The sequence below is a fragment of the Candidatus Halobonum tyrrellensis G22 genome (assembly GCF_000495475.1).
In the GTDB taxonomy this organism is placed as follows: domain Archaea; phylum Halobacteriota; class Halobacteria; order Halobacteriales; family Haloferacaceae; genus Halobonum; species Halobonum tyrrellense.
In genome coordinates this window covers 1-113,120 of sequence record NZ_ASGZ01000037.1, presented here as the reverse complement: position 1 = coordinate 113,120, position 113,120 = coordinate 1, and the positions used below count along the sequence as shown (strand labels likewise).

Sequence of the window (113,120 nt, the reverse complement as noted above, 5' to 3'; positions counted from 1 at the left end):
TGCTCGGCTTCCCCGCGAGTATCGGCGCCGCGGGCGCGGGGGTGGTGCTGTCGTGAGCGACGACCGCGACGACCCGGCGGACGACCGCGACGACCCGGCGGGAACCGACGAGACGGCCGACGCCGACCGGACCGGCGGCGACGCGGACGACGGGGGGGTCGACCCGATCGGCGGCGGCGCCGAGCGGGCGCGCGAGGCGGCGCCCGACTCCGCCGCGGAGGCGGCCGACGAGGTGACCCACTCCGTACTCGCCGTCGAGCGGACGGTGCTGATCGCGAGCGTCGTGATCACGGCCGCGCTGCTGGTGTTTCTGGCGTACAGCGCGGTCACGACCCCCGAGACCGCCCCGCCGACCGTCGAGGTGGCGGGCGCGACGGCCACCGACAACGGCACCGACCTCGTCCGGGTCGCGCTCACCAACCACGGCGGGACGGGCCTCTCGACTGCGACGGTCGCAGTCGACTGCGGGAGCGTGTCGACCGAGGTGGAGTTCGAGAACGTGCCCGCGACGAACACCGCGACGGGCGTCGTGGTCTGTCCGGCCGGCGCCGACCGGGAGCTGACGGTCCGGTCGTGGCAGGTGGCGTAGGCGGGTCGGAGGCGACGACGGGGCGGACGGGACGACCGGGCGGACGCGACGCGACGGCCGGACGACCGTGGCTACCGCCGGTCGGCGTTCGAGTCGGGGTCGACCGGCCGGCCGTCCTGGGTCGGCGGGGCGATGTGGTCGACGTACTCGGCGACCGACGGCTCGCGGACCACCACGTCCACCTCGATGTCGCCGAGTTCGTCCGGGTCGCCCACCGCGAAGTTGACGACGCCCTGGAGGGCCGCCTGCTTCTTCAGCTTGAACGAGAACCCGTCCGCGCGCGCGTCCCGGTCGAACTCCCGGCGGGCGGTGTCGAGTATCTCCTGTTCGTGGAGTTTGTCGGAGAACGGGTCGAGCGTGTGGGTCTCGGCGACCAGCTTTCCGGGCTCTTGGCTCGTGTCGGCGTTCGGGAAGAGGTTCCCGACGGCGTCGGCGACCCGGTCGGTCACCTCGGTGTCGTACACCGGGACCTCGATGCGGGCGTCGATGCTGTACACCCGCGTGTTCGCGCTCATTCGGTCGCCTCCGGCGCGTCGTCGGTCCCGGCTCCGGTCCCGTCGGTCGCGTCGTCCGACTCCGGGTCGAACGCGCAGTCGGCGGCGTCGGCGAGCAGGTCGCGCACGCGCGTCCGGAACGCCGTCAGCGAGTCGGTGTTGTCGACGGTCACGTCCGCGGCGTCGATGACGTCGGCCATCCCGAACTCCAGTTCGCGCGCCTCGCGGTCGCGCAGCGACTCGGCATCCAAGTCCGAGTCGTCGCGGCCGCGCGCGCCGAGTCGCTCGGCGCGCACCTCGAACGGCGCGTCGACGGCGACGAGGAGGAACCCGTCGCCGAACCGCTCGCGGAACCGGTCGAGTTCGACCGTCGAGCGCAGGCCGTCGACGAGGACCACGTCGGCGCCGGCGTCGGCGGCCGACTCGACCCGCGGGACGGTCCGGTCGGCGATGGCGGCGGGACCCTCCTCCTCGCGGAGCGTCTTCGCCACCGCGCCGTGGTGTTCGGCGGGGTCGAGACCGCGGCGCTCGCACTCCTCGCGGATGACGTCGCCCATCGTAACGACCGGGACGTCCTCCTCGGCGGCGACCGTCGCGACCTCGCCCTTGCCGCTACCCGGCAGGCCGACGGTTCCGATTACGCGCATCGACGAAGCTTCGCCGCTTGCGGCCGTAAATCCTGCGGGACGGCCCGCGCTCACCCGACGAGCGGTGTGACCGCGACGCGCGGCCCCGCGACCGGGACGACCGGCTAACCGGGTCTTTTTCCTCCCCCCGCCGCTTCGGACGACCGAGGGCGCGTAGCTCAGTCCGGATAGAGCGTCGGACTTCTAACCGCGGCGGCACCGCCGTCGGGGGGAGCCATCCGACGGTCGCGGGTTCGAATCCCGTCGCGCCCGCTGGCTGTCACGAGCGCTAGCGAGTGACGACAGCGGGCACGGGATTCGAACTACGGCACGAGCGAGCGGACGCGAGCGAAGTGCAGGTGGTTCGAATCCCGTCGCGCCCGCTTCTGTGCGACGCACCGCGACGAGCGGAGCGAACGGCGTGAGCGGAGCGAGGAGCCGCGTCGCGCGAACGGCGTTCGGGGATTCGAAGCAGGGAGTGGAGTGAGTGAACCGAACGGAACGACCGAGGTTCGAATCCCGTCGCGCCCGTTCGCTCCCTCCGGTCGCTCACGGTCCCGACTCCGCGAGACCGTCGGTCTCGCTGGGTCACACTCGCTCACGTCGCTCGCTCGCGTGACTCCCGTCGCACCCGTCGATGCTGTTGGATTTCTCCGGAATCCAACTGCTAACGGGATCGCTTCGCGATCCTGTGACGCTCGAAAAGCCGCTCGCTCGGTCTCCGGCCTCGCTCGCGGTACTGTAGCCGGCGGCTTCAGCGGGGCACGGGGCGGGTCACGTCCGACCGGCTACGATCCACGCGTGCGGGTCAGAACGCCGCACGCGTGGATCGAACTCCCGTTCCCCCGAGTCGACGCGCGACTACGTGAGGAACGAAACAAGGAACGAACTGCGAAACAGGGGTCGGAGACCGGAGGAGAGAACGCGGCGCGAGAGCGGCGGGACGGACCGGCGCGTTCAGTACCGCGAGGGCATGTACGCCAGTCCGGCGAGGAAGATGACCGAGAGGAAACTCAGAATCGAGACGCCCCACAGCCCGTTCGTCTGGTCGGTGAAGTGGGTGGTCTCCTCCTGGAACTCCCGGTAGGGTGCGTGGTCGCTCGACAGTTGGAGCGTCGAGTTGTCGGGGAAGCTCGCGAGGTAGGTGGTGTCGCCGAGGGTGACGTTCGTCTGGTCGTCGACGGTCACCTCGTTGTCCATCGGCGCCCGCCACGTCAGCGTCACGCTGCCGTTGGCGGTGACGCTCGTCACCGTCGTCTCGTTGGCGTTGTAGACGAGTTCGTTCCCCACCTCGAACTGCTCGGTCTCGGGGTCGTCGAAGTACTCCGAGGCGTCGACCAGCGTCCGACTCCCGTTGTCGATCCGGACGACGTACTCGACGCCGTCGACGGTCGTCGTCTGGTTGGCCACGCTGGAGTCGTTTTCGAGGATGGCGGTCCGGCTCACGTTCTCGACGAGCGTGAACTGGGACGTGTTGGTCTCGTTGGGTATCGAGACGGTCCAGTTGGCGTCGGCCCACCGCACCGTCGACTGGTTGTCCCACTCCTCGGTGTAGATCGTCGTCTCGTTTGTCCACGCGATCGTCCCGGACCGCGAGACGCCCTCCTCGTCCGCCTCGGCGGTGATCTCGCTGACGGCGTACTCCGTCCCGCCGACGGTGAACGTGTCGTTGGCCTGGAGCGTCTGGTCGGGGTTCTCCATCGAGAACTCCGGCGTGGTGGCGGTCGTGACGAGCGTGAGCGACGCCGCCCCCACCACGAGGAAGAACGCGATGTAGACCGCCGCGGCGCGTCGTTGCATACAGGGAGGACCGTACGCCCCGCGTTTAACCGTTACTTTCTCGAAGACGCCGCGACGGTGCGCTCCCCCTCCCGGGGCGGCGACACCGTTTTTCCTCGGGTATGCGAGGAGGGGACATGGACGCGACCGACGAGCGCTGGGCGGTCCTGCTCCCGGACGACATCGACCCGGTCGGCCCGGAGTCGATCGCCGACATCGCGTCGTTCACCCGGTACGGCGCGTACGCCGACCGCGCGGCCCTGGTCGCCGACGCCGACCGGTTCGACGCGATGGTCGTCCGCCTGTTCGAGGTGCCCGCCGACCTGCTCGACGCCGCGACGAACCTGAAGGTGGTCGCCAACCACGGCGCGGGCGTCGACAACGTCGACGTCGACGCCGCGACCCGCAACGGGGTCCCCGTCTGTAACACCCCCGGGGTCAACGCGCGGGCGGTCGCCGAACACGCGGTCATGCTCCTGTTGGCGGTGAAGCGTCGCCTCGTCCCCGCGGACGCGCACGTCCGCGACGGCGGGTGGGACCGCGGCGCGTTCGCGGGGTCGGAGCTCGCGGGCGAGACGGTCGGTCTACTCGGGGTCGGCGACATCGGCGCCGAGACGGCGCGCGTACTCGCGGGGTTCGACGTGGACCTGCTGACGTACGACCCGTACGTCCCGGCCGGCGAGACGCCCGCGGGAGTCGAGCCGGTCGACACGCTCGCGGCCCTCTTCGAGCGGGCGGACGCCGTCTCGGTCCACACCCCGCTGACCGACGAGACCCAGGGGCTGGTCGGCGCCGACGAACTCGCGGCGCTCGGACCGGACGGCGTGTTCGTCAACACCGCCCGCGGCGGCGTCGTCGACGCCGAGGCGCTGACGGCCGCGCTCGACCGGGGGGAGCTCGCGGGCGCGGGACTCGACACGTTCGACCCGGAGCCGCCGGACGCCGACGACCCGCCGTTCGGCCGCGACGACGTGGTCGTCACGCCTCACGTCGCGGGCGTCACCGACGAGGCGCTCGCGCGGATGAGCCGGGCGGCCGCCGAGAACGTCCGGACGGTGTACGAGGGCGGCCTGCCCGAGTCGACGGTCAACGCCGACGCGCTCGCCGACCGCGGGCGGCGGTGAGCGGGCGACGAACCGGAGGGCGGTAGCGGACGGCGCGTCGACGGGCGTTTCGGACGGTGAAGCGGGCGGACGCGCCGGCGTAGCAGGACTTTAGGTCACAGATCCCGAGTGGGTCGGCGTGGACTACGACATCGCGGGGAACGCGGCGCTGGTGACGGCATCGAGCAGCGGCCTCGGGCGAGCGAGCGCGCTCGCGCTCGCGCGCGAGGGCGCGAACGTCGTGATGAACGGTCGCGACGAGGAGGCGCTGGAGGAGGCGGTCGAGGCGGTGAGCGCCGAGGCGGCCGAGGGCGCGACCGTCGTCGGCCAGCCCGCCGACCTGACCGACGAAGCGGCGGTCGAGGCGCTGGTCGAGCGGACCGTCGACGAGTTCGGCGGGCTCGACCACCTCGTCACGAGCGCGGGCGGGCCGCCCAGCGGGCCGTTCCTCGAGACGGACGACGACGACTGGTATCACGCGTACGACCTGCTGGTGATGAGCGTCGTCCGTCTGGTGCGGGAGGCGGCCGACCACCTCCGCGCCGACGGCGGCGGCACCATCGTCAACATCACCTCCCGGAGCGTGAAGGAGGCCATCGACAGCCTGGTGCTGTCGAACTCCGTGCGCATGAGCGTCATCGGGTTAGAGAAGACGCTCTCGAAGGAGCTCGCCCCCGAGGTGCGCTCGAACGCGGTGCTGCCCGGCGCACACGAGACCTCACGCATCGAGGAACTCGTCGAGCAGTCGGTCGAACGCGGCGAGTACGACTCCTACGAGGAGGGGCTGGAGGCGCGCGGGAGCGACATCCCGCTGGGTCGGATCGGCGACCCGATCGAACTCGGCAACACCGTCGCGTTCCTCTCGTCGCCCGCCTCGGGCTACATCAACGGCGTCGCCATCCCCATCGACGGCGGGTCGGGCGCGTCGAACCTCTGAGCCGCCGGGCCACAGCGGGGCCGTCGGTCGACCGACTCGCGAACTCGACGCCCCACCCGGGGAGTCCCCCGGGTCGACCCGCCCCGGCGGCAGCGTCCGGCACGAACGTTCAATAACGGACGCCCCCGGGTAGGGCCATGGAGCCAGTCGACTCCGGCGCGACCGAGAGGCACGAACCCGACGAGCGCGGGCGTCCGAGCGGTCCAGCGGGGGGCGCGTAGATGCGCTATCTCGCGCGGAGCGCGGCCGGCCGGCCGGTGGTCGGCGACGACGGGGGGTTCGTCCCGCTGAGTGCAGCCTACCCCGATGCGGGGAGCGTCCGCGACGCGCTCGCGCACGCGACCGACGGTCTCCGCGGCGTCGATAGCCTCCCCGCGGCGCGGACCGCGTGGGAGGCGGAGTCGTTCGGCCCGTTCCTCGGCGACCCCGGCAAACTGTTCGGCATCGGGCTGAACTACGCCGACCACGCCGCCGACCTCTCGGAAGCGCCCCCCGATGAGCCGGCGAGTTTCTTCAAACCCGCCACCGCGGCGACCGGGCCGGGCGGCCCGGTCCGTCTGCCGCCGACCGCGGAGTCCGAACGGGTGACCGCCGAGGCGGAACTCGCGGTCGTGGTGGGCCGCACCTGCAGGAACGTCGACGAGAGCGAGGTCGACGACGTGATAGCGGGGTTCGCGCCCGTGATCGACATGACCGCCGAGGACGTCCTCCAGCGGAACCCGCGATTCCTCACGCGAGCGAAGAGCTACGACACGTTCCTCGTGCTCGGCCCGCGGCTGGCCGTTCCGGAACCCGACGCCGACGACTCGCTCGACGACGTCGAGGTCCGGACCGTGGTGAACGACACCGTCGAGTCGCGGAATACGGTCGCGAACATGCACTTCTCCCCGCGCGAACTGGTCGCGTTCCACTCGCGCGTGATGACGCTCGAACCCGGCGACGTGATATCCACCGGTACCCCCGGCGCCCACCCGGTCGAACCCGGCGACTCGGTCCGCGCCGAGGTCGACCGGGTGGGTTCGGTCTCCGCCGACGTCGTCCGCTGAGCGCTCGGCGTCGAACTCAACGGCGTCCGCGTGTTCGACCGCCGGAGCGGCGACACCCTCGCGGGAGGCGGTCGCCGGGGTCGGCGCCGCTCGGCTACTCCTCGCCGCCGTCCGCGTCCGGGTCTCTCTCGGCGACGGGGTCGAACGACGGCTCGCCGGCGTCGAACGTCAGCGCCTCCCACCGGTCGACGACGACCCCCGCGGGCGGGTCGCGCGCGAGCGCCTCCGAGACGCGGAACTCGGAGAGGTGACCCGTGTCGCGGACCCACGCCACCCGCACCGTCCCGGGGTCGTACGTCCCTATCGTCGACAGTGCGGCCGCGAGCGCCCGCTCGTCGTCGGGGAGCACCACCGGGAGCTTCGCCTTCGAGAGCGACCCGCTGGTGAGCGCGTTGGTGTACACCTGGTCGAGGTCGAGTCGCTCGGCGACCGCGCGGGTGGTCACGTCGGCGAGACCGATCCCGTTGCCGTTGCCGTGGGTCGCCTCCGTCAGCCCGCGGACGACGATCCGGTCGACGTCGGGCGTCTCGGGGTCGTCGGCGTTGAGCACGCTGTACCGGCCGATCACGTTGGTGTCCATCCCCGCGCCCGACACGTCCTTGCCGATGCGGTCGACCACCAACACGTCGAGGTCGTCGTACGGCAGCGTCGGCATGTACTCGTACGCGCGCTCGAGAAGCGGCGCCTCCGCGTCGGGGAGGGCGGCGGCGGGCACGCCCGCGAGTTCGGCGGTGCGGTCGTAGAAGTTCTCGACTATCGCGACCCCGCCTAACAGCGGCGCCTCCGCGCGGATCACGTCGAGTGCGGCCGAAAGCGTCGGAACGTACCCCTCGGCCAGCGCGCGCTCGTGGACCGCGTTCGCGCCCCGCTGTTTGCCCAAGCCGACGGTCGCCATCTTGGTCAGCCCGCTCTCGAACTCGCCCGAGAAGTTGGTGTGCGCCTTCACCCGGTTGACGACGACGACCCCGTCTGCTTCGAGCGCCGCGGTCGAGAAGGGGACCGGCGCGCCGACGGCCGACTCCCCCAGAATCTCGGTGTCCATCCGCGCGTCTATGGGGCAGTCGAGCGCCTCCTCGGTCAGCCCGATGCCCGCGAGCGTCTCGACTTGTCCCTCGGCGGTCGCGCCGCCGTGGCTCCCCATCGCGGGCACGACGAACGGCTCGAACCCCCGTTCGGCCAGTTCGTCGACCACAGCGCGCGCCACCGGGACGACGTCGTGGATGCCGCGGCTCCCCAGCCCCACCGCGACGCGCCCGCCGTCCGGCACGTCCGACAGCGGGAGCGCGTCGAGTTCCGCGCGCGCGGCCGCCGCGGGGTCGGCGAGTTCGGGCGTCTCGGGTTCGTAACGGACCGACGCGAACCGCGGGAGCGCGGGTGCGTCGAGCACCGCGTCGACCGTCTCCGCGTCCGGAAATCGCATACCGGAGGTGGACGAGGCGGCGAGTAAACCGTGTCGGCACGCGCCGCGCCGCCATACGTAACGATTTATCACAGGCGTTCCAAGCTCGACCATGCAGATCACGGAAGTCGAGAGTCTCGCGGCGTCGATCCCGCTGGAGGAACCGGTGTCGTTCGCCACGCGCACCGTCGAGGAGCGCGACCACGCAGTCGCGTACGTCCGGACCGACGGCGGTATCGAGGGGCTGGGGTACACGCTGGGCTACGGCGGCTCCCACCTCGTCGCCGACGCGGTGACGGACCTGCTCGCGCCGATAGTCGAGGGGGAGGACCCCCGCGACACCGAGCGGCTGTGGCGCGAGATGTTCGACGGGACGGTCCAGATCGGTCGGAAGGGTGCGGTGGTGCGTGCGATCGCTATCGTCGACATCGCGCTGTGGGATATCGCGGCGAAGGCGGCCGACGCGCCGCTGTACAAGTACCTCGGCGCGTACCGCGACGCGGTGCCCGCGTACGCCAGCGGCGGCTACTACCGCGACGGGAAGGGGACCGAGGCGCTGCGCGCGGAGATGGAGACGTACGTCGAGCGCGGCCACGACGCGGTCAAGATGAAGGTCGGCCGGCTCTCGCCCGCAGCGGAGGAGGAGCGCGTGGCCGCGGTCCGCGACGCCGTCGGCGACGAGACCACGCTGATGGTCGACGCCAACGGCGCGTGGCGGAACAAACCCGAGGCGCTCGAAACCTGCCGGCGGATCGCGGCGTACGACCCCTACTTCGTGGAGGAGCCGGTGATGCCCGACAGCGTCTCGCTGATGGCGGAAGTCAACGACGCGCTCGACTACGCGGTCGCGGCGGGCGAGTTGGAGTTCTCGCGGTACGGCTTCGCGGAACTCCTGCGGGCGGGCGCGGTGGACGTGGTCCAGCCGGACGCAACGGTCTGTGGCGGGATCACCGAGTGGCTCAAAGTGGCACACACCGCCGCGAGCTACGACGTGCCCGTCGCCCCCCACTACAACTGGGATCTGCACGCTCATCTGGTCGCCGCCAGCGAGAACGGCACCTGGGTGGAGTACTTCCACCGCGACTCCGACGTGAAGGTGTTCGACGACGTGATCGAGACGCCGCTCACCCCCGAGGAGGGAGTGATCGACCTCCCCGACCGGCCGGGCCACGGGATCGAACTCGACCGCGACGCCCTCGCCGAGTTCGAACTGTAACTCCCGGCCGGCCTCGCCGTCGCGAGCCGCGTCGGTACCCCGCTCCGACCCGTCGGTCGAGTCCGCCGGCCGGTACGCGCGGTCGGTCCGGGCGACGGGCACCGGGTGCCGGCGGAGCCGGGACGCCCGCCTACCGCTGGGAGTCGCGGAGGATGAGCGGGCCGATGGCGAGCGTCCGTTTGGCGATGGTGGCGATCCGGAGGATGTACGAGAGGAACACCAGGAAGGGGATCAGCGTGATCGTGAAGGCGACGCCGACGACCCAGGTGACCACCGGGAGACCGAGGAAGCGCGCGGAACCGAACGTCTCGCCGCCGACGAACCCCAACATTCCGCCCGCGACGACGAGCGCCGGCACCACGGCGTAGATGATGTACTGCGAGAGGTCGACCAGCGCCCACTCGAAGTACAGCGTCTTGATGTGCTCGCGGGCGGGACCGAACATCGCCAGCGAGGTGCGGAGGTCGTCGAACGCCCGCCGCTGGCCCTCGTCGAGTTCGTCCTCGAAGTCGGAGCTGAGCCGCTCGACCTGGTAGATCTTCCACGAGTAGTTGAAGTCGAGCGCCGCCGACAGCACGTCGAACGTGCCGAAACTCGACCCTTCGAGTTCGTCCTCGACCGCCTGCGCGTTGCCGTGGATGCTGTCGATGAACTCCCCGACCTGGGCTTCGAGTTCGTCGTCGTCGCTGTCTGCGACCACCCGGTCGACCGCCTCCGCCCGGCGCTCCACCTCCTCGATCAACGCGCGGAGGAACGCCGAGGGGTCCGCCGGGACGACGCCCCCGAGCAGGTCTCTCGAGTACGTCCGGAAGTCCATCGCGTCGCTCATCCGCTTGCGCTGGTCGCCCAGCGGGCCGTTCTCCTGTGAGAGCACCAACTGGTTGATCGTGACGACCAGCGTCGCGCCGGTGACGAGGACGCTGATCATCGTCGAGAACATCGTCTCGACCGTGTCGGCCGACGACAGTTCCGACTGGAGCGACGGGTCGACCGCCACCGCGAACAGCATGAACCCGACGAAGATGACGAGCGCCAGCCCCGCGGTCAACAGCAGCCGGTCGACCTCCAAGAGGAGGTTGAGCCGCCACCCCCCGCCGGTCCGCTCCGCCATCGTGTTCCCCGTCGATATCTGCCCCCGCTCGTCGCCGCCTTCATCGCCGTTACCGCCGTCACTCATCCACCAGATCCCCCTCCAGGGGCGACTCCACCGACGCGGACGCCGACGACGGCCGCTTGAACACGAGGAACTTGGTTCCGCCGCCGGTGTAGTCGAGCGTGTCGACGAGTTCCCACCCCACCGCGCCCAACTCGTTGAGATCCGCGGTCGGGTCGCTCACCTCCTTTTTCGTCTCCTCGCGGGGCGGCCGCAGACAGCGATACTCCCACTCGGTCGGGTCCGTGTCGCTCACGTCGGCACTCAACCCGCCGCGGCCATAGAGGTAGTGGGATCGGACCGCGGTCGTAACCCGAGTCGTCGGCGCGCCCGCTCCGACCGACGCGTCGGTCGGCGGCCTCGTCTTCGCGCTCTTCTTGGTGTTCATGAACGGCTTCTTCGTCGCCGCCGAGTTCGCGTTCGTCCGGATCCGCCCGACGCAGGTCAACGCACTCGTCGCGGACGGCAAGCCCGGTGCGAGCACGGTCCAAGACGCCGTCGAGAACCTCGACGGCTACCTCGCGGTCAGCCAACTCGGGATCACCCTCTCCTCGCTCGGACTCGGCTGGGTGGGCGACCCCGCCGTCGCGGCGCTGATCGACCCCGTGCTCGGGGCGTACCTCCCCGAGAGTTCGCTCCACGTCGTCTCGGTCGCGCTCGGGTTCGGCTTCATCACGTTCCTCCACGTCGTCTTCGGCGAACTCGCGCCCGAGACGTTCGCCATCCAAGAGGCGGCGCGCATCTCGCTTCTGGTCGCGGCACCGATGAAGGCGTTCTATACCTGTTCGTGCCCGGGATCGTCGTGTTCAACGGCACCGCTAACTGGTTCACCCGCCTGTTCGGCGTCCGGCCCGCCTCCGAGTCGGGCGAGACCCACACCGAAGAGGAGATCCGGATGATCCTCACCCGCTCGCAGGAGACCGGCCAGATCGACCTCGACGAGGTGAGATGATCGAGAGCGTGTTCGACCTGGGCGACACGCTCGCGGGCGAGGTGATGACCCCCCGTCCCGACGTGAAGACGGTGCCCGCCTCGATGCCGTTCGACCGACTGCGGTCGGTCGCCGCCGAGGGGACGTACACCCGGTATCTCGTACTCGACGAGGCGGGCGAGCGTCCACTGGGGTTCGTCCACGTCAAGGACATCCTGCGTGTGACCGAACCCGACGGAGCCGACGGGGAGAGCCGGCGGGGCCACGGGACCGACCGGTCCTGACCCGGGTCGACCGTCCGCCCCAACGCTACGGCTCGGTGTAGTCGGGCCGCTCGGCGTAGTCGATCGGGTCGCGTTCGCCCAGCCGCTGGAACGCCTGCAGCCGGAACGCGCACGCGTCGCAGGTTCCGCAGGCGGGCGCCTCGTCGCGGTAACAGCTCCACGTCAGGTCGTACGGCACGCCGAGCTCCAACCCCCGCTCGGCGATGTCGGTCTTCGACCACTCCGTGAACGGCGCCTCGATGGCGATGTCGGTACCCTCCTTCGTGCCGACGTCGACGACGCGCTGGAACGCCTCGAAGAACGCCGGCCGGCAGTCGGGGTAACCCGAGAAGTCCTCCGAGTGGGCGCCGACGAACACCGCGTCGCAGTCGTGCGCCTCCGCGTACGAGACGGCCATCGACAGCAGGTTCGCGTTCCGGAACGGGACGTACGAACTCGGCACCTCGTCGCTCTCGAGGTCCGCGTCCGCGACGTCGACCCCTTCGTCGGTCAGCGACGACCCGCCGACCGCCGAGAGGTGGTCGGTCGTGAGCTGGCGGAACGCCGCGTCGAACGCCTCCGCCTGCGCGCTCGCGCACTCGTACTCCTTCGTCTCCGTCCGCTGGCCGTACGACGTGTGTAACAGGTGGAGGTCGTACCCCGCCTCGCGCGCCACGGCCGCGGCGGTGGCGCTATCCATCCCGCCCGAGGCGAGCACCACCGCGCGTCCGGGGTGGCCACCGCTCATCGCGTCCACCCGGGGGCGGTCGTCCGCCGCCGGTGGTTCGTCGGCCGGTGCTCGTCGCGCAGGTGCGTCGTCGGTGTCGTGGTCGTGGATATCATCGTCGTGTTCGTGTTCGGTGTCGCGCCGTCGCTCCGACGGTCGGTCGCGACGAACTCGGGGTCGGGCTGAGCGTCGTACGACCCGCGGATAGCCGCGAGCGAATCGCCGGGCTTCCGCTCCAACAGCGGGCTCACCACCGCTGCCGCCGGCCGGTCCGCGCCGACGGGGAGGGCTCGCCCGTCCTGCCGTCGACGCCGAGGGGGGATGGCTCGCGGCTCACGGTCTGAGGTTCTCTCAGTGTGCACATAGTAGTACCCGAAGAGTACTGGCCGAGCGACGCGGGGCGTCGCGACGACGTGTCTCCCCGTCGTGACCTCGACGATGGGCCGAAAAGAAGCCAAGGGCCGGATTTGAACCGGCGTAGAACGGCTCTGCAGGCCGTCGCGTCTGACCGAACTCTGCCACCTTGGCGCGACTGTCCGTTGACCGCCGGGCGATTTAGACGTTGCGGAACCGCACGCCGGCGGGAGAGCGGCTCGCACCCGCCGACGGCTCGGAAGTCGGACGTGCGTCCGCTCAGCGGTACCGCGACAGCCAGTCGGGTTCCGGCTCGATCGAACACGACCGCACCTCCCACGAGTCGCCGGCCAGTTCGGCCAGCAACTCCCCGATTCGTCGCTCGGGGACGACGTACCAGTTGGACCACGTCGGCGCCGCGTCCGTCACGACGTACCCGTCGCCGACGGCGTACGCCTGGAGCCACCCGACTCCGTCGGCGACTTCCCCCCGCCGGGCCCCCTCGGTGAGAAACCGAAGTTCGACGACCGGGTCGCTCGACCCGGCCAGTGCTTCACCCGTCGACTCGCGCACCTGGACGAGTCGATCGTCGGACAACTGGTCGGTCACGGGGATCGATCGGAGGACTCGCTCGTAAGCGTATCGCCGTACCCCACGGAGCGGAGATGCTCCGTGTCGCTGAATATGAAAAAAGCCCGGCAGAGCGGATGCTCTGCCGGGCTCGAATGTTGGTATGAGTGGTAGGCGGCGAACCGGGTTTCCCAGAGGCTCGCGCACTCCAGTACTCGTCGGAACGCTGGCGGGCTTAACTTCCGTGTTCGGGATGGGTACGGGTGTTCCCCCGCCGCTGTGGCCGCCTTAAGGCCGACCATCGGGAACGATCCGATGTACGCCTGCGTCGGTCGGAGACCGTAATGTACGTGCAATCCAGTTAACGCCTGGACCCGTTCACACGGGCCAGTGCATGAGTGTGGCTCGGTCTGTTAGTACTCGTGGGCTGAACGCCTCGTTGCCTCGGCGCGTACACCCCAAGTCTATCGAACTCGTCTTCTACGAGTGACCTCGGTGGTACCTCTTTTCCAGGTGGGTTTCGAGCTTAGATGCGTTCAGCTCTTACCCCGTGTCGCGTAGCTTCTCGGCATCTGCCCTCTCGGACAACCGATACACCAGTGGCGACCATTCGTAGTTCCTCTCGTACTATACGAACGTTCCCGTCAGGTACCGTAACACCCCCAATAGATAGCAGCCGACCTGTCTCACGACGGTCTAAACCCAGCTCACGACCTCCTTTAATAGGCGAACAACCTCACCCTTGCCCGCTTCTGCACGGGCAGGATGGAGGGAACCGACATCGAGGTAGCAAGCCACAGGGTCGATATGTGCTCTTGCCTGTGACGACTCTGTTATCCCTAAGGTAGCTTTTCTGTCGTAAACCGGCCTCATGGAGAGGCCTGGTCCGTTCGCTAGACCACGCTTTCGCGTCAGCGTCACTCGTTGGGAATGACACTGTCAGACTTCCTTTTGCTCTTGCGCTCTTCCGCGGGTTCCCGACCCGCGTGAGGAAATCTTGGGGCGCGCTCGATATCTTTTCGAGCGCGTACCGCCCCAGTCAAACTGCCCGGCTACCGGTGTCCTCCGCCAGGAGTGAGGGTCGCAGTCACTAACGGGTAGTATTTCACGGATGCCTCGGTGGCCCGCTAGCGCGGGTACCTGTGTAACGGCTCCTACCTATCCTGCACGTTAGCGACCACGTCCCAGCGACAGCCTGCAGTAAAGCTCTATAGGGTCTTCGCTTCCCCTTGGGGGTCTCCAGACTCCGCACTGGAACGTACAGTTCACCGGGCCCAACGTTGGGACAGTGACGCTCTCGTTGATCCATTCATGCAAGCCGCTACTGAAGCGGCAAGGTACTACGCTACCTTAAGAGGGTCATAGTTACCCCCGCCGTTGACGGGTCCTTCGTCCTCTTGTACGAGGTGTTCAGATACCCGCACTGGGCAGGATTCAGTGACCGTACGAGTCCTTGCGGATTTGCGGTCACCTATGTTGTTACTAGACAGTCGGAGCGTCCGAGTCACTGCGACCTGCCCCGTGGAGGGCAGGCATCCCTTATTGCGAACGTACGGGACTAATTTGCCGAATTCCCTAACGTCGGTTGCTCCCGTTGGCCTTGGCTTACTCTGCCAGAGTACCTGTGTCGGATCTCGGTACGAATACCACGCTCGTCTTTTCACGGGCTCCGGATTGAGCTGACTTACGCTGTCTCGACATTCGCCCGCTTCGTGCCATTACGGCTTCCACGGGCTTCGACGATTCGACCGGACGAAAGTCCGGCTCAGCCGACTCCAAAGCGTCGACTTTCAGTGCGTGGTAGCACTGGAATATTAACCAGTTACCCTTTTGTCCCGTTCGAATTACGGCGGGACTTAGGATCGGCTAACCCTCGGCTGATTAGCAGTGCCGAGGAACCCTTACTCTTCAGGCCTTCGGGGTTCACACCCGAATATCGCTGCTACTGTGACCAGGATTTTCGTTCCCGTTCGGTCCACTCGAACTCTCGCCCGAGCTTCCACCCAAACGGAACGCCAACCTACAGGATCGCGGTGTCAACCGCGCCGCCAGGTCTCGGAGGTGGACTTGAGTCCCGATCATTTTGGGCGCCTCAAACCTCGGCCGGTAAGCTGTTACGCTTTTCTTAGAGGGTAGCTGCTTCTAAGCTCACCTCCCGGCTGTCTAGGGCTCGAGACTACCTTCAAATCACACTTAGTCCACACTTTGGGTCCTTAACCAGGCTCTGGGTTGTTCCCCTCATGGTGCCCAAGCTTACCCCGGGACACCGGACTCCCTGCTTCCGTGGCGTCCGTACGTTCGGAGTTCGACAGGGAGGCCGACTCCTCTCGGAGTCGGGTCTCCCAATCGGTGGCTCTACCGCACGGACTACCTTAGCAGAGGTCATGCTTCGACATGTTTCGGTTGGAACCAGCTGTTGCCGAGTTCGATGGGCCTTTCACCCCTACGCGCAGGTCACGGGAGGGTATTGTAGGACACCAACCCTAACGGGCCTCCACGCACCTTTCGGCGCGCTTCACCCTGCCCCCGCGTAGATCACTCGGTTTCGGGTCGTGTCCGTTCGACTCCCCGCGCTTGAACACGGTGGCCCTCGCGCAAAGCGCTGCGGCCGTATCGGTTTCCCTATGCCTTCCTCGATGATCGAGTTAGACTCGCCGAACAGACACACTCCCTGGTTCGTTTTTCAAAACGTACGACGGAACAGCGGCTTCCCATGAGTCCTACAGGAGGTTCGCACCTCGGTCGTTCCACATGGGACCTTTCGTGCCCCGTCGCTCCATCGCCAACTGATTTCAGGCCCTATTGCACCGCCCTTCTCGGGGTGCTTTTCAGCGTTCGCTCACGCTACTTGTTCGCTATCGGTCTCGAGGAGTGTTTAGCCTTCCCAGTCGATGCCTGGGAAGTTCACGAGGAATATCCGATCCCCGCTACTCTGGGAACTGGTCCGCGGACCGTGGGTACGGTACGGGGCTGTCGCCCTGTATCGCGCTCCGTTCCAGGAGACTTCTCGTAACCACGGACCGCTTGTTACCAGCCCGAACACCACATCGCCCGTGAGGGCTTCAGTTTGGGCTGTATCGCTTTTACTCGCCGTTACTCACGACATCGCGGTTTGCTTTCTCTTCCTGCTCCTACTAAGATGTTTCAATTCGGAGCGTTCCCCATTGCGCAAGGCAATTGCGAGAGGATTCCTATTAGGAGATCTCCGGTTCTTACCCTCCGTGCGGGTCCCCGGAGCTTATCGCAGCTTGGCACGTCCTTCGTCGGCTCTCGAGCCGAGCCATCCACCAGCTGGCACAGTAGCCATTACTGATGATCACTGGTCCCGATGAACGGGTCCAGTGGGCGTCTGGATTGCACGTACACACGGTCTCATCACACGCCCACAGCCGTTGACTGTGGTCCGTGTTCGACCCTTCCCAACCGCGCTCTCGCGGGATGGTGCATCGGTCTTGCTTCGGGATTCCTCGTTTCGTCCTCTCCCACTTAAGGGGAGCGGTTCGAACCGAGCAACCCCGAGGACATGGACCCGCTGGGATTCGAACCCAGGGCATCCTCCTTGCAAAGGAGGCACTCTACCGCTGAGCTACGGGCCCACCCCCACTCGGGGGGTCTGAAGCCTCGATGGTTCGAAGGTGCCCGGTCGGCGTCGCGAGCCGGACCAAGCGAAGGTGGGCCAGGGCATCGCCCTGGTCCCGGTCAGTAGGAGGTGATCCAGCCGCAGATTCCCCTACGGCTACCTTGTTACGACTTAAGCCCCCTTGCGAAGCCCAGATTCGACTCCCCAACGGGAGCCTCATCCGGACCTCACTCGGGTGCTTTGACGGGCGGTGTGTGCAAGGAGCAGGGACGTATTCACCGCGCGCTTCTGACACGCGATTACTACCGAATCCAGCTTCATGTGGGCGGGTTTCAGCCCACAATCCGAACTACGACCGAGTTTGTGAGATTACCGTCCCCTCTCGGGGTAGGAACCCATTGTCTCGACCATTGTAGCCCGCGTGTAGCCCAGCTCATTCGGGGCATACTGACCTACCGTTGCCCGTTCCTTCCTCCGCCTTAGCGGCGGCAGTCTCCCTAATGTACCCAGCTACCACAAGGGTACTGCTGGCAATTAGGGACGCGGGTCTCGCTCGTTGCCTGACTTAACAGGACGCCTCACGGTACGAGCTGACGGCGGCCATGCACCTCCTCTCAGTAGGTCTAGTAAGCTCATCACACTGACCTTCATTCCTACTGTCGGAGCTGGTGAGATGTCCGGCGTTGAGTCCAATTAAACCGCAGGCTCCTCCGGTTGTAGTGCTCCCCCGCCAATTCCTTTAAGTTTCATCCTTGCGGACGTACTTCCCAGGCGGTCTGCTTCACGGCTTCCCTACGGCACAGCACTGGCTCGTAGCCAGTGCCACACCTAGCAGACATCGTTTACGGCTGGGACTACCCGGGTATCTAATCCGGTTCGAGACCCCAGCTTTCGTCCCTCACCGTCGGATCAGTCCTCCCGAGGTGCTTTCGCCATCGGCGGTCCGTCCAGGATTACAGGATTTCACTCCTACCCCGGACGTACCCCTCGGGTCTTCCTGTCCCAAGCCGAGCAGTTTCCGCCGGGCGCCCACCAGTTGAGCTGGTGGATTTCCCGACGGACTTGCCCGGCCGGCTACGGACGCTTTAGGCCCAATAAGATCGGTCATCACTCGAGCTGCCGGTATTACCGCGGCGGCTGGCACCGGTCTTGCCCAGCTCTTGTTCCTGAACGGCCTTACCGTTCAGAAAAGCGAGGACTGTATGCCCTCGCACTCGGGGTCCCCTTATCGCACTGGCGTGCAGTGTAAAGGTTTCGCGCCTGCTGCGCCCCGTAGGGCCCGGAATCTTGTCTCAGATTCCGTCTCCGGGCTCTTGCTCTCACAACCCGTACCGATTATCGGCACGGTGGGCCGTTACCCCACCGTCTACCTAATCGGCCGCAGCCACATCCTACGGCGTCGGAACGTTTCCAGTTCTCGGCGTTCCAGCGTGAGAACCGTATTCGGAATTAGCCTCAGTTTCCCGAGGTTATGCCGATCCGTAGGGTAGTTTGGCCACGTGTTACGGAGCTATTCGCTACGAGTACAAACTCGTACAACTAGCATGGCTAAATCGGACCCCGATAGCAATGACCTCCGGCAGGATCAACCGGAATGTTGCTCCACAGAGTGGAGCGGGTGGCGGGAATCACGTCAAAGACGTGGTTCACCATATTGCGTGGTCCGGGCTCGGCGACACCAACCGGGTGTCACCGAACCATCGAGGCTAACATCAGATACCGTCTTGCGGCGGACCGCAGGGGCGGAATCCTCATTTCTTGCGGATATGAACGTACTTCGTCGGGGTACTTAACCCCGTCGAAGTCCATTCGAGCGGCGAACCCGACCGGAGTGAACCGGACGGAGGTTCGCAGCGTGTCTTTCGCATCTCATCCGAACGCCCTCATACGTATAAGGGCGTCGAACTCGACTTCGACATCGTCCCGAAGGGACGTGCCGACCGCGTACTTCATCCGAACACCCTCGTACGTATAAGGGCATCGGACTGCGTTCGACGCGACCCCGACGGGGTCCATCGATCGCGTGTATCGTCCGAATGCCCTCGTACGTATAAGGGCGTCGGATTCGAGCTTCGACAGCGCCCCGAAGGGGCGTGCCGGCGTCACACGGCCGCACCGTGCGACCTTCGCATTTCTTCGGATGGGAGGGTTACGGATAAGGTCGTCGTTTCGAACCGCCTCCGTCATGCGGTTTCACGGTGACGCGACTCATCCAGGACCGTGTACGTTCGGCCAGTATCGCGGGTCCATCCGTTCGGTCGAGCCCGGGCTACGACGAGTGGGAGTCACGCCCCGGGAGGACGGTGCGCGAACCGCGCACGCCCCGGTGGCGGGCAGGAGGAGCCAAAGAACAGCGTCGTCCGCGGTTCAGCTCTCGAGGTGTTCGATACCTTTCTTCGAGACGTTCGCTTCGGTTATCTCGTCGGGCATCCAGTCGGGCTTGTTGTCCGGCGCGGTCTCGTGCCACGCCCAGCCCTCGTAGATGTGGACTTTGTCGGTCCCCTTCTCGCGGAGTTGGAGTTCGACCCGCTCGGCCGACTCCTCCGAACTCCCGGGTTCGAGCCGGCGTGCCGCTTTCAGCGCGGCCTGCCGCGGGGTGTTCCCCGAGAACACGCTCTCCTCCGATCCGTTGGTCTGTCGAAGCGCGAAGTTCCGCTTACCGTCCTCACGTACCATGGTTTTTCCTCCGTGTGAGGCCAACACATACTCTGTTATAAATATATCGGGGATGTGAGGGCTACCCGGGGAAAGACACTTATACTACCTCGACGCTCGCGGGCGGTTTTCCCCTCTGATGCGCCGCCCCCACGGTCCGAGTGGGCCTGCTGTCGGGCGCGCGCGTGCCAGTACGGCGCCCGATAGCGTAAACAACACTTATGTATCTCGTACGGCGAATCGTGCGGTAACAAAGCGCGATGGTCCGGAAAAAGACACTCAGTCCGAGTGGCGCCAAAGACGAGAACGGCGAGTACCACAACGTCCACGTGAACCTCCACGAGGACGAACTTGCCGTTGCGGGCCTCGACATCGGCGACGAGGTGTTCGTCCGCGTCCGCGACGGGAAGATCATCATCCAGAAGGCCGACCCGGACGAGGTCGAACACGACTTCTAGCTTGCCGCCCCGTATCCCACGTTTTCATAACCTCCGACAGCCGTGCGTCAGTAGATGCGGGCGTACGACCTGCTCAAGCCGGCCCTGTTCGCGCTCCCCCCGGAGACCGTCCACGAGACGACCCAGCGGCTGATGCGGGCCGCCCAGGGGACGTCCGTCGAGACGGCGCTCCGCGGGCGGTACGTCGTCGACGACCCCCGTCTCGCCACCGAGGCATTCGGGGTCGAACTCGACAACCCGGTCGGGGTCGCCGCGGGCTTCGACAAGAACGCGCGCGTCCCGCGACTGCTCGCGGCGCTCGGGTTCGGCCACGTCGAGGTGGGCGGCGTCACCGCCGACCGCCAGCGGGGCAACCGCAGACCGCGGCTATTCCGCCTGCCCGCGGACCGCGCGCTGGTCAACCGGATGGGGTTCAACAACGACGGCGCGGACGCGGTGGGCGCGCGCTTGGCCGCGGACCCGCTGCCCGACGTGCCCGTCGGCGTCAACGTCGGCAAGTCGAAGGCCACGCCGCTGTCCGAGGCCGCCGAGGACTACCTCTACACGTACGAGCGCGTGGGCGCGCACGCGGACTACGTGGTGGTCAACGTCTCCAGCCCCAACACGCCGGGGCTGCGCTCGCTCCAGAACCGCGACGCGCTCGAGTCCATCCTCGGGGCGCTCCGCGACGCGGGCGCCGACCCGCTGTTGGTGAAACTCTCCCCGGACCTCCCCGAACCGGCGGTCGAGGACGCCCTCGCGGTGGTCGACGACCTCGACCTCGACGGCGTCGTCGCCACCAACACGACGACCGAGCGGCCGTCGACGCTCCGGAGCCGCAACGCGGCCGAGCGCGGCGGCCTGTCGGGCGACCCCATCGAGGCGCGCGCCACCTCGCTGGTCCGGTTCGTCGCCGAACGGACCGACGCGCCCGTGGTCGGCGTCGGCGGCGTCTCCGACGCCGGGGGCGCCTACCGGAAGCTCCGCGCGGGCGCGAGCGCGGTCCAGTTGTACACCGGCCTGATCTACGAGGGACCGTCGGTCGCACGCGACATCAACGAGGGCCTGCTCGACCTACTGGAGCGTGACGGCTTCGACTCCGTCTCCGACGCCGTCGGCGCCGACCTGTAGCGTCACCCGACGAGCGCGAGCGCGGCGACCCCGACCGAGAGGGCACCCGTCGCGACGCCCACGGCGACGAACAGCGGCCGGCGCGCTAACCCGTTCACGTCGTCGCCGCGGACCAGGTACGTCCCGAACAGTCCGGCGACCAGAACTCCGGCGAGGAGGCCGACCCCCTCCGAGAGTCCGGGGTCGGCGAGGAACGACGGGAGCGCGAGTCCGACCTGGACCACCCCGAACACGGTGAACCCGCCGAGCGAGAGGTCGCGTCTGTCCATGCGGTCCGTCGGACGAGCGCCGACAAAAGTGTGTGCGGACGCGCGGCCCGCGCCGTCCCGGGCGACGCTACCCGCTACTCGTCGTGGACGATGACGACCGCGTCGGTGTCCTCCGCCTCCAGCAGGTCACCCTCGCCCGCGTACCGGCGTTCGCGTTCGACCTCGAACAGGTCGGCGCCGAGCGTCTCGCCCGCGACCCGGAGTTCGCCGTCGGCGAGTTCGTACTCGCCCGACTCGATACCGGCGTCGATGTCGCCCACCTTCGAGCCGAACTCCGGACCCACCTTCGAGTAGTCGAGGTCGACCCCGGACACGACGGTCTCTATCTCGGGCGCCTCCGCGAGCACGTCGAGGTCGGCGACGTTCATCACGCCGCGGACGTCGTCGGCGAACGACGCCACGTCGCCCTCGCCGTACACCTCGACGCGGTCGAGTTCCGCGTTCAGCGGCAGCCCCCGCTCGCTCTTGTAGCGGCGGAGCGCGCCGACGACCGCCATCGCGGTCCGGCCCGCGGCGCGGTCGGCGTCGACCCCCAGCGGTTCGGGCCACTCGGCGCGGTGGACCGACCCGCCGTCGCCCACGTCCGCCTCGGCGTACATCTCGCTCCAGAGCTCCTCGGTCTCGTGGGCGAGGAACGGCGCGAACAGCTTCAGGAACCGGCGGTGGGCCACCCGGAGCGTGTACGCCGCCGCGGGGTCGCCGTCCTCCGCCTCCCGCACCCGGGTCTTGGCGACTTCGAGGTAGTCGTCACAGAACGTGTGCCAGAAGAAACTCCGCAGGCCGTCGCGGACCTTCGAGAACGCCCGCTGCTCGAACAGGTCGGTCGCGCGCTCCACCTCGTCGTCGAGTTCGGCGAGCAGCCACCGGTCGAGTTCCCGGAGGTCCCCCTCGTCCACGTCGGGGTCCGTCTCGGGCGTGAGCGAGTCGATGAGCTTCGAGGCGTTCCACAGCTTCTGCATCAGCTTCTCGCCCGCGCGCAGCCCCTTCTCCTGGTAGGGCAGGTCGTCGCCCACCGCGCTCCCCGTGGCCCAGAAGCGCGCGGCGTCGACGGGGTACTCCGCGAGCACCTCGTCGGGTGCGACGACGTTCCCCTTCGACTTGGACATCTTCTCGCGGTTCTCGTCGAGCACCATCCCGTTGATCATCACCGAGTCGAACGGCGTCTCGCCGGTGTGCTCGTAACACTTGACGACGGTGTGGAACAGCCAGAAGCTGATGATGTCGTGCCCCTGCGGGCGCACGTCGAATCGGTACAGTTCCGGCCGCTCCATGGTGAACTCCCCGGCGTCGTCGTCCCAGTCCCACCCGGCGTTGATCAGCGGCGTCAGGCTGGAGGTGGCCCACGTGTCGAGCACGTCGTCCTCGGGGACGAACTCGTCGTGCCCGCACGCGGGACACGCGTCCGCGGGCGGGTCGTCCGACAGCGGGTCGACCGGCAGGTCCGCGCGGTCGGCCATCACGGGTTCGTCGCAGTCGGCGCAGTACCAGACGGGGAACGGGATGCCCGACGAGCGCTGCCGCGAGATGAGCCAGTCCCACTGTAGCCCCTCGATCCAGTGTTCGTACCGGGTGAACATCTTCTCGGGGTACCAGTCCATCTCGCGGCCGGCATCGAGGTACTCCTCCTTGCGGTCGAGGAGTTCGACGTACCACTGTTCGGTGACGAGGAACTCGACGGGCGTCCCGCACCGCTCGTGGACGTTCACCGTGTGGGTGATCGCGCGCCGGTCGAGCAGCGCGCCCGCGTCGTCCAGATCCGAGACGATGGCCTCGCGGGCCTCCCCCGAGTGGAGCCCCTCGTACTCGCCCGCCTCCTCGGTCATGTGGCCCGACTCGTCGATCGCGACCCGGAGGTCGAGGTCGTGCGCCTGGTACCACTCGATGTCGTTCTGGTCGCCGAACGTACAGCACATCACGACGCCCGACCCCGTCTCCATGTCGACCCGGTCGTCGGCGATGATCGGCACCTCCTGTCCGAACAGCGGCACCTCGGCGGACTCGCCGACGAGCGACTGGTTGTCGTCGTCGTCGGGATGGACGAACACCGCGACGCAGGCGGGGAGGAGTTCGGGCCGCGTGGTCGAGATGGTGAACGTCTCGGCGTCGCCGTCGGCGTCCCCGTCCGAACCCGCGAGCGCGAACGCGATGTCGTGGAAGTGGCTGTCCTGCTCGTCGTCCTCCGTCTCGACCTGCGAGATGGCGGTCTCGCACTCGGGACACCAGATCGCGGGCGCCTTCTCGCGGTACTCCCGCCCCTGCTCGTATAAGTCGAGGAACGACAGCTGCGAGATCCGCTGGACCCGCGGTTCGATCGTCCGGTAGGTGTTGTCCCAGTCGATCGACACTCCGAGGTCCTGCATCTTCGCGGTGAACTCCGCCTCGTACCCCTCGCAGACCTCCCGGCACTTGCGCTGGAACTCCCGGCGCTCGAACTCCTGGTGGCGGATGTCGAGTTCCTCCTCGGTCAGCCGCTCGGAGGCGATGCCGTTGTCGTCGTAGCCGAACGGGAAGAACACCTCCTCGCCGCGCATGCGGTTGAACCGCGCGACGGTGTCTTGGAGGATGGAGCCGTACACGTGGCCCCAGTGGAGGCTCCCCGATACGGTCGGCGGCGGCGTGTCGATGGAGAAGACGGTGTTCGGGTCGGTCGCCGCGTCCTCGTCGTACGCGTAGGTGTCGGTCTCGACCCAGCGCCGCTGCCACTCGGGCTCGACGGTGTCGGGGTCGTAGTCTCCACTGGGCATTCCACCGGTAGTTCCCCCGAACGGCTGTTAAACGACTCGGTCGCGCGGGGTCGGTCGACACGGCCGGACGCGGGTACGGACGCCCCCGTACATCTAATACCGCGCCGGCCGAGCGTCGACCGTGACCACGGCAGTCATCGCGGGCGTCGGTCCGGGTCTCGGCGAGTCGGTCGCGCGGCGGTTCGCGGCCGAGGGTTGTGACGTCGGCCTGCTTGCGCGGAGCGGCGACTACCTCGACGGACTCGCCGCCGACCTGCCGACGGACGCGGCGGCGGTGCCGACCGACCTCGCGGACCCCGACGACGTCGCGGCGGCGTTCGAGACGGTCCGCGAGCGACTCGGGCCGGTGGACGTGCTCGTCAACCACGCCAGCGCCGCCTCGTGGACGGGCCTGCTCGACACCGACCGCGAGGCGTTCGACCGCGCCTACGAGGTGGGTCCGCGGGCGGGGTTCCTCTGTGCGCGCGAGGCGGTCCCCGACATGCTCGACGGCGACGCCGAGGGGAGCGAGAGCGGGAGCGGTGGAACGGTCATCTTCACCGGCGCGACCACGGCCGTGCGCGGGCGCGAGGGCGCGGTGGGGTTCTCGATGGCGAAGTTCGGGTCGCGCGGGCTCGCACAGTCGATGGCCCGCGAACTCGGACCCGAGGGGGTCCACGTCGCACACGTCGTCGTCGACGGCGGCATCCGCCCGCCCGACCGCGAGGTGGACGACCCCGAGGAGTATCTCGACCCCGACGCCATCGCCGACAGCTACTGGCACCTCGTCGAACAGGACCCCAGCGCGTGGACGCTCGAACTCGACCTCCGGCCGCACGTCGAGGAGTTCTGAGCGCGAACCGCGGTTCGGGACGGTCGAGCAGCGAGACCCCCGCGTCCGGGTCGTCTCGGGGGACGACGCGCGCCCCACCGGGGCGGACCGACCACCGGAGAGTGCCGCGCGGAAGGAAAGGTCTATCCGCGACAGCGCCCGGATACTACACAGTCACCGGCGCGGTCCCCGGGCACCGACAGCGCCGCCACGCGCGGGGACCCGCCAGTCAGGGCCACCGCCATGCTCACGCGCACATCGATACGCACACGCACACCGGGTACTCGCCGATGAAGGTCGCGGACGCGGTCCCGGAGTTCGCCGACGCGTTCGGCTTCGAGGAGTTCAACCGGATGCAGCGGGAGGCGCTCCCCGCCATCGTCGAGTCGGACGACAACGTGGTCGCCGCCGCCCCCACCGCCTCGGGCAAGACGGCGCTCGCGGAACTCGCCATCTGCGAGACGCTGCGGGCGGGCGGTACCGCCCTCTTCGTCGCGCCGATGCGCGCGCTCACCAACGAGAAGGAGTCCGAGTGGGAGCGGTTCGAGGAACTCGGCTACTCGGTGTACGTCGTCACGGGCGAACGCGACCTCAACCCCCGCCGCGCCGAGCGGGCGGACATCCTCGTGATGACGCCCGAGAAGGCCGACTCCGCCACCCGAAAACACGAGTCGGCCCGCTACCGCTTCGTCTCCGAGGTGACCTGCTGTGTGATCGACGAGGTCCACCTCCTCGACTCCGAGCGCCGCGGGGCGGTGCTGGAAGTCACCGTCTCGCGGCTCCGCCGCATCTGTGACCCGCGCGTGGTCGCGCTGTCGGCGACGATGCCGAACGTCGGCGACGTCGCGGAGTGGCTCGACGCCCCGCCCGAGACCACGTTCCAGTTCGGCGACGAGTACCGCCCCGTGAAACTGGAGACGGGCGTCAAGACGTACACCCACGGCGAGAACACCTTCGCCGACAAGTACCGCCGGCTGTACCGCGCGCTCGACCTGGCGGAGCCGCACGTCCGCGACGGCGGGCAGGCGCTCACCTTCGTCTCCTCCAGACAGGACGCCGTGATGGCCGCCAAGAAGGCGCGCGACGAACTCGCCGAGCGGGACGTCCCCATCGGCGCGCGCGGCGACTACGACTTCCACACCGACGCGAAGGAACTCGACAACGAGACGCTGCGCCACTCCGCGCCCGACGGCGTCGGCTTCCACCACGCCGGCCTCTCGAAACACGACCGCGACCGGGTCGAAGAGTGGTTCAAACAGGGGAAGATCCAACTGCTGTTCTCCACGTCGACGCTCGCGTGGGGCGTGAACCTCCCCGCGCGCTGTGTGATCATCCGGGACACGAAACACCACGACCCGCTGGAGGGCGAGGTGGACGTCTCGCCGCTCGACGTGCTCCAGATGCTCGGCCGCGCGGGCCGGCCCGACTACGACGACGTGGGCTACGGCTGGGTGGTGTGTGACCGCTCGGAGGCCGACAAGTACCGCCGGCTGCTCCGGGAGGGCAAGGAGATAGAGTCGCGACTCGCCGCCGAGGTGGAGTCGCACCTCAACGCGGAGATAGCGCTCGGCACCATCGCGGGGTTGGAGGACGTGATGGACTGGATCGAGACCACGTTCTACTACGTCCGCGCGCGGTCGAAGCCCGACGAGTACGAGTTCGACGGGTTGCGCGGGCGGGTCCGCGACACGCTCGACTCGCTGGTCTCCCGCGGGTTCGTCACCACCGACGCGGACCTGGCCGTCGAGGGGACGCCGCTGGGCCGGCTCACCTCGAAGTACTACCTCCGACTGGAGACCGCGGAGCGGTTCCGCCGGCTGGCCGACCGCGACCGGGTCGACGAGGCGGCGGTGCTCCGGACGGTCGCGGGCGCCGCGGAGTTCGACTCGGTGTCCGCGCGGTCGTCGGAGACCGACGCGGTCGACCGGGTGCTGTCGGGCGCCGACGACGCCGACCTGGAGGGCGGCAACCGGAAGGTGCTCGCCATCCTCCGCGCCGCAGTCGACGACCGGACGCCCTCCGACCTCCGCTCGGACGCGTGGGTGATCCGCCAGAACGCGCTCCGCCTGCTGGGCGCGCTCCGCGAGTTCCTCGACGAGTTCGCCGGTCCCGACGCCGCCAACCTCGCCGCCCGGACGCGCGCTCGCATCGAACACGGCGTGCCCGCGGACGCCGTCGGCCTGACCGCCATCGAGGGCGTCGGGTCGGGCCGCGCCGAGCGGCTGGCGACCGGCGGGCTCGCCACCCCCGGCGACGTGGTCGAGGCGGGCGCGGCGGAACTCGTCCGCGCGGGGCTCTCGGAGGGGGTCGCCGACCGCGTCGTGAAGCAGGCGCGCGGGCTGCCGCGGGCGACCGTCGAGTGGGGCGCGTTCCCCGACCGGGTGGGCGCCGGCGAGAACGAGATGCGCGAGGTGACGGTGCACAACCGCGGCGGCGGCGCGCGCGCGGGTATCAGGGTGACCGCCAACGGCGTCGAGATGCACGAGAAGACGCTCTACCTCGGCAAGGGCGACGAGACGGCGGTCCCGGTCGGCGTGTTCGGCCCGCCCGGCGAGGACGCGGTGGAGTACGCCGTCGAGGTGGTCTACCCCGAACTCCCGCTCGTGCCCGAGCGAGAGTCGCGGAGCGTCCGCGTGGCCTGACGCACCGCCTCGAACAGGTCCTCGGGCGAGTCCGCTATCTCGTCGGCCGCCGAGAGGTCCGTGTCGGCGTTGTGGTCGTCGCGGTACGCTATCGTGTACGCGCCGGCGGCGGCGCCCGCCCGCACGCCGTGCTCGGAATCTTCGACCACGACCGCCCGCTCGGCGACCCCGCCCAGTCCGGCGACCGCGGCCTCGTAGATGCCGGGGTCGGGCTTCCCCGGGCCGTCGAACTCGTCGGCCGAGCGGACGAGGTCGAACGAGAGGTCGAACCGCTCGGTCACGGTCCCGATCCACGTCGGCGGCGACGACGACACCAGCGCGACCGGCACCCCCCCGGCGCGGAGGTCGGCGACGAACTCCCGCGCGCCGGCGAGCAGGCTGACCTCCTCGCCGTAGATGGTCTCGGCCGCCTCGTCGTAGACGGCGACGAACTCCGACTCGCTCACGGCCGTCGCGTACTCCCCGTCGAGGTAGGCGTACATCTCGCGGTAGTTCATCCCCGTCACCTCGTCGAGGTCCGGGTGAGCGCCGTCGAGGACGGCGGGGAATATCTCCTCGCGTTGGGCGGGATGCCAGTAGTCCTCGGAGTCGACCAGCACGCCGTCCATGTCGAAACAGACGACGACCGGCTCTCCCTCGGCGGCCGCCGCGGGCGCGGCGGCGCCGGACGTGGCCGTGTCGGGTGCGTCCGCGGTGTCGGTGCCGGCGGCGCTGTCCGTGCCGGAGGCGGCGCCGGCGTCCGGTCCGGAGTCGGAGGAGTCGCTCACACTCTCCGTCACGGCCCGGGGCGCATAAGCGTCGGTGACCCCCGCCGCGGGCGAACCCGGACGGCGCGCCGCCGCGAGCCGACCGGGTCGACAGCGCACTCGCCGCGTGTCGACCCGAGCGCGCCACCGCGACCGGCCGGACGTTCAAACCGGATGAGGCGGCCAGACGCCCCACATGCCACAGACCCTCCGCGTCTTCGCCGGCGACTGCACCACCGAGTTCGACGCCCCGAACGGCGAGCGGACCCAGCGCGGCCGCGTGCTCGCGCTCGCGAAACCCGACCGGACCGTCCTCGTCCACGACGCCGACGGCTACCAGCCGGTCGCGTGGCTCACCCGGCCGGAGAGCCTGACCGTCGAGAGCGACGACGACGGGTTCGCGCTGACCGCCCGCGACGGCGACCGGCTGTTGCGGGTCCGCTCGAACGGTCCCGGCCGGCGCGCCGCGTTCGCGGTCACCGACGCGGGCGTCCCCGTCGGCGACTGCCCCGACTGCGGCGCCGCGCTCGTCCGCGCGGGCGGCGACGTGGTCTGTCCGGGCTGTGACGAGCGGTACGGCCTGCCCGCGGGCGCGACGGTGTACGACGACCGCACCTGCAACGACTGCGGCCTGCCGCTGATGCGGGTCGCGCGCGGCGAGTCGTTCGACCTCTGTGTCGACTACGCCTGCGAGTCGCTCGCCGACGCGGTGCGGGAGGCGCTCGACCGCCGGTTCGACTGCCCCGACTGCGGGCGCGACCTGTGCGTCAGAGAACACCGCGGGCGGACGTTCCTCGGCTGTGACGGCTACCCCGACTGCGAGACGGCCTTTTCCGTGCCGGCGGGCGAACTCGTCGGCACGTGCGCCTGCGGGCTGCCGCTGTTCGAGACGGGAACGGGCGTCCGGTGTCTCGACGGCACCTGCGAACGCGCGAGCGCGACGAACGCGGGGCCGTGAGCCGACTACCCGGCGCCCGGGCGCGGCCGAACGTTGATACGGCGCCGGGCCGACGCCCGCGTATGCCGATCTCCGACGACGAGTGGGACGAGGGGAGCCGGGCGGACAGCGGCGCGGCGGAGACGACGCCCGTCGGCGAGTACGAGACCGAGAAGGACCTGATCGTCGCGTTCCTCTCGGAGAACGTCGACAGCGCGTACACCAGACCCGAGATCGTCCGCGGCGTTGACTTCGGCGACGACGCCCGGCCGGAGACGATCCGCGAGACGCTGACCGAGATCCAAGACGAACTGGTCGACCTCACGGGCGACCTGGCCGCCAGCGGGATGGTGGTCGACGACGTCGACGAGGCGCTCGACGAACTCGTCGCCGAGGAGACGGTCACCGAAAAGGAGATCCGGACCGGCGACGACGGGTCGACGACGACGTACTACCGGCTCAACACCGGCGAGGCCGACGAGTAACGCGGGCCCGGACGTTCGTTACCCGTCTACCCCGACACCGCCAGCAGCGCGTAGCCGACGGTGACCGGGAGCGCGTACACGACGTGCCCGAGCACGCTCTAGAGTGTGATAGCCCCTCGGGGGCGTACCACCGCCCGCGGACCGGAGGCCCTAAACCCGGACGGACCCCCAGACCCGCCAGATGAACGGAACACTCCGCGGCGACGGGGTCGTCGTCTCGGGCGACGCCCGCCAGCGGTTCCACGACGCCCGCGGCTACGGCCGCGCCGACGGCGACGAGGTGACGCTCGCGCGCGTCGAGGCGGCCCACCTGCTGTACCGCGGCGACCTCGACGCGGTCGACGGCGCGGCGTTCCGGGCCTTCTTCGCCGACTCCGTGGCCGCGGTCGACCGGTTCGCCGCCCGGTTTCTCGTGTACGCCGACCTCCGCGAGCGGGGGTTCTACGTCGCGCCGGCGCGCGACGGCTGGCCCGGCGCCGGGGCGGTCGGCGACCCGGCGGTCGACCTGGTCGTGTTCGCGCGCGGCGAGAAGCCGGGCGGGGAAGTCGCCCACCGGGTTCGGGTCGCCGGCGAGCGGCAGGAACTCCCCGCGGCCGACCTCGCGGGTCGGGTGCTCGCGGTCGTCGACGAGGAGAGCGAGGTGACGTACTTCGACTGCGGGTCCGGCGGCGGGTTCGCGGGCGCGACCGAGTTCGACTCGCCCGCGGGCGTCGACGCCGACCTGATGGACGACCGCGTCGTCTGTTGGGACCCGCCCGAGGACCTCTACGAGTCGGGCTTCTACGGTCAGCCGGTCGCCGGCCGCGACGCCGCGGTGGTCGACGCGCTCCACCTCTCGTTGGTCGAAGCGGCGGACCTTGCCGACCGGGACGCGCTGTCGCTCGACGCCGAGGCGGTGTGCGACCGCGGCCGCGCCGTGGAGGGCGAGCGGTTCGACCGCCGGCTGTCGGTGTACCGCCAACTCCGCGACAGGGGGGTGGTGCCGAAGACGGGGTACAAATTCGGCGCCGACTTCCGGACGTACGACGCGGTGGAGTCGGTCTCGGACCTCCCCCACTCGGAGGCGCTCGTGCGGGTGGTCCAGCCCGACCACCGCTTCCACCTCCGGGACCTGGCGGAGGACGTTCGCCTCGCCGGCGGCGTGCGGAAGCGAATGGTTTTTGCGCTGGCCGGCGACGACTCGCTCGCGTACCTGACGGTCGCACGACTCACCCCATGAGCGACGAACACGACCACGCGTCCGACTCCGAGCGGAGCACCGACGACGACGAGGTATCGAGCGCGGCGACCGACGGCGGCGAGGAGTCGTCGGACGCCGAGGTGCGTCGGACCGCGTCCGACGGTGGCGTCGTGCTCGACCCGTGGGGGTCGGCGAGCGTCGACGACTACCGCAAACTGTTCGAGGAGTTCGGCATCGAGGAGTTCGACGAGGTCATCGACGAGGTGCCCGAACCCCACTACCTGATGCGCCGGGGGGTCATCTTCGGCCACCGCGACTACCGCCCGGTCGCGGAGGCGCTCCGCAGGGGCGAGGACGCCGCCGCGCTCTCGGGGTTCATGCCGACGGGCGACCCCCACATCGGCCACAAACTGGTGTTCGACGAACTCATCTACCACCAACAGCAGGGCGCCGACACCTACGGCCTCATCGCGGACCTGGAAGCCCACTCGGCGCGCGGGCTGACGTGGGAGGAGATAGACGAACACGCCCGCGACTACCTGCTGTCGTTCATCGCGTTGGGGTTCGACCCCGAGGAGGGTGAGCTGTACCGACAGTCCACGAACCGGGAGCTACAGGACCTCGCGTTCGAACTCGGCGGGAAGGCGCGGTTCGCGGAGTTCGAGGGTATCTACGGCTTCGACGGCTCCACCTCGGTGTCGCACATGCAGTCGGTCGTCACCCAGATGGCGGACATCCTCTACCCCCAGTTGGACGAACCCAAGCCGACGGTCATCCCGGTCGGTCCCGACCAGGACCCGCACGTCCGGTTCGCGCGCGACCTCGCGGCGAAGATGCGCTACTTCAGAGTCACCGAGGCGTTCGCGAGCTTCGAGGCCGACGCCGCCGAGCGCACGCTGATCCGTCGGGCGTACGAGGCGCGCGAGGAGTACGCCGAAGAGTCCGACCGCCCGCGGTGTGAGGAGGCGGCGGCGTGGCTCGACGGGGTCGACGTGGACCCGACCGGCACCGCGGACGACCCCGCGGCCGCCCCGGAGTTCGGGGCCGCCCGCGAGTCGGCGGTCGAGAAGTTGGAGAACGCGGGGATGGAGCCGCTCCGCCCCCGCGTGCGCTTCCTCGACCGCAACGCGACCGACGAGGCGTTCGACGCGCTGGTCGAGGCCATCGACGGCGAAAAGCGCGTGTTCGAGGCGCACGCCGACTCGTTCGAGATGGACCGCGCCGAGGCGGAGGAGCTGGCTCGGGAGGTGGAAGTCGACAACGGCGGCTACGGCTTCGTCTCGCCGTCGTCGCTCTACCACCGGTTCATGACCGGCCTGACCGGCGGGAAGATGTCGTCGTCGATTCCCGCGAGCCACATCTCGCTGCTGGACGACCCCGAGGAGGGGTACGAGAAGGTGCGGGCCGCGACCACCGGCGGCCGGGACACCGCCGAGGAGCAGCGCGAACTCGGCGGGCGCGCGGACGAGTGTCCGGTGTACGAACTGTACGCCTACCTGCTCGCGGGCGACGACGACGGGTTCGCCGAGGAGGTGTACGAGGAGTGCGTCGGCGGCGAGCGCCTCTGTGGCGGCTGCAAGGAGCAGGCGGCCGAACTCATGCGCGAGTTCCTCGAAGAGCACCAGGAGAAGCGCGAGGAGGCGGAGGAACTGCTGGAGAGTCTCGACATCGACCTCGACGTCGACGCGAGCAGGCGCGGCGTCGCGCCGACCGAAGACGAGTAGCGTCGCGCGTCGCGTCCGAGTGCGGACCGGGTCGCGTCCGCGGGTGGGCCGGGTCGCGCACGAACCGGGTACGGACCGAATTCAGAGGTCGGCGTCGCTCCCGACGCCCGCCTCGACCGCCGCGTCGTACAGGTGGACCGCGGCCGCCGCGTCCAACACCGCCGAGCCGACGCTGTCGACCACGAGTATCTCGTCGTCGCGCTCCCGGCCGGCGTCGCCCTCGAACACCGCCGACAGCGGGACCAACTCCGCCGGGTTGACGCCGTTGTCCGCGACGTCGCCTATCTCGGCCACCTCCTCGGGCACGTCCGCGAACACGCGCGCGGCGCGTTCGAACGTCCGGTCGTCGAGTTCGCGCGCCTCCGCGGTGTACGCGCCGACGGCGACGACGAGCGTCCCCGGCGCGAGCGCGTCGCCGTCGAACACGGGCGAGTGGCTCGTCGTCGCGGTCACCACCACGTCGGCGTCGCGGACGGCCGCGTCGGCCGACTCGACCGCCGTCGCGTCGATTCCGCTCTCTCCGAGGTCGGCCGCACAGTCCGCCCGCGACGCCGGGGTCGGCGAGTGGACCCGCGCGTCGGCCACGCCGCGGGCGGCGTCGATAGCGCGGGTCTGCCACCGCGCCTGCGCGCCCGCGCCGAGGACGCCCACGGTCACGGGACCGTCGCCCGCGGCGAGGTGGCGGGCCGCCAGCCCGCCGATACAGCCCGTCCGGGCGTTCGTCACCCGCTCGCCCGCCAGGAGCGCGAGCGGGTCGCCCGTCTCGGCGTCGGTGACGACCACCTGCGCGTGGATGGTCGGCAGCCCCCGTTCGGGGTTGTCGGGGTGGACCGACGCGAGTTTGGTCGCGTACGCCTCCGCGCCGTGGACGTACGCGGGCATCGTCAGCCCGGTGCCCGCCGGCTCCGTCCGCCCGTCGAGCCCCTCGCCCACCGGGAAGTGGGGGCGGTCGGGGCGTTCGACCTCCCCCCGGCCCTGTTTCACGAACGCCGCCTCGACCACCGACAGGAGGTCCGACAGCGAGAGCAGACCCGCCACGTCGTCGTCGGAGAGCACGCGCATGGGTCTCAGTATCGCGCGCGGCGTGTTGGTCGTTTCCCCGCGGTTCGCGGTCGAGCGACGCGCGAGGGCGCGACCCGGCTACGACCGCGCGGCCCGGCGCGTCCGCGCCACCGAGGCGTGGACCGCCGCCCCGACGACGCCGGGGCCGACGAGGGCGACGAGGAGTTCGAGCGCCGCGGCGGCCGCCAGCGAGACGGGGACCCCACAGAACCCCGCGAGGCAGGTCGTCGGGCCGCCGAGCGAGAGCAGGTGCCCGCCCGCGGGACCCGGGCCGGCGGGCGCGACGAACACGCCGAACACCGCGGCCGCGGCGACCGGCCAGCCGTACGCCGCGAACCGGAGCGCCTCGTCGGGACCGAGGTTCCGTACGCGGCCGACGACCCACCGTCCGACAGCGAGCGGGAGCGCCACCAACACGACCGCAGCGGCGAGCCCGACGACGACGAGCATCGTCGTCCCGCCCCACAGCGACCCGCCGCCCGCGACGAAGTGGATGACGCCGACGCCGACGAGGTAGAGGAGGCCGGCCTCGACCAGTGCCCCCCGGAGCGCGGACCCGAACGACCCGCCGGCGCGAAGGGCGAGGTGCGCGCCGAGCGTCGCCGGGACCGACACGCCGACCGTGAGGACGAACGCGAAGACGGGTAGGAGGCCGACCGGGAGCGACATAGACGGGTGTTCGCGACCGAGTGTGGTAAGTCCGCCCACGGCTCCGCCCGGGACGTGTGTAGATCCGACGGCGACGGCCGCCGGGACAAGCTCTTTGTCACGCGTTACCGAGGGTCGGGTATGGACGTGGTCGTCGCGGGCGGCGGCATCGTCGGGGTCGCGAGCGCGTACGAACTCGCCAGCCGCGGCGCGGACGTGGTCCTCTGTGAGCGTGCGGGGCTCGGGAGCGGGAGCACCGACCGCGCGGTCGGCGGCATCCGCGGGCAGTACTCGACGCCCGTGAACGTCGAGTTGACGCGAGCCAGCCTCGACGTGTGGGACACGTTCGAAGCGCGGTTCGGAACCGACATCGAGCGACGGCGGACGGGCTACCTGTTCGTGACGCGCGAGTCGGACACCGCCGCCGAGTTCGAACGGCAGGTGGCGATGCAGGGGGAGCGGGGCGTCCCCAGCCGCCTCGTCACCCCCGAGGAGGCGGCCGACCGCTGTGCGGGACTCCGCCCGGAGCCGTTCGTCGCCGGCACCTACTCGCCCGACGACAGCTTCGCCGACCCGCACCTCGCGCTCGGCGGGTACGCGACGGCCGCGCGCGAAGCCGGCGTCGACGTCCGGACCAACACGCCGGTCACGGGCGTCTCCGTCGGCGGGAACGGGAGCGGGAGCGCGGCGGGCGGCCGGATCCGCGTCGAGACGCCGGACGAGTCGCTCGACGCGGACTACCTCGTCAACGCGACGGGCGCGTGGGCCGCGCGGCTGGCGGCGATGGCGGGCTACGAGTTGCCGGTCGAGCCCCACCGCCGGCAGATAGCCGTCGTCGACCCCGAACGGCCCGTGCCCGACGACGACCCGCTGGTCGTCGACATCGACACCACCGCCCACTTCCGACCCGAGCGGGACGGCCGCGCGCTGGTGGGCGGGCAGTTCTCGCCGCCGGAGGTGGTCGCCGACCCCGCGCGGTTCTCCGAGACGCCCGACCTCGACTGGAGCGCCGAGGCGCTCTCGCGCGCCGGCGACGTCGCCGACTACTTCGGCCCCGAGTCGGGGCTCGCCGGCGGGTGGGCCGGGCTGTACGCGGTGACCCCCGACCACCACCCCGTGATAGAGGAGTCGCTGCCGGGCGTCGTCACCGCCGCCGGGTTCTCGGGCCACGGGTTCCAGCACGCGCCCGCCACCGGACGGCTCGTGGCCGAACTCGTCTTCGACGGCGCCGCGTCGACCGTCGACGTGTCGGGGCTTGGCCGCGACCGGTTCGCGCGCGGGGACGGTCCCGTCGAGCGGAACGTCGCGTGAGCGCGAGAACGGGGAGGGGAAGAGGAGGGGAGGAGCGGAGAGGAGCGGGAGGAAGAGTGCGAGAGGCCGCGTACCGTCCGTCGTCTCTCGCCGTACTCGTCGGCGAGGGACGCGCCGACGCTCGCGCCCTCGCTCCCGCCGCCGCACCGGAGGTAGCCCGCCACGCAGCCGCCGAGCGCGGGCGACAGCGGCAGGAACAACGGCACGACCAAGACGACCGCACCGACGAGGGCGTCTCGGAGCGTCTCTCCGGGAGCCACACCCCACGATACGCCGCGCGAGGCGATCAGCGAGGCTGCGGGCCGGCCGGCCGAGCCGGGGTACGGGTCCGGAGCGTGGCCGTCGGCCGTCCGGCGAACGCTTTTTGTCCGTGCCCGCGCAGGGTCGGGTATGGCGCTCGAACCCGCCGCGGCGACGTCGGCCCGCGACCCGACGACCGACCGGGTCGCCCGGGCGTTCGGCCCCGTCGCCCCCTTCGGTTTCTCCGACGCGTTCGTCTTCGCCCGCGCGTGAGGGCGGCGGAGCGCGGCCGGGCGCGGGAGCGTCCGTCCGCCCGAAACCGCCTCACCCGGCGCGGCGCCCGCGCTCCGTCTCGCGGGCGGTAACGGAACGACTAACCGGAAACCCCTACACACCCACGACAACCAGATGCGACTCCCAGACGCGCAGGTCGCGGTGTTGCGCGCAGCCAGCGCGACCGACGCGAAGACCGTCGAACAGCTAGCAGCGGAGACCGACCGGAAACCGGAGACCGTCACCCGCGCGGCGTTCGACCTCCGCGACGACGGGCTGGTCGCGGTCGACGAACGGACCGAGTCGACCGCGACGCTCACCGACGAGGGCCGCGAGTACGCCGCCGCCGCCCTCCCCGAGGTCCGCCTCTACCGCGCCGCCGTCGACGCCGGCGCGGCCGACGAGCCGGTGTCGATGGGCGAGGTCATCGGCGCCGCCGGCCTCTCGGGCGCCGAGGTGGACATCGCCCTCTCCAACTACGCCCGCAAGGGGTACGGCGACATCGACTCGGGCGCGCTCACGGCCGACCCGGACGCCGACCCCGACGCGGACGCGGAGGCCGCCGCGCTCGACGCCCTCGCGGACGGCGCGAGCGAGGGTGGAGACGGCGGCGACGGCGACGCGGGCGACGCGAGCGACGCCGACGTCGACGACGACACCCTCGACCAACTCGAACGGCGGGGGCTGGTCGACCGCGACGAGCGGACCGTCCGCGCGGTGACGCTCACCGACGACGGCGTGACCGCGATGATGGAGGGCGTCGAGACGAGCGAGACCGTCGACCGGCTCACCCCCGAGATGCTGACCTCGGGCGAGTGGGCGGACGCCGAGTTCGCCGAGTACAACGTCGAGGCGGACGCGCCCGCGGTCGAGGGCGGCCGGGTGCACGTACTCCGACAGGCCGCAGAGCGCGTGAAGGACGTGCTCGTCGGCATGGGCTTTCGGGAGATGGACGGCCCGCACGCCGACGCGGAGTTCTGGATCAACGACTGCCTGTTCATGCCGCAGGACCACCCCGCGCGCACCCACTGGGACCAGTTCGCGCTCGACGTTCCCCCGGTCCGGGACCTGCCCGAGGACCTGCTCGACCGCGTCGAGGACGCCCACCGCGACGGCGTCGGCGACGACGGCGACGGCTACCACTCGCCGTGGGCCGAGTCGGTCGCCCGCGAGGTGGACCTCCGCGGGCACACCACGTCGCTGTCGATGCGTTACCTCTCGGGCCAACAGGTCGGCGAACTGGAGGAGCCGCAGCGCTACTTCTCCGTCGAGAAGGTGTACCGCAACGACACGCTCGACGCCACACACCTCCTGGAGTTCTTCCAGATCGAAGGGTGGGTGATGGCGGAGGAGCTGTCGGTGCGGGACCTGATGGGGACGTTCACCGAGTTCTACGAGCAGTTCGGCATCACGGACGTCCGATTCAAACCCCACTACAACCCGTACACGGAGCCGTCGTTCGAACTGTTCGGCCGCCACCCCGAGACCGACGAACTGATCGAGATCGGCAACTCCGGGCTGTTCCGCGAGGAGGTGTTGACCCCGCTGGGCGTCGACTGTGACGTGATGGCGTGGGGGCTGGCGCTCGAACGCCTCGCGATGCTCACCACGGGCGCGGAGGACATCCGCGACCTCCACGGGACGCTCGCGGACGTTGAGTTCCTGCGGAACGCGGAGGTGACCTACTGATGCCGGTCGTCGACATCGACACGGACGAACTGCGGGCGCTGACGGGCCACGGGGAGAAGACCGACGAGGAGTTCGAGGCGGACCTGTTCGCGCTCGGACTGGAGTACGAGGGCGAGACCGAGGACGGGGACAAACAGTTCGAGTTCGCCCCCGACCGGCTGGACCGCCTGTCGGTCGAGGGGGTCGCGCGCTCGCTCCGCTACCAGTACGGCGACGCGCGCGGCGTCCACGTTCCCGACCCGAACAGCCCCGACTGGACCATCGAGGTCGACCCGTCGGTTCCCGACGAGCGGCCGTACGTGACGGGCGCGGTCGTCCGGGGCGTTGATCTGGACGAGGCGGCGCTCGACTCGCTGATCCAGTTGCAGGAGAAACTCCACGCCACGATGGGCCGCGGGCGCGCGAAGGGCGCCATCGGCATCCACGACCTCACGATGCTGAAGGGCGCGGGGCTCGGCACCGCCGGCGGGAGTCTCGACCTGGGGGGGAGCCTCGGTGCGGGCGGCGCGGACACGGGGGGGACCGACGCGGGACCGGTGATCGACGACGACGCGCTCGACGGGTCGGAACCGCCCGAGAGCCTCGACGAGGGGCCGGCACGCGGGAGCGGCGAGAACAGCATCACCTACCGCGGGGTGGAGCCGGACGGCGACCAGTTCGTCCCGCTCGACGCCGACGCCGCGATGACGCCCGGCGAGGTGCTCACCGAGCACCCGACAGGCGAGACGTACGCCGACCTGGTCGAGGGGCTGGAGCGCTACCCCGCCATCTACGACGAGATCGGACTGTTCTCGTTCCCGCCGGTGATCAACGGCCGGCGGACGGAGGTGTCGACCGACTCGCGCGACCTCTTCATCGAGTTGACCGGAACCGACCAGTGGACCATCGACAAGATGTGCGTCGTCCTCTGTTACGCGCTGTCGGCGCGCGGCGGGGCGATAGAGGAAATCGAGGTGGTCTACCAGGGCGACACGTACCCCGAGGAGTACGGCCCCGAACTCGTCCGGCCGGACCTCGACACCGACGAGAAGACGGTGGGTCACGACCGGATCGAGACCGTCCTCGGCGTGGAGTTGGACCGCGAGGAGGTGGTCGACCTGTTCGAGCGGTCGGGGCTCGACGCGAGCTACACGCTCGGCGAGGAGACGACGCGGTACGACGTGACGATACCGCCCTACCGCGTGGACGTGCTCCACCCGCTCGACCTGATCGACGACGTTGGCCGCGCGTACGGGTTCGACGAGTTGGAGCCGCGCTACCCGGACGTGGGCACCGTCGGCGGCCGGCACGAGCGCTCGCGGCTGGAGCGGGCGGTCCGGACCGCGCTCGTCGGACTGGGGTTCGAGGACACCCTCAACTTCCACATGACCGCCGCCGACGAGAACTACGAGCGAATGCAAATCGAGGAGGGGTCGGGGGCGTTCGGCGCCGAGGAGGCGGTGGGGATCACCAGCCCGTACAGCGAGGACTACACCCAACTCCGGACGTGGGCGCTCCCCTCGCTGGTGCAGGTGTTGGAGAACAACACCCACCGGTCGTACCCCCAGGACCTCGCGGAGGTCGGGTTCGTCGCCCACCGCGACGACGACGAGAACACGCGGGTGGCGGAGGCGCGCCGCGTCGCGGGCGTCGTCGCGCGGACCGACGCGACCTACGAGGACGCCAAAGCCCGCCTGCAGGCGGTGTGTGACGACTTCGACGCGGAGTTGGAGACGCCCGCCGTCGACCACCCGAGCTTCATCCCCGGCCGCGCGGCCGCGGTGGAACTCGACGGCGAACGGGTCGGCGTCGTCGGCGAACTCCACCCCGCGGTGCTGGTCGACCACGACGTCGAGGTGCCCGTCGCGGCGTTCGAGTTCGACCTCTCGGGGCTGGCGTAACCGCCCGCGGGGGTCGGGGACCCGGCTTCGTACGCGGCGACCGGGACCCGCGGAGGTTCCACCGGAAACGGAGGGGTTCGGTGACGAGTGGCACGCGCCGCCGGTCCCGCTCGCGCCCGCGGGGTTGCGGGGTCGGGATCGCGGTCCCGATAGGTTAAACCGGAGAACCCGACTAGGGACACCGATGAAGCCGTCCGCCGTCTCGTCGCTCCCGCCGGGCGTCGCAGAGCGCCTGGAGTCGGAGGGCGTCTCGGAGTTCTACCCCCCCCAGGAGGCCGCCGTCGAGGCGGGCGTCGCCGACGGGGAGTCGGTCGTCGCCGCCGTTCCCACCGCCTCGGGGAAGACGCTGATAGCCGAACTCGCGATGCTGTCGGCCGTCCAGCGCGGCGGCAAGGCGCTGTACATCGTCCCGCTGCGCGCGCTCGCGAGCGAGAAGAAGACCGAGTTCGAACGCTGGGAGGAGTTCGGTATCGACGTGGGCGTCTCGACGGGCAACTACCAGTCCGACGGCGAGTGGCTCGCGTCACAGGACATCATCGTCGCCACCAGCGAGAAGGTCGACTCGCTGATTCGCAACGGCGCGCCGTGGGTCGACGACCTCTCGTGTGTGGTGGCCGACGAGGTCCACCTCGTCGACGACGGCCACCGCGGGCCGACCCTCGAGGTGACGCTCGCGAAACTCCGGCGGATCAACCCCGGTCTCCAGACCGTCGCGCTGTCGGCGACGGTGGGCAACGCCGACGAGGTGGCCGACTGGCTCGACGCCGAACTCGTCGAGTCCGACTGGCGCCCCATCGACCTGCGGACGGGCGTCCACTTCGGCAACGCGATCAACTTCGACGACGGCAGCCAGCGCGAGGTGCCCGTCGACCGCGGCGAGAAGCCGACCGCCGCCCTCGTCGCGGACGCGCTCGACGAACGCGACGACGCGGGCAACGCGGGGTCGTCGCTCGTGTTCGTCAACTCCCGCCGGAACGCCGAGGGGGCGGCCAAGCGCATGGCCGACGTCACGGCGAAACGGCTGGAGGCGGGCGAGCAGAACGACCTGGAGGCGTTGGCGGCGGAGGTGCGCGAGGCGTCGGACACCGACACCAGCGACACGCTCGCCGACTGCGTGGCGAACGGCGCCGCGTTCCACCACGCGGGGCTGACGAGCGAGCACCGCTCGCTGGTCGAAGAGGCGTTCCGCGACCGGCTGATCAAGTGCATCTGCGCGACGCCGACGCTCGCCGCCGGCGTCAACACGCCCGCCCGGCGGGTGGTGGTCCGCGACTGGAAGCGCTACGACGGCGAGTTCGGCGGGATGCAGCCGCTCGACACCCTCGAGGTCCACCAGATGATGGGCCGCGCCGGCCGGCCGGGGCTCGACCCGTACGGCGAGGCGGTGTTGCTCGCGAACGACCACGACACGATGGAGGAACTGTTCGAGCGGTACGTCTGGGCGGAGGCCGAACCCGTCCGGTCGAAGCTCGCGGCCGAACCCGCGCTGCGAACCCACATCCTCGCCACCGTCGCCTCCGGGTTCGCCAACTCCCGTTCCGGACTCCTCGACTTCCTCGACCGGACGCTGTACGCCAGCCAGACCGACGACGACGCCCGGCTGGCGGAGGTGACCGACCGCGTGTTGGAGTATCTCGACCGCAACGGCTTCCTCGACCGGTCGGAGGGGAGCCTCACGGCCACGAACATCGGCCACACGGTGTCGCGGCTCTACCTCGACCCGATGAGCGCCGCCGAGATAGTCGACGGCCTCCGCGAGTGGGGCGACGAGCACCCCGACGAGGAGCCGACGCCGCTGGGGCTGTACCACCTGATCGCGCGGACGCCGGACATGTACCAGCTCTACCTCAAGTCCGGGGACAAGGAGACGTTCACAGAACTCTGCTACGAGCGGGAGGCCGAGTTTCTCGGGCGCGTCCCCTCGGAGTTCGAAGACGTCGCGTTCGAAGACTGGCTGGCCGCGCTCAAAACCGCGAAGCTGATCGAAGACTGGGCGAGCGAGGTGGACGAGGAGCGGGTCACCGACCGCTACGGCGTCGGCCCGGGCGACATTCGCGGGAAGGTCGAGACGGCCGAGTGGCTGCTCGGCGCGGCCGAACAGCTAGCGGGCGAACTCGATTTGGGCGTGAACGTGGCGATACGGGAGGCGAAGAAGCGCGCGCAGTACGGCGTCCGGGAGGAACTGCTCGACCTCGCTGGCGTCCGCGGCGTCGGGCGGGTGCGCGCACGTCGGCTGTTCGAGGCGGGCATCGAGACGCGCGCCGACCTCCGCGAGGCGGACAAGTCGGTCGTGTTGGGCGCGCTCCGCGGGCGCGAGCGGACCGCCGAGAGCGTGCTCGAAGCCGCGGGCCGGCAGGACCCCTCGATGGACGACGTCTCCGCCGACGCCGCCACCGCGGCGACCGCACGCGCCGAGGGCGACGACGACGGCGGGCAGGCGACGTTCGGTGATTTCTCGTGAGACTCGCCGAGGGCCGGGCGACCGTCGGCGACGTCGACGCCTTCCTCGCCGACCTCGACGCGATAGCGACCGAGACGGGCTGTACGATACAGGCGTTCGACGCGCGCTGCGTGGTCGACGCGACCCACCTCCGCCGCGCGGTCGAACTCGCCGACCGGGCCGTCGACCGCGGGGAGAACGTCGCCCGCGACCGCGGGGTGGAGATACTGCTGTACGCCGCCGGCCGCCGACAGATCGACCGCGCGCTCGGGATGGGCGTCGCCGAAGGCGACTGCCCGCTGGTCGTGGTCTGTGACGCCGGAGGGGGCCGCGAGGAGGCGGACGACGACGCCGAGAGGCGCGCCGCCGGCCGCGTCCGCGACCTGCTCGACCCGGCGGACACGCTCGGCGACTACGAACCCGAGCGGGTGCGCGACTTCTTCGACGTCACCCGGACGGAACTCGACGCCACCGCGGGGACGCTCCCGGACGTGGTCCACGAGCGGGTGGCGCTACTCGACGTGCGGAAGTAGCGGGCGGTCGGCGGCGTCTGACGGGCGTCGTACACACCCCCTCGTTTCGGCTGGAAACCGGATGGCGGCGTAGGGATGTGCTTCGAGTCGAAATCGAAAGAGTAGCGGTCGACCCCGCGCCGGCGTGGCTGCTGGCTACTCGCGTCGAGCATAAAACCGTGACTATCCGCGCCGGAACGAGGCGGACGCGGGCCGGCGGGCGCGACGCCGCGCTACCGGGACCCGCAACCGCGGGTTCCGAACCGCTCGCGGTACTCCCGCAGACCGACCCGCGCCAGCCGGCGCGACCCGAATCCGAAGCCGACCGCTCGGCAGCCCTCCACCGGACAGACCCACCCGTACGTCCCGGTGGCGGGGTCCCTGAACACGTTCGTGTCCGCCTCACACCGGGGACACTCGTACCCCCGCCGGAAGTCGTACCGACTCATTCGGGTTCCCTGTCGGCCGCGCGGCTATCAACGCGTCGGCGCGGCTATCGGGGTCGATACGCGGGCCGGTGGACGAGAGACGTGACTCGGCGGGTGAGAACGGGAGTAGTCCATCCTGGATTCGAACCAGGGTCGTTGCCCCCAGAAGGCAACAGGATTGGCCACTACCCCAATGGACTGCTGCACCGGGTACTACCCCGTCGTCGGTTATGAGTGTTGCGAAGTCGGGAGACGTGGCGGCCGCGCGTCCGGGCGGACGAACGCGGACCGGCGCCGCACCTGTCGATGCCAGTGTGTCACGTACACGGACGGAACGAACGTAAGTTACACGCCTCGTTCGACGAACACAGGGTATTTGCCGCGTCATCCCGTACCACGGTTCGCATGAGCGAGTCAGAGACGGTCGACGAGACGACGACGTGGCCCGAGTTGGCGATCGGTCTCTACGACCGACTGACCGGTCGAGGGGCGGAGATCATCTACGAGTTCGACGACATGGAGGTTCACGTACCGAGCGGGACCGGCGAGGACGCCGACCACGCCCGCTGGCAGCTCGACGGGTCGGTCACCATCACCACCCGCGAGCGTGACGACTGACCGGGCGGACGGCGCCCGCGCCCCCCTCCGCGTCGAGACGGACCTCGACGTCAGCGTCGACGGCACGCCCGTGGAGGTGGCGTCGACGGGCGACCGACTGTTCGTCGAGGTGCCGACGGTCGTCGCGGGCGTCCGACTCGCGCGGACGGGACTGGCGGGCGTCGACGACCGCCTCGACGCGCTGTTGGAGACGACGGCGCTCACCGTCGAGGTGCGCGTCCGCGGGACCACCGTCGCCGTCCTCGGGGCGGACGCCCGTCCGGGCGCGCTCTCGCGGCGTCTCGGCGTCGCGCCCGTCGAAGCGCGCGTCGGCGGAGCCGCCGTCGCCGCCGGCCGCGGCCTGCTCGCGGTCGCACGGGCGGTCGACCGACGGCTCGGCTGACCCCCTCTCTGCCCGAACCGACACCTACATCTCCCGACGGGCCACACCGACGCCCATGTACGTCGGCCGCTTCCTCGTCGCCGGTCCCGGCATCGGCGCGTACCGCGTCTCGTCGCGCTCGTTCCCCCACCGCAAGGTCGTCCGCCGCGGCGACGACACGCTCACGGTCGTCCCCACCGACGAGGCGGAGCCGACCGACAACCCGTACGTCTCGTACAACTGCGCGCGCCGGGCGGGCGACGGCGTCGTCGTCGGCAACGGCTCGCACGTCGACCCCGTGACCGAGAAGTACGAGTCGGGCTACCCCGCGCGTGACGCGCTCGCGTCGTCGCTGTTGGCGCTGGACTTCGAGAAGGACGACTACGACACCCCGCGGATCGCGGCGGTCGTGACCGACGACGCCGCCTACCTGGGGACGGTCCGCCGGGACGCCCTCCTGGTGCGGCAGGTGGACGACCCCCACCTCGTCGCCACCTACGAGGAGCAGGACCCCCGCCCGTTCGAGTTCCCGCCGACGACGGCCAGTGCGGCCGCCAAGACCGTCTACGGCCACGAGTTCGAACACGCCGTCTGCGCCGCGGGCGTCCGCGTCGGCGACGGCAGCGCCGGCTTCGCGGTGGAGAACGGCCGCGACGAGTAGGGGACGCGCGGCGAGCGGCGCCGACCACCGGGCGGACCACGAGCGCGCCGGCGGCGGGCGGGTCGAGCACCGACCGACCGCGACCGCCGCCGGGACCGGTTACGGATGGCTACCGGATGGCGCCCACCGGCGACCGATAAACGGCGAGACGCGTCGACCGGCGTCGGCGCTCCGTCCTGCGGTCGTGGATGCCCGTCCGCCGCTCGGCGGACGTCCGTGCGACGCGCGTCGGACCCGTATCGGGCGTGCGTCTTGGCGCGGTCAGCTCCGCGATACGCCGGAGCGCGCCGGTATAACCCCTTCGTTTCGACTGGAACTCCGTAGTAGTCGGTATCGACGGGGACGGCTCCGGAGTCGGAGCGCGACGCTATCGTCGAGAGCCGAGGGGACGGGGCGACCCGCGGGTTGCGGTCGAAGCGCACCGCTCCGCGACTCGAAGCGACGGGGTCCAGAGCGGAGGGGGTTACTCCAAGAGGAGCAGACGCGGGTCGGCGAGGAACTCCATCAGCCGGTTGGTGAACCGCGCGGCGTCCGCGCCGTCGACCACCCGGTGGTCGACCGACAGCGACAGCGGGAGGGTGTGGGCCGCACGGACCTCGCCGTCTTCGGCGACCGGCCGCTCGTCGATCGCACCCAACCCGAGGATCGCGCTCTCGGGGTGGTTGATGATCGGCGTGGCGTACTCGCCGCCGATGGCGCCGAAGTTGGTGACGGTGAACGTCCCGCCCTGCATCTCCGCCCGCGAGAGGTCGCGCGAGCGGGCGCGAGCGGCGAGGTCCGACACCTCCGCGGCGAGGTCCGGGATCGACTTCTCGTCGACGTCCCGGACGACGGGAACCATCAGCCCCGCGTCGGTCGCCACGGCGATGCCGACGTGGTAGTCGTCCTCGAGGACGATCTCCTCGTCGTCCTCGCGGAGCTTCGAGTTGAGTATCGGGAACTCCTCGAGCGCCGCCACGAGCGCCTTCAGGACGAACGGCACGTACGTCAGGCTCACGTCCCGTTCGGCCGCCAGCGGCTTGAGCGCCGCGCGCGTCTCCACCAGGTCGTCGACGACGACGGTGTCGTGGTGGGTGACGTGGGGCGCGGTGTACTTCGACTGCGCCATCCGCTCGCCGATGGTGCGGCGGACCCCGCGGTACGGCACCGTCCCGCCGCCCTCGCGCTCCTCGCCGTCGGCCGCTTCGTCGGTCGTCTCGCCCGCGGAGGCGTCCGTTCCGGCCGCCCCCGCCGTCTCCGCCTCCCGCGCGGCGCGCACCTCGTCGGCGTAGGCGGCGACCTGGTCGGCCGTCACGAACGCCTCGCCGTCGCGGGTCTCGTCGGTGGGCACGTCGTTCAGGTCGACGCCCGCCTCCGCGGCGGCGCGGCGGGTCGCGGGCGCCGCCAGCGTCCGCTCGCGTCCGGCGGCCGACGCCGTCGGCTCCGCCGCGTCGGCCGCGGAGTCGGACCCGGACTCCGTTTCCTCGTCGGAACCGGGGTCGGTCGCCTCGCCGTCACCCGAGCGCTTGGAGACGACCTGTGTGCCCTGTCCGACGCTCATCGCCCGCGGGCCGGACGACCCCGACTCCCCGTCGGCGTCCCCCGCGTCCGCGTCGTCGGCATCGGACGAGTCGTCCGACTCGGCGTGTGCGCGCACGTCCGCGTCGGTGACCCGGCCGCCCGGACCGCTTCCCGAGACGGCGTCGAGGCTCACGCCGAGTTCGCGCGCGAGCCGCCGCGTCGACGGCGGCGCGAACACGCGGCCCGCGGGTTCGTCGTCCGTCTCGGCGGTCGCCGTCTCCTCCCCGTCGTCGGTCGGGCCGGCGGATGTCGCGCCGGCGGCGTCCGCGTCGCCGCTCGACTCGGCGGTCCCGGCGTCGGCGTCCGTCCCCGCGTCGGTCTCGCCGCCCTCGCCGCCGGCGTCGCCCTCGTCCACCTCGAACGTGATGATGACCTGGCCGACGGGGACCGTCTCGCCCTCCTCGGCGAGCAGTTCCTTCACCGTCCCGTCGTACCGCGAGGGCACCTCCACGAGCGCCTTGTCCGTCTCCACCTCGGCGACGGGTTGGTCTTCGGTCACCGCATCGCCCGGTTCGACCAGCCACGCGACCAGTTCCCCCTCGGCGACGCCCTCGCCGACGTCGGGGAGTTCGAACTCCTTGGTGACCATCAGAACTCCACCGCCTCCTCGATACCCGCGGCCACGCGGGCGGCGTTCGGCATGTAGTAGTCCTCCATCGCGTACAGCGGGTACGGCACGTCGAAGCCGGTCACCCGTTGGACCGGCGCCTCCTGGTAGAGCAGTGCCTCCTCTTGAACGATCGCGGTTATCTCGCCGGCCAGCCCGCCCGTCTTGGGCGCCTCGTGGACGACGACCGCCCGCCCCGTCTTCTCGAACGACTCCACGATGGCCTCGCGGTCGAGCGGCGAGACGGTGCGGAGGTCGACCACCTCCGCGTCGACGCCGTCGTCGGCGAGGCGGTCGGCCGCCTCCATCGCGGGGCGGGTCATCGCGCCGTACGCGAACACGGAGACGTCCGACCCCTCGCGGCGGACCGCGGCTTCGCCGATGGGGACCTCGTAGTCGCCCTCGGGCACCTCGCCGCGGAACGCGCGGTAGATGAGTTTGGGTTCGAGGAAGATCACCGGGTCGGGGTCGCGGATCGCCGAGATCAACAGCCCCTTCGCGTCGTACGGCGTCGAGGGGATGACGACCTTCAGCCCGGCCTCGTGGGCGTAGAACGCCTCCTTCGACTCCGAGTGGTGTTCGGGCGCGCGGATGCCGCCGCCGTACGGCGCGCGGAGCACCATCGGGAGGGTGAACCGGCCGCGCGAGCGGGCCCGCATCCGCGCCATGTGGCTCACGATCTGGTCGAACCCGGGGTAGACGAACCCCGAGAACTGGACCTCGGCGACGGGTTTCAGCCCCATCGCCGCCATCCCGACGGCGGTGCCGATGATGCCCGACTCCGCCAGCGGCGTGTCGACGACGCGGTCGCCGCCGAACTCGTCGAACAGCCCCTCGGTGGCGCGGAAGACGCCGCCGTTCTTGCCGACGTCCTCGCCCGTGACGAGCACGTCGTCGTCCGCCTCCATCTCGGTCGCGAGCGCGTCGCGGACCGACTGTACGAGCGTGAGATTCTGCGTGGGTTCCGTCTGTCGAGTGCTCATTCGGTGTCGATGTAGGTAGGGTCGGGTCGGCTCAGTCGTCGAGGAACGCCTCGTCGCCGTACCGCTCGCGGAGGTCGGCGAACCGCTCGGCCTGCGCGCGGAGTTCCGGCGTCATCTCCTCGTAGACGTGTTCGAACATCGACGACGGGTCCGGACGCGTGGTCGACTCGGCCGCCTCGATGGCGTCGGCCACCTCGGTTTCGACGGACTCCTCGATGTCGGCGACCCGGTCGTCGTCGAGTAAGTCCCGCCCGCGGAGGTAGCGTTCGAGCCGCGGGATGGGGTCTTTCGCCTTCCACTCCTCCACCTCGGCGTCCTCGCGGTACACCGACGGGTCGTCGGCGGTGGTGTGTGCGCCGAAGCGGTACTGGACCGCCTCGATCAGCGTCGGCCGGAGCTCCCCCTTGTCGGGGTCTCTCGCCTTCGCGAGCGCCTCCTCCGTGACCTTGTACACCGCGAGCGGGTCCATCCCGTCGACCTGGACGCCCTCGAAGCCGTACGCGTCGGCCTTCTGTGCGAGCGTCGCCGAGGCGGTCTGTTTCGACCGCGGGACCGAGATGGCCCACTGGTTGTTGTTACAGAAGAAGACGTTCGGCGTGTCGAACACGCCCGCGAAGTTGAGTCCCTCGTGGAAGTCGCCCTCGCTCGTGGCGCCGTCGCCGAAGTAACAGACCACGGCGTCGGGGGTCCCGTCGTCGTTCCGTAGCTTGTTCGCCCACGCCATCCCCGTCGCGTGGGGGATCTGACTCGCGATGGGGACCGCGACCGGGAAGACGTTCACGCCGTCGGCCATCCGGCTCCCCCGCTCGTCGCCCATCCAGTAGAGCAGCGTCCGCTCCAAACTCACCCCGCGGACGAGCGAGACGGCGTGTTCGCGGTAGGAGGGGACCACCCAGTCGTCGTCGGCGAGCGCCATCGCCGAGGCGACCTGCGCGCCCTCCTGGCCCGACATCGGGGGGAACGTCCCCATCCGCCCCTGCCGCTGGAGCGAGACGGCGCGCGTGTCGAACCGGCGCGCCAGCTTCATCTGCCGGTACATCGCGAGGAGTTCCTCCGCCGAGAGGTCGGGCGCGTCGCCGACGACGTCGCCGTTCTCGTCGAGGACGCGGACCTCCCCCTCGCGGGGGTCGCGTTCGAGCGTGCTCACGGTACCCACCTTCCCATGCGCGAACCCTCACCGCCCCGACGCATAGTGTTTTCGTAAATAGTTTACTGTGCGTGGAAATACTGCCGGGGCGTACCCGTTCGTCCAGCCGACGCGGGTTCGAGGCGGCGACTGTCAACCGGTCGCGCGGTCGGTCGGCGTTGGATGCGTCGCCGTTGGGTGCGTCGCCGTCGGAGTCACCCGCCGGCGGCGCGGGCGGCCGCCCGAGCCGCCTCGACCGACGACCCTTCGCGGACGAGCGCCTCGACGAACAGTTCGCCCGCCTTGTACGACGAGCGGACCATCGGTCCCGACGCGCAGTAGAGGAAGCCGAGTTCCTCCTCGGCGACCCGCCGCCAGGTGTCGAACGCGTCGGGGTGGACGTACTCGAACACGTCGAGGTGCGACAGCGACGGCTGGAGGTACTGCCCGAGGGTGACGATGTCGACGTCCGCCTCCCGGAGGTCCCTGAGCGTCCGGTACACCTCGTGGTCGTACTCGCCGAGGCCGAGCATCACGCTCGTCTTGGTGTGGATGTCCGACTCCCGGCTCACCTGCTGTAACACGTCGAGCGTCCGGTCGTACGTCGCCCGGCGGTCGCGGACGGGCCACTGCAACCGCTCGACCGTCTCGACGTTGTGGGCGACCACGTCGGGTCCCGCCTCGATCACCCGACGGACGGCCGCCTCGTCGCCGCCGAAGTCGGGGATCAACACCTCGACCAGGATGCCGGGGTCGCGGCGTTTGATCTCGCGGATCGTCTCCGCGAAGTGGGCGCTGCCGCCGTCGGGGAGGTCGTCGCGGTCGACCGACGTGAGCACGACGTACTCCAGTCCGATCTCGGTCACCGCCTCGGCGACGTTCGCGGGTTCGTCGGGGTCCAACGCCTCCATCCCGCCGGTCTCGACGTCACAGAAGTTACAGCCGCGCGAACACCGGTCGCCCATCAGCATGAACGTGGCCGTCCCGTGGCCGTGCCCGCCGGCGTCGCCGCCGCTCCAGCACTCGCCGAGGTTGGGGCAGTTGGCCTCCTCACAGACCGTGTTGAGGTCGTGTTCGCGGAGGACGGACCGGATCTCGGTGAAGCGCTGCCCGGCGGGTGGGCGGCTCTTCAACCAGTCGGGCTTGCGCCGCCGACTGCTCATACGGACCGTTCCGCCGCCGGGAGCAAAAGCGTGCGGTCTCCCGGGCGGGAAAACGTGTGAACGTGGGAGAATATGAGAGACATCGACAGAGATTTATTGTCCGATGTGGATTCCGAAACGATCCGATGTTCGACGTCTCGTCGGAGGATATCACGGAGGGGTCACTCGGGCGCGCGCTCGCGTTTCTCTCCGCCCCCATCGTCGCCCAGCAGTTCGCGCTGGTCGCCCAGCAGATCGTCGACGTGTTCTGGCTGGGGCGGCTGAGCGGCGACGCGGTCGCCGCCGTCGGCCTGATCGCGCCGCTGATCGGGCTGCTCGTCGTCCCCGCGCAGGCGGTGTACGTCGGCTCGCAGGTGCTCGTCTCACAGCGGGTCGGCACCGACGACCGCGCGGGCGCCCGTCGAGCGGCGTTTCACGGGCTCGTGGGCGCGACGTCGCTGATGCTCGTGCTCGCCGTCGTGGTCGACGCGGTGGCGCTCGACCTCACGCGGCTGTTCGACCCCGGGGCGAACGTGGCCGCCCTCGCGGCGACGTACCTCGGTGCGATCGCGTTCGCGTACGTCGTCGGCACCGCGAGCGACGCCGTCGAGGCGGCGTTCACCGGCGCCGGCGACTCGCGGACGCCGCTGGTCGCCAACCTCGTCGCCATCGGCACCAACATCCTGCTCGACCCGGTACTGATCTTCGGGTTCACCTCGAACCCGCTGTTCGCCATCCTCGGACTCGGCGGGCTGGAGTCGTCGCTGTTGGCCGCCACCGGCTTCGCGGGGATGGGCATCGCGGGCGCCGCGTACGCCACGCTCGTCGGCTACGTGTTCGGCGCGCTCCTCATGGTCGGGGCGGCGCTCTCCGACCGGGGCGGCTTCTCGCTCGACCGCGCGTCGGTCGGACTCGACCCCGAGGAGTTCCGCACGCTCGTCGACGTGGGTGCCCCCCGGGCGGGCCAGAGCGTCGGCCGGCAGGCCGCGCGGCTGGTGATGGTGGCGATCATCTCCTTCACCGGCGGCGCGGCCGCGCTCACCGCCTACACGGTCGGCGCGCGCGTCTCGACGGTCGCGTTCGTCCCCGCCATCGGCGTCGGCTCCGCGAGCACGACCATCGTCGGGCAGAACCTCGGGGCCGCCCGCCCGGATCGGGCGACCCGCGCGACGTGGCTCGGCGTCGCGGTCGGTGCGGTCGGCATCGGCGTCGTCGGCGTCGGACAGTGGCTCTACCCCGAGTTCCTCGCCGTGCTGTTCGTCCCCGACATCGGGGCGGAGGCGCTGGCGTACACGGTCGCGTACCTCCAGATCCTCGCGTACAGCTACTGGGCGCTCGGCACCGTCTGGACCGTCGAGGCGGGGTTCAACGGCGCCGGCAAGACCGAGGTCAGCATGTACTCGACGCTGCTGCAGTACTGGGGCGTCCGGATCCCGGTCGCCGCGGTCGGCGCGTACCTCCTGGGGTACGGCGCGCTCGGCCCGTTCTGGGCCGTGACGATATCGAACGTGGTCGCCGCGGTCGGACTGTGTGCGTACTTCCGCTACTCGACCGCCGGGGGGATGCTCGACCGGGCGGCCAGCGACGCCGCGAGCGCCGCCGACTGACGCTCGGCGTCCGAGTTCGAGTTCGACCCCCGACAGTCCCGACGGTCGGAGCCGCGGGCCGGGCTCAGAAGTCGGCGTCCGGTTCGGGTTCGGGCGGCGCGACGCCCTCCTCCTCGCGTCGCATCTCGAACTCCTCGCGGAGTTCGCGGACCCGGTCGCGGATGTCCGCGGCGAGTTCGAACTCCAGGTTGTTCGCCGCCTCCTCCATCCGCTCTTCGAGCGCCTCGATCTGCGCGCGCGCCTCGTCCTCGTCGGCGACGTCCGCGCCCGCGACCCCCGAGGTGTCCGTCTCCGACCCCGGGAGGTTGGTCTCCCCGACTTCCTTCTCGATCGTCTTCGGCTCGTGGCCGTGTTCGGCGTTGAACTCCGCTTGGATCTGCCGCCTCCGTCGGGTCTCGCCGATCGCCGCCTCCATCGCGTCGGTGGTGTCGTCGGCGTAGAGGACGACCTGACCGTTGACGTTCCGCGCGGCCCGCCCCATCGTCTGGACCAGCGTCGTCTCGGAGCGGAGGAACCCCTCCTGGTCGGCGTCGAGGATGGCGACGAGCGATACCTCGGGGATGTCGAGTCCCTCCCGGAGGAGGTTGATCCCGACGAGCACGTCGATGTCGCCCAGCCGGAGCGAGCGGATGAGTTCGTGCCGTTCGAGCGTGTCCGTCTCGTCGTGCATGTACGCGACGTTCACGCCCGCCTCCTCGAGGTACTCGGTGAGGTCCTCCGCCATCCGCTTGGTGAGCGTGGTGACGAGGGTGCGCTCGTCGCGGTCGATCCGCTCGTCGATCCGGTCCATCAGGTCGTCGACCTGCCCGGTCGCGTCTGCGAGTTCCACCTCCGGGTCGACGAGGTGGGTCGGGCGGACGATCTGTTCTGCGACCCGCTCGGAGTGTTCCCGCTCGTAGTCGCCCGGCGTGGCGCTCACGTACAGCGTCCGGCCGGTCTTCTCCTCGAACTCCTCGAACGTCAGCGGGCGGTTGTCGTACGCGGTCGGCAGGCGGAACCCGTTGCCGACCAGCGAGTCCTTCCGCGACTTGTCGCCCGCGAACTGCCCCTTTATCTGCGGGAGGGTCTGGTGTGACTCGTCGACGACGGTGAGAAAGTCGTCGGGGAAGTAGTCGAGTAGCGTGTACGGCGGGTCGCCCGACTCCCGATCGGAGAGGTGGACCGAGTAGTTCTCGATGCCCGAGCAGTAGCCCGTCTCCTGGAGCATCTCGATGTCGAACGTGGTGCGCTCCTCGATCCGCTGGGCGGCGACCAGGTCGCCGTTCCGCTCGAAGTGGCGGACCCGCTCGTGCATCAGGTCCTCGATCTCCTCGACCGCGTTCCCCAGTCGGTCCTCGGGGATCGAGTAGTGCTCGGCGGGGTAAACCAACACCGCGGGCTCCTCCCCCTCGGTCTCGCCCGCCAGCGGGTCGACCTTCGTCAGGCGGTCGATCTCGTCGCCCCACAACTCGATCCGCACCGCGTAGCGGCCGTACATCGGGAACACCTCGACGGTGTCGCCGCGCACCCGGAACGTCCCCTGTTCGAACTCCACGTCGTTGCGCTCGTAGTTGAGGTCGACCAGGTTCGCGAGGAGTTCGTCCCGGCCGATCTCCTGGCCGACTTCGAGTTCGAGCGACATCCCGCGGTAGTCCGCGGGGTCGCCCAGCCCGTAGATGGCCGAGACGGAGGCGACGACGATCACGTCGTCCCGCGTCAACAGCGACCGCGTCGCCGAGTGACGGAGACGGTCGATCTCGTCGTTGATCGTCATCTCCTTGTCGATGAACGTGTCCGTCTGCTCGACGTACGCCTCGGGCTGGTAGTAGTCGTAGTAGGAGACGAAGTACTCGACGGCGTTGTCGGGGAACAGCGACTTGAACTCCTCGTACAACTGCGCCGCGAGCGTCTTGTTGTGCGCGATGACGAGCGTCGGCGCGTCCAACTCCTCGACTACCCACGAGACGGTGTTGGTCTTGCCCGACCCGGTGACGCCGAGGAGGGTCTGGCGGTCCATCCCCGACTCGAACCCGTCGACCAACTCCTCGATGGCGGCGGGCTGGTCGCCCGCCGGGTCGAACGGCGCGTCGACGCGGAACGAGCGCTCCGCTCCCGGCCGGTCCGGGGAGAGCGGCCCCTCGGATTCACTCATTGGCGTGTCAACGGGCCGGACGCACTTGACCGGCGCGGTCGCTCCGCTCGACGGCGCTCACGACGGTAGCTAGCAGGCGACGCGGGCGTTTGGCGTTCCGCGGGCGGGCGCGCCGCGCGACCGCTCCACCGCCCGCGGCGACGGTCAGGTCATCGGGTCACGGGCGGGGTGGCCGCCCGCTCCGGTGTAAAGCTACACTCGCGTGCGGTCGGGGGGCGGTCGACGCGAGCGCCGACCCGGAGTCGCGTCGGTCGGTGGAGTTTTCCTCCGGCCCGCGCGTGAAGCGGCTGTGAGCGAAGAGAACACGGACGGACCCGACCCCGCGGAACTCGAAGCGGCGAGCGACCACCTCCGGGAGGCCGCCGGAGCGGCCGACGACGACGACCTGCGCGAGCGGCTGGAGACGCAGGCGGAGCGGCTCTCGGACGCCGCCGACCGCGAGCGCGGTCCCGACCACGGGTCGCTCGCGCGCCGGACGAACGTCCTCAGGGAACTCGGCGAGGAGGGCGGCGACGCGGTGGCGGAGCACACCGACGCGGCCGTCGAGCGGATCGGCGCCTACCGCGAGAACCTGCCCGGCGTCTGAGCCGTACGAGCGCGCTCGACGAACCCGGCGGAGCGCGTGGTCCGCCTCAGCAGACGTTCTTTGGCTTGACGCCCATCGACTCGAGCGTCTCGACGTAGTCGTCGTACGCCGCCTCGACGACCGCGTCGGCGGCGTCGCGCGCGGCGTCCCACTCGCCGTCCGACTCGCAGACGTCGTCGAGCAGGTCGACCGCCGCCTCCAGTCGCGCCGCGAGGTCGTCGCGGTACGACCGGAACTCGCTCGCGCTCTGGGGGTCGGCGTCGCCGACGAAGAAGCCGACCGCCTGCTCGGCGCGGCTGCGCGCGACGACGAGCCGCGCGAGCAGTCCGCCCGCCCGCGCCGCGGTGTCGGTCAGGTCCGCGAGCGCGTCGAACTCGGGGAACGCGTGCGCCTCGTCGGCGTCGAACCCGTCGGGCGCGAGCGAGTCGCGGTGCCCGCGGGCGTCGTCGGCGACGGAGCCGAACAGGCCGGCGGCGTCGCCGCTCTCCTCGTCGGCGCTCCACGCCTCGAACGTCTCGCGGGCGGCCGCCGCCTCCGCCGCGACGGCGGCGCGGACCGCGCCCGCCTCCATCTCGCCGCCGGTGAGCGCGTACAGCGACTTGGAGGAGCCGAGCCGCGACAGCGGCGTCTCGTTGGCGTCGCGAACGTCGTCGAGAAGGGTGTCCCCGTCCATGCCGCCGGGTAGGGCGGTCGGCCGCTTGAAACCCTCGGGACGCGGCCCGCCCGCCGCCCCACACCGCGCCGCCCGCCGGCGGTAGGGTTAGGTGGCGGGCGGTGGCAGTCGAACCCGTGTCCCCCTCACCCACGGACCGGTCCCGTTCCGTCTCCGGCGCGCTCACCGCCGCCGGTCGACTGCTCGTCGGTCGCCCCGCCGCGGTCCTCCCGGCGTACCTGCTCGCGCTCGGCGCGCTCCCGGCCGCCCGCACCCCGCTGTTGGTCGCGCTCGGGGCCGCGGTCGGCCTGCTGGTCGTCGACGGCCGCATCGAGGCGGTCGTCCGCGCCTTCTCGGACGTCGAGCGCGACGCCGCGACGCCCGGCGGCGGCGGTGTCTTCGACGGGTTCGGCGGATTCGGCGGGTTCGGCGGCGACCCCGCGACGCCGACGTTCACCCCCGAACAGCAGGACGCGCTGGCCGGACTCGCCACCCCCGAGGTCGGCTGGCTGCTCGGCGTCGGACTACTCTGTACGCTCGTCGCCGCGCTCGTGCTCCAGTCGGTCGCGGCCGCCGTCACCCGCGAGACGGTGTGGGCGGCGCTCGACGGCCGCGACCCGCTGGTCGACGGCGTCCGCGGGAGCCGCCGGTGGACCTCGTTCCTCGGGCTGGCGCTGCTGCGCGCGGCGGTGGTCGCCGCCTTCGTCGGCGTGCCGCTCGCCATCCTCCTCACGCTCGCCGCCGTCAAGGCGACGCTCGGGCTCGCGCTCGGCGGCCCGCTGGTCGCGGTCGGCGGCCTGGTCGCGCTGCTCGTCTTGCTCGCGCTGTCGTTCGCCGACGCCGCCGTCGTCGTCGACGGCGTCGGGTCGCTGACCGCCGCCCGGCGGAGCCTCGGGTTCGTCCGCCACCACCTCGGCGCCGCGGTGGGGTACGCGCTCGTGACGTTCGGCGTCACCGTCGGGGTCGCCGTCGCGTTCGCGCTCTTGGGGCTGCTCGGCGTCTCACAACTGAACGCGGTGGTCGTCCCGCTGGTCGTGGCGCCGCTGCTCGACGGGTTCGAGACCGCGCTGTACGCCGGCCGGGCGCGGACCGGACTCGGCACCGACGAGCGCTACGGGAACCCCGGCGCGGTCGGACGCGGTCCCGACCGCCCCGGCGCGGCGACGCGCGTCCGACGGACGTTCGCCCGGGGCTGGCGCGAACTCGTCGGGTTCACCCGTGGACACCTCGTCGCGGTCGCCGCCGCACACGCGGTGCTGTTCGGCAGTATCGTCGTCGGCTACGCCGTCACCGCCCGCTACGGCGTCAGCCTCGGCCCGCCGGGCGACGTGTCGAACGTGTTCGGCGCGTTCCCCCTCGGCACGTTCGTCACCATCGCCGCGAACAACTGGCTCGTCGCCGCCGGCAGCGCGTACGGCGGGCTGGCGTTCGGTCTCCCCGCGGCCGCCAGCCTCGGGTTCAACGGCGCGCTCGTCGGCGCGCTCGCGGGCGTGTTCGACCTCGCCGCGTTCCTCGCGCTGGTCGCCCCACACGGGGTCGTCGAACTCCCGGCGCTCGCGCTCGCGGGCGCGCTCGGCTTCCACCTGGGCGTCGTCGGCTGGCGGGGCGTCCGCGGCCGGACCGACGCGCCCGCGGTCGCGGGCGAGATCCGGCGGGCGGCGTACGTCCTCGTCGGTCTCGCGCTCCTGCTCGTGGTCGCGTCGTTCGTCGAGTCGTTCCTCACCCCCCGGGTCGCGGCGTGGGTGCTCGCGTAGGGAGCGGCGGCGTCCCGACCGCGGGCGTCGCGTTCGGTCGGCCCCGGTGAACGAGTCGGAAAAATCGGCGGTCGGCGTCGATCCGTTTGCGGACGGGACGGCCCGAGGACCGCGCCGTCGGTCTGCCGACCGCGTGCTCGCTCACTCGGCGTCGCCCTATTCTGTGGGCGGCTCGCCACGGAGACCTCGCCGCCGTTACTCCGACGCCTCGTTCGCTTCGCTCACTCGGCGTCGCCCGTCTCCACGGGCGCGCCGACGAGGTTCCCCCACTCGGTCCACGAGCCGTCGTAGTTGACGGTCTGGTCCTGTCCGAGCAGTTCGTGGAGCGCGAACCACGCGATCGACGAGCGCTCGCCGATCCGGCAGTAGGCGACGATCTCGTCGTCGCCGGCGTCGATGACCCCCTCGTACAGTTCCTGCAGTTCGTCCGCGGTCTTGAACGTCCCGTCCTCGTTGACGGTGGAGGCCCACGAGATGTTGCTCGCGCCGGGGATGTGGCCGCCGCGCTGGGCGGTCTCCTGGAGGCCCGGGGGCGCGAGGATCTCGCCGCGGAACTCCTCGGGGGACCGAACGTCGACGAGCGGAACGCCCGCGTCGATGGCCGCGTCGACCTGCTCGCGGTACGCGCGGATCGACTCGTCCGGCTCCGCCGCCTCGTACTCCGTCTCGGGGAACGAGGGCTCCTCGTCGGTGGTCGGGTAGTCGTTGTCGACCCAGTACTCGCGGCCGCCGTCCATCAGGCGGACGTCGTCGTGGCCGTAGTACTTGTACTGCCAGTAGGTGTACGCCGCGAACCAGTTCGAGGAGTCGCCGTAGATGACGACCGTCGAGTCGTTCGAGATGCCGTGCGAGGCGTTGAGGTCCTCGAAGTCCTCCGTCGTGAGCAGGTCGCGTCGGGTCTGGTCTTGCAACTGGGTCTCCCAGTTGAACCCGATCGCGCCGGGCGCGTGGCCCGAGTCGTACGCCTCGGTGTCGACGTCCACCTCGACCAGTCGGTACTCGTCGTCGTCCGACTGGAACTCGTCGAGATGCTCCTCGACCCAGTCCGCCGAGACGAGCACGTCCTTCGCGTAGTCTGACATTGCAGCCCGACCTTCGGTCCCCCGACGCATAATACCAGTACCCCCGGCAGGTCCGGCCATTCGTCCGGAGTAGCGGATACAGTTGCCGGTATAGCCGTCCGACCCGGCGGGCACGTTTCGCCCGTCCGACAGTCGGGAGCCGCGGGAGGGCGGGCGCGGGCTTCCGGCCACATCTGCCCCGGTCGGGGGCGGGCGGGAGGCTCACCGGTGCGGCGGGACTTTTGGTCCCCGCCGCTGGAACGAGAACATGGACGTAGTCCCCCCGGAGTGGGTCGCCGAGCGACTCGGCGACCCCGACGTTCGGCTCGTGGACGTGCGCGACGAGTGGGAGTTCGACGGCATCGGCCACCTCCCCGGCGCGGTGTCGGTGCCGTTCGCGTCGTTCCGGAGTTCGGAGGGCGACGAGGGGATGCTCCCGGGCGCGGACGTGTGGGCCGACCTGCTGTCGGAGGCGGGCGTCGACCCGGGCGACGATATCGTCGCGTACGACGACACCCACGGCGTGTTCGCGGCGCGCTTTCTCGTCACCGCGGAACTGTACGGCCACGACCCCGCGACGCTCCACCTCCTCGACGGCGACTACTCCGCGTGGAGCCGCGAGCGCGAGACGACGAGCGACGACGCCGACCCCGAGCCGACCGACTACGAGACCAGCGAGCCGGGGCGCTCGCCGCTCGTCGGGTTCGAGGAGGTGGCGGACGCGGTAGACGCCGCCGAGGCGGGCGAGGGCGTCGTCGTCGTCGACACGCGCGAACCCGAGGAGTACGCCGCGGGCCACCTCCCCGGCGCGGTCCAACTCGACTGGCTCGAACTCGTCGACGCCGACACCCGGGGTTTGAGACCCCGCGAGGAACTCGAATCGGTGCTCGAAGGGCGGGGTATCACACCCGACAGGCGTGTCGTCCTCTACTGTAACACCGCCCGGCGGATCAGCCACACGTACACCGTGCTCCGGCACCTGGGGTACGATGACCTCGCCTTCTACGAGGGGAGTCTCACCGAGTGGCGCGAGCGCGGCGGGGAACTGCGCGGGGACGCGGACGCCGACGGGGCGGACACGTAAGCCGAACGCGGCGGGTCCGGGGCCGCCGGCCGGCGGGCTCACTCCTCGGCGTCCGGGACGTCGGGCAGCCGCACCTGCTCGCTGACCGGTCCCGTCGAGAGCAGTCCGACCACCTCCGCGAGCAGGGCGACCACGAGCGGCCCGACGACGAACCCGACCGCACCCAGCGTGAGCACGCCGCCGACGAACCCGACGAAGTACACCGACACGGGGAGGTCCGTCGTCTCGCCCGCCAGCCGCGGCCGGATCACCGCGTCGGGCGCGAAGCCGACGACCGGGAGTCCGACCAGGACCACGAGCGCCGCGCGGACCGCGTTGCCGAGGAGGAGGTCGTACCCCGCCAGCCCCGCGATGACGACGCTCGGGCCGAGTACGGGGATGAACTGGAGGACGCCCGCGACGACCGCGAGTCCGAACGGCGACCGGTAGCCCAGCGCCCAGAACGCCGCGAGCGCGACGACGAACGTGCCGAGGGCTGTCGCCGCCTGCAGCACGTAGATGGCGCGGAGCGTGTTCGCGGTTCGGCGGTCGAGCGCCAACAGCACGTCGTGGTACTCGGGGGGGCAGAGCCGCAGCAGCGCGACCCGCGGCGCGTGCGGCTGGTACAGCAGCCCGTAGATGAGCAGCACGAACAGCAGCGCCTTCAACGCGAGCACGGGCGCGGCCGTCGCCACCGACACCGCCACCCCCTGGAGCGCGCCCGCGAGCGCGGTGAACGCCGCCTCCACCTCGATCACGTACGTGAACCCCGCGAGTTCGACCGGGATCCGATCGGGGAGCGCCATCAGGAGGTCGAGGAACGTATCGACCCGCTGGTACAGCAGGAAACCCAGCGGCGCGGCCAGCGCGAGCACCCCGGCGAACGCCGCGGCCGTGACGCTCGCGGCGGCGACCCGGCGGGAGGCGCCGCGGTCGCGAACCCGGCGGCGGAGCGGGTAGAGCACGTACCCGACGGTCACCGCGAACACCACCGTCGAGAGCACGTCCGCGAGCACCACCGCCGTGAGCACCAGTATCGCCGCCAACAGCCCCGCCAACACGGTCCGACGACTCGGGTTCACTCGTACCCGCCCGGGCGGCCCGGCGGGGGAAAACCGTTCCCCCGCGGCGGGGGCGGCCGCGAGGCGGTCGTCGGGCGGTCCCGCTCGACCGCGGAGGCTAAGTACCACAGCGTGAAACAACTCGGTAATGGACCGACGACGATTCCTGGAGACGGCGGGCGCGGGCGGGTTGGCGCTGGTCGCCGGCTGTTCGGCCGAGCAGGTCGAGACGGAGGGGTCGACCGGCGCGCCCGCCGACGGCGGGACCGAAACGAGGACCGCCACCGGAACCGAGTCGGAGACGGGCACGACGACCGGGTCGGCGACGGCGGGCGACGAGACGCTGGTCGTGGCGGCGTACCCGGCGTTCGTCGACGCGCCGAGCACCAGCCCCGGGGCGTGGCTCAAGCGGCGCTTCGAGGAAGAGACGGGCGCCACCCTCCGGTACGAGACGCCCGACAACGAACTCAACTACTACATCGAGCGGGCGCGGCAGGGCGCCGACTTCGACGCCGACGTGTACGTGGGTCTCGACACGAGCGGGCTCATCCGGGTGGACGAACAGCAGGGGTCGGGGCAGTTCACGGACCCGCTGTTCGCCGAGGCGGGCGACCTGGCGGGGAGCGACCGGGTGAAAGAGGGGCTCCGGTTCGACCCGGAGGGTCGGGCGGTGCCGTTCGACACGGGCTACGTCAGCCTGGTGTGGAACGCCACCGCTGACGGCGGCGAGTTCACCGCCCCCGAGACGTTCGAGAGCCTGCTCGACCCCGCGTACGAGGGCGACCTGATCGCCCAGAACCCCACGTCGTCGACCACCGGCCAGGCGTTCATGCTCCACACGATCGAGCGGTTCGGCGCGGACGGCTACCTCGACTACTGGGCCGACCTCCGCGACAACGACGTGGTCGTCCTCGGGAGCTGGGAGGACGCGTACGCCGCCTACGAGAGCGACGAGGCGCCGATGGTCGTCTCCTACTCCACCGACCAGGTGTACGCTAACCGCGAGGACCAGGACCTCCAGCGCCACCGGATCCGGTTCCTGAACGACCAGGGGTACGCCAACCCCGAGGGGATGGCGCGGTTCGCCGACGCCGACGCGCCCGACCTCGCGCGGCGGTTCATGGAGTTCGCCCTGACCCCCGAGATACAGGCGGGCATCGCCCAGCGGAACGTCGCGTTCCCCGCCATCGAGGACGCGCCGCTCCCCGACGAGTACGCCGAGTACGCCAAGGAGCCGGCCGAAGCGGTCACCTTCACCTACGAGGAGCTGAAAGGCAACCTCGGTACGTGGACCGACGACTGGGCGCGGCGGTTCGCCAGCGGGTGAGCGCGCGCCGCGGGAGTCGCCGGCGGGCGGGCGAGCGCCGGCGACGGCGCGCGGACACGAGGGTGAGAGCGTGAGCCGCGGGTCGTCCGACCCGGCACACGCGGGCGGGGACGGACGCGGCCGGTCGGCCGACCGGTACGCGCTGCCGGTCCTCGCCGTCGTCACCGCGCTCCTGCTGGGCGCGCTGTTCTACTACCCGGTGGCGACGGTGCTCGTCGACGCGGTGGTCGTGAACGGGCGGCTCACCGCGGGACCGCTGGTCGAGGTGCTCACCGGCGAGTTCTACGTCGGCTGGCTCGCGCGGCTGCTCACCGACCCCGCGGCGCTCGTCCGGGAGACGCTGCGCGAGCCGGGAGCGCTGGGGACGCTCGGACTGTTCGGCTTCACCGCGTGGCAGGCGCTCCTCTCGACCGTCGCGAGCGTCGCGCTCGGCCTACCCGGCGCGTGGGTGCTCGCGCGCTTCGAGTTCCCCGGCCGGCGCGCGCTCCGCTCGGTCACCATCCTCCCGTTCGTCCTCCCCTCCGTGATGGTCGCGGTGGGGTTCTACTCGATGTTCGGCGCGAGCGGCACGCTCAACGCGCTTCTGTCGGCGCTGGGCCTGTCGGAACTCGACCTGCTACCGTCGCTCGGCGCGATCATCGTCGCGCACGCCTTCTACAACGCGCCGCTGGTGACGCGCGTGACGACGGCGGCGTGGGAGAGCGTCGACGCCGGCGCGGTGGAGACGGCCCGCTCGCTCGGCGCGGACCCCCGGCGGGCGTTCCGCGACGTGGTGGTCCCGCAACTGCTCCCCGCGGTGTTGATGGGCGCGACGCTGACGTTCGTGTTCACGTTCGCCTCGTTCCCCATCGTGCTCGCGCTGGGGGGCGCGCGGTACGCCACCGTCGAGGTGTTCGTCTACTCGGCGGTCCGCCGGCTCGACTACCACGAGGCGGCCGCGCTCGCCGCCGTCGAGGCGGGCGTGTCGCTGACACTCACCGCGATCTACCTCCGCTACGAGCGCGCGCAGTCCCAGCGGCGGCGCGACACCCGCCCGCCGGCCCGCGAGTCGCTGCTCCCCGACTCGTGGACGCGCGAGCGGGTCGTCTCGCGGCTGGCGGTCGCGGGCTACGCGCTGGTGGTCGCGGTCGTCTTCCTCGGCCCGCTGGCGAGCATGATCTACGGCAGCCTCACTGTCGAGGGGCGGCTCTCGCTCGACGCCTATCGCTTCCTGCTCCGGCGGCAGACCGCGGGCGCGTCGTTCCAGGTGCGGCCGCTGCCCGCGGTGGTGAACTCGCTGCTGTTCGGCGTCGGCACGCTCGCCGTCGCGCTCCCGACGGGCGTGGCGATGAGCGTGCTGACGACCCGCCGGTTCCGCGGGCGGTGGCTGGTCGACGCGCTCTCGATGGCGCCGCTGGCGGTGTCGGGCATCGTCGTCGGTCTCGGGATGCTCCGGGGGCTGGTGTTCGGGGTCACCGCGTTCGGCTACCGGTTCACGGTCACGGGTACGGTCGCCGTCGTCGCCGCCCACGCGGTCGGCGCGTACCCGTTCGTGGTGCGGACGGTCGCGCCGCCGCTGGAGTCGCTCGACCGCTCGCTCGTCGAGTCCGCCCGCGCGCTCGGCGCGTCGCGACTCCGCGCGCTCGTGGACATCGAACTCCCGCTGGTGCGGGCGGGCGTCGTCGCGGGCGCGGCGTTCGCGTTCGCCATCTCGGTCGGCGAGTTCGACGCGACGGTCATCCTCGCGGAGGGGAGCGGGAGCTACACGATGCCGGTCGCCGTCGAGCGGTTCATCGGCCGGCGGCTGGGCGCCGCGACGGCGATGGGGACCGTCCTGCTGGCGGTGACGACGCTGTCGTTCCTCGTGATCGAACGCGTCGGCGGCGAGGGGGGTGGGTTCGGTGGCTGAGGTCGACCTGACCCGCCTCCGCGTCGAGTACGGCGACACGACGGCGCTGGCGGGCGTCGACCTCTCCGTGCGCGACGGCGAGTTCTTCACGCTCGTCGGTCCCTCGGGCTGCGGAAAGACCACGACGCTCCGGTGTGTCGCCGGGTTCGAGGAGCCGACCGGCGGACGCGTCACCGTCGGCGGCGAGCCGATGGCGGGCGTGCCGCCGGAGGCGCGGGGGGTCGGCGTCGTCTTCCAGAACTACGCGCTGTTCCCCCACATGACCGTCGGCGAGAACGTCGCGTACGGCCTGAAGTTCGCCGACCCGCCCGGCGGCGTCGGCCGCGACGAGCGGGTGGCCGACCTGCTCGACCTGGTGGACATGGCGGGGTTCGAGGGTCGCGACCCCGGCACGCTCTCGGGCGGACAGCGCCAGCGGGTCGCGCTCGCTCGCGCGCTCGCACCCGGCCCGCGCCTGCTCCTGCTCGACGAGCCGATGTCGGCGCTCGACGCCCGCCTGCGCGAACGGCTCAGGGTCCAGGTGAGAGAGATCCAGCAGGAACTGTCGATCACGACGGTGTACGTCACCCACGACCAGGAGGAGGCGCTCGCGGTGTCGGACCGCGTGGCGGTGATGAACGACGGCCGCGTCGAACAGGTGGGCGCGCCCCGCGACGTGTACGACGCGCCCGCCACCCGGTTCGTCGCGGAGTTCCTCGGCGACAACAACGTCCTGACCGGCGAGGTGCGCGCGTCGACCGCCGAGGGCTGTACCCTCGACGTGCGCGGGCACGCGCTCCGCGTCCCGCCGTGTGACGCCGCGGTCGGCGACCGCCTGACGGTCTGCGTCCGGCCGGAGGACCTCCGGGTCGGCGGCGGCGGGGAGAACCGGCTGACCGTCGCCGTCGGGAGCGCGGAGTTCCTCGGCGACACCACCCGCCTCCACTGCGAGTGGGAGGGGACGCCCGTCACGGTCCGGGCGGACCGCGACCCGACGGGGACGGTGACCGTGGGGTTCGACCCCGCGGACGTCCACGTGATCGGGTAGCGTCGCGACCGGCCGGGCGGCGTCGACGGACGCGGCCGCGGCGGCCGCCCGTCAGGTGGCCGCGCGCTTCAGTACCATCGGCGTGACGACCGCGTCGAGGGCCGCGATGCCGAGCGCTATCCAGCGGGTCGCCCCCTCGAGGAAGAACAGCGCGACGAACGCGATGACGACCGCGCCACTGAGACCGATGCCGTACCGGAGGAGGGGGTTCGCGAACGGGGAGTCGCTCACGCCTCGGGCGTCGGCGACCGGATAGTTAGTCGTTACCGTTCCAGTTCGTGCCGGCTCGCCGGCTACCGCCCCGCCCACGACACCGCGTCGTCGACGGTGGCCGTCCGCTGTATCTCGACGCCGGGGAAGCTTGCGACTGCCCCCTCGTCGGCGTCGGGCGCGACGACCGCCAGCCGCCCGATGCCCATCTCGCGGGCCAGTTGGGCGAACCCGCGGACGGGGACATCCGGCCGGTCGCCCGCGCGCCGGACCGCGACCCACCCCGTCACGTCCTCGCGGGAGACGAGTCGCTCGCGCGCGCGCCGACCGCGCCACGGGTCCTCGCCGGGTTCCCACTCCGACACCAGTACGTTGCCCTCGACCGCGTCCGCTCCGGTCTGCTCCCGAGTCATGTGCGCGGCTAGCGGATGCAGATACATGAAGCTTGTCGGCCCGCTATCGTTCGTGATAGTACACGGACGTCCCGGCGGATGTGACCGCCGGTCGGGTGGGTGCTTGCCTCTCCCGGCCGCGCTCACTTACGCGGCGAGAACAAACACCGCGACCGTTCCTCCCGATGGCACCCTCACGACCCGACGACCGACCGGCCGACCCGGTCGACCGACGCACCTCCGTCTGGACCGCCACGAGCGACGCCACCGACTACCCGCCGCTGTCGGAGGGCGGTCGGGTCGACGTCGCGGTGGTGGGCGGCGGCATCGCCGGCCTGACCGCCGCCGCCGAGTTGGCCGACGACGGCCGCTCGGTCGCGGTGGTCGAACGCGACCGGATCGCCGCCGGCGCGACGGGGAACACCACCGCGAAGGTCACCTCCCAGCACGGCGTTCGTTACCACCGACTCCGCGAGGACGCGGGCGAGCGGGTCGCCCGCGCGTACGCCGCGGCCAACGAGGCGGCCATCGACCACGTCGAGGCGACGGCCGACGAACTCGGCGTCGACTGCGGCTTCCACCGCCTCCCCGCGTACGCGTACACGAGCGACCCGGCCGAGCGACGCAAGTACGAACGCGAGGCGGCGGCGGCCGCGGATGTGGGACTGCCCGCGACGGCCGTCGACTCGGTGCCGGTGCCCGACGACGCCGCCGCGGGGGTGCGTTTCGACGCGCAAGCGGAGTTCCACCCCCGGTCGTACCTGCTCGCGCTCGCGGAGTCGATGGTCGACGACGGCGTCCGCATCTACGAGGGGACGCGCGCGACCGACATCGACGACGGCGGCCGCGGCCGGGCCTGCCGGGTGGAGACCGACCGCGGGACGCTCGCGGCCGATTCGGTGGTGGTGGCGACCCACTTCCCCATCGTCGACCCCGCGTTCTACTTCGCGCGGATGTCCCCCAAGAAGTCGTACGTGGTGGCGGTCGACGCCGCCGACCCGCCCGACGACGGCGTCTTCTACCGCGCGGAGGAGCCGTACCTCTCCGTGCGGACGTGCGAGACGGACGAGCACGGCACGCTGACGCTGGTGGGCGGGCAGAACCATAAGACCGGCCAGGGCGGGAGCACGGCCGCGCGGTTCCGCCGACTGGAGCGGCAGGCGCGCGCCCGGTTCGACGTCGAGTCGGTCGCGTACCGCTGGTCGACCGAGGACTTCGTGACGCTCGACGGACGGCCGTACGTCGGCGAACTCGAACGCCGCGAGAACGTCTACGTCGCCACCGGGTTCGGCGGGTGGGGGATGACCAACGGCGTCGCCGCGGGGCGGGTCATCGCCGACCTGGTTCGCGGCCGGCGGAACTCGTGGGCGCGGGCGTTCGACCCCGCCCGCGTCACCGACCGCGGCGGGGTGACGGAGTTCCTGACCGAGAACGCGAACGTCGGCAAGCAGTACGTGAGCGACTGGGCGCAGGCCGCGCTGTCGTCGGCGGACGAACGCGACGTACGCGACCTCTCGGTCGGCGAGGGCACCGTGGTCCGCGACGGGACGGACGTGCTCGCGGTGTCGCGGAGCGAGGCGGGGTACGACGTGGTGTCGGGGGTCTGTCCCCACCTCGGCTGTGTCGTCTCGTGGAACGACGGCGAGGCGACGTGGGACTGCCCGTGTCACGGCTCGCGGTTCGAGTCGGACGGCGAGGTGCTCGACGGGCCGGCCGTCGACGACCTCTCGACGAAGCACCTCCGAAATCTGGAGTCGAACCCGAGTCCCGACGCGACCGACGACTGAGCGACGGACGGGCGGCGCGTCGTGGGTGCCGCCCGTCGCGTGGACAGCGCGTCGGGATCGCAGGCGAAGCGTCGCGGGGGCGGCCCGCCGTGCGGGCGGCGTCCGAACGCCCGCGTCTCCAGATGTCCGAGGTCAGGGCGCGACGCCGACGGTGAGCAGCGTCCCCAACTGCCGGTAGCGTTCGACCATCGCCTCGCGGCGCTCCCAGCTATCGGTCGGGAACTCGGCGGCGGGCGGTATCTCCGTCTCGCGGTCGGGGACGTTGTCCTGTTCGGCGACGAACAGGCCGGCGTCGCGGAACGCCTCGCGGTAGTCGGCGGCGCTCCACCGCGTCATCTCGACGGAGATGTTCCCCTGCCACTCGTGGCTGTAGGTGTTCTCCTCGTAGTAGTTGACCGCGCAGTAGAACGTCCCGCCCGGCCGCAGGACGCGCGCCACCTCCCGGAGCGTCTCGGCGGGGTCGTCGCTGTAGTAGAACGCCTCCATCGAGAACGCGTGGTCGAGCGAGTCGCGGGCAAAGGGGAGGTGGCCGAAGTCGCCGACGAGGAACCCCACGTTGGCCGCCGCGCCGCCGGCGTCGGGCGCGGTGCCGGATTCCCCCTCCCGGGTGTACTCGCGGGCGTTGCGCGCCATCTCGGGCGAGGCGTCGAGGCCGTACCCCCGGTCGAGGTCGGCGGTGTCCGCGAGCGCGCGGAGCGCGTAGCCGCTCCCCGTGCCGAGGTCGAGTACCCGGTCGCCGTCCTCGACGGGCATCCGCGCGAGCACGTGTTTCGCGGTGTGCCAGTGGCGCTCCTCCATCCCCCGGTCGCGGCCGTCGGCCGCCCAGGCGTCGAACTCCTCGCGGGCGCTCATACCGGTCGGTCCGCCCGCGCGGACGTAAGCGCCGCGGTCGTAGTCACGGTGACCTGGCTCGGGTCGACGGTCAGCGGCCGCCGGACCGTCGGACGGTCGGACCGCCGGACCCGCCCGCCGAGCGTCCGGACCGACGGGGGGATTTACGTCCGTCCGCGTGCACCGCCAGACGAGTATGGACGTACGGGACGCGGTGGAGGCGGACGCCGAGGCGCTCGCGAGCATCGCGGACGCGCCGACGGACGCGATGCGGGGCGTCATCCACGACCGGACGGTCCGGGTGGCCGTCGCCGACGACGCCGCCACCGACCCGAACGAGGACGGCCAGTCCGACCCCGCGGACCTGCTGGGGTTCGTCAGCTACGACGCCCACGACGGCACCGTCCACGTCACGCAGTTCGGCGGGACGCCCGAGGCGTGTGAACACCTCCTCGCCGAACCGCTCCGGTTCGCCGCGAGCGAGTCGATGCCGGTCGAACTCCTCGTCGTCGAAGGCGAGGACGGCATGCGCGACGCCGCCGAGTCCGCGGGGTTCGAACGCGTCGGCGACGGCCCGATGTTCGAGGGGAAGCGGACCGACCGCTACCGGGTCGACGAGCCGTAGGAGCCGCTCGGACCGCGGTCCCGTGCCGATCGGTGACACGGGTCGTCCACCGGAAACGAAGGGGTTCCGTCTCCTGAGCAGTACGTTACCCACCCGAGCGAGCGCCGTCGAAGCCGGCCCGAGCGATGAGGCCCGGCGAAACGCGGTTCAGGTGAACTTCCGGACCGTCATGTCCAGCGTGTCCAAGTCGAGGATGGGCGCGTACCCCACGTCGGGGTCGATGTTGACCGACCGCTGGAACGCGGTCTGCTCCTGCCAACAGCCCGAGTTCACGGCGAGGACGTTGTGGTACTTCCCCCAGCCGAGTTTGTGGACGTGCCCCGTGTGGAACACGTCGGGCACCTCGTCCATCACGAGGTAGTCGCTCTCCTCGGGGGCGAGGCGGGTCCGGTCGCCGAACTGCGGGGCGACGTGCCGCTTCTTGAGCAACTGGTACATCGCCCGGTGGGGGTCGTCGTAGCTGGCCTTCTCGGCGGGGAGTTCGGCGATCACCTCGTCGAGCGAGACGCCGTGGTACATCAGCACCTTCACGCCCTCGACGGTGACGAGCGCCGGATTGCCGACGATCTGTGGGTCGTGTGCGGACATGATCCCCCGTAGCTCCTCGTCGAACCCCGGTTGCGGTTCGGCGAGTCGGACCGCGTCGTGGTTGCCGGGGATCATCAGTATCTCCATGTCGCCGGGCACCTGCTTGAGGTGCTCCGAGAACGTCTCGTACTGCTCGTAGATGTCGACGATGTCGAGTTCCTCGTCCTGGTTGGGGTAGACGCCGACGCCCTCGACCATGTCGCCCGCGACGAGGAGGTACTCCACTGTCTCGGCCTCCTCGGTGTGGAGCCAGTCGGCGAATCGCCCCCACGCCTCGGCCGAGAACTCCTGGGAGCCGACGTGGATGTCGGAGACCAGCGCCGCCTGGACGTGTCGGTCGGCGGTGTTCGGCTGGTAGGTCCGCGGCACGTCCGGGAAGTGGATGGCGTCGACGAACAGGATGCCCGCGTCGTCGGCGAGCGTCCCCGACACCGCGATACACTCGTCCATCAGGAGTTCGTCCACCAGGTCCGCGATGTCGCGGTCCTTCATCACGAGACAGGGGAACGTCCCGGTGGTGTCCTCCAACTCGACCAGCCAGTGGCCCGAGGCGGTCGAGCGGATGTCGTTGACCAGCCCGATCATCTCGGCTTCGGTGCCGCCCGCCATCTCCTGGATCGCGGTGGCGGGGCGGTGGTTGACCCGACCCCGTAGCTGGCCCGCCAGCCGGTCGTACCGGTCGCGGAACACGCGGACGAACTCGTCGTACTCGCCGGTCCCGGTCGACTGCCCGGTCACGTCCTGGGCGACGACGGGTTCGGGCGGCGACCGCTCCCCGACCCGAGACCCCTTCGTTTCGACTGGAGTTGTCCCGCCGGAGTCCACCGTCGACCCCGGATTCGCTCCATCCGAAACGGGGGAGTCGTCCGGCGCGTCGGCCCCTCGGACGTTGGCTCCCCTTCCCCTTTCCGCGGGGGTATCGTCGAACGCGTCGGGCGACGCTTGGGCGGCGGCGGCCGCGCTGGGGGCGGGTTCGGCGGACGCGGCGTCGTCGGTCACCGCGTCGGGGTCCGGGGCGGGCGCCTCCCCGAGCGCCTCGCGGACGTGGGCGGTGGTGACCACGAGCGCGTCCTCGGGGACGGCTTCGAGGGTGGCTTCGAGCGCGAGCGCCGGCGTCTCGGCGTCGGCGATGAGGGTGACGGCCTCCCGTTCGGCGTTGTAGCCGCGGCCCGCGAGCGCCTGCACGACCCGGGAGGGCGTCTCCAGTGGCACGCCACGAGCGTCGGCGCGGCGACGGCAAAAGGGTAGCGGGACGGACCGGTGGCCCGCAACCGGGCAGAAGTCGCGAGTGCGGGCGGAAGTCGCGAGTGGAGGCGGGGGCAGAACCGGCGGGGCGTGGCCGGGCGGAACCGCGAGTCGCGGTAGCGGGCGGCGCCGAGCCGGTGGGGTGTGGAGACGGCTCGCCGGAACGAACAGAAGGTTCAACACGGCCGGCGGGGAACGACGCCCAATGAGCGACGACCGCCGGCCGCCCGACGGCGGCCCGCTGACGCGCTTCCTGCGGGCGGAATCGGGACCGCTCCTGTTCGTCCGGGAACTGCTGTCGTCGGTGCTCGCCGTCGTGCTCGTCGGACTGGTGCTGTTCGCCGTCGCGGGGGTCTGGCCGCCGATGGTAGCGGTCGAGTCGGGGAGTATGCAGCCGCACATGGAGCGGGGGGACCTGGTGTTCATCACCGAGCCGACCCGGTTCGCGCCCTCGTTCTCCTACGAGGAGACGGGCGTCGTCACGTACGAGACGGGGACGGCGGAGGAGTACGCCACGTTCGGCGAACCCGGCTCGGTGGTGGTGTACAAGCCGCCCGACGAGGTCGGACCGCCGATCATCCACCGCGCGCGGTTTCACGTCTCGGCGGGCGAGAACTGGTACGACCGGGCGAATCCCGAGTACCTGACCGGCGACTCCTGCGAGGAGATACCCTACTGCCCCGCGCCGCACGCCGGGTTCATCACCAAGGGCGACTGGAACGGCCAGTACGACCAGGTGAACGGCATCGCCCCGCCCGTCCGCACCGAGTGGGTACAGGGCGTCGCGCGCGTCCGCGTCCCCTACCTCGGCTACATCCGCCTGCTGTTCTCGGGCGCGATATCGGCCACCCCGACCCCTCCGGTTCCGGTGGAACCGGTCGACGCGACGAACGCCACCGCCGGCGCCGCGAACACTACCGCCGGCAGTACGAACGCCACCGTCGACGCCGCGTCGGGGGCGACGCCGAACGCCTCCCCGACGGTTCGGGGCGGCGGAACCGCACCGGTCGCCGGCTGACGGTCGACGGTCGCCCCGAACCGCCGGTCGGTTTCCCCCTCACGGCTCCGAACTGGGTCCTCGGTCCAAGCGACGGAGCCGCTTCGACCCGCGCCGCTCGCTTCGACCGGTCACTCGTCTCGGCGCCGACCCCCGTTTCGGGTGGATCGCCTGCTTCGTGTGGACGCCCCGATTTCCACTGTTTCCACTGGTTCTACTGGTTCCCCTGGGTTCGACTGGTTCTACTGGATCGACTGGGACCGTCGGTTCGATCGGTTCGATTGGTTCCACTGGCCGCGACCGTCTCCACTGCGATGATAGCTCGCCGGGACCGCTCGCGGGAGTCGGCGGTTCCACCCGAAACCACGAGGTACGGACGGGGGACTGTCGGGTCTACGGCTCGTCCGAGAGCGGGACCGTATCGGCGTATCGGTTATCGGCGGCGGCCGGTCAGTTGTCGAACCGCGCCTGGACGAACGGCTGGACGTCCTCGATGTCGCCGAGCCGCGAGTCGGAGAGCAGCACCGCCTCCGTCTCGTCGATGGGGACCGAGAGACTGATCTCCTTGGTGCGACCGTAGCGACCCTTCGAGACGACGACGGCGTTGACGATGCCGAGCATGTCGAGTTCGGAGATGAGGTCGGTCACCCGTCGTTGGGTGAGCACGTCGGCGTCTATCTCCTCGCAGAGCCGTTTGTAGATGTTGAACACCTCGCCGGTGTTGATGTTGTGGACGCCGTTCTTCTCGAGTAAGATGATCGAGAAGAGCACGATCTTGCTCTGAGTCGGCAGGGTGCGGACCACCTCCACGACCCGGTCGAGTTCGATCTTGTCCTGCGCCTGCCGGACGTGCGACTCCTCGACCAGGTCGGCCTGACTCCGCTCCGCGAGTTCGCCCGCGGTCCGCAGCAGGTCGAGCGCACGCCGGGCGTCGCCGTGCTCTTGGGCGGCGAACGCCGCACACAGCGGGATCACGTCCTCGGTGAGCGCGTCCTCCTTGAACGCGATCTCCGAGCGGTGCTGGAGGATGTCCCGCAACTGGTTCGCGTCGTACGGCGGGAACACGATCTCCTCCTCGCCGAGGCTCGACTTCACGCGGGGGTCGAGGAAGTCGGTGAACTTCAGGTCGTTCGAGATCCCCATGATGGAGATGCGCGAGTTGTCCAACTCGGAGTTCATCCGCGAGAGGTTGTACAGCGTGTCGTCGCCGCTCTTCTCGACGAGTTTGTCGATCTCGTCGAGCATGATCACGACCACGCGCTCGTGGTAGTCGACGGCGTCGAAGAACGTGGAGTACACCCGGTCGGTGGGCCACCCCGTCATCGGCACCTCCTCCATCCCCTCGCGGTCGCGTTCGACGTCGGCGATCCGGTCGTCGAGGTCGTCGACCGAGTCGAACTCCGACCCCGCGAGCGCGTCCGCGCGGTCGGCCGCGCGCGACCGGAGGTCGCGCAGGTCGGCGAGGCGGTCGTCGATCAGCCGCTGGTTCTTCTCGATGAACTTGTTCGCGAGTTGGGCGAGCACCCGATACTGGGTGTCGGTCACCTCGCAGTTGATGTACTCCACCTCGCAGGGGACGTCGTACTTCTGTGAGGTCGACTCTAGTTCCTGCGAGACGAACTTCGCGGAGGCGGTCTTCCCCGTTCCGGTCTTCCCGTAGATCAGGATGTTCGACGGCGTCTCCCCGCGGAGCGCCGAGACCAGGATGGTCGCCATCTTGTTGATCTGGTCGTTCCGGTGGGGGAGTTCGTGCGGCGTGTACGACGGCCGCAACACCTCCTTGTTCTCGAATATCGGCTCCCCAGAGAGCAGGTCGTCGAACAGCCCGGTGCTGTCGCCGTCGTCGTCCGCGAGCACCTCGTCGACGTCGAGGTCGACCTCCGTCTCGGTGCGCGTGCGCGACCCGAAGTCGAACGAGTTCCCCTCGCCGGCGGAGCGCTCCGGGAGGGGCTCTCGGTCGTCGGCGTCGTAGCCGTCGGCGTCGTAACTGTCGGCGTCCACGTCCCTGTGGCTGTCGGCGCCGTCCGAGTTCGGGTCGACCGCGCCGCCGTGGTCGACGCGGTCGGACGCGGCGTCCGCGGGTCCCTCCTCGTCGTCGTTCGTCGTATCGTCTCGTGTCATCCCTTGTCGATCCCCTTCGTTTCGACTGGAATCGCCCATCGCGTCCACGTTTTCGGCCGTACACGCCCAGAACAGCCGGTTTCGTGCCGGCTCCCACTCCGGCGGCGTCCAGTTGATGCAGGCGAAACAGATGAACACGCGAATCAAAAGCCTTGCCCTTCGGTACCGGAGCCGACCGGACGGGAGAAAACGAGGAATATCCAACACGTTCGCGCGGCGAACGGAGTACAGCCGACGGCGGGCGGGTTGGGTACACAGGTCGGGTCATTCGCCCGCTCCGTTCCGTCCTCTCTCGGGCACCTCCGAAGGCGGGGAACACGTAGCCGGCGGGTTCGGGGATTCGACCCGCCAGAAGCCACTCGGGTCGGCTACGGTTGGGAGCGGAGACGGGTGGAGGTAACCCGTCGGGGGCGGTCGTATCCGGTGGGACCGGACCCCGAACCCCCCCACCCCTTCGTTTCGGGTGGAACGGGCCGAGGGTGGGGGAGGGGGTCGAGGCCCCTCTAGGTATCGGTGTCTTTATCATCATATAGATATAACAATACCCGAACGACTAGCAACTTCGTTTATTTAGCTGTATAGTGATGTGTAGTGATATCTGTCGACCGGGACGTGGCGGCACCCATCCCCCCGACCCGCGCCGTCTCCAGTCGAAACGAAGGGGTGGGGGGTCCGACCGGGAGTCGGAGCGGTCGCCACCAGTCGGGGAGCGGACCACCACCCACGAGAACGGGAGACCGTTCGGCGCCGGTCGGGGAGGGGGAAGGAACGACAGCGAAAGCGTCGTCGGGAGGATGGTCGTCCGCGCCCGCCGGGTGCCACACCGCGCGGGACACCCGACGGAGTGTTTAAGTGGAACGGCTGGTTTGGTGGGACAACGCCCTTCCGGACGGGAGGGGGATACGGAGGACAGGATGGGTTTGCTTACGAATCTCAGAGAAAGCATCTCGGGGCTCTTCTCGGAGTCAGAGCCGAAACGAATCGGTATCTACGGACCGCCGAACGCGGGCAAGACGACGCTCGCGAACCGCATCGCCCGCGACTGGACGGGCGACGCGGTCGGTCCGGAGAGTCACATCCCACACGAGACCCGGCGCGCACGCCGGAAGGAGAACGTGGAGATCGAACGGAACGGCAAGACCGTAACGATCGACATCGTGGACACGCCGGGCGTGACCACGAAAGTGGACTACAAGGAGTTCCTCGACCACGACATGGAGAAGAACGACGCCGTCAAGCGGTCGCGCGAGGCGACCGAGGGCGTCGCCGAGGCCATGCACTGGCTCCGCGAGGACGTCGAGGGGGTCATCTACGTGCTCGACTCCACCACCGACCCGTTCACGCAGGTGAACACGATGCTTATCGGGATCATCGAGAGCCAGGACCTCCCGGTGTTGATCTTCGCGAACAAGACGGACCTGGAGGAGTCGGACGTCAAGCGTATCGCCGACGCGTTCCCCCAACACGAGACGGTGCCGCTGTCGGCGCTCGAAGGGGAGAACATGGACGAAGTGTACGCGAAGATAGCGGAGTACTTCGGATAGAACCATGCCAGAAGCGACCACTCCCGAGGACGGCGACGACGGGGTTCGTATCGACCTGATCAGCGGCGCCCGGATGGAGGGACTCGCCTCGATGGAGAAGATCCGACTGATCCTCGACTCCGTGCGCGATGGCGACATCGTCGTACTGGAGGAGGGGCTCTCCCCCGAGGAGGAGTCGAGACTCATCGAGGTCACCATGACCGAGATCAGTCCGGACGACTTCACCGGGATCGAGATCGAGACGTACCCCAAGCCGGACAGCGGCGGCGGGAGCTTCCTCGGGCGGATCATGGGGAAAGACGAGACGGCGAAGAAGCTCACCGTGATCGGGCCGGCGAACCAGATCCAGACGCTCCACAAGGACGAGAACCTGATCACCGCACTCGTCTCGCGGAAGTAGCGCGATGCCCCACGAGTGTACCAACTGCGGGCGGACGTTCGCCGACGGGTCGAAGGAGATGCTCTCGGGGTGTCCGGACTGCGGCGGCAAGAAGTTCCAGTTCCGCCCCGCCGGCGCCGACTCCAGCACCGACTCGGAGAGCGCCGCCGACCCGTCTACCGACCCGGCCAACGCACCGGCCGGTGGGACCGAAGGGTCCGACGCGTCCGCGGAGGAGCCGTCCCGGCCCGCCGAGGAGAGGGCTCGACCCGGGGAGGAGTCGGCCCGACCCGCCGAGGAGAGGGCGCCCTGGCCGGGCGAGGAGGCGACCAACACGACGAGCGCACCCGACGCGGCCGCACCGTCCGACGCACCCGACGCGACCGCCGAGTCGAACACACCCGCACCGTCCGACACGACAGCCGGGGCGAACACACCCGCACCGTCCGACGCGTCCGACACGGCCGGCACGACTCCGGCGTCGGACGCGGACCCGGTCGGCGGTCCCGCGGACGCCGAGACGGCCGACCCCGAGGCGGCGCCGTCGCCCGACGCCGGCCGCGAGGACGCGAGTCCGGAGGACGCTCCACCCGAAACGGGGGGCGACCGCCCGGCGGAGGCGCCCGAGACCCCCGACGCCGTCGCGACCCCCGAGGACACCGCGCAGGCGAGCGCCCGGTCGGACGTCGTCTCGCCCGACGAACTCCCCGACGCCGCCGAACCCGCCGACGCGGCGACGACCGAGGGGGAACCCGACATCGACGCGCTCCGCGAGGAGTTGAACCAGCAGTTCGAGTCCATCCGCATCCTCAACCCCGGCCAGTACGAACTCAACCTGATGGAACTGTACGACCGCGAGGAGTACATCATCTCGCTCCGCGAGGACGGCCGGTACGTCATCGAGATGCCCGAGGGCTGGGGCGCGGGCGACGACGGGTAGCGTTCCGGACCGACTGTCCGCCCTCGTCGTCTCCGGACCGACCGTCCACGCTCGCGCTCTCCAGTCCGTTCTCCCCTTCCGGTCTCCGACGTTCTCGTCTCTCATCTCCGCCGTTCCCGTCCGTATCGATCCCGGTCCGTCGGCCCTCGACTCCGTCGTCTCCGCTCGACCCCTTCGCGCTCGCTCGACCCGCCGCCTCTCCGGCCGTTCTCCGGTCGCCCGCTCCTCGCGCCGACCGGTAACGCCGCTGTCACCGGGTGAGGCCGGTGTTTCTGGTCAGTATTTCCCTCCGCCGGCCCACCTTCGACTCGCACGATGGACGTACTCCTGCTCGGTGCGAGCGGCCAGATCGGACGACGGATCGCGAACGAACTCCTCGACCGCGGCCACGCGGTGACCGGCGTCTCCCGGAGCGGCGAGGTCGACGTCGAGGGCGACGAGTTCGAGGCGGTCGCGGGCGACGCGACCGACCCCGACGAGGTGGCGGACCTCGCGAACGGCCACGACGCGGTGGGCTCCGCGCTCGGCCCGCCCGCCGACGAGGACCCCGAGGTGTTCGTCCCGATGACCGAGGCGGTCCTCGACGGCCTGCGGCGGAGCGACGTCGACCGACTGGTCTGGACCGGCGGCGCGGGCGGGCTGAACGTCGGCCCGGACCGGAAGCTCATCGACGACGACGAGTTCCCCGACGACCTGGTCCCGTTGGCGCAGGCGCACATCGACGCGCTCGACCGCATCCGGGAGGCGGACGACTTGGAGTGGTCGTATCTCGCGCCGCCGATGGTGATCGAACCCGGCGAGCGCACTGGCGAGTACCGGACGGCGGTGGGCGACTTGGTGGTCGACGACGACGGCGACAGCCACGTCTCGATGGAGGACTTCGCCGTCGCGTTCGTCGACGAACTCGAAGACGCCGACGCGGTCCACACGCAACTCGGCGTCGGCTACTGAGACCGGCGTCGACGCCGGGGCGGTAGCGACGTTTGGACGGTAGCGACGCTTGGACGACGTTCGGCGACGCCTGGACGGCAGTGACACCCCGACGACGTTCGGCGACGTTCAGTGGCGTTCGGCGACGTTCGACGACGCCCGGGCGGTAGCGACGCGCCGCGTCGTGCGTCGACGCGCGATGCCAGCCGGGTGACGGCGATACCCGGGGACGCGCGACACCGCCCGAGCGGCGACTCGTCGCGTCCGGCGCGGGGACGCGACCCCTCGGCTTCCACTCGAATCCGGTACCCCCTCCCGATGCCGATGCGCCTCGGCGTCGACTCGAAGCGTTCCCGTCACCCGCGGAGGCACTCGAACGGTATCGACCCGCAGCGACCGACCCCGGCTCCGTCGTTCCGCGAGCGACAGGTACTCCCGGCACCCGTCCGTGCGCGTGATCGATGCTCTCGTCGCTCCGCGAACGGGTCGGCGGCGCGCTAGCGGCGTACCCCGCGCTCCTCGCCGCGGCCGGGGTCGTCGACCGCGAGAAGGGCGCGGAGGCGTTCGACCTCGCGGTGCCGGTGATGGTCACGGGGGGGATGCGGACGCTGCTGCGGATCACCGACTTCCTCATGGTCGGGCTGTACGCGGGCGGGACCGCCATCGCCGCCCTGGAGTTCGGCTTCCAGTACTACTTCATCGTCTTCGGGTTGGCACTCGCGCTCACCTCGGGTACGATCAGCGTCGTCTCGCGGCTCAAGGGCGCGGGCGACGACCGCGAGGCCGACTTCGCGATCAAGCAGTCGCTGTGGATCGCGCTCGCCGTCTCCATCCCGGCGACCCTGTTCGCGCACTTCTTCGCCGAGGAACTGATCGGCGTGCTCTCGAACGACGCGCGGACCGTCGCGCTCGGCGGCGCGTACCTCCGGATCGTGATGTACTCCGCGGCGTTCCGCTTCTGGTCGATGATCGCCGCGCGGGCGCTTGCGGGCAGCGGCGACACCCGGACGCCGATGTACGTCCGCCTGCTCACGCTCCCGACGAACGTCGCGCTCAACGCCGCGCTCATCTTCGGGCTGGGCGCGCTCCCCGAACTCGGGATCCGCGGCGCCGCGTGGGGGACGACCGCCGCGAACGCGCTCGCGGCCGCCGTCTTCGCCGGGGCACTGCTCTCGGGGCGCTACTCGGTCCGGCTCCCGCTCGGGGGCAAGCAGTGGGACACCGACCTCGCGCGCGAACTCGTGCGGGTGAGCCTCCCGCTGGCGGGCACCCGGCTGTCGCGGACGCTCGGCCGGTTCCCGTTCCTGTTCGTCCTCGGCGTCCTCGGCACGGAGGTGGTCGCGGCGTACGCCATCGGTCGGCGGGTGATGCTGCTGGCGCTGATGCCCGCGTGGGGCTACTCGACGGCGGCGTCGACGCTCGTCGGCCAGTCGCTCGGCGGCGGCGACGACGCAGAAGCCGACGCGTACGGCTGGCAGACGCTGCGGCTCGCGCTCGTCACCCAACTGCTCATCGGCGCGGCGCTGTTCGTCGTCGCCCGGCCAGTCGCGGCGGCGTTCAACCCCGGCGACCTCGACTTGACCGTCACGTTCGTCCGGGTGTTCGGTCTCGGCGTCGCGGGGTTCTCCGTCGCGCGGACGATGCGGGGCGCGCTCCGCGGGGCGGGCGACACCCGCTGGCCGCTGTACGGCGGCCTCGTCGGGACGTACGTCGTCCGGCTCCCCATCGCCGTACTCGCGCTCCCGGCGGGGTACGCGCTCACGCTGTTCGCGGGACCGCTCGGCTCCGCGCTCGGTCTCGCCCCGACGACGGTTGGACTCCCCGGGATGGACCTGGGACTCCTCGCGGTGTTCGCGGCCATCGTCGCCGACATGTACGTCCGCGGGGTCGTGAACCTCGCGCGCTACTGGAGCGACGAGTGGAAGACCGTCGCCGGCCGGGCCGACGTGGGGTCGACCGGCGACTGAACCGCGCGGAGATTGTGAAGTCTTTAAGCCCGGCGCCGTGTCACGTGCGGGCATGAGTAAGGCGACGATGGTCGTTCTCGGCGTTATCGGTAGTTCGGCGTTCCTCGCGGTCGCCATCCTGTTCGTGATGGCGTTCGCCTGAGCCGGGACCCGACCGCGACCCGAGTCGACCCCGACCGAGACGGGCCGGCCCGTCCGGTTCGGGCCACGCCGGCCCGACCGGCGCGGACCGAGACGGCCGGCCGCACTGCCCGACCCGCTCCGAGACGACCCGACCCGCTCCGAGACGACCCGACCCACTCCGAGACCAACACCGATGCCGACGTTCGAACCACACGACCTCTCCGACGACCTCGAAGCGGTCAGAGCGGCGTACGCCCCCGACTGCACCGTGGTGACCGCGGGGCGGGACTTCGAGACGCTCCCGCCCGCCGCCGCGGAGGACCTCGGACTGCTCGCGGAGTCGCTCGACCCGACGTCGTACCCCGCAGAGTGGCTCCCCGACGACGCGCCGGACCCGCTCCGGCGGTTCGCGGGCGGCGACTTCACGGTCGGCATGCCGGGCGACGGCACCGTCGTCTGGACCCGCCAGACCGTCCCGCCGACGGTGATAGCGAAGAAGCGCGCCGAGGGGACGCCCGAGCCGTTCCGCTCGTTCCTGTTCGCGGAGGCGTTCGTCGAACTGTCGCTCGACGTTCCCGAGCAGTTCCTCCCCTTCTTCGGCGAGCGCTACCGGGAACTCGACGCCGCGGTGCCGCGCGGTCCCGGCGAGGTGTACCAGGTCGCGGCCGCGCTGTACGACGCGTGGGTCGGGCTCCACAGCCGCGAGGCGTTCCGGGGCTGGGAGAGCGACCACCCCACCCTCTTCGAGGCGTGGCGGGAGGCGGGCGACACCGTCGCGGGGCGGCTGGACGACCTCTCCGGGGAGGTTGCGCGCGGCGAGACGTCGTTCGCGGCCGCGACCGAGTACGCCTGCTCGGCGGTGAAACACGACCTCGACCTGCCGGCGCCGTTCGCGGCACTCGACACCGAGGCGTACCGCGACCACGGCGCCGAGTACGCGGTCCGGTGGGCGGAGACCACGTTCGAGAAGATCACCGAGTGAGCGGACGGGACGGGAGCGACCCTCGCCGTCTCGGCCGCCGGGGGCGAGTGGATTCTTGTCGGCGCGCGCGGTACTGTCCCGCGTGTCTTCCGATCTCTCGACTCGCTCGACCGACGCCGGCGCGACTCGCTCGACCGACGAGCGCGACACCCGCTCGGACGGGCTGGTCGCGTTCGGAGCGCTGCTCGCGGTGATCACCCTGCTCGGCGTCCTCTCGAAGAAGCGAAGACGCGGGGGCGTGTGGCGTCGCGACCCGGGGTCGACACCGCTGCCGGAGTCGAATCTGCCGGAGTCGACGGTCGCGTCGTCGGGGAGCGAGCGGCCGGGTGTGTGACCGAGCGTTCGTGTGAACCCCGCGCTCGACCCGCGACTTAGCCGTCGAGACCGCCGAGGTCGACGGTTACTCCGCCTTCGGTGTCGAGGTCGATGACCACGTCGAACAGGCCGCGGAAGCGGTCGAGCGTCGACTCGTCGTGGACCTCCTTCGAGAGGTGGAACAGCCCGACGGCGTCGTGTTCCTCCAGCAGGTCGAGCAGGTCGCCGGTCGCGCCGTACACCCGGTCGACGTCGGCGTAGTACGCCATCTCGGTCAGCGAGTCGACGCTGAGGCGGCGCTTGCCCGTCGAGTCGGCGAGGAACTCCGCCACCTCCTCGACGATGCCGTCGAGGTCGTCGGGCGAGGAGACGTAGTGGAGGTGGTCGGACGACCGGCGGGAGTAGCCCCGTTCGACCGAGAGGGCGTCGAGGATCTCCGCGCGCGACTCGTCGACGTCGTAGTGTTCGAGTTTCTGTTCCACCTCGCGGGCGGTGGTCCGCGTCGAGATGACGAGAAAGCGGTCGGTGTCGGTCTTCAGGAAGTCGGTATCGATCCGGTCGGTCTCGCCGATGCTCGGGTGGAGAAGGAGCACGCCGGTCCCGCCCGGGATGGTGGTCTCCGTCTCCCCGGTGGCGAGGGTGTAATCCATGTCCGTGGCTCCGGCCGGGTGGACTTAATTCTGCGGGGGTGGGCGTCACCGATGCGGCAGCCGGTCGCATTCCGGCCGGTTCCGCGTCAGCGTCGGGTCAGCGCCCGCGGACTCGGCGGAGAGGGGCGGACTCGACGGCGTCGAGCGGACCCGGACGAGTTCGACGGGACCGAACGACGGGGACCGGCGGCGTTCGAGCGCCCCGCGCTAGAACACCGAGTCGGCGGTCGCGGCCCCGACGACCGAGAACACCGCCCCCACGGACACCGCCTTCAGCGTGACGAACATCTGTGCGGCCGTCCCGTCGCCGTACTCCCCCGCGAGGAACGTCGCCGGCGCGTCGAACGCGAGTGCGAGGACGAGCACCGAGAAGTACGAGACGGCGACGAGAGAGACGAACCGGAGCGGAACGCCGGCGACTTCGGTCTCGCGGTCGGGGTCGCGGTCGTCGTCCGCCTTGTACAGCGCGCCGTAGCCGATGGCGAACACGATGACGACCGTCGCGAGCGCTTGGTACCACTCCATGCTCCCCGCGAGCACCCACACCTCCTCGGTGACGACGAACGGTCCCGCGAGCAGGAAGCCGCCGACTATCTGTTGGGCGGTGTCAGCGACCGCGAACCGCCGGGTCCGTCCGACCATACTCCCCAGCCGTGCCCGCGGGTCAAAAGCGCCCCGTACCACGGCGACCGGAGCGCCCCCGGGACCGACCAGGTGGCGGCCGCTCGCGAGCAGGGGCGTCCGCCCGCGACCAGGTGGCGTCCGCCCGCGCGTGACGGGCCATCTGGTGACTCTTCTCACACGAACGCGACCGGCGTCGACCCGGTCGTCGCCTCCGCCGTCGGATCCGGGGCGCTCGGTCGGCGTGCGGGCGCGCCCGGCAAACCTCGGGTCGGTGGATAGGGTTAAACCGAGACCACCACTACGGGGCGCTATGTACGCGGCGAACGCGGCACACACGGACGCGCGGCGACGGGAGGCGCGCGCGTAGGATGCGCGTCGTGGCGAAGTTCGGCGGCACGTCGCTCGGCAGCGGCGACCGGGTCGCCCGCGCGGCCGACTCGATCGCCGGAGCGGTCTCGGAGGGGCACGAGATCGCCGTCGTCGCCTCCGCGATGGGGGCGACGACGGACGACCTGCTCGACGAGATCGACTTCGAGGTGGACGAGATGGACCGCGCGGAGATCGTCTCGATGGGCGAGCGCACCTCCGTCCGGATGTTGAAGGCGGCGCTGTCGGCCCGCGGCGTCGACGCGCTGTTTCTCGAACCCGGCTCCGAGCGGTGGCCGGTCGTCACGAACGAACTCGGCGAGGTGGACGTCGAGGAGACCCGCGCGCGCGCGGCGGACCTCGCCGCGGACCTCGACGGCGTCGTCCCGGTGATCACGGGCTTTCTCGCGGAGACGCTCGACGGCACCGTCACCACGCTCGGCCGCGGCGGCTCCGACACCACGGCGGTGATGCTCGGCAACTACATGGACGCCGACGAGGTGGTGATCGTCACCGACGTCGAGGGGGTGATGACGGGCGACCCCCACGTGGTCGAGGGGGCGCGCAACGTCGCGCGGATCACGGTCGACGAACTCCGGAACCTCTCGTTCCGCGGCGCGGAGGTGATCGCACCCTCCGCGTTGAGCTACAAGGACGAGGACCTCGGCGTCCGCGTGGTCCACTACCAGCACGGCGATCTGCTCTCGGGCGGCACCCGGATCGAGGGGAGCTTCGAGAACCTGATCGACATGCGCGAGGCGCCGCTGGCGTGCGTCACCGTCGCCGGCCGCGCGATCCGCAACCGGCCGGGGATCCTCGCGGACCTGGCGTCGTCGCTCCGGGGCGGCGACATCAACATCGACGCCGTCGCGTCGGGGATGGACTCGGTCACGTTCTACGTCGACACCGAGGAGGCGGTCCGCGCCGAGGCGACCCTCCACGACGAGGTGGTGGGCGAGGAGACGCTCTCGTCGGTCTCCGTCGAGGACGACTTCGCGGTCGTCCGTGTGATGGGCGGGGAACTCCCCAACCGCCCGGGCGTCATCTCCGACATCGTCGGCCCGGTCGCGGAGGCGGGGATCAACGTCCACGACATCATCACATCCGCCACCTCCGTCGCGCTGTTCGTCGCGTGGGACGACCGCGAGGAAGTGCTGAAGATCGTCCAAGACGAGTTCTGAGCGGGCCGGGTCGGCTCGGCTCGCTCCCGCCCTCCGCTCGCCGTCCTCCCGACGCGGGCTTGGCTTACCGAGTCGACGGCTCTACCGCCCCTCGTACAGCCGTTCGGCCAGCCGCCCGGGGAGTCCGGCTGCCTCGACCGCATCGGCCACCGCGTCGACGTCGTACTCCACCCGCCGTTCGTCGACCGCGGGACCGTCGCCGTCGAAGTCGACGACCGCGTACGCCGCCCGCGGGTCGCCGTCGCGCGGTTGCCCGACGCTCCCCGGGTTCACCACGGCGCCCTCGTCGTACGTCTCGTGTCCCTGGACGTGGGTGTGCCCGACGACGAGCAGGTCGACCGACTCGGGGTCGCCGTCCGCTCGGCGTGCGCCCGCGGGTTCAAACGGGTCGGCGTCCGCGTCGTAGTCGAACGCCGCGGCGCTGTCGAGCATGCGGGCGCCGAACTCCTCGGGGTAGGTGTACCGGTCGGGGTCGTCGGGGTGGCCGTGGACCGTCGCGACGCGGCCGCCCGCGACCCGCCGGCGGTCGGGCAGCCCCGACAGCCAGTCGAGCGCGCCGTCGTCGAGTTCCGCACGGGCGTGTTCGACGCCGGCGCGCGCCATCGCGTTGAACCGGAACGCCGACCCGCTGGCGACCGCGCGGTCGTGGTTGCCCATCACCGTCGGTATCGACCGCTCGCGCACCGCGCGCACGCAGTCGGCGGGCCACGGGTTGTAGCCGACCACGTCGCCCGCACAGACCACGCCGTCCACGTCGGGCATGTCGTCGAACACCGCGTCGAGCGCCACGCGGTTGCCGTGCACGTCCGAGATGACGCCGAGTTTCACGCCCCTCGGTACGCCCGCCGGCTACGTAGGCGTGGGGGCGGGTCGGCTACGCCGGTCGCCCGGAAAATCGCGCGAGCGCCCGAAGCGCACCGGATTCGTGTACGCCGCGTTCCGAGGCCTCGTTTCGCTCGGTCCCTCCGGTCGCTCCGTTACTTGGTTCGTTCACTCGATTTCGCCCGTTCCGTGGGCGGCTCGCCCACAGGCTCGCCGCCGTCCCACGAGGCTCCGTTCGTTCCCTTCGGTCACTTCACTCCGCCTCGCCCGCCCGATGCTCGGAGATGATCTCGTCGACCATCGCGGCGGTCTGCTGCCGTTCGCGGTCGGCGGCGCGCTCCTTCCAGTCTTCGATCACCGCCTCCACGTCGCTCTCGCGCGCGACGGCCAACTCGTCCACCTCCTGCAGTTGGACGTCCTCGGCGGGACCGACGGGGATGTCGTGTTCGAACAGGACGGCGTCGGCGGCGTCCGACAGCCCGCCCGACCGGAGCACGACCCGCGGCTCGGTCTCGGCGAGCCGTTCTGCGGTCGCTCGGCCCGCGCCCGACGCGTCCCGGAGGTACACCACGTCGCCCGGCGCGAGTCCGTACTGCTCGTCGGCGCGCTCGACCGACCGGGTGGTGAACTGCTCGACGGCCTTGACCGCCACGAGGTCGCGCCCCTCGGCCACGTCCGCGAAGTCGCTGTGGTCTAGCTTCCAGAGCGTCTTCAGCCGTTCGAGCTTCGACTCCAGTTCCTCCACCCGCTCGTCCGCCTCGTCGCGTTCGCGCTCCAGTCGGTCGACCTTCCGGCGCATCCGCGTCACCTCGCGGTCGCGGCGTGCCTCCCGTCGCTCCTGTCTGCGGGCGTCGGACAGTTCGGCCTCCAGTTCCTCCACCCGCTCGTCGCGCTCCTCCAGGTCGGCTTTCAGGTCGTCCGCGTGCTCTTGGAGGCGCTCGACCCGCGACTCCAGGTCACGGATGCGCTTCTCCTCCTCGGTGAGTTCGCGGGGTTCGTGCTCGCTCGACTCCTCCTCCTCGTCGGGGTCGTCGCTCAGGTCGCGCAACACCGCCTCGACGGACTCCTCGCCGGCGACCACCCGCGAGACGACTTCGCCACGCTCCATCCCCGCGGGCACCTTCTGAGTGATGCGCTCGAACTGGTCCTCGTGGGCGTCGAACGCGTACAGCGCGGCCGCGAGCGCGTCCCGCTCGTGGTCGTTGTCGTAGCGGGCGTGCTCGGTCCGCTGGAGTTTGTCGTCGACCGGCAGGTCGCGCTCGGGCGCCCAGCCGGCGGCGTCGAACGACCGGCGGAACTTCTCGACCGTCTCGGGCATCGGGTTCACGTCCGCGGCGACCACGACCGGCCGCCCGCGTTCGATCAGCCACTCGATGACATCGGCGGTGTCGGCGGTCCGCGTCGACAGCACGTCCAGCGGGTTGCCGTCGAGGTCGAGCACCGCCACCGCGGTGGTCGTCCCGGGGTCGATGCCGACGACCACGTGGTCGCGCCGCTTCGCCAGCGGGTCGAACTCGATGCCGTCGCGCCGCTCGCGTTCTATCTCGACCCGCGTGTCGCCCGACCGGTTGGCCGACACCGGGATCTCGTCGGGTCGCGCCTCCACGGTGAAGATGGCGTTCGAGAAGCCGCCGTACTTCTCGGTGGCGTCGCGCTCGTAGTCGAGGGCGGCCTCCTTCAGCGCCGACTCCACCTCCCGGGTGCGCCGCTTGACGTTGCCGTGGATCCGCCGGGTGTAGCGGTCCTGGCTCCACCCGCCCTTGCCGGTCGACCGGCCGCGGGCCACCTTCACCGTCGTGGTGTCGGTGAAGGCGGACACCTCGTACCCCACGTTCGCGGCCGCGAGGCGGGCGGCCGCCTCCGCCTCCTTCATCGGCTCCTTCCCGTAGGGGACGCCGTGCCGCGAGGCGACCCGCGAGAGGGGTTCGGGCCGCTCGGCGCCCGTCACCTGGACCAGCCGGGTGCCGGGCGGGAGCGACCGGAGGAAGTGGACGAGGGCGTCCTTGTCCTCGGCGAGTTCGTACATGTTGTCCGTCGCCACCAGCGCGGGCTCCTCCGAGTCGATGAGCCGGCGGAGCTTCCGGTGGCTCACCACGTCGCGTTCGATCGAGTCGCCGTCGAACTTGACGAGGGCGTAGGAGGGGGCGTCTCCCCGGATGTCACCGCTCTGAACGTCGACCCCGTACACGAGGGAGTCGAGCACGCTCGTCCGGGCGTTCACGCCGCCGTGTTAGACGCTGGCAAATAAAAAGGCCCCGCCGCCATCGACACTTCTTTCGGCTGTTTGAGTGGAGAACCAAACTAGCATATTTCACGCTCAAACGGTACTCGGTGAGAGACGGGGAGCGAACAGACTCGGGTTGTTGGGTATTCTCGGTGTCGGACCCGGGTTTACTGGACGGCGTCGGCCCTGTCACCGTCCTCCTCCGCGTCGTCTCCGGCGTCGAAGCCTCGTGCAACGAGCGCGCCGTTCAGTTCGGCGACGAGCCGTCCGACTTCGCTCTCCATATCGTAGTGATAGCGTCGGCCACCCGCCGTGGTTGCGACGACACCCATCTCGACGAGCCTGTCCATGTGACGACGGACGCTCTGCGTGCTGACGCCGGCCAACCGCGCCAACTCGGTCTGGGTGAACTCCCGAGACGGGTCGACGCTCAACAGCGCGTCGATGATGTAGTGGACGCTCTCGTTCTGACAGAGGTACAGCCACCCCGACGGGGCGGCGCGTCGTTCCGATTTCGACATCGACGGGAGGTCGGTCATTACTACTGTATAGTAGTAGGAGGCCACAAAAGGATTGGCTTCCACCCTACTTCTATGTGGGGTTTTATGTGAGGGGCGGGGACAAAACAGGTGTGGTCGATACCCAATACGAGTGTGAGGTGATCCGGACTCTCGTGACGACTCACTCGTACGGCTCTCCGTTGTCCGGAGACGAAATCCGTCGACGTGCCGCAGTTCCCTCCCACGACTTGGACGAGGCGAAAGCGGCTATCGAGTCGGTCCGGGGCCACCTGTTCATCGCCGACCGCGGGAATCGCGGTCTCGAACTCGTCACCGGGGAGTTCGGGGCGCTCGCTACCTTCCTCGCCGAGGAGTGCGACTGGTCGGAGTTCGAACTGAGGATCCGGCTCAAACACTTCGAGGGCTGGGACGACCTGTAGTTCGGGTTCGTCTCCCGTCCGAAGTTTCGGTGCCGGTTCCGTCGGTCGATTCTCGGGTTACGACCCCTCGGCGTCGGGGAACTCGACCGCCACCTCGTCGCCGTCGTCGGGGACGAACGCCTCGCCGTCGAACGCCTCGCGCGCCTCCGCCTCCAGCCGCCCGACCCGCGCGGCGTACCGCGAGGAGACGTGCGTGAGCGCGAGCCGCTTCGCCCCCGCGCGGCGGGCCATCTCGGCCGCCTCCCGCGCCGTCGAGTGGGCGGTCGCCTGCGCGCGGTCGCGGGCGTCGTCCGCGAACGTCGCGTCGTGTATCAGGAGGTCCGCGTCCTCGGCCGCCGCGACCGTCGCGCCCGTCGGCCGCGTGTCGCCCGTGTAGACGAGTTTTCGGCCGGGGCGGGGCGACCCGACGACCTGCTCGGGGTCGACGACGGTGCCGTCGTCGAGTTCGACCGACTCGCCCGCGTGGAGGCGGCCGTACAGCGGACCCGGCGGGATACCCAACTCCTCCTCGGCTTTCCGCCGGTCGAACCGGCCCTTCCGGTCGTCCTCGACGAGCACGTACCCCACCGACCGGGTGCGGTGGTCGGTCTCGAACGCGCGCACCTCGTACCCCTCCCGCGAGAGCGCGACGCTCCCCGGCGCCACCTCGGTGATACGGACCGGGAACGTCGGGTCGTTGCCCACCACGTGGACCAACTCGCGGAGGTGGCGTTTCGACCCCGGGGGGCCGTGGATGGCGAGCGCCCGCTCGCGGTCGTTGAAGTCGAGACTCTGGACCAGCCCCGGAACCCCGAGGACGTGGTCGCCGTGGAGGTGGGTGACGAAGACGTGCGAGAGACCGAACCCGGTGCCGAACGTCATCATCTGCCGCTGGGTGCCCTCGCCGCAGTCGAACAGCAGTTCGTCCCCCTCGCGGTTGACGTGGAGCGCGCTGGGGGCGCGCTCGACCGTCGGCACCGCGCCGCTCGTCCCGAGGAACGTCACCCGTAGCGTCATGGCGGGTGTTCGGAGGGGCCGCGGTGAAACGCTGTCGAAGCGCGGCGGTCCCGCGGGTCGATGGGGGTCGGCGACCCGGCGACTGCCCGCGGTCCGGCGACGACGCCACACCGAGGCGCGGAGTCGACCGGTCCGTCGGCCCGGCGATCCAGCGACCCGGCGAGCGTCGCGGCGACCGCCTCCGATTCCAGACGACTGGGAAGGGGACCGGGATTATACCGTGCGTCCGTCCCGACTCCCACACGTGAGGTAAGACAGATGGCGTACTCCGAGACAAACCCGTTGGCGAACGAGTTCGGATTCGACGTCGACGGGCCGCTCGCCGCCGGCTGGATCGCGCTGTTGCGCGTCGTCACCGGGTGGTGGTTCTTCCACTCGGGCGTGACGAAGCTCATCGAGAGCGGCCTCAACTACACGTACGCCCCGACGTACCTCCGAGGGATGACCGGAACCGCGCTCGGTCCGCTCCCCGTGTTGATGGGTGAAAACCTCGCGTGGCTCGTCAGGCCGGGCGTCCCGCTGTTCGAGACGCTCATCGGGCTCGCGCTGATCACCGGCGCGCTCGTCCGGTTGGCCTCGGTCGGCGGGGCGTTCTTCATGACCCTGTTCTGGGTCGGCAACGCCGAGTTCGGCCACGGACTCGTCAACGGCGACCTGATGGGGCTGCTGCTGTTCGGGACGATGATCGTGTTCGGCGCCGGCCGGTACTTCGGTCTCGACGGGCTGCTCGAGACGACCGGCATCGTCGAGAACTACCCGACGCTGCGGTACCTACTCGGCTGAAGGAGGTGACTCACGCGTGACCCAACTCGACACGGTCGAACGAGTCGCACTGGCGCTCGGTGCGGTGTCGACGCTGCTCGGCATCGTCGGCCTGGGGATCGTCGAGATCCTCGCCGGCCAGCCGTACGGCGCCGCACCGACGACGAACGAGGCGGGCGAGGTGGTCGCCACCCCCGCCGTCGACCCGGCGGTGCGTACCGGTCTGGTGATAGTCGGACTGGTCGTCCTGTTCGGCCTCGGTCTCTACCGGATGGTCACGGACGGGCGGGCCGCGACCGACGGGCAGACCCGCGTGACCGCCGACTGACCCGCTCACCGACCACACCCGCCGTTTCTGCGACGTACTTTCCCCAGGACGCCCTAGGGACGCCGTTCGCGCGGTCCGCCGCGTTCGCGTCTCGGTTGGCGACGCGCGAGCGGTGGACCGGCGGCCGGGCGGACGGACTACGGGGGCGCGTCGCTCGCTGTAGCGTTCGCCGGAGTCTCGCCGTCGGATTCGGTCGACGCGCTCCCGCCGGCCGCGCCGCTCGCCCCGCCGGAGACGCTCCCGCCGCCGCTCGCCCCGCCGGAGAGGAGTCCCGACGACCGGCTGGCGTAGTTCGACCCGACGTACTCGCCGTCGTGAAAGAGGAGGAGCGTGTACTCCTCGTCGGGGAACGTGAGGTTCGCGACGAACCGCGTCTCGGTCCGTCCGTCGGGACAGACGGTGGCGTTCGCGTCGCCGCCCTCCGTCCGCATCCGGAGCGCGTACGTCCCCGGCGCCACCTCGTCGACGTCGCCCGACAGCGTCGCCCCGGGCTCGGCGACGGTGAGGTTCTGCCGGAGCGTCAGGTCCGTGCCGGAGCCGTTGGGACCGCTCGCCGACGAGTCGGGAAGCCGGTCGGGCGAGGCCGGGTCGACACAGCCGACCGAGGCCCTCTCGAACGACGCGAGGCGGGCCTCGTCGACGGGTTGGCTGGCGAACGGGTCGTCGAGCGAGAGGGCCGCGCCGGCGCCGACGCCGCCGACGGCGACGCCGCCGAGGAACGCGAAGAGGGCGACCGCGAGAGTGGTTCGGGAGACCATACGCGACCGATCCGGGGCGGGGGGCAAGTGTCTTCGGTCGGCGCCCCGCCGGCGGCGCGACCGGGCATGGCTACCTTCATACCCGCCGGCCCGTTAGGCTCGACAGACAGATGGACGGCCCGCTGTGGACCGAGACGCACGCCCCGGCGCTCGCCGACCTCCCCCAGTCCGAGGTCCGCGACCGCCTCGCGCGCGCCGTCGACCAGCCGATGAACCTCGTCGTGCAGGGACCGGCCGGCGTCGGCAAGACCGCCGCGGTCCGCGCGCTCGCCCGCGAGGCGCACGCCGCCCCCGACACGGACCTGATCGAGATCAACGTCGCCGACTTCTTCGACCGCACGAAAAAGGAGATCCGAACCGACCCGCGGTTCGAGCCGTTCCTCGAAGGCAGGAGCCGGATGGCGAAGCGCGACATGATCAACCGCGTGCTCAAGGAGTCGGCCGCGAACGCGCCGGTGTCGGGCGAGTACAAGACGCTCGTGCTCGACAACGCCGAGGCGATCCGCGAGGACTTCCAGCAGGCGCTCCGCCGCGTGATGGAGCGGTTCCACCGCACCACGCAGTTCGTGATCGCCACCCGCCAGCCCTCCAAACTCATCCCGCCGATCCGGTCGCGCTGTTTCCCGGTGCCGGTGCGCGCGCCGACGACCGACGAGACCATCGGGGTGTTGGCGGGGGTCTGCGAGGCCGAGGGCGTCGACTACGACGACGACGGCCTGGAGTACGTCGCCAGCGCCGCCGGGGGCGACCTCCGCCGGGCGGTGCTCGCCGCCCAGACGGCCGCGGTCGAACACGGGGAGGTGACGATGCAGGGGGCGTACGAGACGCTCGACGACGTGGGGACCGACGAGCAGGTGCTGTCGGCGCTGTCGGCCGCGCGGGCGGGCGACCTCTCGGACGCACGGGGGACGGTCGACGACCTGCTGTTCGAGGAGGGGTTCGACGGCGGCGACCTCCTCCGGGAACTGCTCCGCGTCGCCCGCTCGAAGTCGGACGCCGACGCCGAGGCGGTCGCCCGCCTCCACGCGCTGGCGGGTGAGGCCGACCTCGACCTCTCGGCGGGGACCGACGACCGCCTCCACCTCACCCACCTGCTCGCGGCGTGGGGAGCGGGTCGGCGGACGTTCGAGACGCCCGTCCGCGACACCGCCGACGCGTGACCCCCGGACCCCTCCCCGACCGCCTCGCCCCCGGTGCCGGCCGGGTCACGCTCCCGTTGCTCGCCGCCGCGGCACTCGCGGCGCTCGTTGTCCCGCCGGCGGGCGCGCTGCTGCTCCTGGCCGCGGGCTTCTCGCTGTGGTTCTTCCGCGACCCCGACCGCGAACCCGCGGGAGCGGGCGTGCTCGCGCCCGCCGACGGCCGGGTGTCGGTGCTCCGCGAGGAGGGCGACCGCCTCCGCGTCGGCGTGTTCATGAGCCCGTTCGACGTCCACGTCAACCGCGCGCCCGTCGGCGGCGAGGTGCGCGAGGTGACCCACCGCGGCGCCGCCCACCGCCCGGCATTCTGTAAGGACTCCGACCGCAACGAGCGGGTCGAGTTCGCCGTCGCGGCCGACGAGTCGGACGACGGCGGGACGACGGAGTTCGGCTGCGCGCTCGTCGCCGGCTGGTTCGCCCGCCGGATCACCCCCTACGTTTCGGGTGGAGAACGAGTCACACGGGGCGGCCGCGTCGGCCACATCGCGTTCGGTTCGCGGGCGGACGTGCTGCTCCCGCCGTCGTACGACCGCGAGGACGTGCGGGTGAGGGAGGGCGAGCGGGTGTACGCGGGTCGGTCGGTGCTCGCGCGGCGGGAGTAGGCGAGCGACGTCGGACGGACGAAAACGCTTACGCGGTCGTGTCGTCACCTCCGAGCTGTGCCCTCCACCCGCACGTCGCCGTGGCGCTACGGCGTCGCGCTGTTCCCGCTTCCGGTGTTGCTGTCGGTCGGCGCGACGCTCGCCTCCGACCTGTTCCTCGCCGTCTCGCTCGACGACCAGTTGACCGACGCGGACGTACTGGCGGGTATCGCGGGGTTCGTCCTCGGAGTCGCGGCGTCGTGGCTCGCGGCGCTCGCCGCGCTCGTCGTCCTCGTCGCCGTCGTCCTCGACGCGCGGGCGCTCCGGCGAGCGGACGCCGACTTCGCCCCCCGGACGGCGTTCGTCGCCGGCGTCGGCGTGGTCCACCTCGTCGCGGCGGCGCTGTTCGCGCCGCTGTACGTCGTGTCGGTGCCGGCACTGGCGTACTACACCTACCGCCGGTTCGAGAGCGGCTGAGTCGGTCGTCGACCGGGTTCGCTCCGGTCGCGGACCCGTTCGAGCACGTGGACGTGCCGGACGAGCGAGCGGTGGACCCGCCGCTCGAACGCGTCGGTGACGCGCCAGCCCGCGCTCACGGCGGCGTCGCGCCACGAGCGGTCGGCGACGAGCACCCCCCGCGGGGCGACCCGCGCGGCCTCCGAGAGCGCGCCCGCGACCAGGTCCGAGAGGTCGTGGCGCGCTATCTTCGACTGGCGACCGTACGGCGCGTCGAAGACGACGCCGTCGACCGAGTCGTCGCGGAGGGGGAGCGCGGTGGCGTCGCCCCGGAGGACGGCTCGGTCGGCGTCGGGGACGTAGCGCCCGAGGTTCTCGCGGCTGCCGCGGACCATCTTGGCCTGCGCGTCGACGCCGACCACGTCGCTGCCCGCGAGGCCCGCCTCGATGAGCGTGCCGCCGGTGCCACACATCGGGTCGAGCAGCCGGCGGCCCGCCCCCGCACCCGCAAGGTTGGCGTACGCGCGGGCGTCCATCGGATCCATGCTCCCCGGCTGGAAGAACGGCCGGTCGGTCGGCTTCCTGGTACCGAAGTCCCGCACGGACTCGGCGGCCACCCAGCCGACCAGGCAGGTGTCGTCGGCGAACAGCACCCGGAGGACGTGCTCGGGGTCGTCCAAGTCGACGGAGAATCCCCGGTCGACCAGCGCGGCGCCGCAGCGCCGTTCGGTCTCGGCGGTGCTGACGGGCGCGGAGTCGCGGACCACCCGCGCGCGGACCGCGACGCTCCCCGACGCCGGGCGCACGCCCCGGAGGTCCGACGCCGCGACGACGGCGCGCGCGCTCCGCGGGTCGGCGTCGGTCCGCCCGAGCAGGTCGAGCACCGACCGGGTGTACGCCAGCCGCCGCGCCGCCGTCCGGTCGACGCCGTCCGCGAGCGCGAGCCCCGTGGCGACGACGCGGACGCCTCCCGCCGCCGTCGCCGCCTCGCGGGCGGCGAAGGCGTCCTCCTCGCCGGCGAGTTCCAGCCCGTACACGTCGGACGGTGAGTCGCCGCCGGGCATCAACCCCCCGACTCCGGGTCGGCCGTCGCCCGTGCTCGCCCCTGCTCACGCCCCCCGTCACCCCCCGGTCCGGCGGGGGCCGCTCGACCCGCCCGAACGACCCTGTTCGACCCGCCGCCGCACGGCGGTACTACTTTAAACCTTAAATACGACCCTTAAGTCGATACCATGGTCGATCCGAAGGAGACGATCAACATCGAGAACGTCGTCGCGTCCACCGGCATCGGTCAGGAGCTGGACCTCCAGACCGTCGCCATGGACCTCGAGGGGGCGGACTACGACCCCGAGCAGTTTCCCGGTCTCGTCTACCGTACCCAGGAGCCGAAGAGCGCGGCGCTGATCTTCCGGTCGGGGAAGATAGTCTGTACGGGCGCGAAGTCGACCGACGACGTTCACGAGGCGCTCTACATCGTCTTCGACAAGCTACGAGACCTCCAGATTCCCATCGAGGAGGACCCCGAGATCACCGTCCAGAACATCGTCACCTCCGCGGACCTGGGCAAGTCGCTCAACCTCAACGCCATCGCCATCGGGCTGGGGCTGGAGAACATCGAGTACGAACCCGAGCAGTTCCCCGGGCTGGTCTACCGGCTGGACGAGCCCGACGTGGTCGCGCTGCTGTTCGGCTCGGGGAAACTCGTGATCACGGGGGGGAAGGAGCCGGCGGACGCGCAGGCGGCCGTCGAGGTCATCACCGACCGGCTCTCGGACCTGGGCCTGCTCGGGTAGCCCGCACGCGTGTTCCCGCTTCAGGTCTCCCCCGTCTCGGTCGTGGGCGGGTTCCTGTTGCTCGCGGTGTTCTCGACGTTCGTCGCCAACACCGCCGCCTACTTCGTGCTCGGCGACGCCGCGGAGCTCCGCCGGGCGGTCGCCCCCGGCGTGGCCACGGCGACGGTGATGCTGTCGGCGGTGGTGCTGCCGGCGTACGCGGTCATCCCGCTGGCGCTGACCGTCGACTTCGTCGCCGTCTCGCTGTCGTACGAGTTGAACTGGCGCGGGACGGCGATGGTGACGGCCGTCCACTACTCGCTCACGCTCATCCTCGCGATATCGGTCAACCAGACGCTCGCGCTCTACCAGACCGCGCCCGGGTGAGGGGGGAAGCGAGCCAGTGACCCCCCGCGCCGCGCTCCGCTCGCTCGTCTGGAACGCCGACGAGCGCCGCCCGCCCGCCCCCCTCCGGCTGGTGGCGCTCGTCGCCGCGGTGTTCGTCGCGCTGCTCGCCGCCGGCTTCCTGGTCGTCCCGCTCCGGGGCGGCGGTATCGCCGCGGGCGGCGCGGTCGGTACCGTCGCGTCCGGCGTCGCCGTGACCGCGGGCGTCCTGGCCGTCGCGCGGGTCGTCGACCGGCGGCGACTCGCCGACCTCGGTCTCAGAGCCGAGCGGGGCTGGGTCGCGGACCTCCTCGCGGGGCTGGGGCTCGGCGTCGCGCTCCAGACGCTCGTCGCCGGCGTCGGTCTCCTCGCGGGCTGGTTCCGACTGGTCGACACGACGGTCGGCGCGCCCGCCGCGTTCGCGGGCGCGGTCGTCCTCTACCTCGCGGTCGGCTTCTACGAGGAACTCCTGCTCCGCGGCTACCTGCTCACGAACGCCGCCGAGGCGCTGTCGGGCTACCTCGACGACCGGGCCGCCGCCGCCGGGGCGCTCCTCGTCAGCGCCGCGGTGTTCGGCGTCGCCCACTGGGCGAACCCCGGCGCGTCGCCGCTGTCGACGCTCGGGGTGGCGCTCGCGGGGGTGTTCTTGGGCGTGGGCTACGTCCTCACGGGCCGGCTCTCGTTCCCGGTCGGCGTCCACGTCACCTGGAACTTCACGCAGGGCGTGGTGTACGGCCTGCCGGTCAGCGGGACGACCGCCGGCGCGCACCTCCTCGACCTCGAACCGGTCGGGCCGCCGCTCGTCACCGGCGGCGCGTTCGGGCCGGAGGCGGGCCTGCTCGGCGTCGCCGCGCTCGTCGTCGGGACCGCCGCGACGGTCGCGTGGGACCGCCGGACCGGCGACGGACGGCTCGACCCGCGCGTGCTGGTCCCGGACCTGCGGTGGCGGGCGGGTGAGTCGGCGGACGAACGCGGAGGCGAGGCGGCCGCCGAGGTTCGTCGGCGGGACCGCTGAGCGGGGACCGCTCACGTGGGCGTCGGCGGACGCGGACGGCGCTCCCGTGGGCCGCCTCGGCGGTCGTGTTCGGGGTACCGGGCGGCCGAGCCCGCACCCCGGCCGGACGACTACTCCACCAGCCGCTCTATCTCGGTGACGAGCACGTCGCTCGCGCCCGCCGCCTTCAGGTCAGTGATCACCTCGAACACCCGCCGTTCGTCGACGACGGCGTGGACCGCCACCCGGTCGTCGTCGCCGTCGGCGACGTCCATCACCGTCGGCCCGCCCAGCCCCGGGATGACGTCCTTCACCTCCTCTAACCGCTCGCGCGGCGCGTTCATCATCAGGTAGCGCTTGTCCTCGGCGGCGACCACCGACTCGAACGCGGTCGCCACCTGCTCGACCTTCGGGTCGTCGACGGCGTCCGGGCGGGCGAACAGTCGAACGGAGGAGGCGAGCACCTCGTCGACCACCGCGAGCCGGTTCACCTGGAGGGTCGTCCCCGTCGAGGTGATGTCGACGATGGCGTCGGCCATGTCGACGTGCGGGGTGAGTTCGGTCGCGCCCGTCACCTCGACCACCTCGGCGTCGATGCCCGCCTCGGCGAGGTACTCCCGGGTGATGCGGGGGAACTCGGTGGCGACCGTCCCCCCTTCGACGTCGGCCGGGGTGGTGATGTCGCCCGCCTCGGGCGCCGCGAGCACGAGTCGACACCGGCCGAACTCCAAGTCGAGCAGGTCGACCAGGTCGGTGCCCGACTCGCGCGCCTGGTCGAGACCGGTGACGCCGACGTCCGCTGCGCCGTCGGCGACGTACTCGGGAATGTCGGCCGCGCGTGCGAATAGGACGGACACGTCGGGGTCGACCGTGTCGGCGTACAGTTGGCGGTCGGCGGTGTCCTCGACGTGTAGCCCCGCCCGTTCGAGGAGGTCCATCGTCGGCTCGTGTAAACGGCCCTTGTTGGGCACGGCGATGCGCATGCCCGGGGCGACGGCGCGGGCGCACAACGCTCTTTCCCTCCGCCGGCCGGGTCGAATCGGGTGCGGGCGCCGCCCGACCCCGCCTGCTGTCCGACCCTCCCCGCCGCCCGACCTCGCCCGCCGTACCGCGCCGCCCGGGCGTGAGCGATACGTCTTTGGCGGCGGTCGGACTGGTCCCGACGTGGTCCTCATCCAGTCAACCCCCTCCGGACTCGCCGTACCTGGAGCGCTCCTCCTCGTCCTCTGTGTCGCCGGCCTCGTCGTCGGCGCCGCCGGGAGCGCTCTCGCCCGGCGGCTGTCGAACCCGGTCGGGAAGTACCGCCTGCTGTACGCGCTCGTCGTCGGCCCGCTCGCGCTCGGGAGCTACGGCCTGCTCGCGCTCCTCGACTTCGGGCTGGCGGTCAGAGCCGCGTTCCTCCCGTGGGTGGGCGGGTTCGCGGGCACCGTGTTCGCCGAGTTCGTGACGTTCCTCGCGGGCGGCGTCGTCGGACTGGCGGCGTACGCGCCGACGGTCCGCGGGGTGCGCGCGGCCCGCGACGTCCCGCTGTCGACGACGACCGCGCTCGCGCAGATGACCCGGTACGTGGTCGCGTTCGCGGTGCTGTTCGCGCTCTTCGTCCCCGCGTTCCGACTCGGCCTCGGGGGGCCTCGGGGTAGTGTCGGCTCCCAGCTCGGGCTGGTCGCCGGGTTCGTCGTTCTCGGGGTGATCGTCGTCGTCGGATCGCCGTGGGTCGTGACCGCGATGCGGTCGACTCGCCGGCCGACCGACGCCGAGGCGGACCGCCTCGACGCGCTCCGCGAGCGGGCGGGGCTGTCGGTGCGGGACGCGCGCGTGTTCGAGACCGACGGCGCGGAGACGGCGAGCGCGCTCGTCCGCGGCGCGGCGAGCCACCGGCGGCTGTTCGTGACGGATGCGTTCTTCGACGCGTACGACGACGACACCGCAACGGCGCTCCTGGCCGTCCAGGCCGGTCGGACCCGCTCGCGCGTGATCGCCCGCCGGCTCGGGGCGGTGCTCGCGAGCGCGGCCGCGCTCCTGTTCGCGCTCTCGCCCGGCCCGCTGTGGCCGCTGGTGGGCGCCGCCGTCGTCGTTCTCCTCGCGGGGTTGTGGGTCGCGCGGCGGGGCGTCGCCGCGGCCGACGACTACGCCGCCGAGCGGGTGGGCGCCGACGCGGTCGTCGCGGCGTTCGAGCGGTACGCCGAGTTCCACGCGATGGAGCCGTCGCGCCGACGGGTGCCGAACCCGCTGTCGGCGACCGTCCCGCTCGGCGACCGCATCGACCGCGTACGGGGGCACGACACCGAGGGGGCGGGCGACGGGCGCGTGCCGACGGATTGAGTACGGGGCCGCCCGACGCTCCCGACATGACGACGCTCGCGCTCACCGACGGGTTCGTGTTGACGCCCGGGTTCGCGGTCGAGAAGCGGGACGTGTTGGTCGACGCCGACGCCGGCGACATCGTCGAGGTGGGGTCGGACCTCGGCGCCGACGCCGACGACACGCTCGACGCCTCCGACGGTCTCGTCATCCCGGGGCTGGTCAACGCCCACAGCCACGCCGCGATGACGCTCCTCCGGGGGTACGCCGACGACAAGCCGCTCGACGCGTGGCTCCGCGAGGACGTCTGGCCCATCGAGGCGACGCTCCGCGGGTCGGACGTGCGCGCGGGAGCCGAACTCGCGATGGTGGAGATGATCCGCTCGGGCGTCACCGCGGTCGGCGACATGTACTTCCACGTCGGGGATATCGTGGACGTGGTCGACCGCTCGGGGATGCGCGCCCGGGTCGGCCACGGCGTCGTGACCGTCGGCAAGGACGACGACGACGCGCAGGCCGACCTCGACGAGTCGTTCCACGTCGCCGAGAAGTTCGACGGCGCCGCCGACGGCCGCGTCCGGACGGCGGTGATGCCCCACTCGCTCACCACCGTCGACGAGGAACTCCTCGACGAGGCGGCCGAGCGCTCGCGGGAGGCGGGGATCCCGCTCCACTTCCACCTCAACGAGACGCCCGCGGAGGTCGACCCCATCGTCGACGAGGCGGGCGAACGGCCGAGCGCGTACGCCGACGACCGCGGGCTCCTCCGACCGGACACCTGGGCGGCCCACGGCGTCCACACCGACGAGTCCGAGATCCACCTGCTCGCCGACCGCGGCGTCACCGTCGTCCACTGCCCGGCGTCGAACATGAAACTCGCGTCGGGGATGGCGCCGGTCCAGGAGATGCTCGACGCGGGCGTCAACGTCGCGCTCGGCACCGACGGCGCCGCCTCGAACAACGACCTCGACGTGTTCGGCGAGATGCGCGACGCCGCGATGGTCGGCAAACTCGCCGCCGACGACGCGAGCGCGGTGTCCGCGGAGTCGGCCCTCCGGATGGCGACCGAGAACGGCGCCAACGCCCTCGGGTTCGACTCCGGCCGGATCGAACCTGGACGGAACGCCGACCTCGCGGTGGTGGACCTCGACGTCCCGCACCTCACCCCCCACCACGACCTCGTCTCGCACCTGGTGTACGCCGCCCGCGGGAGCGACGTGCGACACACGGTGTGTGACGGCCGGGTGCTGATGGACGACCGCGACGTGGTCGCGTTCGACGAGGGGGAGGTGCGCGAACGCGCCCAGGAGGCGGCGTCGGGCGCCGTCGACCGGGCGGAGCGGTAGCCGGGCGACCCCGGACGACCCGGGGGCGCCGGGCGGCGAGTCGCTGCCGCTGGTCGTCCTACCCGTCGGCTACTCCGTCGTCCACCGGATCGAGTGAGCCGCCGGGCCGCCGCGGGGAGCCGTCCCCGGACAGTGGCCGGGATCGCACCGGACTGTGGCTGGAATCGAACCGGACAGCGGTCGGGGACCGCACCCGGACCACGGCCGGGGCCGCACCCGGCCTGCGGCCCGCCTCGGCGGCCGGATGGCCGCTTCGGCGGGGTTAAAGGGTGACGCGCCGAACCGCGACCCATGAGCGAGACCGGACGCGACGAGCCGTACCCGCCCGTCACCGAACACCTCGACGACCCCGAGGCGGCCGCCGAGGAGGGGCGCCGGAAGATGGAGTGGGCGCTCCAGCACATGCCAATCTTGACGGAACTCCGCGCGGAGTTCGAGAGCGAGCGACCGCTCGACGGCCAGACGGTCGGGATGGCGATGCACGTCGAGGCGAAGACCGCGAACCTGGTGGAACTGCTCGCGGTCGGCGGCGCCGACGTCGCCATCACCGGCTGTAACCCGCTGTCGACGCACGACGACGTGAGCGCCGCCCTCGACGCCAACGACTCCGTCACCTCCTACGCGGTCCGCGGCGTCGACGACGACGACTACTACGCCGCCATCGAGTCGGTCATCGGCCACGAGCCGACGATAACCGTCGACGACGGGATGGACATGGTCGCCGCCATCCACGAGGAGTACCCCGAACTCATCGACTCCATCCTCGGCGGCTGCGAGGAGACGACGACCGGCGTCCACCGCCTGCGCGCGATGGACGACGACGGCGCGCTGGAGTACCCGGTGTTCGCGGTGAACGACACGCCGATGAAGCGGCTGTTCGACAACGTCCACGGCACGGGCGAGGCCAGCCTCGCCACCATCGCGATGACGACCAACCTCTCGTGGGCCGGCAAGGACGTCGTGGTCGCGGGCTACGGCTACTGCGGGAAGGGCGTCGCGGGGAAGGCGGCCGGGCAGAACGCGAACGTCATCGTCTGCGAGGTGGACCCCCGGAAGGCGCTCGAAGCCCACATGGAGGGGTACGACGTGATGCCGATGGCGGAGGCCGCCGAGGTGGGAGACGTGTTCCTCACCACGACCGGCAACCGCGACGTGATCACCGAAGAGCACTTCGAGAAGATGGGCGACGGCGTCCTCCTCGCCAACGCGGGCCACTTCGACGTGGAGATCAACCTCGAACAACTCGACGAGATGGCGGCCGACCGCTACGAGGCGCGCGACGGCGTCGAGGCGTACGAGATGGACGACGGCCGCCGGCTGAACGTGCTCGCGGAGGGGCGGCTGGTCAACCTCGCGGCGCCCATCGCGCTCGGCCACCCGGCGGAGGTAATGGACCAGAGCTTCGGCGTGCAGGCGGTCTGCGTCCGCGAGTTGGTCGAGAACGACGCCGAGTACGACGCGGGCGTCTACGACGTACCCGACGAGTTGGATCGGGAGGTGGCGGAGATCAAACTCGACGCCGAGGGGGTCGGCTTCGACGGACTCTCGGAGGAACAGCGCGAGTACATGGGCTCGTGGCAGCACGGCACCTGAGCCGGGTCCCCCGTCGGCGTCCCCGGAGGCGCGGTCGGTCCGCCCGGACCGCGGGCGGCGAGCGCTCCGGTTACACGCCGAGCCACTCGTCGTCGCGGACCGTGTAGCCGTTCGACCGGCAGAACTTCGCCGCCCGCCGACGGACGTCCCGCGACCCCGGGGGCGTCCCCGTCTCGCGGGCCCGCTCGACGATCCAGTCGGCGACGACGCGGATCCCCTCGTCGTCGTCGTCCTCGTCGATCGCCTCCAGTTCCCGGAACGTCCGCTCGTACGCCTCCCACTGCGACTCGCGCGGCGCCGTGTTCGGGGGTCTGCCGACCGCCTCCACGACCCGCTTCATCGCCCCGGCGACCGTCGGCCGTTGGACGCGCGCCCGGACGGCCGCGGGCGAGTCGAACGTCTCCCCGTCGGCGTCCGGGAGCAACTCCGCGACGGTGTGGCTCCCGTCGGGCGTCTCGACTGCGCGGTCGCCGACCGCCGCGACCACCTCCGTCCCCGTCGCCGGGAACGACACGGCGTCGAGGTCCGCCTCGACCGCCGCGAGGTCCGCGGCGTCGACCGGCGGTTCCGGCTCGTCGGCGCGTTCGAGTTCCTCGGCGATCTCGCGCTCTAACCGGCGACGCTCGGCGGTTCGCGCCTGATCCTCTCGACCTTGCTTGTCGTCTGGCATCCTCCCACGTAGGCCGTGCGAGCGTATATAACCAACGCGGACGCGAGCGACGGTCGCACGCCGCGCGGTCGCGCTCACTCGACGATGTCGACGCCGGTGATATCGTGGCGCGTCCCCCCTTCCTCGCTCGCCGTGACCTCGACCTCCCAGCCGTGGTCGTCGGCGACCCGGCTCACGATCCACAGCCCGAATCCGCTCCCGTCCTCGCCGGTCGAGTACCCCGGCTCGAACACCTCGTCGCGCTCCCCCTCGGGGATGCCCGGTCCGTCGTCCGCGACGTAGAACCCGCCGTCCGTCCCCCCGACCCGCACGACGACGGTGTCGCCCCCGTGTTCGACCGCGTTGCGGATCAGGTTCTCCAGCAACTGCTGGAGCCGGCTTCGGACCGCGCGGATCGTCAGTTCCGTATCGACCACGAGCGTCGCCTCGGCGGTCTCCGTGTTCCGCCAGCAGTCCCTCACCGTCGGCGAGAGGTCGACCGCCTCGACGTCGCCGCTGCGGTCGTCCTCCTGCGCGAGCGTCGCCGCGTCCTCGACGAGTTCCTGAGCGCGGCTCACCGCGCCGGCCGCCTCCGAGAGGTGTTCGCTGTCGCACTCCTCGCGGGCGAGTTCGATCCGGCCCTGAGCGACGTTGAGCGGGCTCGCGAGGTCATGTGACACCGTTCGCGCGAACTCGTCGAGTCGCCCGTTCCGGCGTTCGTGCGTCCGTTCGTGCCGCTTCCGGCCGCCGAGTTCGCGCCCCACGCCGACGAGTCCGACGACGTCCCGTTCGGAGTGGCGGAGCCGGGACCCCGAGAACTCGTAGGGCTTCCGGTCGCCCTCCTTCGTGAGCAGGTCCGCCTCGACGATCACCTTGCCGGTCGTCAGCGTCCGATCGATCGCGTCGGCGATCCGCTCGCGCTCGTCGTCGGGGAAGAACTCGGCGGCGTCCATCCCCGACAGTTCCTCGTCCGTGTAGCCGGTGACGTCGGCGAACCGGCGGTTCCACCGCTGGAGGTCGCCGTCCTCGCCGACCACGTAGAACAGTTCGTCGAGCGTGTCGAGCGCCTGCTCGACGAACGCCCGCTCGCGCTGTAGCTCCTCCGTCACCTCCCGCCGGGCCGTGATGTCGGTGATGAACCCTTCGAGGTGCTCGGCCCCGCCTTCGACGGCGGAGACGCCCTGCCCCCGCTCCCACACCCACTTCGTCGTTCCCTCCTTCGTGACGATGCGGTAGGTCAACTCGAACGACTCCTGCCGCTCGGCGGCCGCCCGCGTCGTCTCGCGCCACTCCTCGCGGTCGTCTTCGTGAACCAGTTCGTCGCCGCACGGCCCCCCCTGCGATCCGAGTTCGGACGCCGAGTAGCCCGTCAGGTGCTCGACCCGTCCGCCCACCTCCTCCATCGGCCACCCTCCATCGGCCGTCCCCCGGTACACCACGCCCGGCAGGTTGTCGACGAGCGTCTCCAACTCCCGCGTCCGCCGCCGGCGCTCCGTGACGTCGCGGCCCTCCCAGAGGAGCAGCGTCACCTCGCCCGCCTCGTCGGTCACGGGGCGGACCAGCAGGTCGACGACCGCGTCCCCGTCGGCACCCCGGACGCGCAACTGGTCGCGGTACTGCTCGCCGCTCGCCGCCCGCTCGACCGCCGCGCGGACGTTCGTGCGGGACCCTTCGTTCGGCGCGAACCAGCCGGTCTCCCAGAGCGGCGTTCCCGCCACGTCCTCCCGGCTCAGCCCCCCGAACGCCAGGGCCGTCTCGTTGGCCTCGACCACCGTCCCGTCGGGGTCGAGCAGCCCGACGAACGAGTACATGTTGTTGAACACCGCCTCGAACCGCCGCTCGCGCCGCTTCCGCTCGGTGAGGTCGCGGACGAGACAGACGAACTCGCCGTGGTCGGTGGTCGTGATGGTGTGTTCGGCGACGAACGTCGTCCCGTCGGCGCGAACGCCCGTCTTCTCCCCCTGCCAGCGGCCCGACGCGTCGAGCGTCGGCCGGACCTCCTCGTCGATCGTCCGCGCGGTCTCGTCGTCGTAGAGCCGCCCCCAGTGTTCGCCGACCAGCGTCTCCGAGTCGTAGCCGTACAGCTCAGCGTACGCCTGATTGACGTAGACGAACCGCTCGTCCTCGTCGAGGATGCCGATCCCCTCGTGTGCGGTCTCGATGGCGTTCAGGTGACGCTCGCGCTCGCGCTGGGCGACCGTGCGCTCGACCGCGTTCCGCACCCGGTTCGCGAGGATCGCGTACTGTTCGGTCCCCGGCTCCTTCTGGAGGTAGTCGGTCACGCCCGCCGAGATCGCCTCGCTCGCCACCTCCTCGCTCCCCTTCCCGGTGAAGAGGATGAACGGCAGATTCGGGTACTCGGCGCGGACGGACCGGAGGAGTTCGAGACCGTTCCGCCCGGGCATGTCGTGGTCCGAGACGACGCAGTCGAACTCGCCCCCGACGAGGCGGTCGAGCCCGTCGTCGGCGCTCGTCGCCGTCTCGACGGCGAACCGGTCGTCGGCCCGTTCGAGGTAGGTCGCGGTCAGGTCCGCGAACGCCGGGTCGTCGTCGACGTGGAGCACCCGGATCGACCCGGCTCTCGGTCGGTTCCGACGTTCGGATAGTCGGCTCGATGACATACCCTCGCCCGACGGTATCTTTCCAGATTTATATACATTATGGGGGTTGTCGAAAACTTGCATTTACACTCGCCCTGGCGGCACGGACGGTCGAACGGGGTTGAGTCGGGGCGTCCGTCGGTTACAACTCGACCCGTTCGACTGTCGAGTACTCCGGGCCGCCGTCGGTCAGCGTGCTCTCCGTGAGTCCGACCGCCTCGACGCGGAACGTCCCGACGGTGGGGTCGGCGTCGTCGAGGAACGACTGGACGCGCTCTTTCCCGCGGGCGTCGTCCATCCGCGCGAGCGTGAAGTGCGGCGTGAACTCGTGGTCCTCGGCGTCGAACCCCAGCGCCGTGGTCTCGCGTTCGACCGCCTCGTGGAGTCGGGTCAACTCCGCGCTCCCCTCGCGGACGCCGACCCAGACGACGCTGATGTACTCGCGGGAGGGGAAGGCGCCGACGCCGCCCACCTCGGCGTCGAACGGTCCCACGTCGGCGTCGGCGACGGCGGTTTCGAGCGCGTCGGTCACCCCGCTCACCGCCTCGTCGGGCACGTCGCCGAGGAACTTCAGCGTGCAGTGCGCCCCCTCGGGGTCGGTAAAGCGGAGGCTCTCGACGCCGTCGAGCGGCGCGCCCGCCGCCGAGAACGCGGACGCGAGGTCGTCGGGCAGGTCGACCGAGACGAACAGCCGGGGCATACACTCCCGAAGGGGTCGGAGGGGCAAAAGCGGGACGCGCAAGCCTTACCCGCACGCTCGGCCAATCGGGCCGTATGAGCGACGAGGACCGGGAGAACCCCGAGAACACCGAGCGGGCCGACGGGCGCGAGGGTCGGCGGCACGAGTTCTCCTCCGGCGGGGGACTCGACGAGGACTACGAGGAGTTCAGTCTCGACCCCGAGGAGTTGAACGCCGACCCCTCGCAGGTCGACCCCGTCGACACCCGCGTGATCACGGACCTGCTCGACGAGCGGAACATCGCGAAGGACAAAGTCGACGTCGAGAGCCTGGTCGACGTGGGGCTGTCGTACATGGGGATCAACCGGTTCGAGGCGGCGACCGAGACGTTCCAGCGCGCCGCGCAGTTCGCCGCGGAGGACTCGTTAGAGGAGCAGGAGGCGTGGGTGAACAAGGGGGCGGCGCACGCCCAACTCGAGGAGTGGGACGAGGCCATCGGCGCCTACGAGGAGGCGCTCCGCATCGACGACTCCTCCGAACACGCCGCGAGCGCGGAGACCAACCTGGCGTACGCGCTCCACGAGTCCGGACGGACGGAGCAGGCGCTCGAACACGCCGAACGCGCGGTCGAGGCCGACCCGCGGTTCCCGCAGGCGTGGTACAACCGCGGCTTCTTCCTGGTCGAACGCGGCCTGCTGGAGGAGGCGGTCAACGCCTTCGACAACGCCATCCGGCTGGGCATGCGCAACTCCGAGGTCCTAGAGGAGAAGGCGCGCGCGCTCGACGAACTCGGCCGGGACGAGGAGGCCGAGGAGGTGGCCGAACGCGCCGAGGAGATGCGCAAGCAGGCGGAAGAAGAGATGGTCGAGGAGTACGGCGAGCGGTGATGCTGCTCACCGAGCGCGACACCCCCGAGGGGACGCTGGTCTCGGTCTGTGACGCCGACGTGCTCGGCGAGACGTTCGAGAGCGGGGAGGTCACGCTCGACGTGACCGAGGAGTTCTACGGCGGCGAGGCGGCCGAGGAGGCGGGCGAGGAGTCGGTCGTCGCCAGCCTCAAGGGGGCGACCACCGCCAACCTCGTCGGCGAGGAGTGCGTCGGCGTCGCCGTCGACGCGGGCATCATCGACCCCGACCGCGTGCTCGACGTGGGCGGGACGGTCCACGCCCAACTCGTCTGGCTGTAGCTCCCCGCTCGGACCGCCGCGATCCTCACGCCTGATACGCGGGGCGTTAATCGTATCCACTCACGGCACGCTCCCCCGGACACTGTCGCGAACCGCAGTCGGCGCTCGTCCGACCGCGCTCGCGTCGAGACCGTCCGATGTACCTCAGACCCACCCGCGTGCTCGCCCCGGAACGGATCCCTCGGCTGTTCGAGTGGTTCGGTCTCCTCTGTGTCGTCCTCATCGGCGTCGAGTGGGCGGTGGCCGACGTGCTCGCCCTCGGCGGCGACCTCGTCGCCAACTACCTGTTCGCGTTCGTGTTCAGCGGCGTCCCCGCCCTCGGGATCAGCTACGCCGGCTACCGACTCGACCGGAGCGACGTCGAACCCGACCAGTACCGCCGCGTCGCGCGGTGGTGTCTCGGCGGCCTCGTGGGGTTTCTCGGACTCAACCTGGTCCTGATGGCGATCTGGCCGATGGACAGCCTCCTGTTCAACGTCGGCTGGGCACGCGGGACGGCGATATACGGCGCCGCGGGCGGCCTGCTCGTCGGCGGGATCGAGGCGCGGGCGGTCCACCGCGCGCGCGTCGCCGAACGGCGGAACGCCCACGCCGAGCACCTCGAAACCCAACACCAGTGGTTGAGCTACATGAACAGCCTGCTCAGACACGAGGTGCTCAACACCGCGAACGTCATCGAGGGGTACGCCGACCTGCTCCTCGACGAGGCGGACGACGACGGCTCGCGCGCCCACCTCGAAACCATCCGCCGGCAGAGTCGGAGCATGTCCTCGGTCATCGAGGACGCGCAGATCCTCCTCGAAGCGACCGACCGAGAGGGCGGGTTCGAACGCGTCGACCTCTCGACGGTCGTCGCCGAGCAGACGGCCGAGCTACGGACGCGGTACGACGTCGCCGTCGACAACGACGTGCCCGACGGGCTGACCGTCGTGGCCGACGACCTCTGTTTTCGCATCTTCTCGAACCTGCTCACCAACGCGGTCAAACACAACGACGGCGACGCCCCCCGGGTGTCTGTCGACGCGGAGGTCGACGCCGAGACGGTGACCGTCCTCGTGTGCGACAACGGGCCGGGGATCCCCGACTCGCGGCGCGAGCAACTGTTCGACGGGGAGACGCGGAAGCGAACCCACGGGCTCGGTCTCTACCTCGTGCGGACGCTGGCCGAGCGGTACGGCGGGTCGGTCGAACTCCGCGAGACCGGGCCGGAGGGGAGCGAGTTCGCGGTGTCGCTCCCGCGCGCTACCGGCGAGGCGTCGGGGTCGCGGACCGCGGTCGACGCCGACGCGGGAGCGCGGGGCGCGACCGGGAGCGCGTGTGACGGCCGGACGCCGACGCGACCCCGCCCGTGACGACCGGAACCGTTTTCCCCGCGTTCGCTCACGTCGGCGCGTGGTCGACTCCCGACTGCTGGTCCGCCTCGACGCCCTCCTCGGCGTGTTCGCGCTCGCGGTCGTCGTCGCGGCGTTCTACCTCGCGACGCTGAACCCGTTCGTCGGCGCCCTCGCGCTCGGAGCCGTCGGGGTCGGGCTGTACGCGCTGCTGTCGTACGTCCGCGGCTTCCTCGTCGGCGCGGCCGACCCGCCCGAGTAGCCGACGGCGGGGTCGACCGGTCCCCCCGCCGGCACGTCGCCGGTACGCGAACCGACGGGCACGGCCCGCCGACGGACCCAGCCGACGGCTCGGCGCCCGAACGACGAAACCGATACCGGTTACACACTCGGGGTGACCGAAGGGATGTTACCCCTCCGTCCCCTCCCTCCGTACAATGGGAAGCTCACAGCAGGAACAGTACCCGCTCGACGTCGACGCCGTCCGCGAGGAGTTCCCCATCCTCGACCGGAAGGTGGGCGGCGACGTGACCACGCCGGGCGAGGACGAGAACGACACGAAACCGCTGGTCTACCTCGACAACGCGGCGACCAGCCAGACCCCCGACCGGGTCATCGACGCCATCGCGGACTACTACCGGTCGTACAACGCGAACGTCCACCGGGGGATCCACCACCTCAGCCAGGAGGCGAGCGTCGCCTACGAGAACGCCCACGACCGCGTGGCGGAGTTCGTCGGCGCCGACGGCCGCGAGGAAGTCGTCTTCACGAAGAACGCCACCGAGGCGGAGAACCTCGTGGCGTACGCGTGGGGGCTCAACGAGTTGGAACCGGGCGACAACGTGGTGATGACCCAGATGGAACACCACGCCTCGCTCGTCACGTGGCAACAGACGGCCAAGAAGACGGGCGCGGAGGCGCGGTACATCCGCGTCGACGACGATGGCCGCCTCGACATGGACCACGCCCGCGAGTTGATCGACGACGACACCCGGATGGTGAGCGCGGTCCACGTCTCGAACACGCTCGGCACCGTCAACCCCGTCTCCGAGTTGGTGGACCTCGCGCACGACCACGGCGCGTACGCGTTCCTCGACGGCGCACAGTCGGTGCCGCACATGCCCGTCGACGTCGGCGAGTTAGACGCCGACTTCTACGCCTTCTCGGGGCACAAGATGTGCGGTCCCACCGGTATCGGCGTGCTGTACGGGAAAGAGCACGTTCTCGAGGAGATGGAGCCGTACCTCTACGGCGGGTCGATGATCCGGCGGGTGTCGTTCGACGACTCCGAGTGGGAGGACCTGCCGTGGAAGTTCGAGGCGGGCACGCCCGTCATCGCGCAGGGGGTCGGTCTCCACGCCGCTATCGACTACCTCGACGACTTGGGGATGGAGAACGTCCACGCCCACGAGTCGCTGCTCGCGGAGTACGCGTACGACCGGCTGACCGAGTTCGACGACGTCGAGGTGTACGGCCCGCCGGGCGACGACCGCGCCGGCCTCGTCTCGTTCAACCTCGACGGCGTCCACGCCCACGACCTGTCGAGCATCCTCAACGACCACGCGGTCGCGGTGCGGGCGGGCGACCACTGCACCCAGCCGCTCCACGACGAACTCGGCGTCGCCGCCTCCACGCGCGCGAGCTTCTACCTCTACAACACGCGCGAGGAGGTCGACCAGTTAGTCGACGCCATCGACGACGCGCGACAGCTGTTCGCCTAACTCTTCCCGGGACGATTCCTCGGTCGCTCGTGGTTCGAGCGACGCTTCGCGCCTCTCGTCGTCACGGAAGACCGCTTCGCGGTCCCCCGAACGGCTTCGCTCGCTCCCCGCGGTGAGCCTCCCTCGGCAACCGGTCGGACGGAAGGCCGCTCGCTCGGACTGGCGAAGCCGGATCTCGCTCGCGGTGAGGGCGCTGGCGACCGGCCGTCCTCCGCTGGGTCCGTCTCCTCCGCTCGTCCCCCCGCTCGTCTTCGCTCGGTCTCCCCTCGCTCGGTCTCCCGTCTTCGCTCACGCCCGGCACCCGTCCGACGGTTCGTCGTGGCACTTGGCGAATCACTCCACGCATGTATCGATAGTTCGGAGTTCTTCGCCGGATCGGACCGGATCTTTCGGAAGGTATGGGCGACATACACAGATTTAAGCGCGCACACCCGGCACCTCGTCTCGTGTCATCATCTGACAACCAGCGGACGACCCGCCGCCGGTTCCTCGCGTCGGTCGGCGCCTCGGGCGGCGTAGCCGTCACGAGCGCGCTCGCCGGCTGTTCCGGGGGCGGCGAGAGCGACGCGGGCGGCGAGACGAGCGACGCGAGCGGCGACGGAACCACCGCGAGCGACACCGAAGGGGGCGGCGGGGAGGCGGGCGAGGCGCTCCCCTCCTACCAGTACTTCAACAACCCGGCGGCGTACAACGCGGCGAGACACGACGCGATCAACCTGATCGGCACCCGGCTGAACGACCTGGGTCTCGACGTGGGCGTCGAGGTGTTCGAGTGGGGGACCCTCTACACGCGGGTGCGCGACGAGCGGAACTTCGACTTCTGTACGTGGAACCACACCCACGACATCTACCCCGGGCTGTTGATGAACGAGTTCTTCCGGTCGTCGAACACCGACCCCGGAGAGGGCAACTTCACCGGCTGGCACTCCGAGGAGACGGACGAACTGCTCGCGACGGCGCTGTCGTCGAGCGAGACGAGCGAGCGCGTCGACGCGCTCCACGAGTTCCAGAACACGATCACCGAGGCGGCGCCGACGAACCCCATCGTCCAGATGCCGTCGGTGGTGGCGTACAACAGCGACCAGGTGTCGGGCTGGGTCGACCACGTCAGCGGCCCGGGCTACTTCTACAACATGACGAGCATCGAGGTGGACAACCCGGAGAACCAGCTCCGGGGGTCGTGGTCGGAGACCATCGGCACGCTCAACCCCGTGGGCGCGCCCGCCCAGACGAAGGTCAGCCACCAACTCGACGTGCTCTACGACAACCTGGTCCGCTTCGACGGCAACCTCGAAATCGACCCCGAGGCGGGGCTGGCGAGCGACTGGGAGCGCCCCGACCGGACGACCGTTCGGTACGCCATCAAGGACCACCAGTGGCACGACGGCGAACCGCTCACCCCCGAGGACGTCGCCTTCACGTTCAACTACATGAAAGAGCACGGGGCGCCGCTGTACGGGACGCAGATCCAGATGTACGAGGACGCGGAGGTGCTCGACGACGGCCGGGTGCAGATCAACTTCACCGAGGAGAACGCGCCGGGTCCGGTCCACCTGCTACTGTCGAGTCAGGTGCCGATCATCCCCCAGCACATCTGGTCGGAGCGGGACGCCCCGCTCGACATGCAGATAACCGAACCCGTCGGGTCGGGACCGCTGATGTTCGACTACTGGGACCAGGGGAGCGAACTGTCGCTCGTGAAAAACGAGAACCACTTCTACCCGGTGAGCTTCGACAGCCGGATCTGGCGGATCATCCCCGAGAGTTCGACCACGTGGGAGCTCCTCCTCAACGGCGACCTCAACTACCTGCCGTTCTCGCGGATCGGCAAGCAGTTGAACGACAACCGCGAGGAGAGCCAGATCGGCGTCTACCAGATGCCCGGCAACGGCTGGTGGCACTGCAGCATGAACACCCGCAACCCCGGGATGGACGACCGCGCGTTCCGGCAGGCGGTCGTCAACACGCTCCCGAAGACGGCCATCGTCGACCAGATCCTCTACGGCTTCCCCGAACCCGGGTTCAACCTCGTCAACGAGTCGTTCGGGCAGTACCACAACCCGGACGTCCCGCGGTACGACGAGAGCATGGAGACCGCCAGAGGGCGGCTCCAGGAAGCGGGGTACGTCTACGACGACGACGGGACGCTCCACTTCCCGGCGGAGTGACCCCCTAGTCGACAGGCGCCCGCCTCGGCTCGGACCACCGGCCCCGGAATCCTTTTCGGCCGGACTCGCCTACTTACACCCACTATGGGCATCGGCGGCGGCTCCGACATGTACCGACAGCAGATACTGGACCACTACAAGAACCCGCGCAACTACGGCGAACTCGACGCCCCGACGTTCTCGCACACGGGGGAGAACCCCTCGTGTGGCGACACGCTCACCGTCGACGTCGGACTGGCCGACGACGGCGAGACCATCGAGTCGGTCGCCTTCTCGGGTGACGGCTGCGCCATCTCGCAGGCGTCGGCGTCGATGCTCTCCGAGCGACTGCCGGGCATGACGCTCGACGAACTCGACGCGATGGACACCGACGACATCACGGAGATGCTCGGCGTCGACATCTCGCCGATGCGGATCAAGTGCGCCGTACTCGCCCGGCAGGTCGCACAGGACGGCGCGAAACTGTACGAGGGCGACGTCGACGACCTCGACGTGACGAAGACCGAAGGCGACGAGGTCTGACGACGCGCCGTCCGCCCGCCACCCCGCTCCGGCCTCTTTCTCCCTCCGCCGGTTCGTCAGCGGCCCGGCCGGTCAGCCGATGAACTCCTCGACGGACGGCGGGAGGTTTCGCCGGACGAGTACGTACACCGTGCCGAGGGCGACGCAGACCAGACACAGCGTCCGGACGACGCCGCCGACGAGCAGGACGCCGGGGAGCGCGCCGACGGCGGTGACGAACAGGTCCTCCGGCGCGCCGTCGTACCGGACCAGATAGCGCGGCCGCCACCAGGTCCCGTGGAGGTGGTCGTACACCGCCTCCGCGGAGCTGCGCTCCCACGGTCGGACCTCGTTGCCCGCCCCGAGCGCGTCGCTGCCCGCGTGGACGGCGAACGCGAGCGCGAACGTCGCCGCCCCCGCGGTCCACGGGGTCGGCGCGAGCAGCGCCGCCGCACACGCCGGCAGCGCGAGCGCCCAGCCGACCACCGGAAAGTGGAGCGTCCGGCGGTGGTGGCCGACGAACAGGTCGACGTCGGGCGCGAGTCCGCCGGCCATCCCCGCGAGCGCCGCGGGCACCGCGAGCGACGGCGCGAGCGCGAGGACGGGCAGTGCGAGACACGCGCCGACGACGATGTGGGTGAACACCATCACGGCGTGCGGTCCCCGCGGTCGCTCTCCCCGACAGGTCGGTCGCCGGACGCGGCGGCGGTCACCGACCCCGTCGACCGCCCTCGTGGTCCCGTCATCGTCGTCCGTTCGTTCGCCCCAACGGGCTTGAATGGCTCGCCGGGACCCGACACCGCGCGCCGTCCCGTTCCGTCCCGTTCCGCCCTCGCGCCGCCCTCGTGCCGTCCGACCGGGCGGGACGGCTCCGAACCCGACAGATTCACTGTCCCGATAGCTGTACGTCCCCGGCGTGTCCCCACGCGAGTACGCCCCCCTCCTCGCCGCGGCGCTCGCCGTCCTCGCGCTCTCGGCCGGCGCCGCGACGTTCGACGCAGTCGACTGCCTCGACGGCTCGGCGTCCGCCGACGACGGCGGCCGGGTCGACCGCTCCGAGTCGTCGAGCGACACGCCCGGAGCGCCGACGGACGACGGCGAACAGCAGTCCGAGCCGGGTTCGGTCGGCGGCGACGGTGACGGGTCGACCGACGGTCCCGGCGGCTCCGGCTCCGCTCCGCTGGCCGTCGCGCTGGTTCTCGGCGGGCTTGCGGCCGCGGCCGCGCTCCTCCGACGCCTCGCGGCCGGTGACGACGCCGCCGTCGACCCGGCCGACGACGACCGACCGGAGCCAGCCGGGCCGTCGGACCCGGCACCGCCGACCCCGGACCCCGACGACGGCGTCGCCGCCGCGTGGCTGACGCTCGCGCGCCAGGCCGTCGGCGACGACTGGGCGCGGCGGACGCCCGGCGAGGTGACGGCGGCGGCGCGCGACGCGGGTCTCCCGGCGGACGCCGTCGCCGACCTCCGCGTCCTCTTCGAGCGGGTGCGGTACGGTGACTCGTCGGCCACCCCCGAACGGGAGACCCGAGCCGTCGCCGCGGTGGAACGGCTTCCGGATCCGAACGACGCCGATACCGACCCGAACGCCGCCTTCGACTCCGGTCGAGACGGAGGGGAGGCGGACGCGTGACCCGGCGGCGCCCGTCGGCGCGCGACCTCGCGCTCGTCGTCGGGACCCTCGCGTGCGCGTACGGGCTGGCCGTCCTCGCGGTCCCCGCGGCGGCGGTGGCGGTCCCGCTGTCGACACCCGTGGTCGCGCTCGCCGGGCTACTGGCGCTGGTCGCGGCCGGCGTCGGACTCGCCCGC

General features: G+C 70.8%; 105 protein-coding genes, 4 tRNA genes, 3 rRNA genes and 1 pseudogene (1 of these 113 running past the window's edge). 65 read left to right on the top strand and 48 right to left on the bottom strand.

Features of this window, described 5'->3' with window-relative positions; all coding sequences use genetic code 11:
* Both K933_RS11630 and K933_RS11625 read left to right on the top strand, forming a co-directional pair.
* Positions 1-56, top strand: partial view of a DUF2391 family protein gene (locus tag K933_RS11630; RefSeq protein WP_023394928.1) — the end only. It extends 775 nt beyond the left edge of the window; the window shows 56 of its 831 coding nt (coding positions 776-831); its start codon lies beyond the left edge, outside the window; the stop codon is at positions 54-56.
* Complete coding sequence (locus K933_RS11625; protein WP_023394927.1) at positions 53-589, top strand: hypothetical protein; 537 nt, start codon at positions 53-55, stop codon at positions 587-589. The genes K933_RS11630 and K933_RS11625 overlap by 4 nt, the downstream gene beginning before the upstream one ends.
* 71 nt (positions 590-660) lie before the next feature.
* Here the strand turns inward: K933_RS11625 and K933_RS11620 are convergent, their stop codons facing one another.
* Complete coding sequence (locus K933_RS11620) at positions 661-1,104, bottom strand: RNA-binding domain-containing protein (protein WP_023394926.1); 444 nt, start codon at positions 1,102-1,104, stop codon at positions 661-663.
* A complete protein-coding gene (locus K933_RS11615) occupies positions 1,101-1,730 on the bottom strand; it encodes an AAA family ATPase (RefSeq protein ID WP_023394925.1) in 630 nt (209 codons plus the stop codon). The genes K933_RS11620 and K933_RS11615 overlap by 4 nt, the downstream gene beginning before the upstream one ends.
* 147 nt (positions 1,731-1,877) lie before the next feature.
* Here K933_RS11615 and K933_RS11610 point away from each other — a divergent pair.
* Positions 1,878-1,982, top strand: a tRNA-Arg gene (locus K933_RS11610).
* A 684-nt stretch (positions 1,983-2,666) separates the two neighbouring features.
* Here K933_RS11610 and K933_RS11605 read toward each other — a convergent pair.
* Entirely contained in the window at positions 2,667-3,509 is an 843-nt protein-coding gene (locus tag K933_RS11605) for a hypothetical protein (protein ID WP_023394924.1), read from the bottom strand.
* Between the two features lie 116 nt (positions 3,510-3,625).
* Here K933_RS11605 and K933_RS11600 point away from each other — a divergent pair, with 116 nt between their 5' ends.
* The 3 genes from K933_RS11600 (at position 3,626) to K933_RS11590 (ending at position 6,574) form a co-directional block, all read left to right on the top strand.
* Entirely contained in the window at positions 3,626-4,612 is a 987-nt protein-coding gene (locus tag K933_RS11600) for a hydroxyacid dehydrogenase (RefSeq protein ID WP_023394923.1), read from the top strand.
* A 118-nt stretch (positions 4,613-4,730) separates the two neighbouring features.
* Positions 4,731-5,528, top strand: coding sequence for an SDR family oxidoreductase (locus K933_RS11595; protein ID WP_023394922.1), 798 nt, complete (start codon positions 4,731-4,733; stop codon positions 5,526-5,528).
* A 221-nt stretch (positions 5,529-5,749) separates the two neighbouring features.
* Positions 5,750-6,574 carry a fumarylacetoacetate hydrolase family protein gene (locus K933_RS11590; protein WP_023394921.1) on the top strand — a complete coding sequence of 275 codons (825 nt, stop codon included), beginning with the start codon at positions 5,750-5,752 and terminating at the stop codon, positions 6,572-6,574.
* Positions 6,575-6,668: 94 nt separating this feature from the next.
* Here the strand turns inward: K933_RS11590 and K933_RS11585 are convergent, their stop codons facing one another.
* A complete protein-coding gene (locus K933_RS11585; protein WP_023394920.1) occupies positions 6,669-7,994 on the bottom strand; it encodes a lactate racemase domain-containing protein in 1,326 nt (441 codons plus the stop codon).
* 91 nt (positions 7,995-8,085) lie between these two features.
* Here K933_RS11585 and K933_RS11580 point away from each other — a divergent pair, with 91 nt between their 5' ends.
* A complete protein-coding gene (locus K933_RS11580) occupies positions 8,086-9,189 on the top strand; it encodes a mandelate racemase/muconate lactonizing enzyme family protein (protein WP_023394919.1) in 1,104 nt (367 codons plus the stop codon).
* 130 nt (positions 9,190-9,319) lie between these two features.
* Here K933_RS11580 and K933_RS11575 read toward each other — a convergent pair whose 3' ends face one another.
* Together K933_RS11575 and K933_RS11570 are read right to left on the bottom strand one after the other, a co-directional pair.
* Positions 9,320-10,366 (bottom strand): hypothetical protein, encoded by a 1,047-nt coding sequence (locus tag K933_RS11575; RefSeq protein WP_049947818.1) that lies wholly within the window; start codon positions 10,364-10,366, stop codon positions 9,320-9,322.
* Positions 10,359-10,598: a hypothetical protein gene (locus K933_RS11570; RefSeq protein ID WP_049947827.1), complete on the bottom strand. Its 240-nt coding sequence runs from the start codon at positions 10,596-10,598 to the stop codon at positions 10,359-10,361. The genes K933_RS11575 and K933_RS11570 overlap by 8 nt, the downstream gene beginning before the upstream one ends.
* Positions 10,599-10,728: 130 nt before the next feature.
* Between K933_RS11570 and K933_RS11565 the strand changes: the two are divergent.
* Together K933_RS11565 and K933_RS19480 are read left to right on the top strand one after the other, a co-directional pair.
* Positions 10,729-11,294, top strand: a pseudogene (locus K933_RS11565) (CNNM domain-containing protein).
* A complete protein-coding gene (locus K933_RS19480; RefSeq protein ID WP_394295679.1) occupies positions 11,291-11,557 on the top strand; it encodes a CBS domain-containing protein in 267 nt (88 codons plus the stop codon). The pseudogene K933_RS11565 and the gene K933_RS19480 overlap by 4 nt, the downstream one beginning before the upstream one ends.
* Positions 11,558-11,582: 25 nt before the next feature.
* Here K933_RS19480 and queC read toward each other — a convergent pair whose 3' ends face one another.
* The 9 genes from queC to K933_RS11520 all read right to left on the bottom strand — a co-directional run bounded on the left by queC (position 11,583) and on the right by K933_RS11520 (position 19,443).
* Positions 11,583-12,284: a 7-cyano-7-deazaguanine synthase QueC gene (gene queC, locus K933_RS11560; protein WP_049947826.1), complete on the bottom strand. Its 702-nt coding sequence runs from the start codon at positions 12,282-12,284 to the stop codon at positions 11,583-11,585.
* Positions 12,281-12,514 (bottom strand): hypothetical protein, encoded by a 234-nt coding sequence (locus K933_RS11555; RefSeq protein WP_152529814.1) that lies wholly within the window; start codon positions 12,512-12,514, stop codon positions 12,281-12,283. The genes queC and K933_RS11555 overlap by 4 nt, the downstream gene beginning before the upstream one ends.
* A 201-nt stretch (positions 12,515-12,715) precedes the next feature.
* Positions 12,716-12,791: transfer RNA gene (locus K933_RS11550), tRNA-Cys, on the bottom strand.
* A 105-nt stretch (positions 12,792-12,896) separates the two neighbouring features.
* Complete coding sequence (locus tag K933_RS11545; RefSeq protein ID WP_023394914.1) at positions 12,897-13,226, bottom strand: hypothetical protein; 330 nt, start codon at positions 13,224-13,226, stop codon at positions 12,897-12,899.
* A gap of 130 nt (positions 13,227-13,356) precedes the next feature.
* Positions 13,357-13,478: ribosomal RNA gene (gene rrf / locus K933_RS11540) — 5S ribosomal RNA — on the bottom strand.
* 104 nt (positions 13,479-13,582) lie between these two features.
* Positions 13,583-16,499: ribosomal RNA gene (locus K933_RS11535) — 23S ribosomal RNA — on the bottom strand.
* A gap of 212 nt (positions 16,500-16,711) precedes the next feature.
* Positions 16,712-16,783: transfer RNA gene (locus K933_RS11530), tRNA-Ala, on the bottom strand.
* A 108-nt stretch (positions 16,784-16,891) separates the two neighbouring features.
* A 16S ribosomal RNA gene (locus K933_RS11525) occupies positions 16,892-18,363 on the bottom strand.
* Together the 16S, 23S and 5S rRNA genes with 1 tRNA gene alongside form the textbook arrangement of a ribosomal RNA operon.
* A 771-nt stretch (positions 18,364-19,134) precedes the next feature.
* Complete coding sequence (locus tag K933_RS11520; RefSeq protein WP_023394913.1) at positions 19,135-19,443, bottom strand: non-histone chromosomal MC1 family protein; 309 nt, start codon at positions 19,441-19,443, stop codon at positions 19,135-19,137.
* Between the two features lie 239 nt (positions 19,444-19,682).
* On the opposite strand from K933_RS11520, the gene K933_RS11515 reads away from it, so the two are divergent.
* Both K933_RS11515 and K933_RS11510 read left to right on the top strand, forming a co-directional pair.
* A complete protein-coding gene (locus tag K933_RS11515; protein WP_023394912.1) occupies positions 19,683-19,880 on the top strand; it encodes an AbrB/MazE/SpoVT family DNA-binding domain-containing protein in 198 nt (65 codons plus the stop codon).
* 54 nt (positions 19,881-19,934) lie between these two features.
* Entirely contained in the window at positions 19,935-20,990 is a 1,056-nt protein-coding gene (locus tag K933_RS11510; RefSeq protein WP_023394911.1) for a quinone-dependent dihydroorotate dehydrogenase, read from the top strand.
* Positions 20,991-20,992: 2 nt separating this feature from the next.
* Here the strand turns inward: K933_RS11510 and K933_RS11505 are convergent, their stop codons facing one another.
* Positions 20,993-21,259, bottom strand: a complete 267-nt coding sequence (locus K933_RS11505) for a hypothetical protein (protein WP_023394910.1) — start codon at positions 21,257-21,259, stop codon at positions 20,993-20,995.
* Positions 21,260-21,333: 74 nt separating this feature from the next.
* Entirely contained in the window at positions 21,334-24,003 is a 2,670-nt protein-coding gene (locus K933_RS11500; RefSeq protein WP_023394909.1) for a valine--tRNA ligase, read from the bottom strand.
* Positions 24,004-24,124: 121 nt separating this feature from the next.
* On the opposite strand from K933_RS11500, the gene K933_RS11495 reads away from it, so the two are divergent.
* Together K933_RS11495 and K933_RS11490 are read left to right on the top strand one after the other, a co-directional pair.
* Positions 24,125-24,835 carry an SDR family NAD(P)-dependent oxidoreductase gene (locus tag K933_RS11495; RefSeq protein ID WP_023394908.1) on the top strand — a complete coding sequence of 237 codons (711 nt, stop codon included), beginning with the start codon at positions 24,125-24,127 and terminating at the stop codon, positions 24,833-24,835.
* A gap of 269 nt (positions 24,836-25,104) precedes the next feature.
* The gene (locus K933_RS11490) at positions 25,105-27,456 is read left to right on the top strand and encodes a DEAD/DEAH box helicase (RefSeq protein ID WP_023394907.1); all 2,352 of its coding nucleotides are present in this window, start codon (positions 25,105-25,107) and stop codon (positions 27,454-27,456) included.
* Here K933_RS11490 and K933_RS11485 read toward each other — a convergent pair.
* On the bottom strand, positions 27,399-28,223 hold the full coding sequence (locus K933_RS11485) for an HAD family hydrolase (protein ID WP_268744628.1): 825 nt from the start codon (positions 28,221-28,223) through the stop codon (positions 27,399-27,401). The two genes, K933_RS11490 and K933_RS11485, sit on opposite strands and share 58 nt — an antisense overlap.
* A gap of 175 nt (positions 28,224-28,398) precedes the next feature.
* Here K933_RS11485 and K933_RS11480 point away from each other — a divergent pair, with 175 nt between their 5' ends.
* The 4 genes from K933_RS11480 (at position 28,399) to K933_RS11465 (ending at position 32,528) form a co-directional block, all read left to right on the top strand.
* Positions 28,399-29,160 (top strand): topoisomerase DNA-binding C4 zinc finger domain-containing protein, encoded by a 762-nt coding sequence (locus K933_RS11480; protein ID WP_023394905.1) that lies wholly within the window; start codon positions 28,399-28,401, stop codon positions 29,158-29,160.
* A 62-nt stretch (positions 29,161-29,222) separates the two neighbouring features.
* A complete protein-coding gene (locus tag K933_RS11475) occupies positions 29,223-29,624 on the top strand; it encodes a hypothetical protein (RefSeq protein WP_023394904.1) in 402 nt (133 codons plus the stop codon).
* 181 nt (positions 29,625-29,805) lie between these two features.
* The gene (gene endA / locus K933_RS11470) at positions 29,806-30,843 is read left to right on the top strand and encodes a tRNA-intron lyase (RefSeq protein WP_023394903.1); all 1,038 of its coding nucleotides are present in this window, start codon (positions 29,806-29,808) and stop codon (positions 30,841-30,843) included.
* On the top strand, positions 30,840-32,528 hold the full coding sequence (locus K933_RS11465; protein WP_023394902.1) for a tryptophan--tRNA ligase: 1,689 nt from the start codon (positions 30,840-30,842) through the stop codon (positions 32,526-32,528). The genes endA and K933_RS11465 overlap by 4 nt, the downstream gene beginning before the upstream one ends.
* Positions 32,529-32,609: 81 nt before the next feature.
* Here the strand turns inward: K933_RS11465 and K933_RS11460 are convergent, their stop codons facing one another.
* Both K933_RS11460 and K933_RS11455 read right to left on the bottom strand, forming a co-directional pair.
* Positions 32,610-33,590, bottom strand: a complete 981-nt coding sequence (locus K933_RS11460) for an ornithine cyclodeaminase family protein (protein WP_023394901.1) — start codon at positions 33,588-33,590, stop codon at positions 32,610-32,612.
* 78 nt (positions 33,591-33,668) lie between these two features.
* Positions 33,669-34,259: a hypothetical protein gene (locus tag K933_RS11455; RefSeq protein WP_023394900.1), complete on the bottom strand. Its 591-nt coding sequence runs from the start codon at positions 34,257-34,259 to the stop codon at positions 33,669-33,671.
* A 120-nt stretch (positions 34,260-34,379) separates the two neighbouring features.
* Between K933_RS11455 and K933_RS11450 the strand changes: the two genes are divergently transcribed.
* The 6 genes from K933_RS11450 to cgi121 all read left to right on the top strand — a co-directional run bounded on the left by K933_RS11450 (position 34,380) and on the right by cgi121 (position 42,604).
* Positions 34,380-35,549, top strand: coding sequence for an NAD(P)/FAD-dependent oxidoreductase (locus K933_RS11450; RefSeq protein ID WP_023394899.1), 1,170 nt, complete (start codon positions 34,380-34,382; stop codon positions 35,547-35,549).
* A gap of 390 nt (positions 35,550-35,939) precedes the next feature.
* Positions 35,940-36,062: a hypothetical protein gene (locus K933_RS19250; protein WP_268744627.1), complete on the top strand. Its 123-nt coding sequence runs from the start codon at positions 35,940-35,942 to the stop codon at positions 36,060-36,062.
* Positions 36,063-36,197: 135 nt separating this feature from the next.
* Positions 36,198-37,751 (top strand): phenylalanine--tRNA ligase subunit alpha, encoded by a 1,554-nt coding sequence (gene pheS, locus K933_RS11445; RefSeq protein WP_023394898.1) that lies wholly within the window; start codon positions 36,198-36,200, stop codon positions 37,749-37,751.
* A complete protein-coding gene (gene pheT, locus K933_RS11440; RefSeq protein ID WP_023394897.1) occupies positions 37,751-39,631 on the top strand; it encodes a phenylalanine--tRNA ligase subunit beta in 1,881 nt (626 codons plus the stop codon). Before pheS ends, pheT begins: the two co-directional genes overlap by 1 nt.
* 184 nt (positions 39,632-39,815) lie before the next feature.
* Positions 39,816-42,092, top strand: a complete 2,277-nt coding sequence (locus K933_RS11435) for an ATP-dependent DNA helicase (protein WP_023394896.1) — start codon at positions 39,816-39,818, stop codon at positions 42,090-42,092.
* Entirely contained in the window at positions 42,089-42,604 is a 516-nt protein-coding gene (gene cgi121 / locus K933_RS11430) for a KEOPS complex subunit Cgi121 (protein WP_023394895.1), read from the top strand. The genes K933_RS11435 and cgi121 overlap by 4 nt, the downstream gene beginning before the upstream one ends.
* A gap of 212 nt (positions 42,605-42,816) precedes the next feature.
* On the opposite strand, the gene K933_RS11425 is transcribed toward cgi121, so the two are convergent.
* Both K933_RS11425 and K933_RS11420 read right to left on the bottom strand, forming a co-directional pair.
* Entirely contained in the window at positions 42,817-43,032 is a 216-nt protein-coding gene (locus K933_RS11425) for a hypothetical protein (protein WP_023394894.1), read from the bottom strand.
* A gap of 106 nt (positions 43,033-43,138) precedes the next feature.
* Positions 43,139-43,211, bottom strand: a tRNA-Gln gene (locus K933_RS11420).
* Between the two features lie 205 nt (positions 43,212-43,416).
* Between K933_RS11420 and K933_RS11415 the strand changes: the two genes are divergently transcribed.
* The 3 genes from K933_RS11415 to K933_RS11405 are packed head-to-tail and all read left to right on the top strand — an operon-like array spanning position 43,417 to position 44,651.
* Positions 43,417-43,629, top strand: a complete 213-nt coding sequence (locus tag K933_RS11415; protein ID WP_023394893.1) for a hypothetical protein — start codon at positions 43,417-43,419, stop codon at positions 43,627-43,629.
* Complete coding sequence (locus tag K933_RS11410) at positions 43,619-44,011, top strand: hypothetical protein (RefSeq protein ID WP_023394892.1); 393 nt, start codon at positions 43,619-43,621, stop codon at positions 44,009-44,011. Before K933_RS11415 ends, K933_RS11410 begins: the two co-directional genes overlap by 11 nt.
* 55 nt (positions 44,012-44,066) lie before the next feature.
* Positions 44,067-44,651 (top strand): IMP cyclohydrolase, encoded by a 585-nt coding sequence (locus K933_RS11405; protein WP_023394891.1) that lies wholly within the window; start codon positions 44,067-44,069, stop codon positions 44,649-44,651.
* 463 nt (positions 44,652-45,114) lie between these two features.
* Here the strand turns inward: K933_RS11405 and K933_RS11400 are convergent, their stop codons facing one another.
* From K933_RS11400 to lipA, 4 genes are all read right to left on the bottom strand, one after another.
* Positions 45,115-46,800, bottom strand: a complete 1,686-nt coding sequence (locus K933_RS11400; RefSeq protein WP_023394890.1) for a dihydrolipoamide acetyltransferase family protein — start codon at positions 46,798-46,800, stop codon at positions 45,115-45,117.
* Positions 46,800-47,801 (bottom strand): alpha-ketoacid dehydrogenase subunit beta, encoded by a 1,002-nt coding sequence (locus tag K933_RS11395; protein ID WP_023394889.1) that lies wholly within the window; start codon positions 47,799-47,801, stop codon positions 46,800-46,802. Before K933_RS11395 ends, K933_RS11400 begins: the two co-directional genes overlap by 1 nt.
* 31 nt (positions 47,802-47,832) lie before the next feature.
* Positions 47,833-48,948, bottom strand: a complete 1,116-nt coding sequence (gene pdhA, locus K933_RS11390; protein ID WP_023394888.1) for a pyruvate dehydrogenase (acetyl-transferring) E1 component subunit alpha — start codon at positions 48,946-48,948, stop codon at positions 47,833-47,835.
* 194 nt (positions 48,949-49,142) lie between these two features.
* Positions 49,143-50,090 (bottom strand): lipoyl synthase, encoded by a 948-nt coding sequence (gene lipA / locus K933_RS11385; RefSeq protein ID WP_023394887.1) that lies wholly within the window; start codon positions 50,088-50,090, stop codon positions 49,143-49,145.
* A gap of 125 nt (positions 50,091-50,215) precedes the next feature.
* Here lipA and K933_RS11380 point away from each other — a divergent pair, with 125 nt between their 5' ends.
* On the top strand, positions 50,216-51,676 hold the full coding sequence (locus K933_RS11380; protein ID WP_023394886.1) for an MATE family efflux transporter: 1,461 nt from the start codon (positions 50,216-50,218) through the stop codon (positions 51,674-51,676).
* Between the two features lie 64 nt (positions 51,677-51,740).
* On the opposite strand, the gene uvrB is transcribed toward K933_RS11380, so the two are convergent.
* Positions 51,741-53,807, bottom strand: coding sequence for an excinuclease ABC subunit UvrB (uvrB, locus tag K933_RS11375; protein WP_023394885.1), 2,067 nt, complete (start codon positions 53,805-53,807; stop codon positions 51,741-51,743).
* Between the two features lie 289 nt (positions 53,808-54,096).
* On the opposite strand from uvrB, the gene K933_RS11370 reads away from it, so the two are divergent.
* A complete protein-coding gene (locus K933_RS11370) occupies positions 54,097-54,393 on the top strand; it encodes a DUF7553 family protein (RefSeq protein ID WP_023394884.1) in 297 nt (98 codons plus the stop codon).
* 46 nt (positions 54,394-54,439) lie between these two features.
* Here the strand turns inward: K933_RS11370 and K933_RS11365 are convergent, their stop codons facing one another.
* Positions 54,440-55,066, bottom strand: coding sequence for a hypothetical protein (locus K933_RS11365; protein ID WP_023394883.1), 627 nt, complete (start codon positions 55,064-55,066; stop codon positions 54,440-54,442).
* Between the two features lie 116 nt (positions 55,067-55,182).
* Between K933_RS11365 and K933_RS11360 the strand changes: the two genes are divergently transcribed.
* Positions 55,183-56,799, top strand: a complete 1,617-nt coding sequence (locus tag K933_RS11360) for a stage II sporulation protein M (protein ID WP_023394882.1) — start codon at positions 55,183-55,185, stop codon at positions 56,797-56,799.
* Between the two features lie 221 nt (positions 56,800-57,020).
* Here K933_RS11360 and K933_RS11355 read toward each other — a convergent pair whose 3' ends face one another.
* Entirely contained in the window at positions 57,021-57,881 is an 861-nt protein-coding gene (locus K933_RS11355) for a sulfurtransferase (RefSeq protein ID WP_023394881.1), read from the bottom strand.
* 247 nt (positions 57,882-58,128) lie between these two features.
* Here K933_RS11355 and K933_RS11350 point away from each other — a divergent pair, with 247 nt between their 5' ends.
* Entirely contained in the window at positions 58,129-58,944 is an 816-nt protein-coding gene (locus K933_RS11350) for a sulfurtransferase (RefSeq protein WP_023394880.1), read from the top strand.
* A gap of 38 nt (positions 58,945-58,982) precedes the next feature.
* Here the strand turns inward: K933_RS11350 and K933_RS11345 are convergent, their stop codons facing one another.
* A complete protein-coding gene (locus tag K933_RS11345; RefSeq protein ID WP_023394879.1) occupies positions 58,983-60,005 on the bottom strand; it encodes an AI-2E family transporter in 1,023 nt (340 codons plus the stop codon).
* A gap of 127 nt (positions 60,006-60,132) precedes the next feature.
* On the opposite strand from K933_RS11345, the gene K933_RS11340 reads away from it, so the two are divergent.
* The 3 genes from K933_RS11340 to K933_RS11330 all read left to right on the top strand — a co-directional run bounded on the left by K933_RS11340 (position 60,133) and on the right by K933_RS11330 (position 64,226).
* Positions 60,133-61,311, top strand: a complete 1,179-nt coding sequence (locus K933_RS11340) for a thiamine ABC transporter substrate-binding protein (protein WP_023394878.1) — start codon at positions 60,133-60,135, stop codon at positions 61,309-61,311.
* Between the two features lie 70 nt (positions 61,312-61,381).
* Positions 61,382-63,199 carry an ABC transporter permease gene (locus tag K933_RS11335; RefSeq protein WP_023394877.1) on the top strand — a complete coding sequence of 606 codons (1,818 nt, stop codon included), beginning with the start codon at positions 61,382-61,384 and terminating at the stop codon, positions 63,197-63,199.
* Positions 63,192-64,226 (top strand): ABC transporter ATP-binding protein, encoded by a 1,035-nt coding sequence (locus K933_RS11330; RefSeq protein WP_049947824.1) that lies wholly within the window; start codon positions 63,192-63,194, stop codon positions 64,224-64,226. The genes K933_RS11335 and K933_RS11330 overlap by 8 nt, the downstream gene beginning before the upstream one ends.
* Before the next feature lie 51 nt (positions 64,227-64,277).
* Here the strand turns inward: K933_RS11330 and K933_RS11325 are convergent, their stop codons facing one another.
* Complete coding sequence (locus tag K933_RS11325; RefSeq protein ID WP_023394875.1) at positions 64,278-64,457, bottom strand: hypothetical protein; 180 nt, start codon at positions 64,455-64,457, stop codon at positions 64,278-64,280.
* Between the two features lie 62 nt (positions 64,458-64,519).
* Complete coding sequence (locus K933_RS11320; RefSeq protein WP_023394874.1) at positions 64,520-64,849, bottom strand: hypothetical protein; 330 nt, start codon at positions 64,847-64,849, stop codon at positions 64,520-64,522.
* A 164-nt stretch (positions 64,850-65,013) separates the two neighbouring features.
* Between K933_RS11320 and K933_RS11315 the strand changes: the two genes are divergently transcribed.
* Positions 65,014-66,615, top strand: coding sequence for an FAD-dependent oxidoreductase (locus tag K933_RS11315; RefSeq protein WP_023394873.1), 1,602 nt, complete (start codon positions 65,014-65,016; stop codon positions 66,613-66,615).
* 132 nt (positions 66,616-66,747) lie between these two features.
* Here K933_RS11315 and K933_RS11310 read toward each other — a convergent pair whose 3' ends face one another.
* Entirely contained in the window at positions 66,748-67,467 is a 720-nt protein-coding gene (locus K933_RS11310; RefSeq protein ID WP_023394872.1) for a class I SAM-dependent methyltransferase, read from the bottom strand.
* Positions 67,468-67,642: 175 nt separating this feature from the next.
* Between K933_RS11310 and K933_RS11305 the strand changes: the two genes are divergently transcribed.
* Positions 67,643-68,071, top strand: coding sequence for a hypothetical protein (locus K933_RS11305; protein WP_023394871.1), 429 nt, complete (start codon positions 67,643-67,645; stop codon positions 68,069-68,071).
* Positions 68,072-68,218: 147 nt separating this feature from the next.
* Here K933_RS11305 and K933_RS11300 read toward each other — a convergent pair whose 3' ends face one another.
* On the bottom strand, positions 68,219-69,871 hold the full coding sequence (locus K933_RS11300; protein ID WP_023394870.1) for a DNA-directed DNA polymerase II small subunit: 1,653 nt from the start codon (positions 69,869-69,871) through the stop codon (positions 68,219-68,221).
* 238 nt (positions 69,872-70,109) lie between these two features.
* Between K933_RS11300 and K933_RS11295 the strand changes: the two genes are divergently transcribed.
* Positions 70,110-70,922: a S26 family signal peptidase gene (locus K933_RS11295; protein ID WP_023394869.1), complete on the top strand. Its 813-nt coding sequence runs from the start codon at positions 70,110-70,112 to the stop codon at positions 70,920-70,922.
* 429 nt (positions 70,923-71,351) lie between these two features.
* Here K933_RS11295 and K933_RS11290 read toward each other — a convergent pair whose 3' ends face one another.
* A complete protein-coding gene (locus tag K933_RS11290; RefSeq protein ID WP_049947823.1) occupies positions 71,352-73,061 on the bottom strand; it encodes a Cdc6/Cdc18 family protein in 1,710 nt (569 codons plus the stop codon).
* 875 nt (positions 73,062-73,936) lie between these two features.
* Here K933_RS11290 and K933_RS11285 point away from each other — a divergent pair.
* From K933_RS11285 to K933_RS11255, 7 genes are all read left to right on the top strand, one after another.
* The gene (locus K933_RS11285) at positions 73,937-74,566 is read left to right on the top strand and encodes an Era-like GTP-binding protein (protein ID WP_023394867.1); all 630 of its coding nucleotides are present in this window, start codon (positions 73,937-73,939) and stop codon (positions 74,564-74,566) included.
* Between the two features lie 4 nt (positions 74,567-74,570).
* Positions 74,571-74,966: a DUF2073 domain-containing protein gene (locus tag K933_RS11280; RefSeq protein ID WP_023394866.1), complete on the top strand. Its 396-nt coding sequence runs from the start codon at positions 74,571-74,573 to the stop codon at positions 74,964-74,966.
* 4 nt (positions 74,967-74,970) lie between these two features.
* On the top strand, positions 74,971-75,885 hold the full coding sequence (locus K933_RS11275) for an OapC/ArvC family zinc-ribbon domain-containing protein (RefSeq protein ID WP_023394865.1): 915 nt from the start codon (positions 74,971-74,973) through the stop codon (positions 75,883-75,885).
* A 315-nt stretch (positions 75,886-76,200) separates the two neighbouring features.
* Positions 76,201-76,836 carry an NAD(P)-dependent oxidoreductase gene (locus K933_RS11270; RefSeq protein ID WP_023394864.1) on the top strand — a complete coding sequence of 212 codons (636 nt, stop codon included), beginning with the start codon at positions 76,201-76,203 and terminating at the stop codon, positions 76,834-76,836.
* Between the two features lie 440 nt (positions 76,837-77,276).
* Positions 77,277-78,782, top strand: a complete 1,506-nt coding sequence (locus K933_RS11265; protein ID WP_023394863.1) for an MATE family efflux transporter — start codon at positions 77,277-77,279, stop codon at positions 78,780-78,782.
* A 316-nt stretch (positions 78,783-79,098) separates the two neighbouring features.
* On the top strand, positions 79,099-79,887 hold the full coding sequence (locus K933_RS11260; protein WP_023394862.1) for a DUF7089 family protein: 789 nt from the start codon (positions 79,099-79,101) through the stop codon (positions 79,885-79,887).
* An 82-nt stretch (positions 79,888-79,969) separates the two neighbouring features.
* Positions 79,970-80,221: a hypothetical protein gene (locus tag K933_RS11255; RefSeq protein ID WP_049947816.1), complete on the top strand. Its 252-nt coding sequence runs from the start codon at positions 79,970-79,972 to the stop codon at positions 80,219-80,221.
* 37 nt (positions 80,222-80,258) lie between these two features.
* Here K933_RS11255 and K933_RS11250 read toward each other — a convergent pair whose 3' ends face one another.
* Both K933_RS11250 and K933_RS11245 read right to left on the bottom strand, forming a co-directional pair.
* Positions 80,259-80,852, bottom strand: coding sequence for a DUF7090 family protein (locus K933_RS11250; protein ID WP_023394860.1), 594 nt, complete (start codon positions 80,850-80,852; stop codon positions 80,259-80,261).
* Between the two features lie 207 nt (positions 80,853-81,059).
* Positions 81,060-81,494, bottom strand: a complete 435-nt coding sequence (locus K933_RS11245; protein WP_023394859.1) for a DUF2391 family protein — start codon at positions 81,492-81,494, stop codon at positions 81,060-81,062.
* A gap of 350 nt (positions 81,495-81,844) precedes the next feature.
* On the opposite strand from K933_RS11245, the gene K933_RS11240 reads away from it, so the two are divergent.
* A complete protein-coding gene (locus tag K933_RS11240) occupies positions 81,845-83,023 on the top strand; it encodes an aspartate kinase (protein WP_023394858.1) in 1,179 nt (392 codons plus the stop codon).
* An 81-nt stretch (positions 83,024-83,104) separates the two neighbouring features.
* Here the strand turns inward: K933_RS11240 and K933_RS11235 are convergent, their stop codons facing one another.
* The 3 genes from K933_RS11235 to K933_RS11225 form a co-directional block, all read right to left on the bottom strand.
* Positions 83,105-83,851 carry a metallophosphoesterase family protein gene (locus K933_RS11235; RefSeq protein WP_023394857.1) on the bottom strand — a complete coding sequence of 249 codons (747 nt, stop codon included), beginning with the start codon at positions 83,849-83,851 and terminating at the stop codon, positions 83,105-83,107.
* 247 nt (positions 83,852-84,098) lie between these two features.
* Positions 84,099-86,066, bottom strand: coding sequence for a DUF460 domain-containing protein (locus K933_RS11230; protein WP_023394856.1), 1,968 nt, complete (start codon positions 86,064-86,066; stop codon positions 84,099-84,101).
* Between the two features lie 170 nt (positions 86,067-86,236).
* A complete protein-coding gene (locus tag K933_RS11225; protein WP_023394855.1) occupies positions 86,237-86,608 on the bottom strand; it encodes a winged helix-turn-helix domain-containing protein in 372 nt (123 codons plus the stop codon).
* 209 nt (positions 86,609-86,817) lie between these two features.
* On the opposite strand from K933_RS11225, the gene K933_RS11220 reads away from it, so the two are divergent.
* Entirely contained in the window at positions 86,818-87,009 is a 192-nt protein-coding gene (locus K933_RS11220) for a hypothetical protein (RefSeq protein WP_023394854.1), read from the top strand.
* A gap of 57 nt (positions 87,010-87,066) precedes the next feature.
* On the opposite strand, the gene rnz is transcribed toward K933_RS11220, so the two are convergent.
* Positions 87,067-88,005 carry a ribonuclease Z gene (gene rnz / locus K933_RS11215; protein WP_023394853.1) on the bottom strand — a complete coding sequence of 313 codons (939 nt, stop codon included), beginning with the start codon at positions 88,003-88,005 and terminating at the stop codon, positions 87,067-87,069.
* A 258-nt stretch (positions 88,006-88,263) separates the two neighbouring features.
* Between rnz and K933_RS11210 the strand changes: the two genes are divergently transcribed.
* A complete protein-coding gene (locus tag K933_RS11210; protein ID WP_023394852.1) occupies positions 88,264-88,788 on the top strand; it encodes a DoxX family protein in 525 nt (174 codons plus the stop codon).
* 16 nt (positions 88,789-88,804) lie between these two features.
* The gene (locus K933_RS11205) at positions 88,805-89,095 is read left to right on the top strand and encodes a hypothetical protein (RefSeq protein ID WP_023394851.1); all 291 of its coding nucleotides are present in this window, start codon (positions 88,805-88,807) and stop codon (positions 89,093-89,095) included.
* A 137-nt stretch (positions 89,096-89,232) separates the two neighbouring features.
* On the opposite strand, the gene K933_RS11200 is transcribed toward K933_RS11205, so the two are convergent.
* Positions 89,233-89,853, bottom strand: coding sequence for a hypothetical protein (locus tag K933_RS11200; RefSeq protein ID WP_023394850.1), 621 nt, complete (start codon positions 89,851-89,853; stop codon positions 89,233-89,235).
* Positions 89,854-89,963: 110 nt separating this feature from the next.
* Between K933_RS11200 and K933_RS11195 the strand changes: the two genes are divergently transcribed.
* Genes K933_RS11195 through K933_RS11185 form a run of 3 tightly spaced genes read left to right on the top strand, consistent with a single transcriptional unit; the run spans position 89,964 to position 92,107 of the window.
* Positions 89,964-91,013, top strand: a complete 1,050-nt coding sequence (locus tag K933_RS11195; protein WP_023394849.1) for an AAA family ATPase — start codon at positions 89,964-89,966, stop codon at positions 91,011-91,013.
* Entirely contained in the window at positions 91,010-91,651 is a 642-nt protein-coding gene (locus K933_RS11190) for a protein sorting system archaetidylserine decarboxylase (RefSeq protein ID WP_023394848.1), read from the top strand. Before K933_RS11195 ends, K933_RS11190 begins: the two co-directional genes overlap by 4 nt.
* A 57-nt stretch (positions 91,652-91,708) precedes the next feature.
* Entirely contained in the window at positions 91,709-92,107 is a 399-nt protein-coding gene (locus K933_RS11185) for a hypothetical protein (protein ID WP_023394847.1), read from the top strand.
* Here K933_RS11185 and K933_RS11180 read toward each other — a convergent pair.
* Entirely contained in the window at positions 92,083-93,150 is a 1,068-nt protein-coding gene (locus K933_RS11180) for a methyltransferase domain-containing protein (RefSeq protein ID WP_023394846.1), read from the bottom strand. The two genes, K933_RS11185 and K933_RS11180, sit on opposite strands and share 25 nt — an antisense overlap.
* 168 nt (positions 93,151-93,318) lie before the next feature.
* On the opposite strand from K933_RS11180, the gene K933_RS11175 reads away from it, so the two are divergent.
* Genes K933_RS11175 through K933_RS11165 form a run of 3 tightly spaced genes read left to right on the top strand, consistent with a single transcriptional unit; the run spans position 93,319 to position 95,257 of the window.
* Positions 93,319-93,879, top strand: a complete 561-nt coding sequence (locus tag K933_RS11175; protein WP_023394845.1) for a TATA-box-binding protein — start codon at positions 93,319-93,321, stop codon at positions 93,877-93,879.
* Positions 93,880-93,888: 9 nt separating this feature from the next.
* On the top strand, positions 93,889-94,245 hold the full coding sequence (locus K933_RS11170) for a DUF7473 family protein (protein ID WP_023394844.1): 357 nt from the start codon (positions 93,889-93,891) through the stop codon (positions 94,243-94,245).
* A gap of 16 nt (positions 94,246-94,261) precedes the next feature.
* Positions 94,262-95,257, top strand: a complete 996-nt coding sequence (locus K933_RS11165) for a CPBP family intramembrane glutamic endopeptidase (protein ID WP_023394843.1) — start codon at positions 94,262-94,264, stop codon at positions 95,255-95,257.
* Between the two features lie 110 nt (positions 95,258-95,367).
* Here K933_RS11165 and hisG read toward each other — a convergent pair whose 3' ends face one another.
* Positions 95,368-96,219 (bottom strand): ATP phosphoribosyltransferase, encoded by an 852-nt coding sequence (gene hisG, locus K933_RS11160; protein WP_023394842.1) that lies wholly within the window; start codon positions 96,217-96,219, stop codon positions 95,368-95,370.
* Positions 96,220-96,400: 181 nt separating this feature from the next.
* Between hisG and K933_RS11155 the strand changes: the two genes are divergently transcribed.
* The 3 genes from K933_RS11155 to K933_RS11145 all read left to right on the top strand — a co-directional run bounded on the left by K933_RS11155 (position 96,401) and on the right by K933_RS11145 (position 100,476).
* Positions 96,401-97,558 (top strand): hypothetical protein, encoded by a 1,158-nt coding sequence (locus K933_RS11155; protein WP_023394841.1) that lies wholly within the window; start codon positions 96,401-96,403, stop codon positions 97,556-97,558.
* A gap of 26 nt (positions 97,559-97,584) precedes the next feature.
* The gene (locus tag K933_RS11150) at positions 97,585-98,883 is read left to right on the top strand and encodes an amidohydrolase (RefSeq protein WP_023394840.1); all 1,299 of its coding nucleotides are present in this window, start codon (positions 97,585-97,587) and stop codon (positions 98,881-98,883) included.
* A 291-nt stretch (positions 98,884-99,174) separates the two neighbouring features.
* Positions 99,175-100,476 (top strand): adenosylhomocysteinase, encoded by a 1,302-nt coding sequence (locus tag K933_RS11145; protein WP_023394839.1) that lies wholly within the window; start codon positions 99,175-99,177, stop codon positions 100,474-100,476.
* 70 nt (positions 100,477-100,546) lie between these two features.
* On the opposite strand, the gene K933_RS11140 is transcribed toward K933_RS11145, so the two are convergent.
* From K933_RS11140 to thpR, 3 genes are all read right to left on the bottom strand, one after another.
* Entirely contained in the window at positions 100,547-101,146 is a 600-nt protein-coding gene (locus K933_RS11140) for a DUF5789 family protein (protein WP_023394838.1), read from the bottom strand.
* A gap of 74 nt (positions 101,147-101,220) precedes the next feature.
* Positions 101,221-103,746 carry a PAS domain S-box protein gene (locus K933_RS11135; protein ID WP_049947815.1) on the bottom strand — a complete coding sequence of 842 codons (2,526 nt, stop codon included), beginning with the start codon at positions 103,744-103,746 and terminating at the stop codon, positions 101,221-101,223.
* Between the two features lie 121 nt (positions 103,747-103,867).
* Entirely contained in the window at positions 103,868-104,425 is a 558-nt protein-coding gene (gene thpR / locus K933_RS11130; protein ID WP_023394836.1) for an RNA 2',3'-cyclic phosphodiesterase, read from the bottom strand.
* Positions 104,426-104,499: 74 nt separating this feature from the next.
* Here thpR and K933_RS11125 point away from each other — a divergent pair, with 74 nt between their 5' ends.
* From K933_RS11125 to K933_RS11095, 7 genes are all read left to right on the top strand, one after another.
* Positions 104,500-105,291 (top strand): tetratricopeptide repeat protein, encoded by a 792-nt coding sequence (locus K933_RS11125; protein ID WP_023394835.1) that lies wholly within the window; start codon positions 104,500-104,502, stop codon positions 105,289-105,291.
* Positions 105,291-105,590: a DUF424 domain-containing protein gene (locus tag K933_RS11120; protein WP_023394834.1), complete on the top strand. Its 300-nt coding sequence runs from the start codon at positions 105,291-105,293 to the stop codon at positions 105,588-105,590. Before K933_RS11125 ends, K933_RS11120 begins: the two co-directional genes overlap by 1 nt.
* A gap of 137 nt (positions 105,591-105,727) precedes the next feature.
* A complete protein-coding gene (locus K933_RS11115) occupies positions 105,728-106,942 on the top strand; it encodes a sensor histidine kinase (RefSeq protein WP_023394833.1) in 1,215 nt (404 codons plus the stop codon).
* 40 nt (positions 106,943-106,982) lie between these two features.
* Positions 106,983-107,183, top strand: coding sequence for a hypothetical protein (locus tag K933_RS11110; RefSeq protein WP_023394832.1), 201 nt, complete (start codon positions 106,983-106,985; stop codon positions 107,181-107,183).
* A gap of 175 nt (positions 107,184-107,358) precedes the next feature.
* Positions 107,359-108,642 carry a bifunctional cysteine desulfurase/selenocysteine lyase SufS gene (gene sufS / locus K933_RS11105; RefSeq protein ID WP_023394831.1) on the top strand — a complete coding sequence of 428 codons (1,284 nt, stop codon included), beginning with the start codon at positions 107,359-107,361 and terminating at the stop codon, positions 108,640-108,642.
* Positions 108,643-109,088: 446 nt separating this feature from the next.
* Complete coding sequence (locus K933_RS11100) at positions 109,089-110,810, top strand: ABC transporter substrate-binding protein (protein WP_023394830.1); 1,722 nt, start codon at positions 109,089-109,091, stop codon at positions 110,808-110,810.
* A gap of 90 nt (positions 110,811-110,900) precedes the next feature.
* Positions 110,901-111,332 carry an iron-sulfur cluster assembly scaffold protein gene (locus tag K933_RS11095; protein WP_049947821.1) on the top strand — a complete coding sequence of 144 codons (432 nt, stop codon included), beginning with the start codon at positions 110,901-110,903 and terminating at the stop codon, positions 111,330-111,332.
* A gap of 72 nt (positions 111,333-111,404) precedes the next feature.
* Here the strand turns inward: K933_RS11095 and K933_RS11090 are convergent, their stop codons facing one another.
* On the bottom strand, positions 111,405-111,959 hold the full coding sequence (locus K933_RS11090) for a hypothetical protein (RefSeq protein WP_023394828.1): 555 nt from the start codon (positions 111,957-111,959) through the stop codon (positions 111,405-111,407).
* A 268-nt stretch (positions 111,960-112,227) separates the two neighbouring features.
* Between K933_RS11090 and K933_RS11085 the strand changes: the two genes are divergently transcribed.
* Positions 112,228-112,944, top strand: coding sequence for a DUF4129 domain-containing protein (locus K933_RS11085; RefSeq protein WP_023394827.1), 717 nt, complete (start codon positions 112,228-112,230; stop codon positions 112,942-112,944).
* A partial coding sequence (locus K933_RS11080) for a hypothetical protein (RefSeq protein ID WP_152529813.1) occupies positions 112,941-113,120 on the top strand: 180 nt, incomplete at its 3' end. The genes K933_RS11085 and K933_RS11080, both read left to right, overlap by 4 nt.

What these genes read in the sequence shown, in the direction of transcription:
- K933_RS19250 (WP_268744627.1), top strand. Translation starts at nt 35,940, where the DNA reads ATGGCGCTCGAACCCGCCGCGGCGACGTCGGCCCGCGACCCGACGACC.
- K933_RS11315 (WP_023394873.1), top strand. Translation starts at nt 65,014, where the DNA reads ATGGCACCCTCACGACCCGACGACCGACCGGCCGACCCGGTCGACCGA.
- K933_RS11580 (WP_023394919.1), top strand. Translation starts at nt 8,086, where the DNA reads ATGCAGATCACGGAAGTCGAGAGTCTCGCGGCGTCGATCCCGCTGGAG.
- K933_RS11415 (WP_023394893.1), top strand. Translation starts at nt 43,417, where the DNA reads ATGAGCGAGTCAGAGACGGTCGACGAGACGACGACGTGGCCCGAGTTG.
- K933_RS11615 (WP_023394925.1), bottom strand. Translation starts at nt 1,730, where the DNA reads ATGCGCGTAATCGGAACCGTCGGCCTGCCGGGTAGCGGCAAGGGCGAG.
- K933_RS11150 (WP_023394840.1), top strand. Translation starts at nt 97,585, where the DNA reads ATGACGACGCTCGCGCTCACCGACGGGTTCGTGTTGACGCCCGGGTTC.
- K933_RS11500 (WP_023394909.1), bottom strand. Translation starts at nt 24,003, where the DNA reads ATGCCCAGTGGAGACTACGACCCCGACACCGTCGAGCCCGAGTGGCAG.
- K933_RS11310 (WP_023394872.1), bottom strand. Translation starts at nt 67,467, where the DNA reads ATGAGCGCCCGCGAGGAGTTCGACGCCTGGGCGGCCGACGGCCGCGAC.
- K933_RS11275 (WP_023394865.1), top strand. Translation starts at nt 74,971, where the DNA reads ATGCCCCACGAGTGTACCAACTGCGGGCGGACGTTCGCCGACGGGTCG.
- K933_RS11340 (WP_023394878.1), top strand. Translation starts at nt 60,133, where the DNA reads ATGGACCGACGACGATTCCTGGAGACGGCGGGCGCGGGCGGGTTGGCG.
- K933_RS11175 (WP_023394845.1), top strand. Translation starts at nt 93,319, where the DNA reads ATGGTCGATCCGAAGGAGACGATCAACATCGAGAACGTCGTCGCGTCC.
- K933_RS11195 (WP_023394849.1), top strand. Translation starts at nt 89,964, where the DNA reads ATGGACGGCCCGCTGTGGACCGAGACGCACGCCCCGGCGCTCGCCGAC.
- K933_RS11280 (WP_023394866.1), top strand. Translation starts at nt 74,571, where the DNA reads ATGCCAGAAGCGACCACTCCCGAGGACGGCGACGACGGGGTTCGTATC.
- K933_RS11590 (WP_023394921.1), top strand. Translation starts at nt 5,750, where the DNA reads ATGCGCTATCTCGCGCGGAGCGCGGCCGGCCGGCCGGTGGTCGGCGAC.
- K933_RS11585 (WP_023394920.1), bottom strand. Translation starts at nt 7,994, where the DNA reads ATGCGATTTCCGGACGCGGAGACGGTCGACGCGGTGCTCGACGCACCC.
- lipA (WP_023394887.1), bottom strand. Translation starts at nt 50,090, where the DNA reads ATGAGCAGTCGGCGGCGCAAGCCCGACTGGTTGAAGAGCCGCCCACCC.
- K933_RS11380 (WP_023394886.1), top strand. Translation starts at nt 50,216, where the DNA reads ATGTTCGACGTCTCGTCGGAGGATATCACGGAGGGGTCACTCGGGCGC.
- K933_RS11600 (WP_023394923.1), top strand. Translation starts at nt 3,626, where the DNA reads ATGGACGCGACCGACGAGCGCTGGGCGGTCCTGCTCCCGGACGACATC.
- K933_RS11265 (WP_023394863.1), top strand. Translation starts at nt 77,277, where the DNA reads ATGCTCTCGTCGCTCCGCGAACGGGTCGGCGGCGCGCTAGCGGCGTAC.
- rnz (WP_023394853.1), bottom strand. Translation starts at nt 88,005, where the DNA reads ATGACGCTACGGGTGACGTTCCTCGGGACGAGCGGCGCGGTGCCGACG.
- K933_RS11200 (WP_023394850.1), bottom strand. Translation starts at nt 89,853, where the DNA reads ATGGTCTCCCGAACCACTCTCGCGGTCGCCCTCTTCGCGTTCCTCGGC.
- K933_RS11520 (WP_023394913.1), bottom strand. Translation starts at nt 19,443, where the DNA reads ATGGTACGTGAGGACGGTAAGCGGAACTTCGCGCTTCGACAGACCAAC.
- K933_RS11245 (WP_023394859.1), bottom strand. Translation starts at nt 81,494, where the DNA reads ATGGTCGGACGGACCCGGCGGTTCGCGGTCGCTGACACCGCCCAACAG.
- K933_RS11140 (WP_023394838.1), bottom strand. Translation starts at nt 101,146, where the DNA reads ATGCCAGACGACAAGCAAGGTCGAGAGGATCAGGCGCGAACCGCCGAG.
- K933_RS11425 (WP_023394894.1), bottom strand. Translation starts at nt 43,032, where the DNA reads ATGAGTCGGTACGACTTCCGGCGGGGGTACGAGTGTCCCCGGTGTGAG.
- K933_RS11355 (WP_023394881.1), bottom strand. Translation starts at nt 57,881, where the DNA reads ATGTCAGACTACGCGAAGGACGTGCTCGTCTCGGCGGACTGGGTCGAG.
- K933_RS11260 (WP_023394862.1), top strand. Translation starts at nt 79,099, where the DNA reads ATGCCGACGTTCGAACCACACGACCTCTCCGACGACCTCGAAGCGGTC.
- K933_RS11225 (WP_023394855.1), bottom strand. Translation starts at nt 86,608, where the DNA reads ATGACCGACCTCCCGTCGATGTCGAAATCGGAACGACGCGCCGCCCCG.
- K933_RS11605 (WP_023394924.1), bottom strand. Translation starts at nt 3,509, where the DNA reads ATGCAACGACGCGCCGCGGCGGTCTACATCGCGTTCTTCCTCGTGGTG.
- K933_RS11115 (WP_023394833.1), top strand. Translation starts at nt 105,728, where the DNA reads ATGTACCTCAGACCCACCCGCGTGCTCGCCCCGGAACGGATCCCTCGG.
- K933_RS11120 (WP_023394834.1), top strand. Translation starts at nt 105,291, where the DNA reads ATGCTGCTCACCGAGCGCGACACCCCCGAGGGGACGCTGGTCTCGGTC.
- K933_RS11210 (WP_023394852.1), top strand. Translation starts at nt 88,264, where the DNA reads ATGGCGTACTCCGAGACAAACCCGTTGGCGAACGAGTTCGGATTCGAC.
- K933_RS11480 (WP_023394905.1), top strand. Translation starts at nt 28,399, where the DNA reads ATGCCACAGACCCTCCGCGTCTTCGCCGGCGACTGCACCACCGAGTTC.
- uvrB (WP_023394885.1), bottom strand. Translation starts at nt 53,807, where the DNA reads ATGAGTGAATCCGAGGGGCCGCTCTCCCCGGACCGGCCGGGAGCGGAG.
- K933_RS11515 (WP_023394912.1), top strand. Translation starts at nt 19,683, where the DNA reads ATGGTCCGGAAAAAGACACTCAGTCCGAGTGGCGCCAAAGACGAGAAC.
- K933_RS11180 (WP_023394846.1), bottom strand. Translation starts at nt 93,150, where the DNA reads ATGCCCGGCGGCGACTCACCGTCCGACGTGTACGGGCTGGAACTCGCC.
- K933_RS11435 (WP_023394896.1), top strand. Translation starts at nt 39,816, where the DNA reads ATGAAGCCGTCCGCCGTCTCGTCGCTCCCGCCGGGCGTCGCAGAGCGC.
- K933_RS11145 (WP_023394839.1), top strand. Translation starts at nt 99,175, where the DNA reads ATGAGCGAGACCGGACGCGACGAGCCGTACCCGCCCGTCACCGAACAC.
- K933_RS11320 (WP_023394874.1), bottom strand. Translation starts at nt 64,849, where the DNA reads ATGACTCGGGAGCAGACCGGAGCGGACGCGGTCGAGGGCAACGTACTG.
- hisG (WP_023394842.1), bottom strand. Translation starts at nt 96,219, where the DNA reads ATGCGCATCGCCGTGCCCAACAAGGGCCGTTTACACGAGCCGACGATG.
- K933_RS19480 (WP_394295679.1), top strand. Translation starts at nt 11,291, where the DNA reads ATGATCGAGAGCGTGTTCGACCTGGGCGACACGCTCGCGGGCGAGGTG.
- K933_RS11290 (WP_049947823.1), bottom strand. Translation starts at nt 73,061, where the DNA reads ATGGGCGATTCCAGTCGAAACGAAGGGGATCGACAAGGGATGACACGA.
- thpR (WP_023394836.1), bottom strand. Translation starts at nt 104,425, where the DNA reads ATGCCCCGGCTGTTCGTCTCGGTCGACCTGCCCGACGACCTCGCGTCC.
- K933_RS11090 (WP_023394828.1), bottom strand. Translation starts at nt 111,959, where the DNA reads ATGGTGTTCACCCACATCGTCGTCGGCGCGTGTCTCGCACTGCCCGTC.
- pheT (WP_023394897.1), top strand. Translation starts at nt 37,751, where the DNA reads ATGCCGGTCGTCGACATCGACACGGACGAACTGCGGGCGCTGACGGGC.
- K933_RS11365 (WP_023394883.1), bottom strand. Translation starts at nt 55,066, where the DNA reads ATGGACGGGGACACCCTTCTCGACGACGTTCGCGACGCCAACGAGACG.
- K933_RS11620 (WP_023394926.1), bottom strand. Translation starts at nt 1,104, where the DNA reads ATGAGCGCGAACACGCGGGTGTACAGCATCGACGCCCGCATCGAGGTC.
- K933_RS11350 (WP_023394880.1), top strand. Translation starts at nt 58,129, where the DNA reads ATGGACGTAGTCCCCCCGGAGTGGGTCGCCGAGCGACTCGGCGACCCC.
- K933_RS11395 (WP_023394889.1), bottom strand. Translation starts at nt 47,801, where the DNA reads ATGAGCACTCGACAGACGGAACCCACGCAGAATCTCACGCTCGTACAG.
- K933_RS11270 (WP_023394864.1), top strand. Translation starts at nt 76,201, where the DNA reads ATGGACGTACTCCTGCTCGGTGCGAGCGGCCAGATCGGACGACGGATC.
- queC (WP_049947826.1), bottom strand. Translation starts at nt 12,284, where the DNA reads ATGAGCGGTGGCCACCCCGGACGCGCGGTGGTGCTCGCCTCGGGCGGG.
- K933_RS11405 (WP_023394891.1), top strand. Translation starts at nt 44,067, where the DNA reads ATGTACGTCGGCCGCTTCCTCGTCGCCGGTCCCGGCATCGGCGCGTAC.
- K933_RS11295 (WP_023394869.1), top strand. Translation starts at nt 70,110, where the DNA reads ATGAGCGACGACCGCCGGCCGCCCGACGGCGGCCCGCTGACGCGCTTC.
- K933_RS11305 (WP_023394871.1), top strand. Translation starts at nt 67,643, where the DNA reads ATGGACGTACGGGACGCGGTGGAGGCGGACGCCGAGGCGCTCGCGAGC.
- K933_RS11505 (WP_023394910.1), bottom strand. Translation starts at nt 21,259, where the DNA reads ATGGACAGACGCGACCTCTCGCTCGGCGGGTTCACCGTGTTCGGGGTG.
- K933_RS11575 (WP_049947818.1), bottom strand. Translation starts at nt 10,366, where the DNA reads ATGAGTGACGGCGGTAACGGCGATGAAGGCGGCGACGAGCGGGGGCAG.
- K933_RS11490 (WP_023394907.1), top strand. Translation starts at nt 25,105, where the DNA reads ATGAAGGTCGCGGACGCGGTCCCGGAGTTCGCCGACGCGTTCGGCTTC.
- K933_RS11465 (WP_023394902.1), top strand. Translation starts at nt 30,840, where the DNA reads ATGAGCGACGAACACGACCACGCGTCCGACTCCGAGCGGAGCACCGAC.
- K933_RS11135 (WP_049947815.1), bottom strand. Translation starts at nt 103,746, where the DNA reads ATGTCATCGAGCCGACTATCCGAACGTCGGAACCGACCGAGAGCCGGG.
- K933_RS11125 (WP_023394835.1), top strand. Translation starts at nt 104,500, where the DNA reads ATGAGCGACGAGGACCGGGAGAACCCCGAGAACACCGAGCGGGCCGAC.
- K933_RS11455 (WP_023394900.1), bottom strand. Translation starts at nt 34,259, where the DNA reads ATGTCGCTCCCGGTCGGCCTCCTACCCGTCTTCGCGTTCGTCCTCACG.
- pheS (WP_023394898.1), top strand. Translation starts at nt 36,198, where the DNA reads ATGCGACTCCCAGACGCGCAGGTCGCGGTGTTGCGCGCAGCCAGCGCG.
- K933_RS11285 (WP_023394867.1), top strand. Translation starts at nt 73,937, where the DNA reads ATGGGTTTGCTTACGAATCTCAGAGAAAGCATCTCGGGGCTCTTCTCG.
- K933_RS11460 (WP_023394901.1), bottom strand. Translation starts at nt 33,590, where the DNA reads ATGCGCGTGCTCTCCGACGACGACGTGGCGGGTCTGCTCTCGCTGTCG.
- K933_RS11510 (WP_023394911.1), top strand. Translation starts at nt 19,935, where the DNA reads ATGCGGGCGTACGACCTGCTCAAGCCGGCCCTGTTCGCGCTCCCCCCG.
- K933_RS11400 (WP_023394890.1), bottom strand. Translation starts at nt 46,800, where the DNA reads ATGGTCACCAAGGAGTTCGAACTCCCCGACGTCGGCGAGGGCGTCGCC.
- endA (WP_023394903.1), top strand. Translation starts at nt 29,806, where the DNA reads ATGAACGGAACACTCCGCGGCGACGGGGTCGTCGTCTCGGGCGACGCC.
- sufS (WP_023394831.1), top strand. Translation starts at nt 107,359, where the DNA reads ATGGGAAGCTCACAGCAGGAACAGTACCCGCTCGACGTCGACGCCGTC.
- K933_RS11250 (WP_023394860.1), bottom strand. Translation starts at nt 80,852, where the DNA reads ATGGATTACACCCTCGCCACCGGGGAGACGGAGACCACCATCCCGGGC.
- K933_RS11450 (WP_023394899.1), top strand. Translation starts at nt 34,380, where the DNA reads ATGGACGTGGTCGTCGCGGGCGGCGGCATCGTCGGGGTCGCGAGCGCG.
- K933_RS11475 (WP_023394904.1), top strand. Translation starts at nt 29,223, where the DNA reads ATGCCGATCTCCGACGACGAGTGGGACGAGGGGAGCCGGGCGGACAGC.
- K933_RS11240 (WP_023394858.1), top strand. Translation starts at nt 81,845, where the DNA reads ATGCGCGTCGTGGCGAAGTTCGGCGGCACGTCGCTCGGCAGCGGCGAC.